The organism is Anaerospora hongkongensis (assembly GCF_004339805.1).
GTDB lineage: Bacteria > Bacillota > Negativicutes > Sporomusales > DSM-15969 > Anaerospora > Anaerospora hongkongensis.
The window spans coordinates 173,015-264,489 of sequence record NZ_SLUI01000008.1; the positions used below are offsets into that span (position 1 = coordinate 173,015).

The following is a 91,475-nucleotide window of genomic DNA, read 5'->3' on the forward strand; positions in this document are numbered from 1 at the left end:
TACTATTTCGATCAGCAGCCTAGAAACAGCTACGTTATTTTTCATGAGTATCTTAATGTTTATCGGTGCAGCGCCTGGTTCAACCGGCGGCGGTATTAAAACCTCAACTTTTGCCGTCTTAATGCTGGTTGTTTGGGCTATTATTCGAGGCAAGCAGGATATAGAGGTCTTTCATCGCTCTATTGGCCGCCAGATCGTTTACCGGGCTTTTGCCGTAGCTTTCATTGCCTCACTGCTGGTTATTTTCATTACAATGATGCTGGTCATTCAGGAAAAGCAGCCTTTTATTAACCTTTTGTTCGAAGTAGTTTCAGCCTTCGGTACGGTTGGCCTGTCAACAGGAATTACGCCCGCCTTGAGCGATACCAGCAAATTCTGGCTAATTATCACCATGTTTGCCGGCCGTGTTGGCCCGGTTACGCTCGCACTCGCCCTGGCGCTGCGCGAGAAAAAACAGTCCGTCCATTTTCCTGAGGGCAAGGTCATCATTGGTTAATTTACATTAGAGATAGGAGACAACTAATATGGCAAAGAAAAAACGGCAATTTGCAGTCATTGGCCTGGGAAGGTTCGGTTCCAGCGTTGCGCTGACACTGGCCCGCTCCGGCCATGAGGTGCTGGCAGTCGATTCAGACGAAGAAAAAGTGCAAAAGCTCAGTGATGAAGTAACCCATGTGGCTGTAGCCGACACCACTGACGAGGCAGCCTTAAAAACGCTGGGAATGCGCAATTTCGATGTAGTTGTCGTCGCAATCGGCGAAGATATGCAGGCAAATGTGCTGACTACACTGCTGCTAAAAGATATGGGAGTTACGCACATCGTAGCAAAAGCCCGCAACGAACTGCACGGAAAAATGCTAAAAAAAATCGGCGCCGACAGGGTTGTTTACCCCGAACGCGACATGGGCCAGCGAGTGGCACACAACTTAGTTTCAACTAACGTACTGGATTATATTGAGCTGTCGCCCAACTTAAGTCTTGTAGAAATCAACGCTCCCCGCTCCCTGATCGGTAAAAGTCTGGCTGAAGCCAATCTGCGCGCCAAATATGAAATGAACGTTGTTGCCATTAAGCGGACTGACAAAATTATCGTTCCCCCTCACCCCAGTGACAAAATTACTTCCGAAGATGTGTTAATCGTAGTTGGCGGCATTGACGGACTCCAGCGGCTGGAAGAGCTGGAATGATGAAATAACAGTGAAGGCGCCGGTAAAAAACCGGCGCCTTCACTCGCTATCTTACTGCTAAAAAGTAATTGTTTATGCCGTTATAGAGTCCTAGCGCAGCTTTACGCCAAAACGATGATTTACTGAGCAGCTTTGCTTCCTGGGGATTAGAAAGGAAAGCCACTTCTGCCAAGATTGCCGGCATATGTGTGTTCTCCAGGACATAATAATCATTTTCTTCAAAACCCCGGTCGAACAGCCCAACCTGCCGCACCAGATTACTCTGCAGGATTTGGGCAAAGCGGCGGTCTTCATCGGTCTTTTCATAAAAATAAGTTGTCGTGCCTTGCGCATCCTGGGTGGAATGCGCATCAGCATGGATGCTGACAAACAAGTCGGCATCCAAACGATTAGCGACATTAACCCGGGCTGCCAGTTCTTCCTTGTCAGAAGCCCCGCTGTAAGCCACATCCCTATCAGAGCTGCGGGTTAGCACCACATTCGCTCCTTTGGCAGCAAGCATCTTTTTCAACTCCAGTGCAATTCCCAGGGTCACGTCTTTCTCAGCGATATTATGGGTTCCAAGAGCCCCCGCATCACTTCCGCCATGACCAGGATCGACTACAATTGTCCTTCCCTGCACACCGGTATATGTACCCGTGAGCGCTGCACCGTAAACCGTAGCATGAAGTGGCAGCATCAGGACCAGTGTTGCCCAAAAAAGAATAAGGCGAGATTTTTTCATATATTTCATCCTTACTAGCAGGCAAGCATGCCTTGCGTCAAACCCACCGTCATTATACCTTAGTCGTTACAAGCTGACAAACGTAATATTTTCCGCACAAAAATACCGCCTCCTGGACAAACTAAGTCCAGGAGGTGAGAACGCATGGACAATGAAAAAAACAACACCACAATGGATAACGAGCAAGCTCCTGTAGAATCAACTGATAAAAAGACACAAAATACGGTACCTACTTTGTATCCCGACATAGAATATGTAAATCGAACCTTGCCTTAAACAAAACGGATGAGGACAAATCGGAATTTGCCTCATCCACTTTTTTATTTAAGCGTAATTTCTTCCCCGTTTAAGATTTTTTTCATATTTTTCATCGGACACATTTTGCCGCACATCGTACAGGTATCTTCGCATTCCGGTTTTGATTCCTCCCGGTATCTTCTGGCCTTTTCAGGGTCAATTGCCAATTCAATCATACGCGGAAAATCAACCTCCGCCCGGGCCGCACTCATTTGATTATCCCAATCCCGTGCACCTGGTATTCCTTTCGCGATGTCTGCTGCGTGAGCGGCAATGCGGGTAGCAATAATTCCTTCTTTCATATCGTCTATCGTGGGCAGGCGCAAATGTTCTGCCGGAGTGACATAACACAGAAAATCAGCCCCATTGGCTGCTGCAATTGCACCGCCAATTGCACTGGTGATATGATCATAGCCGGGAGCAATATCCGTAACCACAGGTCCCAGGACATAAAATGGCGCACCATGGCACAATTTTTTCTCAAGCATCATATTAGCGGCAATTTCATTAAGCGCCATGTGTCCGGGACCTTCAATCATGACTTGTACATTTCTGGCCCAAGCCCGTTTCGTCAGCTCTCCTAATACTATTAATTCTTCGATTTGAGCGGCATCGGTGGAATCTTGTATGGAGCCAGGCCGGCAGGCATCACCCAGGCTAAGCGTAACATCATATTGTTCACAAATGTCCAGCAAGCGGTCAAAGTATTCAAAAAACGGATTTTCCCGGTTATTGAGTTCCATCCAGGCAAACAGCAGCGAGCCACCGCGGGAAACAATATTGGTCAGCCGTTTATTGTTCTTTACCCGCTCGGCAGTCACAGCGTTTATCCCGCAGTGAACAGTCATAAAATCAACGCCATCTTGGGCATGCCTTTCTACAACAGCAAAGAATTCGTCAACAGTGATATCCTTCAGTTCCTTATCCAGCATTCCCACGGCATCATACATCGGTACCGTGCCAATCATTGCCGACGATATTTCCACCAGTTTGCGCCGGAACTCCTGGGTTTTACCATAACAGCTAAGATCCATTATGGCCTCTGCTTTTAATTCAATTGCTCTTTTTACTTTATCCAGTTCAAAGTGAATATCACAGCAATCTTTAGAGACTCCCAGATTCACATTAATCTTCGTCCTCAATCCTGTGCCGATTCCTTCAGGGCTCAAACTGACATGTCCTTTATTAGCGGGAATAACCACTTTTCCTGCCGCAACCAATTCAGCCAATTCTTGGGGTCTCATGTTTTCCTTCGCAGCAACAATGCGCATCTGCTCTGTAATAATTCCTTTTTTGGCAGCATCCATTTGCGTTGTGTATTTCATCGCAATCCCCTTCCTCATGATAAATAACAAAAAAGCCTGCCGTAAGGCAGGCTTTAAAGTACAATTTTAAAAGCTTCCCTCCGGTGGTACTAACCACATCAGGTATAAGAGTTGGACACACGTCCTCTCAGCCATTTCGGCACCCCTAGCTATCGTATTTACTTATCATCACTATACTGGATATTTCAGCTATTGTAAATCTATATTTCTTTTGCGGTATTCAACCAGATCATTTACCGTGACAACCGGCATTTTATGCTTTGCGGCAAACTCGACGATCTCCGGCAGCCGCGCCATGGTACCGTCCGCATTGGTAAGCTCACACAAGACACCATATGGTTTCAACCCGGCAAGACGCATGAAGTCTACATTTGCTTCCGTATGTCCCGGACGTTCCAACACACCACCAGCTTTAGCCCTTAAGGGAAAAACATGTCCAGGGCGCTTCAAATGTACCGCACAGGCCTGCTCGGCAACTGCTGCTTTTACCGTTGTAACCCGGTCCGCAGCCGACACGCCGGTCGTTACACCTGCGGCAGCTTCAATTGATACGGTAAAAGCGGTTTGAAAGCTGCTTGTATTATGTTCTACCATCATTGGCAGTTCCAAAGCCTGTATTTTCTCTTCCGGAAGGCATAAGCAGACAATCCCGCTTCCTTCACGGATCAGCATTGCCATCTGCGCATTCGTCAAATGTTCTGCTGAAAAAAAGATATCGCCTTCATTTTCGCGATCTTCGTCATCTGTTACCAGAATTCCCTGACCATCCTGCAGCGCCTTAACAGCACGTTTTACTCGTTCCTCTGAATTTCCAAACTGGGCTAATAGTTGCTGATTCAATTCGTATTCCTCCTATTTAACTAGTCGGACTTACTTTCGAATCAGGGCATTAGACAGGCAGCAGAAAAAGCAAAATGCTCACCGCCTTATCCTCTTTCGTCCGGACTATACCGTCGGCACTGGCCTCTCACCAGTTCTGCTGACCTCTTCGTGCTCGAAGAGCGCTCGCGGGCTCCCCGGTAAATCCGGGATACCGCCGGTGGGGATTCGCACCCCGCCCTGAGAATAAGTCACTCAGTTGTAAGTATACTCGGATGCCAGTATTTGTCAACCCTCAGAAATTCACCGCATTGTTTTGCCCTTATCCCTCGCGGAAGATAATCCCCTTGCCAAAGGAGGGATAATTCCACGAGTAACCGCTAGTCCCTTGCTTCAGTCGCTCACATACCAGCCGGCAATTGCCGCATTCCAGGCAGCCCACATGATCAAAACTGAGTACATCGTTTACCGTATCCCATTTGTACCGCTCGGCCGGGCAGGAATACGTACAGGCCCGATGATTACAGGTCTTACAGGCAATTTTGTCGACTACAATATGCGGGTTATGATCATCGCTGTCAAAACGGTTTTTTGCCAGTCTGTCATCAATAGTGAGGCTTTTCATAGTGACCTCGCCCCCTTCAGCATATCTTTAAACACATTAAAATAAGGTATTTTGCCGGCAACCGCCTCCCGGGCCGTTCCGAGAACCCGCTTTGACGGCATACCATCTACGTGGTAAATACTTTCCATCAGGCTGGCCGCCAGGAGCGGATAGGTGGTAAATACATGCTGCGTATGCGCCATGTAATCATGCGCATTCTTGAAAGTCTCCAAGTCTTTCAGTACACTCTGCTTCAACCTGTCCTCATATTTTTTTAAGGCTGCCCGGGTAGAATCACCTGCTTTAATTGCTTCTTCAGCGGTTTCAGCCGCCGCAATGCCGGACAGAATGGCATAGTCCATGCCCCGTACCGTAAAGCCGCTGTTGACAACAAAGCCTGCCGCATCACCTGCGACCATAAAACCATCGCCATAAAGCTGAGGCAAAGCTGAAATTCCGCCTTCAGGAATCAGGTGAGCAGAATACTCCGCTAATTCTCCACCTGCGATATAACGGCTAATAGCCGGATGCTGCTTTAAAGACTCGGCAATATCGGCAATCGGCAGTTTAGCGTTTTTCCAGCTAAGTGAATCTACTACCAGGCCCAGCGAAATACTGTCTTTATTCGTATAAAGGAAGGCACCACCGCTGATGCCTTTTGTACATTCACCTGCACAAAGCATCGCCACCCCCTGCTCACTGTCTGTATTAAACCGGTCATTAATTACTGCTTCAGGCAAGCGGAAAACATGCTTAATTCCCAGTGCAACATTGCTATTTTCAACCGGTTTGACTAACCCGGCCCGTTCAAATACCAGCGGGTTAACCCCTTCCGCACTGATAACTAAATCTGCTTCCAGTTCCTCGTCGCCGATTTTTACCCCGCATACCTTGCCTTCCTTTATTATTAATCCGTCAACCGTACTTGCGGGAACCAGCATTGCTCCCGCTTCTTCCGCTTTCGCCGCAAGCCATGCATCAAGTTTAGCGCGCAGCACCGTGTAAGACAGCTGATTTTTCACGGAAAACGTAGAGTCAATGGCAATACTGCTCTCGGGTGTCATCATCATCAGCATTTCCCTGGTTACCTCGCGTTCAAGCGGAGCATCCTGCCATTCATCAGGCATCAGGGCTTTGAGCGCATACGTATAAAGACGTCCTCCAGTCATATTTTTCGCTCCTGGAGCTTTTCCCCGATCAATCACCAGCACTTCCAGCCCGGCTTTTGCCAGCCGGTAAGCGGCAGCGCAGCCGGCTACACCGGCACCAATTACGACAACCTGAAACTTTTCCTCTGCCAAAACATTCACCCCTCCAGAAAATAAGATTTCTGCTCTCACAATGAACAAGGACTTCTAGCAGAACATTAGCATTTCACGTCATAGCGTGAAAAATCTGTAATTTTATTATGCCACAAACCACTCTGCTATTCAATGAAAACAAAGCTAGGAGAGCCTATATAAAAACAAAGACCAATCACCCCAACTTTATCATAAAGTTGGAGTGATTGGCTTCCTATCAGATAGTTACAAAATGAATTGAGGCCAGGAACCGCAAGCTCATAAAGCCTGTAATAACGGTAAGACGATTACGCCTCAGGGCGGCTCAAATCCACTTTATCCAAAGGGATCAGCTTGGTCTTGTTCACATATTTATATCCCAAATAAGCTGCTATAAACACGGGAATACCAATATACGATACGGCTGCGCCATACCAATCAATAGTCCCTCCTAAAAAGGCATTGTAATTTTGCCCGATTATGACGATAAAACAAAGTGCAAAGGCAAACAACGGCCCAAAGGGAAACCATTTCGCCTTGTACTTCAGCTCGCTTAAGTCCCGTCCTTGTTTAACAAAGGCCCGCCGGAACCGGTAATGACTGATAGCAATTCCCAGCCAGGCAATAAAACCAATTACACCGGTTATGTTTAACAGCCAGGTATAAGCAGTACCGTCACCAACAAGCGAGGTAAGAAAAGCAAGTAATCCGAAAACAGTTGTTGCATAAAGAGCATTAGCCGGTACTCCCCGCTTGTTCACTTTACCAAAAAACTGTGGCGCTTTCCCTTCCTTGGCCAAAGCATACAGCATCCGCGAGGAGGCATAAAGAGATGAGCTCCCGGCTGAAAGCACTGACGAAAGAATAACGGCGTTCATAATAGATGCTGCCGCACCTAACCCTGCACGGGAAAATACCAGTGTAAACGGACTGACAGCGATGTTCTCCACATCGTTTTTCAATAAATTTTCATCCGTATAGGGCAGCAAAAAACCAATAATTAATAAAGCGCCAATATAAAACAGCAGAATGCGCCAGAATACCGTATTAATAGCCTTAGGCACATTTTTTTCCGGGTTTTCACTCTCACCGGCAGCAATCCCTACCAGTTCCGTCCCCTGGAAAGAGAATCCTGCGATCATAAAGATACTTAATATCGCACCAAATCCACCGACAAAGGGAGCTTCACCAGTATGCCAGTTGGCAAAGCCTGGTGATGGAGTGTTGCCAAAACCGAGGAGGACTGCAATCCCGACAAATAAAAAAACAATAACCGTGATTACTTTAATCCCGGCAAACCAGAATTCACTTTCGCCATATGCCCGGGTAGATAATAAGTTCAATACAAACAACATGAGTAAAAACGATCCACTCCACACAATGGCTGGCGTATCTGGAAACCAGAATTTCATAATAATCGCTCCGGCGACTAACTCCACTGCCAGACAGGACGCCCAATTCAGCCAGTAATTCCAGCCTACGGCAAAGCCCAGTGCAGGATCAACAAACCGGTTGGCATAGGTGCCAAATGCCCCGGACACAGGCAAATAAGTAGCCATTTCACCTAAACTGGTCATCAAAAAATAAACCATAATGCCAATTACACCATAAGCGACTAAAGCTCCGCCTGGCCCTGCCGTACTGACAGAGGCACCGCTGGCGACAAACAAGCCCGTACCAATAGCACCGCCGATCGCAATCATATTCATGTGGCGAGCCTGCAGGCTTCGCTTTAACTCACCCGTTTCTGTTTCTATTACATGGGGACTGCTGCTGATTTGGTTTTTTTCAGTTTTTGCATTGCTGCTCATAGGATTCACTCCTTTATTTACTTGCGCGGAAAGCGGAAAAAATTCATCCCCCGTTTCTTCGCCAACTCCTGAATTCGGGATACTTTTACGCTGCTGCCTGCATTTCAGCGTTGAGTCTTACAAAAAGAAAAAGGGCTTCAGAGAAAACCTCTAAAGCCCCCTAATTCCTATGGTGCGGGAGACAGGAATTGAACCTGCACGCCTCACGGCGCTAGATCCTAAGTCTAGTGCGTCTGCCAGTTCCGCCACTCCCGCATATATCGTCAGCATTACGCAGTAAACTTGACTCCGTAATCGGCCACCATCGTGACCTCAGCACCTGACATAAGAATATTATCATAAACTACATCACATCGTCAAGCACTTTTTTCTGCATAAGCTGACTTTTTAATTATAGATTTTCTTCAATATCACCTTCCAGTTCCAGATAGGCGCAGCGCAGCTGCTTCAGCTCATCGTCAGTAGCCCGCCAGTAGCCTCGATTATTACATTCCAGCAGCCGTTCTACCATACTAAAGTATGCCCAGCGGTTATTTTCCGCCAGCTTCTGCCGCATTGTTTCATCAGCAATGTAGGTTTTGTGCATATCGCTGAAAACCCAGTTACTCACTTTATTGGTGGTGGCAGCTAAGCCCAGCATATTTTCAAACCGGTCGTTGATTTTCTGAACACCATGATAAGAATGATCCAGCATGGCATTAATCCATTTAGGATTTAAAAGGCGCGTCCGCACACCCCGTTCTATCGATTTATCAACCGTTTCTGTTTGTATTTTTTCGCCCGTCGTGTCGGTAATATAAACTATCGCCTGCTTACCTCTGGCGTTTTCTACAGATTTAGACAGGCCACCGAAATACTCATAATAATGATCCAGATCGATTACTTCATACTCATGATTGCTGCGAAGCTGTGACACAATGTCCACTGCCGCTAAATGACTGGTAAACAATCCTTCAACCGTCCTGCCCCGGTAATTCTTACTATACACGTGCTGCAGACTGTTCACATAAGTTTCGCCCAGCTGCTTTTCATCCGTCCACGTTTTCAACTCAATTAATTTGGAAACCTTACTGCCATATTCCGCCTCTGCAGGTCCAAACAAACGGGCAAAGGATAGCTCCCGCGCTTCATCGCAGTCATAGCCTTCTGCCAGCAGCTTTTGATAAATCCTGCTGCCATTAGCCTTCAGATAGTTTTCCTCTTCACTTTCCGCCAATTCAGCAACGCGCTGGAACACCTCGTGTAGTTCCCCGATCAAGAGAGGAAACATATCGCGGAAAAATCCACAAATATTGATCACAACATCAATACGCGGCCGCCCTAGCTCTGCCAGCCCAATGATTTCAAAACGCGGTGAAAACTGGTTTTTCTTAGTGACTACCCTGACGCCAAGATACTGAAGAATTTGTCCAACCGTTTCACCCTGGGTCCGGGAGGTTTCCAGCCCCCACAAAATCACTGCTGTACTTTTGGGGTAACAGCCGTGCGTTTTGTAGTATTGCGCTATGGTATTCTGCGCGATTTTAGCGCCGCGCTGCATCGCAACCGGGCTGGGCACCAGCCGCGGATCAAACTGGTATAGATTACATCCGCTGGGCAGCACTTCCGGGTTGCGCACCATATCGCCGGCCAGCCGGGCAGATAAAAATCCACCGTCCAATACCTTGAGCAAACCAGCCTCTTCCTGACTGTCCCGGGATGCTTGATATGCGGTAAGTCCGAATTGCAGTACTTCCTTGCAGACGCTAAGTCTGTCACCGGACAATCCAGGCACAACTGTACCGTCTGCCAAATATTGATCCACTATCACTGCCGCCGCTTGGTCAAGTCGGCTCAGTATACTGATCTCGTTGTCTTCCAGCGCTTGGTCGTAATTGAGCCCCTGCGCTTCAGCCAGCAGACGCTGCAGCGAGGGAAGCGGCGGCCGGTCATAGCGCAGCACAAACTTCATAAAAGCCGCCGCTTCCCCTTCCGTATAACCTTTGCCAAATACATGCAGACCATGCGGAATTAGAGAACGCCGCATCCGGTACAGCTCCTGCTCCAGCTCTTCTATATCGTCATACAGAAAGTTTTGTTCCCCGGCCTTTGCTTTAATTAATTCCTCCAATACAGGCAGCTGGCTTGCATCCAGGCGCTGGACCTCCTGACGCTGGTGCATCAGTGACTCCAGTTCCGCTAATTCACCGTACAAATCACTTTCGGTAAACGGCGGCGACTGATAGCTCACCAAAACAGCATGTGCTCGCCGTTTGGCGATCATTGCCTCCGCCGGATTGCCTGCATAATACAGGTAGGCATGGGGAATGTCGTGTACTAAATAATCAGGCAGGCAGCTTCCTGACATGCCGCATTCTTTGCCTTGCAAAAACTCAAGCGTTCCGTGTGTACCTACATGGATAATAACATCTGCTTTAAACTCCTCCTTCAGCCATTGATAGAAAGCAATATACTGATGATGGGGCAATAAAGCCTTGTCATGGTAAAACTTATCAGGCTGCTCATGGATGCCCCGGGAAGGCTGCAAACCGACAAATACATTGCCGAATACTTTACCCGGAATGAGGAAACAGTCCTTTTCGCTCATGATCTCTCCCGGCGCCTGCCCCCATTGCCGGATCAACTCATCCGTCCATCCGACAGCTTTCAGACGCTGCAAATAGGTGGCAGCAGCATAACGGATAAACGCAAGATCGGTGGTATCTTCCGTCCAGCGTCCGGAATTCACAAGCTTTCCGGCAGAAAAGGTGTTTTTAAGGTTCACGGCCGTTTCCGGCTCTACCTGGTAACCTTCCTTATAAAGGCGCGCGAGAATACGTTCTACTGATACAAAAGTATCAAGAAACGCACCGCCAAACAGATTATCTTCTCCCGGCGGATAGTTATAGCAAATCACTGCTACCCGCTTATCTGCTTTGGGTTTCTTCCGCAATAAAAGCCATTTTTGAATGCGGGCAGCCACTTTATTGGCCCGTTCTTCAATTAAGGCGAGCTCATGGATATCTAATTGCAGCTCTTCATCATAGACGGAAGACGCCAATGCACCGATTGGTATGGTTTCGATGGCCCCGTCTAATTCAGGAAGCATTACCTGGATTAAAAATTCGGCTGCATTAATACCCTGCAGGGATTTTTCCCATTCGGCAACCTCCCGGCGAGACATAAAAAACGGATGTACCAACGGTACATCTAAATCTTTCAGCAATTCCACCGCCGCCTGAGCATCACCGCCCATCGGACCGGCACCGAGCCGAAAAGCCAGAAAGCTCACCACCAGGTCTACCGTTTTGCCTGACTCTGTGATCAGAATTTGACGAAGCTTTTCCAAATCCCGGTTGGTGGTGCGGGCAAAGGCTATGGGCAGTACATTCGCAAAAAGCTGTAACTTCTTGCTGAATGCCGCCACGCAGCCCCGTGTCCGGTTAGGATAATTATGTCCGTAAAATAATATCGCAATGGTAGGCTTCTCAGGGTCATAGGCTGTTGACTGACGGTACTCCCGGACACTGGAAAAATACGTTCCCCGGTCCGGATCAAAGATGCCTGTATCCTGTACAATAACCGGCTCCTGAGGTTTAGGAAAAGCAGCAAACCCTCCATAATCGCGGCCGATTAAGTATAATAAATTACGGATATTGCCTTCATCGGCATTTTTCCAGTATTTAATAATCTGTATATAATTCTTAATATCCTTAAGCTTTCCCAGTGGCAGCATCTTGCCCAGTTTTTCCGCCATATCCATCATGCGCAGCATGGAGTCCGGTGAGACACGGGCGCTTGGCTCCATGCCCGCCTTCATGTCTTTACCGGAAAAGCCGCCCAATTTGAGGATAGAGCGGATTTCCTGGTTATCGCCGCCAATTGGAACAATGTTGGAGCTGCTGTTGCGGCATGCCGCAAGAACTGTTTGTTCATATTCCCGTGACGCACCCATCAAATCGAGCAAAACAAAATCCGCCTCTTTGATTGCCGCACCGATTCGCTCTGCTTGACCTTGCTCCATATGCTTGGCAGCATAAAACAGCTTCACTTCCAAACAGCCGGGAAATTGAGCCGCCAGTTCACGGGATACGCAAGCCATATCCGCCAGACCCGCATTCGAAACCGCTAACACAATGATTTTCATTTCGGGGCTCCTCTTCATATAATACTACTTCGTACCGCCCGGGCAAGTTGCTGGGCTCCCAATTCTTCTAACAGTAAATACCGGGCCTGCATAGCCTGGGCAAGTTCCCGTGCAAGCCCAAGCCGGATAAAATCGTTTTCCGTATCAATGACCAGCGTCTGTATGCCGGTTTTGCTGATTTTACCGGCAATATCCAATACTTCCTGCACTGCATCGCCACCGCTTATTTTGACATTGGCTTTGCCATCAGAAACCAATACCAGCACAGGCACCATATCCGGATCACGCAGCCTGGCTGCGTGGAGGATTTCCATTGCTTTTAACAGCGCTGCCGCCAGAGGGGTTTTTCCACCGGTCGGCAGATCACGCAGCCGCTTTTGGGCAAGATCGACACTGCGGGTAATTCCCAGCAGCAATTCCGCCGCATTTTTCCGGAATGCAATCATCCCTACCCGGTCCCGTTTTTGGTAAGCATCCGTCAATAATGACAATATCGCTCCTTTGACGGCTCGCATTCGCTGTTTGGCTGCCATCGAACCGCTGGCATCGACAACGAATAAAAACGTATTGCCCACTCGTTTTTCCCGTACCTTAATGCGAAAATCTTCCTTATATATAATAAGTCCCGTATGCGCTTTGCCGCGAAGACGCTGAAAGGGGGCTGCTGCCCGTAATGTAGCATCAAACGCCAAATCAGCAACCTTATCCCTAGGCAGCCTAACCTTCACATAGCGTCCCTGACGCGAGCCTGTCCGGGTGAGGCAGCGGCGGCCGCTGCCCTTGCGTACCCGCCTGTCACGTAAAGGCAATGCAATATCACGTACCGCAAAAACCGCACCCGCCTCCTCTACCTGATCATCAATATTACCGGATGCTCCATTGGCTTCCGGATTACTGTCCGAAGATTCTTGCGGCATCTCACCAGCCTCAGTTCGATCTTCAGTTGCACCGGTATCCTTATCGCCATCAGCGTAAGCTTGCTGTTGTTCAGGCTGCTCGCCGGACGAATTTTGCTGTTGTCCGGGCGGTTCAGGCTGGTCAGGCACCGGCGGAACTTCCCTTAACCGGTGAGGCAGGACAAATCGTGCAGCCGTTTTGATATCCTGAGGGTAGATGGCATTTCTTTGTTCCCAGGCGGCCAGCGCTTTAGCAGCTTCGACCAGGATAATATCAGCCCGGTGACCGGCGCAATTCGCTTGCTGCGCAATCGCTGCAGCAAGCTGCAGCATGGCATCGGGAACCTCTACCTGACCCAAAGCAATTTTGGCAGCGTTCAGCTTCTCACGCAGCTCGCAAGACTCTTGTTCATAAGCGCGAAAAAAAGCATCCGGCGCCAGTTCATACGCTAACCGGCGCCGCATCACCTCAACCCGTGCCGTCACATCTTTTTCGCCGCCGACAGAAACATACAATCCAAACCGGTCAAGAAACTGGGGTGATAGCGCTCCTTCTTCCGGATTCATCGTACCGACCAAAATGAATTCGGCCGGATGCTTATGCGATATTCCTTCCCGTTCAATTACGCAAAATCCCGATGCCGCCGCATCTAAAATAACGCTGACTAAACTTTCACTCAGCAAGTTTACTTCATCTATATATAGAATATTGTTATGAGCCTTAAACAATATTCCCGGTTCAAAGCGTTTAACCCCTTTTCCAAGGGCAAACTCGATGTCAATGCTGCCCACTACTTTATCTTCCGTAGCATTCAAGGGCAGCTCAACGATATCCATCTCCTTGAGCAAATGCGCCAATCCTCTGACCATCGTTGATTTAGCCGCGCCCTTTTCGCCGGCAATCAGCACGCCGCCGATACGAGGATTGATCGCATTCAGCAGCAGCGCCAGCTTAATATCCGCTTGGCCAACGACGGCAGCAAAGGGAAATACCATTCTATGAGCCATATTGCAAACATCCTTCCCCCGGGCCAGCCGCCGTTATTGCGGGACAAGCTGATCCAGTATCGACCAATCCAAAACGCCTTCTTCAAAGGGTCTGCGGCGCATCCGGTGGGGCAGCACCAGCTTGGCAGCTTCCTTGATATCTTCGCTGATAACCTGCTGTCTTCCGGCATACGCCGCCAGTGTCATCGCAGTTTTAATCATGGTAATATCCGCTCTGTGTCCGTCTACTTCCAGTTTGATGGAGATTGTCGCTACCAGCTCCAATAAGCTGTCAGCAATCTGTACTTTGGGCAAAAGCGAGCCGGCCAGCACGATTCTCTGTGCCAAGGCTTGCTGATCACTGGCAAATTCCGCCCGAAAAGCCTCAGAATCCTGCTCATAACGCAAGCGCCGCCGGATAACTTCAACCCGGTCGGCTGTATTCTGTTCACCAGCTACCTCTACAGAAAGGCCGAAACGGTCAAGCAGCTGAGGCCGGATGTCACCCTCCTCCGGATTCATCGTACCAACAAGCACAAACCGGGCGGGATGCACAAAGGAAACGCCTTCCCGTTCAACCGTATTGACTCCCATGGCAGCTGCATCCAGCAGTACATCCACAACATGGTCATCAAGTAGATTGATTTCATCTATATATAAAATATTGCGATTAGCCTGTGCTAAAATACCTGGTTCAAATTTCTTTTCCCCCATTTTGAGAGCATGTTCAATATCCAGCGTACCAACTACCCGATCCTCCGTAGCGCTGACCGGCAAATCGATAACCCGCATTTTCTGTTTGCTACCTGTTAGCTGCTGCCCTGCAGCCACTCTTTCCCAGCATTGCTCGCAAAGGCTGCTTTTAGCGAGTGGATCGCAGTGAAAACCGCAATCGGCAACCACGTCCATCGCGGGCAGTAAATCAGCTAAGGCCCGGACGGCAGTAGATTTTGCCGTTCCCTTTTCTCCTTTTATCAGCACACCGCCTAAAGCGGGATTTATACTATTTAAGATTAACGCGCGCTTCATTGCTTCCTGTCCTACGATTGCCGTAAACGGATAAATTTTAGCTGTAATCTCCACTGCTGTCATCCTCTCAATTCCATCAAAACTCTCATTAATTCAACCGGAATTTAACTTCTACCGTACTAATACAGGCAATCGGCTGACCATTAACGGAATCGCGGGCAGGCACAAAACGCCACCGTTCTACCGCTTTGACGGCAGCCTCATCTAATTCGTTCCTGCCTGAAGAACCAACAACCCAAACATTGCCCGGCTTACCATTCTCCATGATCTCCAGTTTGACAGTTACACTGCCCTCTACTCCATCGCGTCTGGCGCTTTCCGGGTAACGGGGCTCTACCTTCTGCAGAATGCGGGGAGGTGAAGTAAGCCCTTTCGTTCCACTGCCGGTGCCGCCGCCCGAGCCTGTCCCGGAACCGGAACCCGAACCGCTACCCATCGCTTCCCCACCATTGCCGGTTCCCTGGGCAGAGCTGCCGTTAACGGCGTTAGAGAATGTTTGAGACGCTGCTTCAGTTTCTGTTATAACGGATTCCGCTTCGGCTACTTCCGTAACAATCTGCTGTTTTACAGGTATAGTTGACGGCACAACCATTTCCTGCTGAGGTTGTGGCACAGCCTGGCTGGCAGCCGGTGCCGGGCTGCCCGGGGCAGAGCTCTCCTGCATGCCGGGATCGGAAATTAGCTCCAGTTCTACAATAGCAGGCTCATCGATCTGTGTCGGCAGGATAAATCCGGCAAACCAGTTGATGCCAATAATCAGTGCTATATGAACAGCAGCCGAAAAACCCATTGCCTTCAGCCACTCATTACGTCTGCTCATTCTACTCACCTGGCCTTAGCTTCTGTGGCAATAGCAATCCTGCGAATACCCGCCTGTTTCAACTCGTCAAGTACAGCCACAACCCGGCCGTGCTCCGTGTGTCGGTCAGCCCGCAGAATTACCGCTAAATCCGCTTTTCGCGCCAGCTCGATCTGCATTCGCTTAGCCAATACCTCTACCTGTAATTCTTCCTGATCGACAAGGATTCTGCCTTGTTCGGTAATCGTCACAGTAATTGGTTTTTCCATATCGGTCTGTGCCGCTGCAGCTTGTGGTAAATTAACCGGGATCGACTTTTGTTCCACCATATACAGCGTGCTCATCATAAAAAATACCAGCAGGAAAAAGATAATATCAATCATCGGGATAATCATCAGTTTGGGAGACCGCTCCAGCCGGGCACTGCGCAGCTTCATTATTCATCACCTGCCACATTGTTGAGAAAGACACTGCAGGCCTGTTCCATATCGGTTACTACTGCATCCAGCCGGTGACTGTAAAAGCTATGGACAAGCAGCGCCAGTACCGCAACACACAATCCTGCCGCAGTTGCAACAAGCGCTTCCCCAACCCCGCCGGTAATCGCCATCGGCTGGCCGGACTTAAGATTAAATACACTGAAAGACTGTATCATGCCAACAACGGTTCCCAGCAGTCCAAGCAGCGGCGCCAGTGTAACGATCGTATCCAGATAACCAAGATTTCTGCGAAGGTTTGCAGATTCCAGCTGTGCGGCATTTTCCAGCACGCTCTCCAGCTTATGGCTGGTCTTGATTCGTGATAAGCCTGCAAGCAAAACCTGTGCTACCGCACCTTTGGCGCTTCTACAAACCGCCTCAGCGCCCATCCAGTCCTTAGTCTGCAATTTTGGCTGTAAAGCAGCGAGCAGTTTCTCCAAATCCGTATCGGCACTGCGGTAATAGCGAAAGCGTTCCACTGCTATAGCAACTACAAACAACGAACATAGTAACAACGGATACATGACCAGTCCACCCTTAAAAAACAATTCAACAGCACTCATCAACGATTCTCCTCTCTTATGTACAAACTGGAAATGCCGGATATAAGCGACACATCCGGCAAAAAACACAAAAACCTTCCTGATCAGTCCAGGAAGGTTTAGTTAACAGAGAAATTTTAAATTAAACTGCTCTCATAATCCCCTTCCCATCGCTCGTGGGTATGACGGTGATTGTTAAATAGGCAGTTCTCCTGGCTTTAGATCATTGCGCACCTAAACCTTCCCAAGACGATCGTCTCAGTGGTATAACTTAGGCTTGCTCCCCATTACAGTGGCGGGACCGCGCCGGCTTTGCACCGGTCTTCCCTATTAAGCCCCGCAGGGCACCTACTTCGCTTCATGAAATTGTCACATCTTCATTTCCAGTGTATTTCCTTATGATAATAGCATTATTGATTGAGATTTGTCAAATTTCTTTTAAATTCGACTATTAGCCAATAGGCTATTTTTCTGCCGGAAATGAATCTTTTATGAAGTCGATGAAGGCTTTTAACGCATTCGATAAATATTTATCTCTTCGCCAAACAAGGCCGGTTTGAATATTAAGTGGACTTTCCAGTGGGCGGCTGCTAATATTCGTTTGTTTTTGCGCCACTATATCCATTAAAAAAGAAAGTCCAATCCCTTGTTCAACTAAATTAATGATTGTTTGCACCTGCCGCGTGGAAAACAATACTTTCGGTGAAAAATGATGCCTTTTGCATTCTTCCATAATGATCTGCCGGTTGTATGTATCTTCCTGCAGCAGAATAAACGGCTCTTCGCGGAGCGCCGTAATTGGTATTTGCGGCAAAACCTGCAAAGAATGCTCATGCGGTAAACATACGACGATTTGCCGCTGTACGACAGGAAGCGTCTCCATTGCCGCCGACTGATGATCAAAGAGAACCCCAAAACCAATATCCAGCTTGCCTTGTTCCAGCAGACGTAAAATGGAAAGTGTTCCCTGCTCAACAATCGTCAGTTCAAAATTGGGATATAAGCTGCGGAATTTACTAAAGATATGAGGAAATAAAAATACGCCGATCATGGGTGGAATGCCCACTTTAATTGTTCCTGTTTGCATCGTACGGTAATCCTGCATTTCAGAAACAGAATCATTGACACGACGTAAAATATCATTGACATGCTGTAAAAATAAATTACCTTCAAGGGTCAGACTTAAGCTTCTTTGGCTACGGTCAAATAAGGGTACTTTTAACTCCTCTTCCAATTTTTGCATCGCAACCGTCAGTGACGGCTGGGTGAGATGCAGCACTTCAGCTGCTTTCGTCAAACTGCTTAACTGGCTTACGACTTGAAAATACTTCAAATGCCTGAGTTCCATACTGAGTCCTCTCCTCATTTAAACAATCCCTTGAGTTTTACGGGAAGGGTTTGCCTTACTGGAGAAATCAAGCTGAAAAAGCTCCGGTGAAAACCGGGCAGCTCGATTGCTCAAATAATCCCCCTCCCATCGCTCGCGGGTCAACAGCGATTGGTGCCCTATTCAGTTGTAGACCTGCAGTATGCCTACCTTCTCCTTCAGCAAAAATATTCAGAAAAGTCCGGCACTAAAATAACCCTCCCTGAGTTCTACAGGAAGGGTAAGCATTACAAGAGAGATCAACCTGAATAAGCTCCGGCAGTATAACTAACCGGAAAAGATTAATTGCTCGCATAATCCCCTTCCCATCGCTCGTGGGTCAAACGGTGACTGTTAGATAGGCAGTTCTCCTGGCTCTGGATCCTTGCTCGCCCAAACCTTCCCAGGACCTACATCCCAGTGGCATTATCTTGAGTCTGCTCCCCATTACAGTGGCGGGACCGCGCCGGCCTCAAACCGGTCTTCCCTATTAAGCCCCGTAGGGCACCTACCTCGTTATGAAATTACATCCTAGTAGAAGGATCAAGCTTAGAATAGCATCTCCTCTGATAGATTGTCAACCTTTCTTGAATATTTTAGTGATAATTCTCTGCTTCCAGAGTTACTTCAACAATTGTGTTTATTAGTTTTTCCCTGGATTAAGACGCATTCCATATAGGTGTGAATGGGCCGCAAGGCAGCTATAAGTTCTTTAGGGCCTGCTGTTGGCACAATAGCTTCTGTACCCAGCCGTCCATCGAAGTATTTAGAAATTCGTGCACCAAATAATCCGGCTGTACTTCCTTTATAATACGCTGCACTTCAGGAGTGCTGAAGGGCAAATGCTGATCAATTTTCATCACATGATTCATGATTTGATCAATGGCTAAGTCCGGAGACTCGGTATTTCTTGTTTTGCTAATATATTCGCCTGATAACGAATAGTGAAGATGAAGTCCCTTCACATAGCTTTTATAACTGCCCAATCGGGCTAAAACCTGCAGAATAAACGCGACTCCTTCTTCCTGAGTCCTGAGCGCAGCATTTGTATTCATTAAATGTCCCGTATCCAGCATAAGCCCCACATTAGCATGCTGCACATTGTCCAGCAGTTGAGCCGTCAGCTTACTGTCAGCCAGTGTAAGACCGGGCCACCACAAATTTTCAAATAACAGCGCCACATTATCGGGTATCAAATCGGTAAGCTCATTGACAACCTCAATTGTCGCCTCAATTACGTCCTTATCGGTTGCACTGAACTTCCAGTTATATAGTTCGGACAGACGTGCATGACTGACGTGATAGACCAGGTACTTAGCCCCTGCCTGGACTGATGTGCGGATATTATCCCTGTAAACCTCAAGCCAGGCTTCTCGCGTTGCTCCACCATAATAGGCAGCAATCGCAGCTTCATTCCCAAATTCACGAAGCAAAGCCTTTTTATTTCCCCGCCAAAAATCCAGCCAGTTTGGCCAAAACCGCAGATGGACTCCCTGTATCCATTCCCTTCGATGCATCTGTCGGTCCCAAGGAGCACAAAACATCATTTCCAGACCATCGAGGTGATGGTAATTCAAAAATGCCTCTAAGCATTCCGGACTATTATGAATCATTTCCGTATCCGATGTATAGTTCGATAAATTGACAAGCTCCAGCAACTGTTCGCTCACCTCCACCGCTGACACAAGTGAATATATTGATTCCATAGCTGTTCCAGCATATGACAGGCGCCACGCAGCCCTAAAAGCGGGCGATCACTAAGATTAATTTCGTCATACACAGGAAGTGCAATAGGTTGAAAAATCACATCGGTTATTCCCGCTTTCTGCAGCAGTGCTTTCTCATTACTGCTTGCCAACAGCAGCCCGCCCGGCAGCAGCTCCAGCTGTTTGCTAATACCTGCCCCCAGACAGCCGCCATCTAAAACCTGATCAATTCCTGCCGGTGGCTGACAGGCACAGCTGCCGCTGTGCGAAAGAACCGTTACAGGACCGGTGTCAGCCCATTCTGAGCGCACTGCCTGCGCTACAGCCAAGGCAACTGAGGCCGGGGCGGCAACCAGCGTGCTTTCAAACCACAAATCACCCCAAACCCGTTGGGCATCAAGCGTCGCTACGCGGATTTTTTGTTCTAATTCCTGTACCTCCTGCCAAACAGGCTGCATACGGCCTTCTTCCAGCCACATGATCTCCCCAATCCGTTTTAACCAGGTCACAGTTCCTTCCATGCCATAAGGAGGCAGCAGAGAAACATACGGCGTACCATATACCTGTTGCAGAAATTGAGCCAGTTCGAGCCCCAGTTCCTCATGAACAACAATATTTAATTCTGCCTGCGCCATGCAGGCTATCTCTGCCGTACTGCTGCCTGCCCCCGGGCAGGCCAGTACCTGATAACCAGCTAATGACAACAGCCGTTTTAACTCGCGTAAATCATTTTCACTGTTATAATAACCGACAGTACAGCCTATGAGGTTAATTGTCCAGGGCAGCGCCATCCTGCGCGGCTTAAGAGGCATGGCAGTAAAATAGCTTTTGGCTGCAGCCCGGTATCCTTCCCAGAAACCGCCTTTTAAACCGCCGCTGTCAATACAAACTACCGGGCAGGGCATAGCTGCCTGCCTGGCAATCCCTTCTATATCATCGCCAATTAACCCGATCGCACAGCTATTTTCGATTAAAATCACTGATGGCTGGCAGTTCTGCCTTATTTGCTCCAGCGTTTTCAGCAAGCTTTCCTCCGTACCATAGACAACTGCATGGTTTTCCGCTTGCGTGCAGTAAAACCGGCTGCCCAGTTCAGTACATGGTTTTTCTAAATACCGCAAAGCGTAAAAATAGCACCACAGCGGTCCATTAGTTACAATAACCGCATCAGGAATGCCCGCGAAAAAAGCAGCAGCCCCCGTCAGGCCGCAGGTGTTGGCCTCTGTGCATACATTGGACCACGTCTTGTCAGACATACAGTATACCGCCTCTCGTACCAAACCGCTCGACCAACCGTACCATTTTGTGCATTACATCAATCATTCCCGCTACACCGACAGGCGGCAGCAAAGGAAGAAAAATCTGTCTTTTCGACCAATCCGTCATTTCATGGGTAGTCAGAATCAGATCTGCGTCAGCCAATATCGCATTGCCTTCATGCGGGCTGTAAATAGGTGCTTTGGTCAACGCAGCCACTTCCTGCTGCATCTCTGCACTTTGTTCACCTGTTAATCCGTCGAGCAGGATAATTCCCACCGGCTTGTTTTCTGTCAATGCAATCAATTCCAGTATCCATTCAGGCTGAAAATAGGCTAATGGCCGGCCAATGCATACTACACAGCGCTTGTTTTTCATCTTTCGCCGGTAAAAGGCGATATGCTCCTCCAGTCGTTCTTCCTGTGTCTTTATTGCGGCAGCAGCTTCGGCTTCTTTTTGTAGATAGACCCCCAGCTTTGTCAGCCAGTTTTTTGTTCCCGCCAAACCAACAGGATAGTCGGAATCAAAAAAAGGAACACCCACCTGCCTGTATAAATCGCCTGCCAGTTGTCTAAGTTTAGGAAATGCTTGTCTTGAGCCGCCCAGCAATATACAGAGTTCGGACGAAGCGATTTGCTTTATATCAGCCAATGTGGAATACACCGGAAACTGCCGTTGCACCTGCAGCCCGAAAAGCTGCAGCAATTGGTTCATTTCCCGGGCATCCTTGCCGTCAGGCCCACCATGATCCCCCAGCAGTGTTACCGTGTGTTCCGCCTTAGCCAACGGTGCAAGAAACCGTTCTGCTAATGCCTTGCCGGCCTGGTAAAAGCCACTGTAATAATCGCCATCCAGGAACCCATGGCTGGCTACTACCAGAATCGGCAAGCCCAGTTCCTGCTCCGCCTGAATTGCCACAGCCTCTGTATCGTCACCGATTACACCTGCTACACACGAATTAGCTATCACAATATACAAAGGCTTATACGTCACAGCAACATACTCAATACACGCCCGCAATTGATCCGTACCGCCAAAAATGGAATGCTGCTCCGCTAAGTTGCTGCTGACCAGCGGAGCCGTGTATAGCTTAGGCCGAAATTGCTGCCGTGCCAGAGCCCGGTAATGCATAGACAATTCCATATCATGAGAAACATGCCCGCAGGCTTTGGGACTGTGAAAGATGACCGCGGCCCCTTCATTATGAGCAACTGCCTGCCACACACCGGGCATACTGCAGCTGCAGCCGCTTTTTTCTCTTTTTCGCGACCGTTTACTCATCACCATAAGTAAGCACCAACTCCTCTAGCTCGGTAAATGTTATTGGCGTAGGTATGGTAAGCTCTTGATTCTTACAGATGTAATCAGCTAGTATACGGTAAACCTGGGCTTGCTCTGACTGCGGCGCCCATTCGATCACTGTTTGGCGCCGTATTTCCGCCTGATGGACCATTCGTTCACGGGGAATAAACGCAACAAGGCGGGTATTAAGCTTTCCGGCAAACTCAGTTAATAGTTCCCGCTCCTTCACAATGTTACGGCTATTACCGATAATCCCGCCTAGCCGCACTTTTCCCCTGCCGGCAAACCGGGCAATACCCTTCGCAATATTGTTTGCCGCATACAGGGACATCAGTTCACCGGAAGAAACAATGTAAATATCCGTTGCATACCCTTCTCTGATCGGCACAGCAAAACCGCCGCAAACCACATCGCCCAGTACATCATACAGTACTGTATCGTCTTCACTGACAGCCTGAAGCTCGTTTAATTTCTCCAAAGCGACGATAATCCCGCGCCCTGCACAGCCTACGCCCGGCTCAGGTCCGCCAGCCTCTACGCATTTGACGCCGCCAAAGCCGGAATGCACAACTTGCTCTATTGACACCGCCTCACCGAATTCTTTCACCATATCGAGCACGGTTTGCCTGCAGGTTCTCCCTAAAAGCAGCCGCGTCGAATCATTTTTGGGATCACACCCTATTTGGCAGACGGGATAACCCATTTCAGCCAGCGCGGCAGATACATTGGCTGCAGTCGTCGACTTTCCAATGCCGCCTTTTCCGTAAAAAGCAATTTTCTTCATTTCGGCAACCTCAGTTTAAAAATAAAATGACCCTTTCCACGCGCAGGCAGAAAGGGTCATACAAGATCTATTCAAATTCATTTTGAACTGCTCTCATAGCCCCCTCCCCATCGCTCGCAGGTAACACGGTGACTGTCAGCTAGGCAGTTCTCCTGACTCTGGCTCATCGCTTACCCAAACCTTCCCAAGACAGCCGTCTCAGTGGTATTACTTGGGTTTGCTCCCCATTACAGTGGCGGGACCGCGCCGGCATTGCACCGGACTTCCCTATTAAGCCCCGAAGGGCACCTAACTCCGCAATATTTGATTCCCACTATGTACTACAACCAGTCTAACAGACAACGCTGCTTCACGTCAACGATATTGACGCAGTATTCCAACAACGGAAAACAGCCTTACTGAACCTCACCGTATATTTCCGGATAGACAACCCTGGACAGGTAAGCTACCGCTTCATCAAAATGTATACCGGGATTTAATAAAAACAGTTCCATCGGTAAGAAGAAAACCTGCTTATTCTGCACCGCTTTCAGACCATTCCAGGCAGGATTGCTTTGCATATCTGCCTGCAGGCGTTTCCTGATTTCGGGCATAGCCCCCATAAAGGTAATCAGGATAACATCGGGATTGCCTTCTACTAATTTTTCCATACTATATGGCGTTGCATCCGGATCATCCGCCTTAGCGGTACTGCCCGCCGCAATATTTTGTAAGGAAAGCATGCTTGCCGCATTTCCGGCAATACTGCTCTCCAGGTGAACAGACACACTGCTGGCTGTTGCATGAAGAATAACAACCTGTTTGGAAACTGACGGCAGCATATCTGTTACAGCTTTAATACGCCCGTCTATGTTGGCGGCAACTATATGAGCGGCTTCCGGTGTACCGGCAATATCGCCAAACAGTTTGGTCTTTGCCATTACGTCCTCATATGTTTTCATTCGCACAATGATAAACGGAATATTGCTGCTTTCTAAAATAGGGATCAGCTTCTCATGCAAGCCTTGATAGCCGATGACCAGATCTGGCTGTAAGGCGACTACCTGCTCGGCATTAATATTGGCCAGATGTCCGACTTCCGGTAAGGCCTGAGCCTCTGGAGGCAGGTTGCCTATTCTGGCACTTGGTTTACCAACCGCTTTGCCGCCAACAGCATACAATAAGTCCACATAGCTGACCGCCAAAGGCACTATACGCTCCGGCTTTTTCGGCAGAACAACCTGGCGTCCGGCGTCATCCTGAATGGTAAGATAGACTGACGAAGGTGCTTTTGCCTGCTGAACGGGCTGCGAGGCACAGCCGGTAAGGCTAAAAACAAGTGCCAATAATGCGAGTAATCCTAGTTTGAGGCAGCTTACCAGTTGCATTTTACGTCCTCCATATTTAAATAGGTAAAAATGCCGGATATAACTGCTATCCGGCATTTTTTTGATATTGGTTTAGAAAGAATGTTTTACGCCGATTTCAAAGGTTCGTGGCGCAGCATAGTAATGTCCAGCCATAGCGGAAGGATTACTTTCTGTAGTTACATCATGCCGGTTTAATACATTTCTCATAGTCGTAAATATCGCCGTATCTGGGCTTATTTGGTAATTAACCCTAAGACTAACCGGAAATGCTTCTGGTGCATTATTGGCTCTATCAGCTGTATAGTTAGCGGATAAATTAGCCGTCACTTTATCTTGGGTATAACGCAACATTAAGCTTCCCTGAATACGGCTATAAGCTCGCTCCCAAGCTTTTAATGCACTTTGCTTTTGTTTTGGATTTCCATAAGCACCGCCTACAACAAAGCTATACTTATCTGATAATTTTTGTTCCCAGCTTACTTCGATCCCTTGATTTTGGAAAGAATCAAAGTTCTGAAAAGTCGAAGTTGAATCTGTATCAATATGATTTTTAAAATCCATTACAAAAAGAGTCGTCTTTAACATACCATTATCAGTTGTTTTTTTCCAACCAGTCTCATATGTCCATCCACTCTCGGGCTCTAAATTTAAATTAGATTTAAATCTTTCCGTATCTCCTGCATAAAGCTCCGTTAAGGTCGGTAGGCGAAATGCTTTTCCTATATTGACGAACCATGAACTGGTTTCTCCAACTTTTTCATTATATTGAATTTGAGGTAAAAGTTGATTATAAGTTTGATTATCTTCAACTTTAGCAGTTTGACCGCGTAAACCAATGATTAATTTACGTGAGTCGTCAAAAGAATGAGTTGCCTGCGTGTACAAAGACATTACCGTACGGTCAAAAGGTCCTACTGTAGAGATACTAGGTGTTGTTGTTTTTAGCTTAGTTTGTTTGTATTTTTCATTTTCTATTGTAAACCCTGCCAAGTAGCTCTGTTCGTCTGTTCCCCAGGATTTATTAGTATCCAGACCATATTTAGCTGTCCGTAAATTTGTATTCAAAGTTTTGTCAGTATCAACGCCACCGGTCCCCGTCCTTGTATAATAATCCAGTTCCCTAAAGGTACCATATAAATTTGCCTTTAATGTCCCGTCCTTATATTGAAAGGTGATACGGTCTGCACTTTCCTTATCATTATACAGCTTGGATAAAGTATTATTACTTTTCAATCTGGTCTCTTTATCCATGTCATCTTGACTATGCGTATAAGTCATAACAAGTTTATCGTCAAACCTATAGGCACCAGTAAGGCTAATTTTTTCGCCACCGGTAAAATCAGTATATGACGTTTTCGTTTCAGTTATTTTTTTACCTTCGCCAGCCTCAGAAATACTACCGCTAAAAGCCATTTTTCCTAGTTGTAAGCTTAAGTTATGATTTTGCTTACCATAGCTGCCAACTGAAGTGGAAAAAGAATTGCTTACCTGGGTCTTAGTAATAATGTTAATAACTCCGCCAAAAGCCTCACTGCCGTACATTACCGATCCAGCACCTCGGACAACTTCTACTCTTTCAACATTTTCCAATAATACATTATCAAGTTGAAACAAACCGTTCATGTTCATCGGTGCACCATTAACCATAATCAACGTGCCTTTCTTTGCACCGCGAATGACTAACTCGCTGCTCATACGTCCGGCGGACTGGCCATATGGATTTTGTGAGTAAATATTAATTCCTTCAATAAACTGAAGCGCATCGATTACGGTTGTTGCTCCGGTCGCCTTTAATTCTTCGCCTGTTTTAACCGTAACGCTGGCCGGAGTATCCAGGTCCTTCGTTTCTGCACGTAGTGCGGTTACCACTATCTTATCAAGACTGAATTCCGGGGCTTCTTCCGCAAATACGCTCGGCGCTGCCACAAAGCCGACAGCTAGCGCTGTACAGATCATTTTGCTTAACGTGTTATTCATATTACCATTCTCCCTGCTTGTCTTACTTTTACGATTGCATCCTTGCTACATGGTTTCTTTTATGTACACACAAAAAATGTCCCCTCATTCAAAAGAGAGAGGGACATTCCAGCTGTACAGCACTGTCGTCTTGCTTGATAAACTCCTCCTTGCCTACACATAAGATTTATTAAAAGGCTTTAACTGGCTCCCCACTCCTTTTGCAAAAAGGACCAGTGTAAGCCGTAAACCAGTCTCTACCCCGGTTTTATAAAAATAAAAATCTCTCTGTCCACAGACAGAGAGACGTAAATTCGCGCTGCAAAGAAGAATCTAACAGCACAAATCCCCTCCCCATCGCTCGTGGGTACAACGGTGATTGTTAAACAGGCAGTTCTTCTGGCTTAAGTTCATTGCTTACCCCAAACCTTCCCAAGACAATTGTCCCAGTGGTATTTATTAGGGGTTTGCTCCCTCTTACAGCGGCGGGACCGCGCCGGTATTACACCGGTCTTCCCTATTAAGCCCTTATGGGCACCTGCTTCCATTTTATGAAATTCTTGTTTTATTTTTGATGACATTTATGTCCCGGATGCGCAATAGCATCTTTTAAATGCTGTACATATAGTTCCTGAATTGCAGCGTTCTCACCTAATCCGGTTAATTGCGTCTCTACTTCAAAACCAGCTGCCAGCAGCTGCGATTTTGCTGAATCGGGCTCATCACCAGCCATGTCATTATTGGCATGATCACCCGCAACCAGCATGAATGGCATAAGTTTCACTTTACGCACCTTCTGCTTTTGCAGCTTTTCGCGCACACTTTCGAAGGAAGGAAAGCCTTCCACCGTGTATACGTAGGAATGGGCAAAACCAGCTTGCTCCAATTTCATTTGCAAAACGGCATAAGCGGCATTGGCAGGGTGCACTCCGCCATGTCCCATAAATACAAGGGCCTCACTGTTATCCGGCTTGCCAAGCTGACTTTTTACTGCCTCAATAACAGCAAGATAATCATCCGGCTGTTCTTCCTGGCCCATGTAATACAACAAAGGCCGTCCAATTGCGATTCTCTCAAACGCTTTTTCCTTCGCATGTGCGTAAGCAGCGACTATTCTTTTTACTTTATCATACTCTTCACCAGCAACGATATGCAGCGGCTGCACATAAACTTCCTGGTAACCGGCCGCCTGCAGGCGCTCAAGGGCCTGCTTTTCCGTATCAACCTGTAGACCGTCGCGTTCTGCCAGCCTGCGGATTACCATGCGGGACGTAAAGGCCCGGAATACATCATAGCCGGGAAATGCACTGCGAATTTTGTTTTCCGTGCTTTCGATATTTTTTTTCCTTGTTTCTTCGTAAGTAGACCCAAAACTTACTACCAGTATCGCTTTTTTCTTAGCTGTATTATGCATATACATTACTCCTCCTATTGCTACAACTACAAGGAAATTACAATATATGTAAAAGATGTTTTAGAAAAATAAGACCCCCTAAAAAGGGGGACAGCGAAACGTTTCCCAGGCGTAACGCTGAAAGAAGACAACATGACATTTATGGCTAACGTCCTCACCAAAACCTAAAGTGAGGAAACTTTTCGACAAAAGAAAGACCTTCCCGCACAGAACACAGGAAGGTCATGTTTATAAGAGTGATCAATCCAAATAAAAACCTGGCATACAAATATAGCCAGGAAGGAATCGATTGCTCGAATAATCCCCTCCCCATCGCTCGTGGGTATAACGGTGACTGTTAAATAGGCAGTTCTCCTGGCTCTAGTTCAACGCTTACCCAAGCCTTCCCAAGATTAAAATCTCAGTGGCATTGATTGGGTTTGCTCCCTATTACAGTGGCGGGACCGCGCCGGTGTTACACCGGACTTCCCTATTAAGCCCTGTCGGGCACCTATTTCGTAATATTTAATTTTCGTTCATATTTATGATACCATTGATCCCCAAGCCTGTCAAACTACTTTTTTAATATTTTACTTTTTTATCAATATTATGCAAACTTTCAGGTCATAACATATAAATTAAAACTCAATTCCTTTTTGAGCCTTGATTCCTTTTTTGTGATGATGCTTTATTTCTTTCATTTCGGTAACCAAATCGGCTTTATCAACAATTTGCGGATGAGCATCCCGGCCAGTGAGCACCACATGCAGAGCTGCAGGTTTTTCCTCCAGCAAGCTCAGTACATCGTCAACAGCTACTAACCCAAATTTAACCGCATAATTAATTTCATCCAAGATAATCATATCCCATTTTTGTGCGGCGATTTCCTCTTTCGCTGTATGCAGCGCTTCTGCCGCGGCCAGTTCATGATTGGGGCGCTCATTCTCCGTGCAGTGTTGAACAAACCCCTCGCCCATTTGCCTGATTACAAAGTCGGGCCCCATTCGTCTCGCCGCTTCCAGCTCGCCGTATTTCCAATTCCCTTTAATAAACTGCACAACCAGAACTTTTAATCCCTGTCCCCAGGCCCGCATTGCCAGCCCCAGCGCAGCTGTGGTTTTCCCTTTACCATTGCCTGTATTCACAAGGATCAAGCCTTGTTTCTCTGCCATAAACTCACCTTCCATAATTGACTTCTCGACGCAAGAATAACCGTATTGTTCTTAAGATAAATTCCATTTTGACCGTCTCAATTCCTGCTTTTAACCAGGATCAGTTTGTATTCGCCGATAACCCGCCCATCATCAAGCTGCAACGGCGCTTCAACAGCCGCGGCATACCGCCCGTCCGGGCTGATCGCCGAGCCGACACAGGGGCCGTCAGTTGCAATATAATCAATTGTTTGGGCATCCGGCAGCGAAGTAATATACAAGCCGTGAACTCCAGTGTCTTTTGTGCGGACATTCCGGCCTACAGCAAGCGCAGCCTGCTGCTTACTCACGGCAATTTGCTCAATCATACCGCCAAAACGCTGACGGTTGACCAATTGCCCCCGCAAATCAAATACAAACATGCTGTTCGAGCCGGGATGTTCAACAGGTGTCGGTAATTGCCAGTTTGCCCGGTTATAGGTGTTGCCTGTTGTAAAAACAAAATGATCCCCCACAATTTGTACATTCGCTCCATTGGCATTCATATAAACTCCACTAATTTTTTGCGGCTCACTCAGGTTGCGCCGCCATAATTCCCGTCCTTCTCCTGTATCATACAGAAAGCACCGGCCGTCACTGACGATACCGGCTACGAATTTTCCATCAGCGGAAATTTCGGGGCTGCTGCGCATAGTTGTATTTTGGTAAGGATAAACGGGTGGAATCACCCTGCTCCAAAGTCTGTCCAGGTTTTCATCCAGGCAATATATATTGTCTGCATAGCGATTATTCTGAATCGCATCCCAATTCGCTGTGCCAAATACTGCCCGTTTGCCTTGACTGTCGACGCTGACCCAGCTCACCCAGGCATCCAGATTATGGTCGCGGGGAAAAACTGCCAAACGCTTGCCGGTCTCATCCAATTGATAAATCCGCCCCCGGTATTCATTGCGGCCATCGGCAAAGCGGATATAGCGCTGTCCGACAGCAAAAATCCGTCCGGCTTCATCCGTCCGAATGGCAACAATCGCCGGATATGTTTTATCTTTGATTTCCACACCTAATTCGCCAACGCTCGCCTGCCGCCACTTTTCCGTACCGTTTGCCGCGTCAAAGCATAATAAATAGCCTTGCTGACTTGATTCGCCAATTAGCAAATACTTGCTGTCCTGGCTGAACGCTAACGCTGCCATTTTACCTAAGCCGATATTGTTTCGCCATAGTGTTTTCCCGGTATTGGTAAGCATTACTACTTCCCCATTCTCCGTACCGACAGCCAAATACCGGTTATCCGGTGAAAACTGAACAAATCCTTTTGTAAAGCCCATTCTCTGGTAATTGTGTGCTTCAACTTTCCCTAATGAGACCTCAACGACTTTTTCGTATTTACCGCTGTGACGGTTTATTTGCTTGGATGATACGGCTAAACCGGTCTCTGAATCTAACACATGAATCCCCAGTGCGGCAACTGTGCCTAAAAACAGTCCCAGTATCAACAGCGTAGTAATCTTTCTCATCCCACTCACATCCAACCCTTCATGATGTCATACAGACTGCGCCAGGCCGGTACATATACAATCCCATTAAATTGCAAAATATCCATTATTTTTAAGGCAATTAAGCTTGCCACTAATAATGCCATAATACAGCAAAGCCACCGTTCCCATTGCACCCACGGATCATGACAACAGCGCTGTATCTCCCTGCCGAAGCCCCGGCTTTCAACCGACGAGGCCAAAGTGCCCGCACGCCGTAATGTCCTTGCTAAAATAGGAAACAGGGTCTGAAATGCCATTTGAATTAAATGCCGGGGGGCAGCTGTTTTAAAAGGTTGAAACCCGCGAAGGCGCTGGGCGGTTAACACAGTTGCCGTCTCTTGAAATATGACCGGCAAAAAACGCAGGCTGGTAATAACCATAAACGCCAATTCGTAAGGCATTCGCCACGCCAAAAAACTGCGAAGCAATTGCCGGGGATCAGAAGTCCAGCTGAGCAATAAACCCAGCGACAGCATAATACCGGATCTGAGAGCTTGTACCGCACCGTACTCCAGGCCTTCGCGATAGACAAAAACACCACCGGTTATTTTACCCAAAACAGGAAATTGAGGTGACAGGAGACAGGCCATTACGGTGCGTGGTTCCTGGTTATAAAACAAAGCCTGACTGGCCATAGATCCCCAAATCCCCAGCAGCACAAAAACAGCTAGTATACGCCACCTTGCGATAGAAGAACGGCTAATAACATGAAAAAGCAGCGTAATAATAAACAATACAAATAAGGACTGCGGACTATCGACGGTTAATGTTGCCAATGCAAAGCTAATCAGAATGATTAGCTTTGTACGGACATCCAGACGATGAAGCAGCGTGTTCCCCGGCGTTGCTTCCCAGACATTTCTGTCGTACATAACTGACCACCTCCTTAACCGTCACCGCTTTTCCTCCGTATAGCTCACGGGCGACAAGCAGGGCTGCCGGAGGTTTAAGTCCGGCGGTCTGCAAAACAGCTTGCTCAGTAAATACGGTACTGGCCGGACCGTCTGCCATAAGCTGTCCGCCGGACAGCACCACAATTCGATCGGCAAAACGTGCCGCCACTTCCGCATCATGCGTGCAAAACACGACGGCCCCCCCTTGAGCGGTAAAGGACTTTAACAGCATAACGATATCTTCAATATGGCCAATATCCTGGCCGGTAGTCGGCTCATCCAGCAGCAGTACTGCCGGACGAGCTGCTAATACTGCTGCTATCGCCACACGCAGACGCTGCCCACGGCTTAGTGCTAAAGGAAAATCATCCTCCCTGCCAGTAAGCCCAAGCTGCTGGACCAGTTTTTTACATTCGTCAGGCCAAACAGCCTGTTTCTCTTTTTGCCGTAAAACAAATGAAATCTCTTCCGCTACCGTATTGTTAAACAACATAAAATCCGGATTTTGCAGGACCATACCAACACTGGGCATCACCGAGCGGACTCGCTGGCCCAATACTTGTACGGTCCCTTTATCAGCCTGCAGCAAACCGCCAATTAAATGAAGCAATGTTGATTTTCCTGCACCGTTATTGCCCATCAATGCCACAAACTGGCCTTTAGGAATGGTTAGATGAAGATCCGCGAGAACAGGCGGCCTGGCTTTATCATAGTAAAAACTAAGCTGATCAACCGTAACAACCGGCGTGGGCTCAGCCACCCTCGCATTATCCGGCTGTGCGTCAGGTGCGATTTCTTGCGGTACCTGGTATTTTTCTTGAATTGCGGTCACAGCGTGATCTACCCGAGAAGAAGGGGCAATGACTGCCAAATGACGGCAAATGTCAACTGTCTGAGGCAGTCTGAGCCCATACGTATCAAACCGCTCCGGACATTGAAACGCTTCCTCTCGCGTCCCCTGCCAGACCAGCATTCCCTGGTCCATAATCATAACGCGGCGACACAAGGGCATCACTTCGTGCAGCCGGTGTTCGACAATAACAATAGTCATCCCCAATTCCCTGTTGACATGCTGCAGTACGGTCAATAGCTCTGCCGCCCCTTGCGGATCGAGCTGACTAATCGGTTCATCGAGCGCAAGGATAGCTGGCCTGGCAGCAAGCACGGAAGCTACCGCCAGACGCTGCTTCTGTCCGCCTGACAAGGCATGAATACTGGCATCACGATGCTCAAACATCCCAACCAGCTTGAGTGTTTCCTGTACGCGGAGCGTAATCTCTGCAGGATTCATCCCCATATTTTCTAAAATAAAGGCTGTTTCGTCAAACACAGTGGTTGAAAAAATTTGATCCTCCGGACTTTGAAATACCATACCGACTGTTTGACTTAATTCCGCAATGCCGTATTCCAGTGTATTACGTCCGTCAATCCGGACTTGGCCGCTCATTATTCCGCCGCTGCCATGCGGAATCAGCCCGTTGAACATTTTCAGCAATGTACTTTTGCCGCAGCCTGTCGGTCCGGTCAAAAGCACGAATTCCCCCGGAAATATCTCCAGACTGATGTTGGAAACACTGGCATGACGGCGATGCTTATAAGTATAAGCTACGCTATGCAAACTGATAATTGGCTTCATGCGTTTAGTCACCTCCACTTTGGACAGCCGGCTGCCCAGCAGTGTGCCGCAGGCCGCACCAACAGCAGTATAGGCAAAACCGTTCAATAGTAAAATCAGTGCAATATACCAGTCTGCATAATACAACCGGTATAAAAAAGCCATCCCTTGTAAGTTAATATACGTAGCTGCGCTGTCCGCAAGCCCGCAGATCACTGCCAGCAGCAGCATTAGCTGCCAGGAACTGCGCTGAACCGCATGGCCTGACTGAATCCGTTTGTACGTACCGCTGCCAGTCAGCAGCAGTTCCAGCAGAAAGGCATGCGTACCATACACTAAAATGCCAATTGGTGTCACTTGTCCAAAAGCCAGCATGCCCAGCAGCATGCGGATCATCGTCATGAGCGCAACTACTCCCGGCTGAGGAATGAGCATAACCAGTGCAACGATCATCATGTACAAAAAGACACCATGAAATAAGCCGGTTACGATAAAACCAAAAGGTCCCAATATAATATGAAAAAAATCATTTAATAGCGTTGTCGGAACATTGACTACCGCAAATGCCGCCGCCCCAAATAAAGCAATTGTCACCAGCCAGCGAGTTTTCATTGCCTTAAGGACTTGCCGCAGACGCCGCAAGGCAACCAGGCAGGCGACCGCTAAAACAATCGTGGCAGTGCCGACAACAGCAGCCGCCTCCCAATCCTTTTTCACTATCGTGATTGGGATGTCTTGGTAAGCAGCAGATTGTCTTTCTCCGTTAATTCTACTTGCAGCAAATAGCGTCCACTACTACTTACGAATTGTTCATCTGCGTAAACGGGCAGTTGAATGCGCTGCCGCATATCGCCATTTAGTGCAATTAAAGCCACTAACCGATCCTCATGTCCTCCCATAGCGCCTGCCTCATGATCTTCACTGGTTGCCCCCGGTGTAAACAGCCCGGTTACAGGCTGCTGCGTATTGGCATCAAGCAGCCGTATGGTAGTAAGCACCAGACTTTGCTGACGGGCGGGATTTTTTATATCCAGACCGAGGTAAGCAAGGGGATGGATCGCCTCTACTTCCTGATTAGAGGCTCCTTTGCCCCGAAGCAGATTCTTATAATAGTCCCAGCTGCGATCCCGCAGCACCAGAGTATTGCGGTCCAGCCGGTCATCCATTCTCCCCTCTCTGTCCAAAGGCAGTACAATGTTTTCCAGCTCTACCGGCGCATCGGTTGTTACCCTTTCTCCCTCAGCCACTTTTACCGGCACTTGCTGTACTTCATCATTCACTGCCACCGTTAGGTAGTAAGTCCCCGGCTCCAATGAAACTGCAGCCTGTACGGCAGCTAAATCAAACCACTGGCTGTAGCCGCCCGCTAGTTTAACTTCGCGGTACAAATCATACTGTGTTCCCTGCTGCCCAATTTGCCAGTTTTCATATTCCGGTTCAGGCTGAAACCCGGCAGGCAGGGTGATTGTAACCTTGGCTACCTGCTCCTTTGAACTGCGGTTTTCAACGCTGAACAGCATTTGAATGCGCTCACCCGGCGTTACCGTATCGCGAACTTTGCCTAAGTAATAGGGAGCCTGGCAGGTAAAGTTTAGCCCACTGCCAGCCGCACTAACTGACACCGCAGTCATTAGCACCAGGCAGAAAAAAAACATTTTTATCCATTTACTTGCTTCCAAATGCCTGTCCCCCTTTAGACTTACTTTTTAATAAAAAGGCTCTCCCCTTATATCTGGGGAGAGCTGCTATTCCGGGAGAAGCATCCATCCAAATAAAAATCCTGGCATACGAAATAGCCAGGATGGATTGATTCTCGAATAATCCCCTCCCCATCGCTCGTGGGTCAAATGGTGACTGTTAGAAAGGCAGTTCTCCTGGCTCTAGTTCATCGCTATCCAAACCTTCCCAAGACAATTGTCTCAGTGGTATCTCTTGGATTGCTCCCTATTACAGTGGCGGGACCGCGCCGGCCTTAAACCGGTCTTCCCTATTAAGCCCCGAAGGGCACCCTTCTCCCATTATTTAGTTTTGATTCATGCCTATGATATCATCGATTCCAACAGCTGTCAATTCTTGTTATATTCTGCGGTTTTAGGCTCTTAAACATATCTTTTCTGTCTTTCCCATATAAATTACATACTGAACCGGCAGCATGAGAGGAGACTCAACTTTGCAAACGCATGTGCAGCTAAGCAGATTAGCGCTATCCTATTGGTTATCTTATGACGGCTTGCGCGCCTGGACACTTACATTTATCGTCGCCGCCGGGTCCGTGATCATTGTTCTGCTCCACATGCTGTTAAACAAATGGCAAGCCGGATTTTACAATCACTTATTGCAGTATAATCTTACCGGTTTTTTGGATAGCTTACTGCAATTTATTGGTTACTCCGCTATATTGGTTTTTATCTCCGCTTATCAGTCCTACTACCGGATGCTGCTGGAGATACGCTGGCGCCACTGGCTGACGGACAACTACATCTCCCAGTGGCTCCACAAGCAAACCTATTATCAGTTGAATTTACAGCGTTTACCCATTAATCCCGAGCAGCGGATCAGTGAAGATATCAAATTATTTGTTACCAATTCTCTGGATTTATCAGTGGGGCTATTGCGGCAATCGGTAACATTAGTCGTGTTTTCCATGATCTTATGGCAGATGTCCGGCATAATAACGGTAACAGCAGCAGAATATACTTTACCGATTCCAGGTTACCTGCTGTGGCTGGCCTTATTATATTCCTCGCTAGGGACCTGCCTGACGATGCGGGTCGGCAAATCCCTGGCTTTCCAGAATGTCCTTCAGCAGACAAGCGAAGCGGAATTCCGCTCTGCCCTGGGCCGTATAACCGAATATGACGAGTGCGTTGCTTTCTATGGCGGCGAAAAAACAGAGCAGTGCCATCTGGCCAAGCATTTTCATAAAATAGTTAAAAACTTTTTATCTATTTCGCACTGCACGCGCAAGGTGAATCTCGTCTCCTTTGCCTATTCGCAATTGTCGATTGTTTTTGCCTTTTTGGCAGCTGCTCCCCGTTATTTTAACAATGAAATTCAGCTTGGACAGCTATTTGAAATATCCGGTGCCTACTGGTTTGTCCATGCGGCGCTGTCTTATATTATCGACAGCTTTGGCAAATTTGCCTTATGGAAAGCAGTAGCCCACCGTCTCCAGCACTTCAGTTCACAAATGCAATCAGCCAGCCTAACTGCAGCACGCCGGGGCAGCATAACCACTACTGCAAAGAACCAGCTCAAATTAACCAATGTAACCGTATTTTCACTAAATAACCATCTATTAGTAAATAACCTGGCTGTCACCCTTAAACAGCAGGATAAGCTGTTAATCAGCGGACCCTCCGGTTGTGGCAAAACCACCTTGCTGCGTACAATCGCCGGAATGTGGCCCTGTTTCTCCGGCACGATCTATAAACCGCAGCAGGCAATCTTCTTTCTGCCGCAAAAGCCATATATCGCTCCAACCACTTTACGGGATGCACTGCTCTATCCACATGCTCCCGCTACAGTTTCCGATGATTATTTACGGGAAATACTTGACAGCTGCCATTTATCTCTGTTAACAACTAAGTTGGACCATCATGAGGATTGGGGGAAAAATCTCTCGCTCGGTCAGCAGCAATGCCTGTCCATCGCAAGAGCACTCCTCAATAGGCCAGAATGGCTGTTTTTAGATGAAGCGACCTCCAATCTGGATCAACATACGGAACGCCGTTTATACCGTTTATTGGAACAGCATCTGCCGCATCTGACAATGATCAGCGTAGGACATCGGAGTACACTTTTTGACTACCATACCCACAATCTCCATCTTTGCCCTTCCGGTGAATGGAGTATTGCCCCACTGGAGAAAGTAAGTCCGCACCAGCGAAGGCAAACGCATTAATATTATAGAAGCAACAGCTTTCTAAAGATAAGAATCTCCTGAACACTGCGTTCAGGAGATTCTTATTACATTTTACCGTTTCTCGAATATGCCAATCAGCTCTTTTACAGCCATAGTAGCCGAAAGCTTGCCCTCCGTTACAGCCTGTTCAATCGCCGAACGGTGCTGCTGAATTCCCGGATGGGTAAAAAACAGGGACTGCAAATATTCCTGAACCATCGATTGAACCCAGCTGAGCATTTGCGTGCGCCGCCGGCGTTCAAAAATTCCGGCTTCACCGGTAACTTGCCGGAATTTAGTTATCACATTCCACAGCTCTGGAATACCTTCCCCGGTATACGCTGAGCAGGTATGACTCTTCGTTACCCAGCCCTCAGTTGCCGGACGCAAATAATGCAGAATCCGGTCGTAATCAACTTTGGCCATCATGGCCCGCTGCTTATTATCACCATCGGCTTTATTGATGACAATGGCGTCCGCCAGTTCAACAACACCTTTTTTCATTCCCTGCAGGTCATCGCCCGCACCGGTGATCATTAAGAGCAGGAAGAAATCAACCATTGAGCGAACGGTGACTTCGCTTTGGCCAACGCCTACCGTTTCAATCAGCAGTACGTCATAGCCAGCTCCTTCACAAATCAGCATCGTTTCACGGCTTTTCCGCGTCACGCCGCCCAGCGTGCCGCTGGACGGGGATGGCCGGATAAAAGCCCGGGGATTGCGGGACAATTCCTCCATGCGGGTTTTATCCCCCAATATGCTGCCTTTTGTTACGGTACTGCTGGGATCGACAGCCAGCACAGCCACCTTGTGTCCCTCATTACACAACCGGCAGCCTAAAGCCTCAATAAAGGTGCTTTTACCGGCTCCGGGCACACCGGTTATGCCAACGCGAATGGATTTTCCCGAATAAGGCAGCAGCTGCATGAGTATCTGCTGGGCAGTATCCATGTGAGCAGGCAGATTGCTTTCAATCAGCGTAATGGCCCGCGACAAAATTACCCTATCCCCATTGATTATACCCTGAACATATTCCTCAACAGTAAGCTGGCGGCGGCCAGGGGCAATTCGAGGCTGGCTCGTCATCGTCCCCTGTCCAGGCATACCGTCATGCCCACCGCTGATTCCGCCCATGACGCGCGTTGCAAAAGCATCGCCGCCTTCTGGCGGAATCCATTCCGGCTTCCAATCACTCTTTTTTTCACTCATGCCTAAACAGATCCCTGTGCAGCCAGTAACTGTTCCAAAATTCTCTCAGCGGCTACCGGAATAATGGTGCCTGGCCCAAATATGGCAGCTGCTCCATGTTCACGCAGGTAATCGTAATCCTGAGCGGGGATAACGCCGCCAATAACGACCATGATGTCTTCGCGGCCCAGCTTTTTCAGTTCTTCCACCAGTTGAGGCAGCAGTGTTTTATGACCGGCGGCAAGCGAACTCATGCCGACGATATGTACGTCATTATCCACGGCCTGCTGCGCTGTTTCCTCCGGAGTTTGGAACAACGGTCCGATATCCACGTCAAAGCCCATATCCGCAAAGGCTGTAGAAATAACCTTGGCCCCCCGGTCATGACCATCCTGTCCCATTTTGGCAATCATGATGCGGGGCCGGCGGCCTTCCAGGCTTTCAAATTTATCAGCCATGCTCCGGACCTTGTTAATTGTTTCCTCTTCGGCAAATTCACTGCTATATACGCCGGAAATGGAGCGGATGATCGCTTTGTGGCGTCCGGCAACTTTTTCGATAGCATCGGAAATCTCGCCCAGGCTTGCCCGCGCTCTGGTTGCTTCAATTGCCAGAGCCAGGAGATTGCCTTCGCCGGTTTCCATCGATCTGGTAATAGCCTCCAAAGAGCGCTGGACACGATCGTTGTCCCGGTTGCTGCGCAGCTTCTCCAGCCGCCGGATTTGCGACAGGCGCACTGCTGTGTTGTCAACTTCCAGAATATCCAGCGGATCTTCCTTATCCAGACGATACCGGTTAACCCCGACAATCATTTCTTTACCGGAGTCAATATGCGCCTGACGACGGGCTGCCGCTTCTTCAATTCTCATTTTCGGCAAACCGGTGTCAATGGCCTTTGCCATACCGCCCAGCGCTTCCACTTCCTGAATATGTGCCCAGGACCGCTTAACCAGTTCATTGGTCAGGGCTTCTACATAATAGGAACCGCCCCAAGGATCAAGGACTTTGCAGACCATTGTCTCATCCTGAATATACAGCTGCGTATTGCGGGCAATACGGGCTGAAAAGTCAGTTGGCAAGGCAATCGCTTCATCGAGAGCATTCGTATGCAGCGACTGGGTATGGCCAAGCGCTGCCCCCATTGCTTCCATGCACGTACGTCCCACATTGTTGAACGGATCTTGCTCGGTCAAGCTCCAGCCGGAGGTTTGTGAGTGCGTCCGCAAGGCCATTGATTTTGTATTTTTCGGATCAAACTGTTTAATAATTTTTGACCATAACAGCCGTCCGGCGCGCATTTTAGCAACTTCCATAAAGTAGTTTTTGCCAATTGCCCAGAAGAAAGACAAGCGAGGCGCAAAAGCGTCTACGTCCATGCCCGCTTTGATACCGGTCTTAATATATTCCAGACCGTCCGCCAGGGTGTAACCCAGCTCAATATCCGCAGTAGCTCCTGCTTCCTGCATGTGATAGCCGGAAATACTGATGCTGTTGAACTTCGGCATATACTGCGAAGTATAGGAGAAAATATCAGCAATGATCCGGATAGAAGGCTCAGGTGGATAGATATAGGTATTGCGCACCATGAATTCTTTCAGGATATCATTTTGAATTGTGCCGGTAAGCTGCTCCTGCTTTACACCCTGTTCCTCAGCCGCTACTACATAAAAGGCCAGAACAGGCAGCACCGCTCCGTTCATCGTCATGGAAACGGACATCTTATCCAGCGGAATGCCGGAGAATAAAATCTCCATATCCAAAATAGAGTCGACGGCTACGCCTGCCTTGCCTACGTCGCCGACAACGCGGGGATGATCGGAATCATAGCCGCGGTGAGTTGCCAGGTCAAAAGCAATGGACAAGCCTTTTTGCCCGGCTGCCAGGTTACGGCGGTAAAACGCATTACTTTCTTCTGCCGTCGAAAAGCCTGCATACTGACGGACCGTCCAGGGGCGGGACACATACATATTGGCATAAGGTCCCCTGAGAAAGGGCGGTATCCCTGCAACATAGTGCAAATGATCCAAGCCTTCCAGATCTGCCTTTGTATACAGCGGTTTTACATTAATCTGCTCCATAGTCCGATACTCAAGTTCATCCAATAACTTACCGCTGTCCAGCTGTGCTTGTTGTTGCCAGGCCTTTACATCAGAAGCCGCAAAGCTCTGGCGGCAGGCAATTTTGGTAAAATCCGGTTTTGCCACCATTATTGTATACCTCTTTCTTTCTGGAGTTTCGAAAGCATTTGATAGCAGTTAGCCCGAATATGAATGAAATCATCCACACCGGCTTCTTTATATACTTTCTGCAGATCTTCGGGCGGTAAACCGGCTAAAAATAAGGTAATATCCGGCTTAGCCTCTTTAATCATCTTGGCCAGCGGCGGTACCAGTTCCGGATAGGTAGCATCAGTTGAGCAGATTACTGCAACAGAAGATCCTGATTCAATGCAGGCTTGAGCCGCTTCTTCCACAGTCGGGAAGCCATCATTTTTCAATATTTTGAAGGCACCTACCTCCAAAAACCCGGTGACGAAATCTGCTCTGGCCTTATGCTGCGGAATTTTCCCCATATTGACCAAGAAAATCTCCAGATTTTTACCGGTACGAGCCACATAGGCTTCGGTATTTTTCCGCAATTGGCAATACTCACGGTCGGCGCGGTGAATATCAAGCGGTGTTACCGCAAGCTCTGCGGAGCTTGCCGGACGTAATGCGGCAGTAATTTCTCCCAGGGTAGCCCCGCTCAGCACACTTTGAATCAAGGTATTTACCAGTGCGCCGCCGGTGAAATCAGCAGCCTTGGCTGTTTTCTTGAGATTTGCCAGTTGCGTCTGGCATTCTACTTCATCAATGTCTTCCCGGTAAGCGGCTATTTCTGTAGCCCGGTGTTTCATAAAGGCCTGATAGTCGAACGGCCGGACCTCCAGCGGTTTTTCCAGCAGGTTAGGATACATATTCGTACCTAAAATGACATCCTTGCGCTTGGCAAGACCATCAGCCCGGTTTTTCGCCACTGTTTTTATCTTTTGCTGCGGCATACCTTGCTCCAGTGCTTTGGTCATGCCGCCGGCAGCTTCCGTTTCCTGAAACAGTTCCCAGGCTTTTTGGGCAACCGTGCTTGTGAGTTTTTCCACATACCACGATCCGCCTGCCGGATCAACAGGCTGCAGCAAATTGCACTCTCTTTGCAGCATAATTTGATTATTGCGGGCAATGCGATGCGAAAAGGTATCGGCAGGGCGTATTGCTTCATCGAAGTAGCCGACATGCATGCTGTCAGCACCGCCGACAACCGCAGAGAAAGCTTCTGTTGTCGTACGCAGCATATTGACATACGGGTCATAAACGCTTTTGGTAAAAGCAGAAGTGCGAGCGTGGATATGCATCTTTTGTGCTTCTTCACTGCCGCCAAAGGCTTCGACAATCTGAGCCCAAAGCATGCGGGCCGCTCTTAGTTTCGCTATTTCCATGAAAAAATTAGTGCCAACAGAAAATGAGAAATACATTTGCTGTGCTGCCGTATCAATTGAAATGCCGCGTTCCGCTATATTGCGCAAATATTCAACCCCTGCGGCTAAAACAAACGCTAATTCCTGGACTGCGCTTGCACCACTGTCGTGATAGGGCTGACCTTGTACTAAGACAGGCTTCAGCTTCAGTCCGTTTTTCTCTACCCAGGCTACGGCGGCTGTCATTTCGTCATAAATCACCGCTAAATTTGCCGGCAGCTTACCTTCAACAGCCAAATGTGCTAACGGATCAGCCCCGATGCAGCCGGTGAATTGATGCGGGTCTTGTCCATTCGCTTTCATAAAGGCTATAAGTAAGCCAATAAGCTGAACACTTGATGGTCCGGCAGGTAAAAACACGGGTATCTGCTCCAGATTTACACCAGATAAGGCTTGTTGAACATCTTCCAGGGTAGATACGGATAAACCTTTCCCAACTAATGCAGCATCACTTTTATCCACATCAAGCCCCAGTTTAGTTGCTTTGTCGAGTACGATATTAACGGCAGTGCCGCCCTTATTCAGTTCGTGCAGAACGACATCGCGAAATGCACTGGCTAACGGCTCATCGCATTCCTGGCAAATTTCCCACGGTTTTGTCAAATATCCAGTGGCACTCGTTCCTCTCACAAAAGGATAGCTTCCAGGGGCGGAATCACAATGCGTAATCCCTTCTATATCTTCCATGCGATACATCGGCTGCAATTGGATATCTTCATAGGTTTTGGTCAATAACGATTTTTCCCAGTTTGCACCCTTTAATGCTTTTTCTGATTCGGCCCGCCACTCTTCATACGTCGGATAAGGAAACTCAGCAAAAAAACGTTCCTGCTTTTCTTCCTCAGGCGGCTGCTTGTTTTCCACAGAGTCTTTTGTCATAACATCACTTCCATCTCTCGGATTTTAAATTCTTTTCCTGGAGTGTGCTGCTTTCTGTCTTGCCGGGTACATTCCCCCTTTCCCAACCGGGTGAAATAAAAAAAATGAATCTTCCCGGCCAATATGGCAGGAAGATTCATTTCAAACAACATAATACTATATCTATACAAAAACCCGGCGCAAAAAATACGCCGGGAAGAAGTTAGGTACAATGGTATGTACAAAAATCTCCTCCCCATCGCTCGTGGGTAAAAAACGGTGATCGTCAGATAGGCAGTTCTCCTGGCTCTAGATCATGGCTTGCCCAACCTTCCCAAGATTCATATCTCAGTGGTATATATGGGTTTGCTCCCTATTACAGTGGCGGGACCGCGCCGGTATTGCACCGGACTTCCCTATTAAGCCCTTGCGGGCACCTATCTCAATATATGAAATTGTGTGATTTGACATTTTATTCTATAATTTGTATCAATAATAGCATTTTATTCCTTCCTATGTCAAACTCTTTTACAACAAAAACCAGATTATGCGGATTAATCGTTTATTTTCTCGCAAAAGCCGCTTGGTTACTGTACACCTAAACTCACTTATAACTATAGATTTTATGTATAGCAAGGAGCCTATGATGAGATTTCTTACAAAAGGCGATAAAATCCTTATTTCGATACTCTTTCTCTTTTCTATCTGCACCATTCTCTACAGCTTTTCCCTTTATCCGAATCAGGCGGAAAAAAGTGCTGAGGTGCGGGTTAACGGCAGTTTGGTCAAAACAATGCGCCTTCGGGAAGGCTACCGGGAAGAATACCGCATTGGCGGTCAAAGTGAGTACGCGATTATCGAAGTAGATTCAGGAAAAGTACGAATCCGGCAGGATGATTCCCCCCGGCAGATTGGCGTACATACCGGCTGGATTCGTACGCCCCCCCAGCAAATTATCAATTTGCCGTACCGGATTGTAGTAACGGTTGTCTCTTCAGAATCGCAGGATATTGATGACATTATCAGATAAAGCATTTAGGACACATGACAAATAACGGCCACCTTCAGCGGGCGGCCGTTATTTGTCATGTCTTGCTTAGGGGTTCTTATCTGCTTGTTTTAATGCTTTTTTCGCAGCTTCGGCAAACTGGTTATATGATACGGTTGCTCCCGATACGGCATCAATTTTATCGACATCCTGCGTTTCGATTAATTTGGGACCATAGGTAGCAGCCGCCTTTACCGCAAGCTGTGCTTTATTATAAAACTCTTGATTTTCTATCTTTCCACTGGTTTTGCCATATTCTTTATCCTTGATTGTACCGTCTTTTTTGATACCGCGATAATCCACTTGCGTGATCTTGCCATTTTTAATCACCAGAGCAATTTCACCAATTGCGCCATTTTCATCTGCACTACTCTTAGCGGTAAATCTGCCATCCTTATAATTGCCGCTAACAGTAATATCCTTATGACCGGCAGCAGCAGGACTGGCATCCTTTTGAGCGCAGCCGCCCAGCAGCATAACCGGCAAAAATACGGCTAATACCAACAGCCATTGTTTCACACCTGCTACCTCCTATCCAATCTTTCGCCTGTCGGCAATCCGTCCATGTTCCAATACGATCCGGTTTTGGGCAAGCTCAGCAACTTCCGGATCATGCGTTACCATAATAATCGTATGTCCCTCTTGATGCAGCTTCTGGAAAATCTCCAATACCAGATTGGCATTGGCCTCATCCAGGTTTCCGGTAGGTTCATCGGCAAGAATCAGCATGGGATAATTAATTAAAGCCCGGGCGATACAGACGCGCTGCTGCTCGCCACCCGAAAGCTGACTGGGCAGATGCTTGGCTCTGTCCTTCAGACCGACTCTGTCTAAGGCAGCTAATGCCTCAGCCTCATCCGGCATACTGTGGTAATATTGAGCAATCATAATATTTTCCAAAGCGGTTAAGTATGGCACTAAGTGAAACTGCTGAAAAACCAGCCCCACTTTATCCCGGCGAATCGTTGTCAAATTGCGGGAGTTCAAAGTGGAAATATCCTCACCATCCAGGATAACCGTACCACTTGTTCCTTTATCCATACAACCAACAATATTCATTAAAGTAGTTTTACCGGAGCCGGAAGGTCCCATAATGGCCAGCCATTCGCCCCGTTCTACCGTAAGATTAATATTCTGCAGCGCTTTTACACTGTCATAAATCATCGAAACGTCTTTTAGTTCTAATAAACTCATGAATCAACAGCCTCCTTACTCGCCCCGTAAAACGATAGCCGGTTCAACGGCGGTTGCAACTCTTACCGGAATCAGGCAGGCCACTCCGGCTACGACAATTGCGACTACAAGTGCACTTACCGCAATAAACGGCTGAAAAGAAATCGCCCTGCCAAAGACATTTACACTCACCGTTTCGGCAAAAAAGAACCCAAGAACCGTTCCCAGCATTCCACCCAGTGCCCCCAGTGTAAGCCCTTCACCTAAAAACTCCAGGGCAATACTGCGGTTTTCTGCGCCTAACGCTTTTTTAAGACCAATCTCTTTTCTCCGTTCTGCTACCACTGCCATCATTGTCGTAGCGACACAAATAAGCGTTAACAGGAGAACAACGATCGTTACCAGATACACCAGCGCCTGCAATTTGCCCAGGACCATTGCCTCAGACTGTGTTACCCGCTTAACCAGGCGCGGGGTGACCCCGGATACCTGCGTTTCCACATTGCCGATCAGCGAATTGAGCTCCGCTTCCGTAGCCATAATACTAGCCTGGGCCACACTGATCTGTCCATCTTTTTGCAGCATTTTCTGCAGCTCAGGCAAATCCATAAACAGGAAGTTTTCTTCTGTTCCGCCTGTCCGGACAATGCCCGCAACTTTTACTTTACTTTCACTGCTGCTGTTGGCAGCTGACAGCGTTATCATTTGTCCGGGCTCTACCTTTAACAGCTCCGCAACATCGGCACCAATGACAACATCTGTCGTATTAGGAGCCGGCCATTGTCCGCGGACCTGCCAGTATGGACTTACTTTTTTTACTTCTTCAAAACGAGTACCAGCTACCATAACCGGCTGCTCATTTACCTTGGCGCGGTCATATAAATAGGGCGCCATCCCTACCAGCTTTTCCTGCGTTAGCAGGGCAGTTGCACTCACAACATCTTTCTCCTGCAAGGTTTGACTGCCGCCTGTTGGGATTAAAACCAGATTTGCACCGTAAGAACGGAACTCCCGGCCCATTTGGCGGGGTACATCATAATAAATCGTTACCAGCCCGGACAGCACCGTCGCACCAATGGCAACTGCCAGCAAGGCAACAAACATGCGTGACCGCCGACGGATAAGCGAATGGATAATCATTTTGCCGAACATCGAATATTTTGTCATAGTTTACTATCACCTGCCATGAAGTACTTCTGCCGGACGCAGCGACAGCAGCATCCTAAAGGCAGGAAGACTGCCTGCCAAAGTAACCAGAACCACTAAAATCATTACTATCGGTATAACCATTCCTTTTGCTTCCACTGCTGCACCAAAAACAGTCTGACCGATAATCTGCGCAAAGCCAAGCCCCAGAAAATACCCCGCTGTGCCGCCGGCAATGCCTGTTGTCATCGTTTCAGACAATGTTGACAGCAAAATTTCCGAGTCGGTAGCGCCCAGTGCCTTTAATAAGCCGATTTCCCGGCTGCGCTCCATCACGCTGGCCGTCAGCAGATTCGAAATGCCCAAAGCCGATCCGGCAAGACTGAGCACTGTTATCAGCAGCATCAGCAATTGTGTTTTCTGCAAAATGGCCCCTTCCGATTCGGCAACCTGCCTCACCGGCTTAGCCCTCGCTCCCGAAATCGCCTCTTCAATTTGAAAGGATATCGCACTTACGTACGCCGTACAATACCAGGTTTCCCATTCCTTCAGCGTTAAGCTTTTAGGATTATGTGCCGCCTTACGGGCCAAATCATTGTCAGGAGTGGTAATCGCACTCACTTCTACCTTTGTTACTTTGCCCTCCATATTACTGAACTTTTGAACAAAGGACAGCGGGACAAAAATCTGTTCATCCTCTGCACCACCGCTGTTAATCAGTCCTTGAACCTTTATCTTTTCTCTGCCGCCGGCAGAGGAAGTAAGCTGCAGTTCATCACCGGTCTTGATGTTCAGTTTCTTTGCAAGCAGGCTGCCAACCATCGCGCCATGTACATCGGTATCTTGAGCCCATTTTCCATCAATAGACCACCAGGATTTTAATTCTTTAATCCCGGTTTCTACGACTTCCCCTGTAGGCAGTTCCAGTTTTTTCTCAAACCAGGTGCCAACTAATGTCACTTCTTCGTGATTGGGACCAAGACTGGCCTTAGCCTCAAGCGTCGGCGCAAAAGCGACAATATTATTTGCCCAGAAAATCGTTTTCAGCTTACCAAGGTCAGCCTCCTGCAAATATTGTCCGGCTGCCCCTGCCCCAGCTTCCACTCCGTATAACTCCTTCAGTACCGAAGCAGAGCGGGGAGTAACAGTTATATTTGCACCATAGGCTTTCAATTCCCGATTAACTTTATCTCCGACGTCAAGCATAACATTCAGCATCGCCGTCGTCAGCGAAACGCCAAGGGCAATCGTAAGCGCTACCATAAACATCTTGCGCCGCTGCCTGCTCAGGGCGCCTTTCAGCATTCGCCAAAACATACCTCGCCCTCCCTACTTGAATCTGCCTTTTTCTTTTTCCAGCGCCGCCGCCGGAATAACCAGTTTGCCTGCTGTCATCCGGTATTCTAACGGAACCGGATTGCAGCCGCCTTTAAAGCCAATGGTGGCTTTGTTCATTACCACATCACAAAGCTTGCAAACCACCTGATCTTCCCGCTCGTAATAGCCGGTAGGACCACAAATATCACAGGCATCTAATCCTACTCCATACGCGGAGCCACTTTTCTTAATAATAATAAAACGCAAGGTAGTACCGTTTGAAGCCCGGAAGGAAAAACGATGCAGCCTTCCATCGCTCACTTTTTCCAGGGGTATAGAAATGGCCCCCTGCACAGCCGCTACCGGTACTGCAGGCGTGATTTCCACTTTTTGGTCGGCATAAGCCTTACCGGCTGTGGATAAAACAAATACCAGCAGCAGGTTTACCGCAACAACGGTTCCCCAATTTAATTGCTTGCGCACGGTTATCAATACTTTTCTATATTGCGCCGGATTTAAATCATCCCGCTTTGTTGCCTTGCGCCCTTTGTATAAAATGGCGACAAGCGCCAACGTAACGATTAGAAGAGCATACAAAAACCAGGTTTGATAATTAATAAGGGGAATCATGATTCCAAGAAGCCATTTTTTCATAGGAATGACACCGCGTCCCAGCAAGACTTGAATAACGACTACAAGCTGCTGGGCCATAACGACAATAAAACCGACCGTGGTAACAGTCAGCAAACGGCCCACCGGCAAAACTCTCGCCACCCGGAAAACAGCCACACCGGTCAGTAAGGCCAGACCAAAGCCAAGCACACAGCCAAGTACTTTAAACAAAACCTCCAGACTAGCGAGCGGATTAGCCGCTATCAGCATATTGGCCGGGAAATAAAAAAATTCAAAACCCCGATATAAAATTAAAGTAAAAGCAACTGTAAAAATTAATTTCCCGGGGATGGTTGCATTTGACTCAGGATAACCTTTTCGTTTGGCTTTCCAAAAAAAGTTAAGCAAGAGGATTCCTGCAAGCAGCGCTATCCCTAATACGATGCATTCATAAATTTCACGTTTAATAAAAGTAGAGCTTAGGCGTAGGATAACAACTGTAAAAGAACTAAGGAGACCACAGATCACCCCATGCCAAACATAGCTTTGTAAGTTTTCCCGTTCCTGCTTTCCTAAAAAAGCCAATAACATCGCTACCGGGATTACTGCCGCCGTGATATTCTGCACCACTGGTATAAACGTTTGCAATACTGCCATGAGATATTGTACCATCTGTCCCCCTCCTTCCCATCAAATATATTCGAGAAAAAGGTCCGGGAGTTTTCCCGGACCGCTATGATTACCAGTTTCTTGGCACGAAATCAAACACCCAGTGAAGCGTTACAGGGTTTTCCCAGAAGCGGCCTTCAACACCGGTTTCCTGGTCAACGTGAAGCATGTAGTTTTGCTGCAGTGGGCTGGCAATCGTGAAAACCACATCATAGCTGCCTGCCCCCAGCATTTTAACGTTAGCGCCATAGTGAGCTCCGTCGCTGGCATTCATCGGCATAAGGTTGCCTTCAATTACTTCGCCGGTACCTTGTTTGGTCATTGTGTAGTGTACAGAAAGATAAGGAATGAATTCGCCAACACCAAAGCCGGTTTTGTTATCTTCAGTAGCTTTAATATCTGTTTCGAGATGAATATCCGCCTGGTCAGGTGTTAAGCCCATGCCGGCAGGCTCCATCGTAATCGGCTGGAAGTAGATAGCGGCAACGGTAAAGCCTGCTTCCGTAACTTCCTGTTCATCACCAATCGGATACTCCTGGAAGCCCGCAGCGAATACCTGCGTTCCCATTACAAACAGTGCCAGCATCATAACCAATGTCATCAGTGCAAATTTTCTTGTTTTCATTATGTAGTAGCCTCCTAAATATGTTTTATTTATTTTTACAGCAGCTAAAAATAGAACAACCTCATCCCGTTTGCTGTTTGCTACAAGCCTTTTGATCTATCGCCTTTGTGCATTATGCTGCAGCTTCAGGAGCCGATTGACGGCGGCGTCTAACCATCACCCCCCCTATCGCCAGAAGCACAAGCGCAATTTGCGGCAAAAGAGTCTCCCAGGTAGGATAAATCCCTAAAAGGTCAATAGCCTCCATGCCCGGTATCAGCGTTACACCGACAACTCCGCCTGCCTGCAGCTTATTAACTCCGCTGCCTGCAAAGCTTACCGCCAGACAATACATAAAAATACTTGTTCCCAGGAAAAACGGTTTCAGCGGTATTTTCATACTGCCATAATGAATCACTCCGTAAATTATAGCCAAAGCCACACAACCTGCACCAAATCCCATCCACACGGCATCAATATGTGCTCCCACGTCACTTAGTAAAGCTTGATAAAACAGGACAACTTCCGCCCCTTCCCGGTACACTGCCAAAAAAGCGGCTAAACCAAGAGATAAGGCATTACCGCCACTTACGGAATGCTGAACCTTTCCTTCAATATAACTCTGCCAGGCTTTTGTGTCGGCTTTGCTGATCATCCAGCGGCATACGGATAAAAGAACAACCACGGCAATCAGTACGGTTACGCCTTCCATGATTTCCTGATTGGCTCCGCCAATATTAAAAATTTGATTAATTGCAATCGCTGTCAGCAGACTTGCCAAAACTGCCAGGAAAGAGCCGTAATATACCACCGTCGTTTTGCTGCCATTACCTGACTTATTCAAGTAGGCCGTAATTGCACCGATAACCAGGATTGCTTCAAAACCTTCACGCACCAGGATTAGAAACGTCGGCCAAAAAACTTCAGCGGGACCTTGCTGCTTGCCTGTACCACCCAATTTAACAGCATCTTCACGCAGCATACCGACTAGTTCATCCATTTCTTTCTTTATTTCAGCCTCAGGTGCACCATTCGTCATTAACTTCTTAATAACACTGAATTTATATTCTTCCGTGCTGCCCCGGCGTCCGGAAATGGTTGAACTAACAGTAAGCTCCATACCTTCTTTTTCATAAACACCGTAATAAGCATCATTAACCAGTTTTTTCGCTTTATCTAGATTTCCTTGCTTATAAGCATCCAGTGACTGGGTCATGGTTTTTTCGATTTTATCGACAACCTTTCCCCACGACGCTGCAGCAAAACCTGTATGTTGCGCAGCAAACATGAAAACAAGCGGCATTAGCAAAATAAGCAGTATTTTACGCATATATTCACCTCCTTTCCCTAATCCGCGCAGTTTGTTTTTAATGGTAATAGTAATCATTCTCATTGGCAAGCGGTAAAAAAGGCAGGTTTCCGTAACCCGCTTCATGATCAATAACGTATTCTATAGAGAATATAACTCCGTTTTCTGCTTGTGTCAAGAAAAAAATGGAAAAGCGGTAGCAATTCTCATTATCAAGTATTTACTATTTCTCCCGTATTTCAATCATAATATAAAAAAGCTTTCCGGATATATATCCGGAAAGCTTTTTTTCAATGGTGACCCACGATGGACTCGAACCATCGACACCCTGATTAAAAGTCAGGTGCTCTACCAACTGAGCTAGTAGGTCGCATTGGCAGGGGCGGCTGGACTCGAACCAACGCATAACGGAGTCAAAGTCCGTTGCCTTACCAACTTGGCGACGCCCCTACAATATTTTTTTTGGGGTGACTGAAGGGGTTCGAACCCTCGAATAACGGAGCCACAATCCGCCGTGTTAACCGCTTCACCACAGCCACCATGTTCATTTTGCAGGGAACATTGTCCCTTGCGACAAAATATATTCTATCACGCTTTCATTCTTATGTCAAGCACAATTTTTATATTTTGTTTTTGTGCTGCGACGTTGTCTGGCACTTAAGCCAAACAACGTCACGACACTTAAACAGTATAGCAGATCTCTTTAACATAATCAATAGTCATAATTAATTTTTAAACATGAAATTTTACAACTGCCTCTTGCAGATCACCTGCAGCTTTCGCCAGACTTGCCGCCGAAGCAGCAATCTCCTGTACAGCTGCATTTTGCTCCTCACTGGCAGCAGCTACCTGTTCTGCACTGGCAGCATTAATCCGGGCTGCATCTGCAATACCGTGAACAGCCTGATCTACTTCATCGCTGGCCTTCTGCTGCCGTTCGGCCAGGCTGACAATTGCTTCTACCTGAACATGCATATTCTTAATTGCATCAAAAATCTGCTGGAAAGCGGTACCGGAAGACTGTACGACCTGGACACCGGCCGCTACCTCTTTACTGCCGCTGTCCATAGCGTTCACAGCAACGGCTGTTTCCTGCTGAATAGCCCCAATGATTGCAGCAATCTCCTTTGCCGCATCTTGTGATTGTTCGGCCAGTTTACGCACTTCTTCAGCAACAACAGCAAAGCCACGCCCTTGCTCTCCGGCCCGTGCCGCCTCAATGGCAGCATTCAAAGCCAGCAAATTAGTTTGACCGGCAATATTGGTAATCAGATCAACGATTTGTCCAATCTGACGCGATTTATCGCCAAGTGCATAAATCATTGCAGCCGCCTGGTCAACCTGCTGTCTGATCTGTTCTATCCGGTCTACGGCATCATGAATCTGCCCTTTACCCCATTCCGCTGCCTGCTCGCTTTTAGAGGAAGCCAGCGCAACGGCCTGAGCTGCCGCAGTAGTTTCCGACGTATTGGTTACCATACCGGTAATTGCCACGGTAGAATTGCCGGACAGGGCCACTTGGCGGGTAGCACCTTCCGATACCTGCTGAATTGCAATTGCCACTTCTTCCGAAGCTTTACCAACTTCGCCTGACGAGGCAGCCAGCTCTTCAGCAGCGGCAGCCACTGAATCAGCCGTATTCCGGGTCTGAATAATGATTTGCCGGAGCGCAGCTGTCATTTGCTCAAAAGCGACCGCTAAGTTGCGTACCTCAGAAATACCGCCAACGGCAACGGATTGCGTTAAATCCCCCTGGGCGACAGCGCGGCTGACATTAACCAGATTTTGTAAAGGCCTGGTTATATTCCTGGCAATATAAAAAGCAGTCAATCCTGCCGCCACAACTGCCAAAATGACGACTACCAGGACAATCATCGTCGTTGAAATCAACGTTTTGTATGCTTCGCTTACAGGCTGATAAATTACCACTCCCCAGCCGTACTTGGCAATAGGCGAAAACGAGGCAATGGTATTATCTCCCCGGCTGGATACAGCTTCCATATATCCCGCCTTACCCTGCATAACTTGTTTTACATAGTCAAGGGAGGCAAAGCTTTCTTTATTAATTACCCTGTCATTGACCGGATTATAGATAACCGTGCCTTTATTATCAACGATATCTAGATATCCGGTTTCGCCAATCTTGACTTTTGACACGATATCCGCGAGCGCTTTTAAGCTGATGTCAGCGGCAAAAACCCCGATAACCGCACCGCTTTTATTGCGGATAGGCGTCGATATCGTTACAGTAGGAGCGTTAGTAAAAGCCGAGATGTAGGTATCCGTGAAATACGTATTGCCTTTTACCGCTTCCAGAAAATAAGGCCTGTCCCCGCGGTTAGCCAGCTTACCGGAAGTTCTGGCAATTTGCATTCCCGTAGCATCCATCACAAAAAATAATTCGAACTGAGGATTGCGCTGTTGAGCAGCTATAATCATATCGGTTACCGAGCCGCCATCCATTGACTGGGTCGTAGGCGAAGCAGCAAGCGCTTCCACCAGGCCTTGCGAATCATCCAGCATACGTTTGATCTCACTGCCCAGTTGATTGGCCAGCATGCCGTTATCATGCGCCATATCTTCACGGGCTGATGTAATGTTCATATAAAGGCTTACAACACCGCCTGCGGAAGCCGGGAGAATAGCAAATAGGATAAATAAGGCAACTAAACGGAATTGTAAACTGGTATTTTTAAACATTTTATCCACTCCTGTATGATTATGGAAGATAGATTCGACAATACAAATCATTTTTCCTTTCTATATCCTACAGATCCTAAGGAAATAAAACTCCCCTGCCACGGTAAGGCAAGGGAGCTTTCGGCAAACCTCTGCGCTATTTTTCATTGCCTGTGGTCACAAAAGCAAAACCGCCGCCCAGCTTCGATGTAGTCAGCCAAGCATTCAAATCAAAAGACAGCCTGCGCCCGCCGTCATAACAGGTCACAATATACCGTTGTGCCTGCTCCTCATAAACGAGTGCCGTCACAATAATCCAATGCCAGGTTTCCAGGCATTTCTCCTGTCCTTTGTCCAAATTCAAAAATGCGATGGGACAATCGGCAGCAAGTCCTTGCTCTAAGAAATCAACAGTCTGAGCGAGAGAACGCCGCCGGGACATACAAACAGGAACACTGAACCGGTGGCACGACCAGGCTAAATGGTGATGCCGCAAAAAAGCAGCCACTCCCCTGCAAAATTTTTTAGTGCTGCTCAGTCCCAGCCAGCCGGGTGTGACGAAGTCCCAAATTGCTTCAAGCGCTTCTGTTATAGCAGGGATCGTGTTATCCGTATAAGGCAGCGATCCCATTTCCCGTCTGTTTAAATACAATAGCAGCATGGTGGCTGCGGTCGGCCCGCAGCCGCTTGCGCGCTTTCTGCGGGTACTGTACCAGCTTTGACTGTACCCGTATCCGGTTTCCTGCCCGTATTTCACTTGCAGCCATTCAGGATGTCTGATCTCCATATTCGTTATCCTCACTTCGCCGAATCACCTGATCTTTAGTTTACACATGAAGTAGTATTCTCCTGCCATTGCAAAAAAACCCCGGCCTGCCGATTAAGCAGCCGGGGTTTCTTCGTTAGCTCATGAACATTTTAAGATCATCTTGTGGATTGGTAATGCCGCCAATGCCGAAGGTTTCAACAAGTACCTTCACTACATTCGGTGAAAGGAAACCAGGCAGGGTTGGTCCAAGATGAATATCCTTCACGCCAAGGTATAACAGCGCTAACAGTACGATAACGGCTTTTTGCTCATACCAGGCAATGTTGTAGGATATAGGCAGCTCATTCACATCATTCAGCCCAAATACTTCTTTCAGTTTTAATGCAATTACAGCTAAGGAGTACGAATCGTTGCATTGTCCGGCATCCAATACGCGGGGAATACCGCCAATATCGCCCAGCGGCAGTTTGTTGTAACGGTATTTGGCACATCCGGCAGTGAGGATAACGGTGTCTTGCGGCAATGCTGTGGCAAACTCCGCATAGTAATCCCGGCTCTTCATACGGCCATCGCAGCCAGCCATAACAAAGAAACGTTTAATGGCCCCGCTTTTCACAGCATCCACCACTTTATCGGCAAGTGCTAATACTTGATTGTGCGCAAATCCACCAATGATCTCGCCCTGTTCCAGTTCCTGAGGAGACGGACATTGTTTGGCGTGGGCAATAATCGCGGAAAAATCTTTCGGTTTGCCGTCCACCCGTTCGCCAATTTGTTTTAAGCCTTCAAAGCCGACTACACCGGTAACATACACGCGGTCTTTATAGCTGGCCTTTGGCGGTACCAGGCAGTTAGTAGTCATCAAAATCGGCCCGTTGAAGGTTTCAAATTCTTTATCCTGCAGCCACCAGGCATTACCATAGTTTCCGGCAAAGTGATCATATTTTTTAAAGGCCGGATAGTAGTGTGCCGGCAGCATTTCACCATGAGTATATACATCGACGCCGGTACCTTGGGTTTGCTCCAGCAGTTCCTCGAGGTCTTTCAGGTCATGACCGCTGATGAGAATAGCCGGGTTGCTTCTAACGCCAATACTTACTTTCGTTATTTCCGGATTGCCATAAGTGGTGGTATTCGCTTTATCAAGCAATGCCATTACATCAACGCCGTACTTACCGCATTCCATAACCAAGGCTACCAATTCATCCGCACTCAGAGTATCATCGGTTGTAGCAACCAATGCTTTTTGCATAAAGGCAAAGATGCCATCCTCTTTATAACCGAGAGTAAAAGCATGCTCGGCATAAGCAGCCATGCCTTTAACACCATAGATAAGCAGTTCGCGCAGGGAACGAACATCTTCGTTTTCCGTGGCTAAAATACCGATGGTCACTGCCTTTTCTTCAAAAGCTGCAGTATGATCAGCAAACCACGTCGCGCTGTCATGCGAAGCTTGTACCGTTATACCTGCTTCAGCCAAAGCAGCTTTTACTTCTTCCCGTATAACAAGTGCCTGTTTTATAAGTGCAACAAAGTATTCTTTATCAAAGTTAGCATTGGTTATGGTGGCAAACAGCCCTTCCATAATGAATTTATCGGCCTTCGCAGTAGCTATTCCTGCCTGGCGGGCTTGCAGAGCAAAAGTCGAAATTCCTTTCAGAGCGTAAATCAATAAATCCTGCAAATTGGCAACGTCCGCTGTTTTTCCACAGACGCCGCGTATGGTACAGCCAGTTCCTTTGGCTGTCTCTTGACATTGATAACAAAACATTGACATTGTATCTCCTCCATAATCAATAAATAATCGAAACTTACTGGATTTGCTTTCCTCTGTTCTTATCTTATAGCATTTGCCAGGTGACTTCCGTGATTTAAATCACTTTTTCCAAAAATAATAGACCGTTTTACTCAGAACGTACAACGGGAGCTAGTCAAAAGACTAACTCCCGCTACATAGACAATCTTCATGTTTCTAGGTTCAGTATTAATTAATTGGCCCGGCTGACAATTTCATACCGATTGACACTGTCACCAGCCAGCCGGTCCTGTACCTGCCGGAAACCATACGCTGCATTCGCTCCCCTGACAAAGCCGCTAAGCCATTTCCGGTAAAAGCCAGTCATCAGCCCGGCATCAGCCCCAACCCGCTTCCAGTTCTGCTCCTGCAGCCAGGCGCCGGTTTCCCAAATTACACGTTCCGCTTCTGATGTCACAACCATATCAGCCTGATCGCAAGGCATGCCGTTGAGATAATAATCGTTCAGCGCCTTATAGATGCCAGGAGCGGTGGTTAAATCGTATTTGGCCTGCCGGCCCGCATCTTTACCGGCTTGTTCGCCTTGTTCCTCAAAGGCTTGTTCGATAATATCCTGGGCAGTACCACCGCAGGTATCAAGCAGTTCCTTAATAAAAGCTGCTTCCCTGGATTCTACGACATTGATTTGCCGCTGCAGCCAGCCATGAATGTTATCATGATTAATCAACTCACTGAGATCAACCTCTGGCAGCGGTTGACCGTACATTTGCCAAACTTGGTCGCGCAGTTCTTCAGCGGTTGCGCCGCACATTTCAGCAGCTTTATTGTAAACAGCCTCTTCCCGCTTGCTGACCAACCGAATCTTCCCATACAGCCAGTAATGAATCGGTCCAATAAACGCACTCATTCGGGATCACTCCTTAAATACAATTTTATTTAATGCTGTAATAAGCTCCTGTACATCGATTCCATGAATCTCTGCTGCTTTTTCTAAGGCCTCACCAGTAGCCGAAGGACAGCCCAGGCAGCCCATGCCAAATTCCCGCAGCACTGGAATGGTCTGAGGATATACGCGGATAATATCTGCAATGACACTCGCCGCAGATATCCGGTCGCCAAACACCAGGTTGCCTTCCGTTAAACCACCTGGTATGGGCACAATCTGCTCCCCAGCTGACAATGGCTTGGCCGGAGCCTCAGAAACAGCACGGTTATGAAACTCTGCCAACACATCACTTTGAAATTTTTCAAAACCAATCCGGTCAATAAACTGACCCACCCGCTCAATATCCGCATTCTTTTGGTAATACCTGACAACAATGTCAATAATCCGCAGTGTATCATCATAATCTAGACCGGCAATCAGTTTATCGGCAAGCCTTGGATGAGAACCGGCACTGCCGCCCACATAAACATCCCAGCCTTCATCCGTACCGATAACACCGACATCTTTGATAACAGATTCCGCACAGGAGTTTGGACAGCCGGAAACCCCCATTTTCATTCGTGACGGCATTTCCTTCTTAATGTAACGTTTGTCTAACTCCAGCCCCAGCTTGATGCTGTCCTGCTTGCCCCGCTTACAGAAAGCAATTCCCGGACAAATCTTGACGCTGCGGACGCAGTTGGCAAATCCCATAGCGGGCTGCATTCCCAGCTCCTGCCAAATTTCTTCAATATCTTCCGCTTTTAAGCCTGTAATCATAATACGCTGCGCGGAGGTCAGCTTCAGTATTCCGTTATACTTTCTTGCAACATGAGCATATTTTTCCAGCACATCAGGTTTGATAAAACCGCCTGGTAAGTGCGGAGTTATTGCATATGTTTTTTTACCATTATGTATCTTTTGTAAATTGGCACCTTTCGGTAACATGGCCATCTGCCTCCTTAGTCTCTCTATCAACTCGCTACCTATATATTACCCTTATTTCGCATGCCTTACTTTGATCTAAATCACAAAATAAGGTGTTTTTTATTTTAAATAGAACAAAAGCACGGCTGATCCGTGCTTTTGTTCTATCTCCATTGCGTTATTCAGCTTGCGGCGCTTCCGGGGCAGCAGATTCTTCGGGCACATATTTCTCTACTTTTACATGCATAGGCAGGACAACAACAGAAGCTACTGCCTTATGCTCAGCGGTGTAAGCCGGACTGAAAACAGACTGCTTTACGGCCGTAATGACAGCTTGATCAAATGTCTCATCTCCCGAACTGGTGACCACTGTTAGCTCGCCATCCGGCAAGCCTGCCTCAGAAATTGTGATTCTCACCTTTACCACTACAGTTTGTTCCGAATATTTCTCCCTCAACTCGGGAGAAAGTCCAACGGGCGCCAGTTTTACAATGGCAGGCGGCGTAAGCGGGGCCGGCTCCTTAGCAAAAGCAGGCAAGGATAGCAATGTAAGCAGCACCAGCAAAAAAGCCGCAGTAGCAGCGAATCGAATAGTAGGGGCAATTTTCATGCGAATCATCCTTTCTACAGGTATTAGTCTTTTAACGGATTAGCATTAATTGTCAGCCGTTTTTACCACTTTTATGATAATAGTTCTCAACATATATAGAAATTCCTCTATTGGAAAGCGTTTTTTTACCCGCCGTATGAAATTTACCAGTAAACGTAACCTATCCGGTGCTCTCGCCCATCGACAGCATAATAACGACGCTCTGGGCCTGTTATCTTAGTTTTACCAACTTTATCTTTGCCGGTGGCTGCGGTAAGATAAAAGCGAAATCACTCAGAAAAGAGGTCCTTTTGATGTTCCGTATTCTCACCAGCCTGCTGCTTGCCATGCTTTGCACCCTTCAGCCGGCTTATGCCTTTCCCTTCATTGATAATGCTGCACAAAAAGTATTACGGCAAACCTGGGACGCCCAAACCTTCTCGGATTTAACAAACGGGGTAATTGCAGTTCCTGAGACAGCTGTCAATGAGTATCTTACACAAGTCCTGCCGGACTATCCTTCCATTCGCGAAGCTCATGTATCCATCCAGCCCGGCAATCAGATTATCTTACATCTCGATACCCGCGACAGCGGCCGTCTCCTCTTGAACGGGAAAATTACCCGCTTTGTTCAAAACAGCGAGGAGTCCAGTGTCAGTATTGTCGTAAGCCAGCGAAAACTGTTGGCCAAACCGGTAGCTTCGTGGTTTTTTTCCCATATTAGCCTGGGTATGCTGACCAAATTGTTCGGCAATCCCCTCACTGCGGCACAAGACAGCTTCACATCCCGGATTGACGGCAATGTTGTCACCATTAACTTCCGCCCCTATATTGACCATTCCCCTCTACGTACGCTCTCTATATACGGCACTTCCCCCGCCGACTTATTCAGTGTTGATTCTGTCAGTACCGATGCCGGAATTATCCGCCTCCATACATCTTATCACGGCTCTCCTTTCAGCCTGCAAATGCTGCAGCAGCTTATTTTCCAATAGCCAGCTTCCTACTCCGGTATTAACTAGATTGGCTAAGCAAGAACACCAGCTATCGCAAAGATAGCTGGTGTTTCTTTGCTTGAATCAGTAGAAACAGACAATACTATATTTTTTTCTATAAAAAAATTTTCATCCAATTGAAAATGATTATCGTTTTTGTTATTATAACCTAGAGGGAAATAGTAGCAAGTATTAAAAATCTTGGTATTACGAAACAATCTCAAATAACATTCTACCAAAGGAGTGATCCCCGTGAATCTATTTACCCAAGCTATTGACCTGTTTCACAAAGGCGGACCTGTTATGTACCTGCTGGCTGCCTGCTCATTGTTCGTCGTTGCCATCGCTGTCGAACGTATTTTATACTACCGTTCCCTATCCGCCGACAGCTCAGCCTTTCAGCAAAAACTGCAGCCCCTGCTGGAAAAGCAGCGCTTCGCTGATGCCATTCAGCTTGCCGAGCATTCTCCCGCCGCCATTGCCAAAGTGGCCCTCTCCGGTCTCTTAGCTCATCAGCGCGGCAGCCAGCTTGAAAACGCTCTCGAAAGTTCCGCTATGCTCACTGCTGCCCGCTTGCGTGAGCATCTTGACGAACTGAGCATGGTTGTTACTCTCGCTCCCCTGCTTGGCCTCTTGGGCACTGTTATCGGCATGATCAATTCCTTCAGCATTTTTAATGTCCAGGCCGGGCAGCCGATGGCGATTACCGGAGGGGTAGGTGAGGCACTTGTTGCAACCGCTACCGGCCTCAGCATCGCTACTTTGGCCCTCATCATTCATGGACTATTTTCCCGCCACGTCAACCATCTTGTCACCGATATTGAACAGACTGCCGCTCTTGTCATTAGTTATGTCCTCATTAAAAAGACCAGCCGGAGAGATGCCCATGAAATTGCGTAGCCTTCGCGTTGAAAAGCAGCCTGAACTTATGATTATCCCCATGATTGATATTATTTTCTTTCTGCTCGTCTTCTTTATGATGAGTACTCTGTATATGGTCGAACAGCACACCATTCCTGTCAATCTCCCCAAAGCCGCTGCCGCCCAGCAGGATAAACCGGCCAGTGTCAATATTGCCGTCCTCGGCAATGGCAACATCCTGTTTAACCAGGAAGAGCTGCCCTTGCCTTTGCTGGCTAAACGGGTCGGCCTGGAAATTGGCAAGCTGCCTGATACGGTATTTATTCTGCGCGGGGATAAGGACGTTCCTTACGGACAGGTCATTGCCGTGCTTGATGAGCTCAAACAGGCTGGTGCTCACCGCGTTTCCGTTGCTGTTGAGAAAGCGAGGTAGCGCCCATGAGTTACACGTATTACTGGCGCAAGGCCCTTTCTGTCTCACTCCTGCTTCACCTCTTCTTCCTGGCGGCAGCTGGTTACCTGTCTGCCGGCTGGACCGCCCCGCCGCCTGTCCAGGAGGTGCTGCTGGAGATGGATTTGGTCAGCGATCCGGCCGAACGGGCCGGTGTCAGTGCCCTGCCGCCCGCACCCTCTTCGGTACCGGAGGTTCCCCGGCAGTCTCAGCCGGTACCGGCTGAGGCGCTCCCCACAGAAGAGCCTGCCGAAGCGCTAGTCACCACAAGTGAACTGGCCATGACCGAAGCCCAGCCCGTAGCAGCGGCGGCGGCGGCACCAGTATCGCCGGGCGGCAGCCCGGACAGTACCGGCTCTTCTGCGATCGGCGGCACTTCGTCCGGCGGCAGTACCAAGGGCGGTGGTATTGCCGCCCCGGGCATCTTGTCCAAAGCAGATCCTGTTTATCCGTCATCGGCCCGTAAAGCTGGTCAGGAAGGAACGGTATTGCTTAGAATTGAAATTCTGACGAATGGCCGGACAGGTGCCATCAGCATTGCCCGTTCTACCGGCTATGCGGCTTTGGATGAAGCTGCTATAGAAGCTGTCGCTAACTGGCAGTTTATTCCCGCCAAGGATTTGGCTACCGGACGCGCAGTTCCCTGCACCACCACCCTGCCCGTGTCTTTCCGCTTACGCTAATACAGGTACATACAATGCAAAAAACTGTACTGAAATGACGTTTCAGTACAGTTTTTCTTTTGCTAAAACTAAACTTGCGGAATTTAGCCGATATTCTTTTCTCCATAGCTTTGCAGTGTACTCGGGCAAAAACCGGTACGTTTCTTAAACAGTTTACTGAAATAATACGGATCTGAATAGCCTACACAGGTTGATATTTCCGCAACGGAGCAAGCGGTAGTGCATAACAGCTCTTTGGCACGCCGCACCCGGTGTTCAATTAGATAATCATTCGGCCCCATGCCTATATGCTTCTGAAACAAATAGGCAAACTGCTTGCTGTTCAGGCCATATTGCGCCGCCAGTTTTGGGATAGTGAGCGGCTCCATATAATGACTATTGATATAAGCCATTGCCTGCTCCACAACTTCCCGGCCGCTTTCGTTACGCCGGTTGCCCGCACTTGTCAGCATTTCATCAATGATACAGAAAAATAAGGACTTGGCTCTTAACTCGGGCAAGCTTCCCGGCGTAGTGCAGCTGCCATGCAATTGATGCAGCAAATCATTGATCCGTGTATTATAGCCCGTCTCTAATTGAAAATGAGCGGCATCATACGAATACATCCCCTCGGTATTCCCTGTAATTAAATAATGGATGACCATAAAATCCCATTCAGTGTTGCCGATGACCTCTTTATCCAGCGTCATGTTGGGGCCGGCATGAAAAACCTTGCCATATTGCATTTCATACGGTACACCGTTAAAGAACATCCGGGCCCTGCCTCTCATCGGAAAAACTAAGCCTGAAAACGGCGGGGTGCGTACGCCAAAACACTTCTTGCCAGGCGGAATAACAGCTCGGCCCACATCGATAATCCGGATATTTACTTTTGCGTAATAATGGGCCAATTCATTAATATCAACATTCATTTTGAGCTGCCTTTCGTTTTACATGCTATATCAAAATACCACTAGTTTTTCACTATAAAACCATGACCTTCATTGATAATGAATATCATAATTATAGTTATTTGTCCTAAAGCTTGTCAATATTTTCTCATACTGTTCCGGTTGCCAGCCAGCAGTATTAGTATTTTCAAGGCGTAACGGTTAGTTTGGAAAATAATCCAGGACGTTTTAGAAATATATCCATTTACTCTTGTTTTTTTGCTTGTTATTCTATTGCATAGATATTGAGAATGATAATCAATGGGTCGCATTCACGACGTATGCAAAGGAGTCGAACCGTATGAAAAGAAAGATGTCCCGTACCCAAAAAAGTCTGCTTTATGCCTTAATTGGCAGCAGCATCTTCTGGCATGCACCAGTATTTACCTATGCGGCCGAAGACGGACATATAACCGGCGAGCAACAGGCGGCAGGCAGCACGACTGCCGAACAGCGTGAATTTACCTTACAGGGTGTTGAAGTAACCGCTGAGCGTGACCATGCCCTCCCTCCGGCATATGCAGGCGGCCAGGTAGCCCGCGGTGCTAATCTGGGCGTGCTGGGCAACAAGGATTTCATGGATACACCATTTAGTGTCACCAGCTATACTGCCCAGACCATGGAAGACCAACAGGCCAGTACACTACAGGATGTTCTCAGCAATGATTCTTCTGTCCGTTACGGTACTTCTTCCGGGCACCCCAACGAAAATTTTATTGTTCGCGGCCTAGAGGTAAATCACACCAATATTTACTTTAACGGCTTGCAAGGTTTGGCACCGCAGCATCGCGTTCCCGTGGAGTTTTTAGAACGGGTGGAAGTGCTTAAAGGGCCCAGCTCTTTTCTCTATGGTGGTATGAATACCTCAGTAGGCGGTGCAATCAATTTAGTACCTAAACACGCCGGTGAGAAAGACATCACCGACTTTACCACTAGCTACACTTCTGAATCCCATTTAGGCGGCCATCTTGATATCGGTCGTCGTCTAGGGAAAAATAAGGAGTGGGGTATTCGCTTTAATGGTTTATATGCCGACGGTGATACCGAAGTAAACGGCCAGTCCAGAGAGCGACTACTAGGTGCTCTAGGTCTGGATTACCAAAGCGACCGTTGGAATTTATCCCTGGATGCTTTCGGCTCACAGGAAAACTTTGATAATGGATACGTCTCCATGTATCAGCTGGATAAAGGCTATGTTGCAGCTCCTTCCGGCTCAACCAATGCATATAAAGGCACATCAGGTACAGCACGCAATAACGGACTGCTATTTAAGGGCGAATACGATCTACAGGATAATTTGACCGCTTACGCCAGCTTTGGTAAATTGTCCGTCAATACAACCGGCATGACTAATGGTAATCACATTAGGCTCCGACCGGACGGAACGGCAAATCTTCGCAATCTCTACAAACAGTATTTCTGGACCGACACGACTTCCGCAGAAATGGGATTGAGGGGCGATTATCAGGCCAGCGGGGTAAAACATCAACTGGTACTAAGCACTAGTCGTATGGACAGCGATTCTTCCAGTACCTTTAACAGTTATGTCCCCGGCACTCAAGATTATTCTTGGTCAGGATCAGCTATAGACCTTGCCAATCCTGGCTCGATTGGCGACCTTTTTGATCTGGTATCCTGGAAGGGAAAGGGCCCTAAAACGAGTGAAACGAAACTGAGCAGCTTACTTTTGTCTGATACGCTTTCCTTTGACGAGGAAAAAGTGCAGCTAACGCTAGGAATACGGCGGCAGAATGTAAAGATAAAAAATTTCAACGCTACTACTGGTGTCATGACATCCTCTTATGATGAACATGCAAATACACCGATGGTTGGTCTCGTCGTCAAACCGTGGGGAGAATCAGTAGCACTTTACGCCAACTACATTGAAATGCTTTCGCCTGGCCAGACAGTTACGAACACACAGTATAGTAATTATGGTGATATACTGACGCCCTATAAAAGTAAACAACATGAACTGGGCATCAAATGGGACAAAGGTGACTTTGCTCACACCCTCTCGCTTTTTCAGATCACAAAGCCAAGCTTGGCTTTAATTAATAATATACAATCCTATGATGGTAAACAGAAAAACCGCGGTATTGAATGGAATGCTTTTGGACAGACGTCAGAGAACTTGCGTCTATTAGGCGGCATCACCTATATGCAAGGCGAATTAGTTCGTGTTGCTACCGCTTCTTCTACTACCACAGGCAACACTCCCTATGGAATCCCCAAATGGCAAGTGAATGCGGGCGTAGAATGGGACACACCCTGGAATAAGGATCTAACTCTCTCCTTGCGAGCCGTATACACTGGAACGCAGTATCTTAACAATTCTAATGCTGATAAACTACCAAGCTGGATACGTTATGATTTCGGTACGCGGTACAAAACTACAGTCAATAATGTCCCAGTCACCTACCGACTCACTGTAGAAAACTTATTTGACAAGCACTATTGGTCAGGTGCTTTTAGTGATAATTTTGTCACCCTGGGCGGCCCCCGTACCTTTAAGTTATCGGCAACCTTCCAGCTCTAGTGGTGTAAACATGAAAACGATCCTACTTAATACGTTTAAACAACTAAGCGTACTTTTAACCAGCACGGATAAAACAACACAAACTATTCTGCGCATCTTAGCCGCCGTTTTTGGCGGCTATGCGCTAACCGCCAGCGTTATGGCGGCTTTGGCGTTGCTGCTGCCCTGGCCAAAGGTAGACATCCTGTTTTTTCTCTCATTTTTACCTGCTCTTATTTACCCGGCAGCCTTGCTGTGGGTTTTTGCTGTCCCGACCGCTCAGCGTGCCTGGCGGGATGTTCTGCTCGTTACGCTGGCTGCAGCCATACTGGCATTGGTTGCCGCCCGGCTGAGCTAAAGGAGATTTTATGAAAAGATTTACGCTAAACCCCGCTTTTACCCGGGCCATGAGTGAGCTGCATACCTGGGGCGGCTTATTATTCGGCTGGCTGTTGTTTGCCATTTTTCTTACCGGTACATTGTCTGTATTCGAACCGGAATTGAGCCACTGGATGCAGCCTAATTTACGCAGCCCCCAGGCCGAGCCGGTGCAGGCAGTAGCTTCAGCTGACCAAAAACTGCGGCTCCTTGATCCCAAAGCTGATATGTGGATGATCGCCATGCCCCAAAAGCGGCATCCTGATCTTGAAGTAATGTGGAAAAAAGGCAATATCCTGTTAGAAAAACACCTGGACCCTCAAACCGGCAGCATTTTAAAGGCGCATGATACAGAGGGTGGTCATTTCTTTGCCGATTTTCATTATCAGTTGCACAGCGGCAAAACAGGCTTGTGGATTGTCAGTCTGGCTTCTGCCGTAATGCTGGTCACGCTGGTATCAGGAATCGCTATCCGCCGCCAGGTTTTCCAGGAGTTTTTCCGCCTGCGCTGGCGTCCCAACTGGCTCAACGCGCATACAATGACGGGCGTACTCACACTTCCTTTTGTGCTTTTAATTACCTATACAGGCATGACCATTACCTTATTTATGGTCATGCCCGCCGTACCTAAGCTGCTATATGGCAGTACCTGGCATGGGCCGCATATGGTCGCCTCGCAAAATTTTGACCGCCCCCGTGCTAATCTGCCGGGCGAAATGGTACCACTAGCAGAGCTATTACCGCGCGCCGAAAAAGAGTTAGGTAAAGGAAACATCTCCTTTATCCGGATTACGAATCCCCATGACCGTCATGCCGTCGTCACTTTTTTTCGCACTGTTGATGATACAATTGTGGCAATGAGCGCTAAGGCTGCATTTGATGGCGTCACTGGCGAACTGCTCGGCAGCCAGTCAACGTGGAATACATATGTTCAGGCCTATCGTACCTTAGTGGGCTTGCATATTGCCAGATTTGGCGGTTATCCCATCTGCTGGCTTTATTTTGCCGCTGGTCTCGTCAGCTGCATCATGATTGCCGCCGGACTCATTTTCTTTACGATCAAACGCCGCAGCCGCTATTCACGGAGCAAACCAATTTCCCAGGGAATATTTCGTGCTGTCGAAGCCCTAAATATCACAGCAGTCATGGGAGTCGTTATTGCCTGTACGGCATTTTTATGGGCCAACCGCCTGCTCCCCTTTGCACTCAAGAACCGGGCTGACGCTGAAGTTAACGTGTTTTTTATGGTCTGGCTGCTCATGCTGCTCCATGCCTTTTGGCGCCCGACGCTGCGCGCCTGGGCAGAGCAAACCAGTCTTGCCGCCTTACTCTGCCTGGGGTTGCCATTATTGAATGCTTTAACAACCAATGTCGGGTTACTTCCTGCTATTACCCAAAACGACTGGATGACTGCCGGAGTTGATCTGACAGCAGTCGTACTGGGAGCAGGTTTCGCCCTTGTGGCTAAGCGGATATTCAAAAAGAAACAATAAGCAAAAACAAGCATATCAGGCGTTAGCCGATATGCTTGTTTTTTTGCTTGTTAGATTGTCAAATTGCAAGGCTTGCTTGGGACAACGCTCGACACAACGATTACATTTCAGACAATCACTATGGCAGAAGCCCTCGTCAGTACCTTTAGCCGCATAAGGCTCCAGCTGCATTGGACACGCTTTCGTACAAAGCTTGCAACTAACACAAGAATTTCCCACTGCTAACGGGAGTGTTTTTTTTCGCCGGCTGATCCAACTGGCCAGTGTCCCCATTGGGCAAAAAGAGCACCAGGTCCGCTGGTGATAGATCAGCCCCAAAACAATCCCCACTATCGTCGTAATCAAAATGATTTGCACAAACACCTTGCCCATGGCCGCCCAATCGCCCCAGGCATAAATCATTTGCACTGTAAAAACAGACATAATGAATAAAACCATAACCGCGCGAAAGACGGTATGGGAAAAGAAAGCAGGAATCTTCCGCTGTGGCGAAAGTTTCACCAAAACATGATCATAAAAGCTGCCCCGGGGGCAGTAATTGCCGCACCAGTACCTCCCCCGAAACGGGGCAACAGCAACAGGCGCAATCATACACGTCAAAGCAATGATTCCGACTGCGGGATAAACCAGCCCAGTAGCTAAGAAGGCTAATAAAATCCAAAATAAATATAGTCGGATGCGTTTTCTCATTAACGATCCCGCCTTTATCAGTTTATAAAAGTCAAACTTCACTTTCTTACCATGGTAAGCATCATTTTAGTTAAACTTTCCATTCGCTGACGCACTTTGTCATCGGCAATCTGTGCTTCTTCCAGGCATGCTTCTGTATAATTTTCAAGAATGTGCGCACTTAGTTTGTTCACTGCGCCCGTGATGGCACTCAGCTGGAGAAGAATTTCCTCACATTCCTTGTTTTCATCCACCATTTTCTCAATACCGGCAACATGACCTTTGATTGTACCCAAGCGTTGCTGCACACTTTTTCTTAACTCTTCTTTCGTCATGACTACTCTCCTTACCCCACCCCCAGGGGGAGGTGCTTTTATTATTACTATACCCAATTACCTGTCTAAAATCAATCCTCATCTAACGATAACCATTATTTTCCACATCAGAGAGTCGCCCGTTTTGTTCATTCAGCTTACTAAGATGTTCGTTCGGCTCATAGCATAGACAGATAATGGCACTTATAATAAAAGTGCCGTCTTCGTTTAAGAAAGACGGCACAGCAATGATGAATGTAACAGCCTACAGGTTGTATTATTGGTATCCGTCAGCGATCAGTGAAGTATAGATGTCTTCCACCAGTTTGTCCAGCTCCGGTTCCTGAGCAGCTTTCATTGCCGAATTAACTTCAAAGGGCTTACCAACGATCTGCATTTTTTTCATGTTTTCGATTAAGTTGCGCAGAATAGGCACCGACTTGCAGGCCCAGGTATAATTGCCGACTAACGCTACTTTCCGGTTTTGCAAGTTTAAGCCTGCCATTTCGTGCAGCAAGGCTTCCATGACAAAGTACAATCCCATATTATAGGTCGGCGCGCCAATGACCATATGGCTGTATTTCCAGGCATCGGCAATAATGTAAGACGGATGGGTTTTGGACACATCATACATCCGCATATCGCGAACCCCTTTTTCCCCCAGCTTCCCGGCAATCCGGTTCATAACATTTTCGGTGTTGCCGTACATGGAGGCATACAGGAGGACTACACCCTTCTGCTCCGGTTCATAACGGCTCCAGCGATCATATTTATCAAGAATATAGGCCAAGTTTTTCCGCCAGACAGGCCCATGAACAGAACAAATCATGCGAATCTCTAATGCAGCCAGTTTCTTCAGTGCCGCCTGCACCTGGATACCGTACTTGCCGACGATATTGGCGTAATAGCGTCTGGCTTCATCGAGATATACATGTTCAAAATCAACCTGGTCACTGAAAATCGTTCCCGGATGAGCGCCAAAGGTGCCAAACGCATCTGCTGAGAAGAGGATTTTTTCCGTTTGCTCGTAGGTGACCATAACCTCCGGCCAATGCACCATCGGGGCAAAGAAGAACTGAAGAGTATGCTTGCCTAATGCAAGCTGGTCACCCTCTTTTACTTCGCAATAGTTCTCGCTTTTATTTAAAGAATAGAATTGTTCGATAAACTGAAAGGTTTTGCTGTTGCCTACAATTTTTACATCCGGATAGCGCCGTACTAGTTCTTCAATATTTGCACAGTGGTCAGGCTCCATATGATTAATGACCAGATAATCCAGTGATCGCCCGCCAAGGACGTGGGTTACGTTCTCCAAATACAGAGCGCTGATGGATGAGTCAACCGTATCAATAAGTGCCGTCTTTTCATCCATAATTAAATATGAGTTATAAGCTACCCCATGAGGTATCGGAAACATATTCTCAAACCGTTCCAGTCTCCGGTCACTGCCGCCTACCCAATGAATACTGTCAGCAATTTCCTGAACATAATACATAACGTTCCTCTCCCTATGCTACAATAAGAAAAATTTCATCTTTCTCTTTATTGTAGCATAGGGAATTTGCTTTTTAAAGGATAGCAATTTATTTAGGCTTTACTGCTGTTACCGTTTGGCCAAGATCGTTCTCCAGCTTGTCCAGGAATGAGATAAAGGCTTCAGCAATATTAACGTTCAGACGGCCGGACAAGACAAATATCCACCAGAGGCACTCTGCCAGCTTGGCTGAAAGTTCCTGTTTAACCTCCCCGTTATATACCCATCGGCCTTCTGCGGACATAACCAATCGCCCTAAAGCACCGATGTCCGTAGTAAAAGCCAGCATATCCTCTTCCGTAGTCCAGGCACCATTATGGTTACGCTCTTCAAGCTGCTGGTATAAACGGCGTATATGCATGGAACGTTCGGCTGCTGTGATAAAATCCGTATTCATGATAACTACCCCTTTGTTATGAATTTGCGCAGTAACAATTAAACCTGCTTTGGCTATTATATATAAGAGAATATGACAGCAGTCTGTCATATTCTCTTATATTGATCATTTAGTCTGATCTTATGCAAACAAGCCGTACTACCCCGCACTTATAACAACCTGGCAGCGCTCATCCCCAGCCACGTAGCCGAAAAGCCGAGCAGGATATTCAGCCCTACATTATAGAAAGCATGCAGCATATCAGCTTCATACAATAAACGCAGCGTTTCATAACTAAAAGAGGAAAAAGTCGTCATCCCGCCAACAAACCCCACCGTAATTAACAGCCGCCAATAGGGGCTGATACTGGCTTTCTCAGTTGCCAGGGTCATAAAAGCACCGATAACAAAACAACCAACTATATTTACAATCAGCGTGCCATAGGGAAATTCTGTGCCAAACCGCGCGGCAGCCCATACAGAGACCAAATAGCGCGCTGCTGAGCCAACAGCTCCGCCGATTGCTACTAAACATACTTCCAGCAACTCTTTTCACCTCACTTGCAGCAATTATGCGATAAAAACAGACTCCTACCACATTGTGGTAGGAGTCATTACCGTTTCCACGGGGTTTAAGGCGAACTCCATCGCCGTCTTATACGGTTATTTGTATTTATTATAGAGCAGTTCGTTTTCCACCGTCAACAACAGAATTGACCAGGCCGTCTAGTGCCGCTTTGCGACAATAGAAGTATGAATTGCAGTAGATATATCTGACAATAACCTGTTGGCAAACGCCAATTCCTCTTGACTATATGCACCGAAAATTTGCCTGAATAAATCTTCTGCCTCCTTGTGCGAGGCTTCATGAAGCTCAAAAACTTTTCTCCCCAAAGGCTTTAGCCGGTAGTAAATTTCTTTTTGGTTATCCGTCAGCCGGTAAGCTTCGATCATATTTTTATTTAGTAATTTTGTTGTTATCTTAGAAATGCCACCTTTGGTTATATTCAGTTTTTTGGCAAGGGCCGTTGTATTAGACATAGCGTTGCGTTCAATACAATCAATTACATGACATTCCATCAAGGATATACTGACATTACGCAGCTCTTCATATTCCTCTTCCAATAAGACAACTTCTAAAACTCTCTTTTCATATTCTTCAAGATCATTAAGCCTATATAGTAAAACTTCAAGCTCGCTAATTAAATTCTGGATTCTTTTCTCTCTGCTTTGCATACTACCAACCTAACTTTTATTAGTGTGTTCTTTTTTTAAATATTTTTTATTATACAATAGGTAAATATACAAAGCCAAGCATAATTGTTTCCACGTCAATAAAAATATAGTTGACGCGGAAACAATATTTTTATATAATAAAATCGTTTCCAAGTTAACAAAAATATTAATAAGGAGCGATGTATGATGAAAATTGATTTGACAGTTACTGTTACCGAAGATATTAGGAAGTCACTGGCAGATATGACTGCCGCTGCTCAAATACCACCATACGTTCAATTTGGGCACCTCGGCACTCACTTCGACGTTATGGACAAAAAATTCCCTTTGGAGAATACAGAAAGAAGAGGCATCCTGTTTGATGTCAGCCATGTGAAAGAAAGAGAAATTGATATAAGCGATATTACTTTGAACAAAGTCACCGAACACGATTTTGTTATGTTTTATACCGGATGCCTAAAAGAAAACACTTTCGGCACGCCAAAATATCTCCAAACCCCTCTTGAATTATCCAATGCACTGATAACTGCGCTATTAAATAAAAAAGTAAGTATGATTGGCATCGATTTTCCTGGTATTCGTAAACCTGCCGAGCATCCCCAGGCTGACCAGTATTGTGCCGACCACGGAGTCTTTGTCATTGAAAACCTGGCAAATCTGGATGAATTGCTCGCAGCCGCTAAAGGGCAGCCGTTTTTAGCACATACGTATCCAGTGAATTACGAGGGACTGACAGGTCTCCCCTGCCGGGTGGTTGCCGAAGTTTAACGTCGCAATTTCCTCTTAAAATAAGACTGCGTTCACCCGTTTTACGGAGTGAACGCAGTCTTATTAACCTTATTTATAAAAATCGTCTTTCCAAAAACCGATTATTTTATAGCATCAAGTGCCAGATTCAGTTCCAGCACATTGACACGGGGTTCACCAAAAATGCCCCATTGTCTGCCTTCCACCTGCTGTCCTACCAGTTGCCGTACCACATCAGAGCTTAACCCGCGCTCCCTGGCAACCCGCTCTACCTGGGCATAAGCAGCCTCAGGCGTGATATGGGGATCGAGGCCGCTCGCCGAGGCCAGCACTAAGTCAGAAGGTACCGCAGCCCCTCTAGACAAGCCGTTTTCTTCCCGTATTCTTTGCACATTATCCTTCACCGTATCCATCAGTTTCTGATTGGTTGGCCCCAGGTTGGAGGCGGAGGAACCAGCCCCGTCATAGCCTTCCTTGCCGGCCGCCGATGGACGGCTATGAAAATAGCCGGGACTGGTGAAATTTTGACCAATTAATCTGGAGCCAACTGGCACACCGTCCCGAATGATCATAGACCCGTTAGCTTGATCAGGAAAAACTAGCTGTGATACACCTGTCATCACCAGCGGATAAACAAAACCGGTTAGCATGGTTAGGGCTGCAAACAGCACTGCCGCACTGATCATTTGTCGAAACATCTTGTTGAACACCCTTTCCAGTTATTCTGAATTCATTCTCATTAGCTGACTGTGATTACTAGACCAGTCCAAGTGCCGTAATTATCAAGTCGATCAGCTTAATCCCCATAAAGGGAGCCAGGATTCCGCCTGCGCCATAAATTAAAAGATTACGTCTGAGCAGGATTTCAGCTCCTACCGGACGGTATCGCACCCCGCTCAAAGCTAATGGAATTAAAGCGATAATAATTAAGGCATTGAAGATAACAGCACTTAGAATCGCACTTTCCGGAGTAGCCAGGGCCATGACATTGAAGACGTTTAGTTCCGGAAATACTCCCGTAAACATAGCCGGAATGATCGCAAAATATTTGGCGATATCATTGGCCACACTGAAGGTGGTCAGCGAGCCGCGGGTAATCAAAAGCTGCTTGCCAATTTCCACCACTTCAATCAGCTTGGTGGGATTACTGTCAAGGTCAACCATATTGCCGGCTTCTTTGGCGGCCTGGGTACCGCTGTTCATGGCTACTCCCACATCAGCCTGGGCCAATGCCGGGGCGTCATTGGTGCCGTCACCGGTCATGGCCACCAGCATTCCCTTTTCTTGATACTGGCGAATGAGCCGTAGTTTGTCTTCCGGTGTTGCTTCGGCCAGGAAATCATCCACTCCGGCTTCGGCGGCAATGGCTGCAGCCGTCAAGGGGTTATCACCGGTAATCATGATCGTTTTAATTCCCATCTGCCTGAGATCGCGGAACCGTTCCCGAATACCGCCTTTCACGATATCCTTCAGGTGAATGGCACCAAGCACGTATGCGCCTTCGGCCACAACAAGGGGTGTCCCGCCGCTTTTCGCAATTGTTTCACAAGCTTTTTCAACCGCATCCGGGAATACCCCATCCTGCCTTTGTATCTGTTTTTTGATGGCATCCACCGCACCCTTGCGGATTTCCCGGCCGGTTACATTCACGCCGCTCATCCGGGTCTGCGCTGTGAAGGGTACAAACTCAGCTTCTATCGCCGTTAGGTTCCGTTCCCGCAGATTATACTGCTCTTTAGCTAAGATAACGATGCTCCGGCCTTCCGGTGTCTCATCGGCCAGCGAGGCCAGCTGCGCCGCATCGGCCAATTGTTCCGGACTGATGCCGGGCGCCGGAATAAACTCAGTCGCCATCCGGTTGCCAAGTGTAATGGTGCCTGTTTTATCCAGCAGCAGCGCATCCACATCGCCTGCAGCCTCTACGGCCCGGCCGGACATAGCCAGCACATTTCGTTTTAGCAGCCGGTCCATACCCGCAATGCCAATAGCGGAAAGCAACCCGCCAATGGTGGTCGGAATTAAGCAGACCAGCAAGGCGATTAAAACTACCACTGGTAGTTTGATCCCGGAATAGCTGCCAAAGGGGGCCAGCGTAACAACGGCAAACAGGAAGATAATCGTCAAGCCGATTAGCAAAATCGTCAGGGCAATTTCGTTAGGTGTCTTTTGCCGTTTCGCTCCTTCTACCAGGGAAATCATTTTATCAAGGAACGTTTCGCCGGGATTAGCCGTAATCCGGATTTTAATCCAGTCGGACAGCACCCGGGTACCACCTGTGACCGAAGATTTATCACCGCCTGATTCGCGGATGACCGGCGCCGATTCTCCCGTTACGGCGCTTTCATCGACCGAGGCCATTCCATCGATAATTTCACCGTCGCCGGGAATAAACTCCCCGGCTTCCACCAGCACCACATCCCCCTTACGCAGTTCCACAGCATCTACCAGGATCGTCTCGCTGCCGCTGACTTTTTTAGCCTTCGTCTGAGTGCGGCTGCTGCGCAAGGCATTAGCCTGTGCCTTTCCCCGTCCTTCGGCAACCGCTTCAGCAAAGTTAGCAAACAAAACCGTAAACCATAACCACAATGTGATTTGCAAGGTAAAGAAGGTCGGTTGATCATTTCCCTGCATAAAATCGCGTACCGTAAACCAGGTGGTCATGATCGCCCCGATATACACGATCAGCATGACCGGATTCCGCATTTGAGTACGCGGGCTTAACTTGCGAAATGCATCGCGCACTGCACTGCTTACGATTTTTTTATTAAAACTGCCTCGAATCGTATTCATTCCTATTCACGCCTCCTTTTAAAATGCAGTTCCTTGCAGCATCAGCAGCTGTTCGACGATCGGCCCCAGCGTCAGCACCGGTAAGAAGGTTAAGGCACCAACGATCAGGACAATACCGGCTAAGAGCAGAACAAACAGCCCACCGGTTGTCGGGAATGTGCCGGGACCGGGAGGGGAAACCCTCTTTCCCGCCATGCTGCCGGCAATCGCCAGAATGGGCAGAATGACACCAAATCGGCCAATCAGCATTCCCACTGCCAGCATTCCATTATAAAAGGGGGTGTTGGCACTTAAGCCGCCAAAGGCACTGCCGTTATTCCCTGCGGCCGAAGAGAACGCATATAAGATCTCACTCAAGCCATGCGGCCCGGGATTGAAAATAGAGGCTATGCCAGGTTCGGTAACTACGGCAATAGCACTGCTGGTCAGGATGGTAACCGAGGGGAATAATATCCCCAGTGTTGCCATTTTGGTCTCCCGGGCTTCAATTTTTTTCCCGAGATATTCCGGCGTTCTGCCGACCATCAGCCCTACAATAAATACCGTCAAAATAACAAACAGCATCATTCCGTAAAACCCGGCGCCCACCCCGCCGATAATGACTTCTCCCAGCTGCATTTGCAATAAGGGGAAGAGGCCGCCCAGCGGTGTAAAGCTGTCATGCATGGCATTCACCGCACCACAGGAAGCCGCTGTCGTGACCGTAGCGAACAAGGCCGAACCGGCGATGCCAAACCGGACTTCCTTGCCCTCCATCGCCGTGGGACCGTCTACACCCCAACCGGCCAAGTTCGGATTTCCATGTAGTTCACTGAGGTAAGTCCCTATTAGCATCAGAACAAACAACAACACCATTGTCGCCAATATCGCATATCCCTGCCGCCGGTCCTGGGCTATCCATCCGAAAGCCAGCACCAGCGCCGTGGGAATGAGAAAAATGCTTACTGCTTGCAGAAAGTTAGTCAACGGTGTAGGGTTTTCAAAGGGATGAGCGGAATTGGCATTAAAGAAGCCGCCGCCATTCGTTCCTAACATTTTAATGGCTTCCTGGGAAGCCACCGGCCCCATTGCCAGCGTTTGTTCCGCTCCCTCCAGCGTTTGTACCGTCAGGTAAGCGGATAAATTCTGTATCGCCCCTTGCTGCACCAACAACAAGGTAAATATAATCGCTAAAGGTAACAACACGCGCAGTGTGCCCCGTACCAGATCGACCCAAAAATTGCCGATCGTCGAAACCGATTTACGGGTTAATCCCCGGATCAAGGCCACCGCTGCTGCCAGCCCCACGGCGGCAGAAACAAAGTTTTGCACAGTTAATGCCGTCATCTGGGTGAAATAGCTCATAGTCGATTCCCCGCCGTAGGCTTGCCAGTTGGTATTGGTCATAAAGCTGACCGCGGTATTGAGCGCCAGATGCCAGGGTGATACACCGCTGAAGTTGGCCGGGTTCCAGATTAGTCCCCCTTGCAAAAGTTGAATGAGAAAAACGGCAGCTGCACCCAGGACGTTGAACATGAGCAGTGCTCCGGCATACTGCCGCCAATTCATCTCCTGTTCCGGATTAATTCCCGCCAAGCGGTAAAGCATTCGCTCCACCGGCTGAAACAGCCGATCAAAAGATGTCCTTTCCATCATAAACACATTAGCCATATACTTGCTCAAAGGCCAGGCCAACAGCAATACGACAAGGAGAAACAGCCCAAACATTATCAGATCTGTCATCATGTTAAAACTCCTCCGGTTTCCATAAAGCATAAAGTAAGTACACCAGTAACAAAACCGCCACGATTCCTGCCAACCACAAGTCAGCCATAGTTCCCCTCCTGCTTCCTTGAACTTCAAAATCATTGTACCTCCGGTCGGGATAAAGATGCTGATAAAAGATTGCCTTAAGCCATAAAGAATCGGTAAAGATCCCAAAAAGAAACAGACTGCTTGTTATAAAGCAGTCTGTTTCTTGTCTAAACGGCGGGTCTAGCGTCCCATCAGCCGGTAGCCAATGCCTGACTCGGTAACAATATAACGGGGCTGAGCCGGGTCCTGCTCAATCTTGCGTCGCAGTTGGCCAATGTAGATACGAATATAGTGGGTATCGTCCCCGCAAGCATTGCCGCCCCACCCGGCCTTTAATAATTGTTTGTGCGTCAGCACCCGCCCAGCATGGAGCATCATATATTTGATCAATTCATACTCGGTTGGTGTCAGCTTGATCTCCCGTTCATCCACCGTAACCCGCCGCTGCAGGAGATCGACAGCCAAGCCACCACAGCGCAGGACCGGTTCATTGTCATTGCTGACGATCCGGCGCAGACAGACCCGTATGCGGGCCATGAGCTCACCGATCCCAAATGGCTTGGTAATATAATCATCGGCACCGGCGTCCAGCGCGGCAATTTTTTCCTCTTCCTGCTCACGGGCTGTCAAAATAATCATAGGCACTGCCGACCATTCCCGAATCTGCTGGATAACCTGTTTGCCGTCCATATCCGGCAGTCCCAAATCCACAATGACCAGATCAGGCTTAAAGACCGCCGCCTGCTGAATTCCTTCCAGCCCATTTGCCGCCTCGCACAATTGATAGCCATGGGCGAGCAGGGAAACATGGAGTAATTTTCGCATCTGTGGTTCATCATCAATGACTAGAATCCTAAGACCCTTTTCTGTCATCCCACTCACTCTCCTTAATCACACTCCTGTTACCGTTAGCAGGTACAGGAACAGCAAAGACAAAAACGGCTCCATCATCCGGGTTATTCTTAGCCCAAATCCGTCCCTGATGAGCTTCTATGATACTCTTGCAAATGGATAACCCCAATCCCGTGCCAGCAACCTTTACCGCCTGCTGCGGCGCACGGTAAAATTTCTCAAAGATCTTAGCCAAATCCTGCTGAGGTACGCCGCAGCCCCTGTCCTCTACGGAAATGAAAACTTCCGACCCGTTTTGTTCGGCACCAATGGTGAGTTCTGACCCTGAAGGTGAATACTTAATGGCATTATCCAGTAAATTTACTAAAACATGCTCTAGCAAGACGCAATCAGCCCGCAGCAGCGGTAAATCAGGAGCGATCCGGGTTCTGAGGATATGATTGCGCGTTGTTTCACCCATGCGGCGAATTGCTGTACCCACAATATCTTCTACATCACACCAATCTATTTTTAACTGCAGCATGCCGCTTTCCAGCCGGGCGGTGTCCAATAAATTAGCCACTACACGCTCCATGCGGTTCGCACTATTTTTCACCGATTCCAGCAGCTCCTGCCGGATTTCAGCACTATATTGCGTTGAACTATCCAGCAAGGTAGCAATGGCCGCGCTAATTTCGGCCAGCGGCGTCCTCAGTTCATGAGAGACCGAATTGAACAATGCCGTGCGCAGTTGATCCGATTCTTTTAGTAACGCCGCCTGACGGGCGGTTTCGGTCAGCTTGCCCCGTTCCACGGCAATGGCTGCCAAGCCTGCCCAGGCATAAATAAGCTGCCGCTCTTCCTGCGTCATTTTCTGCTGACCCACTTCGATGCCAAAAACCCCTATCGTTCGTCGGTCAACAGTCAGCGGCACGAATAAAAAATCAGCACCAGGCAACGTCTCCGTTGATCGTCCTGCTACCTGCCCATTAACCCAGACCCAGTTCGCCACTGCATGCTCTCCGGCCGGTAATTCCGCTTGGCCGCCTCTGCCCTCTAGTATATTCGCAGCATAGCGTGCTTCTACTTTTAGATTTCCCCGTTCTTCCGGCAAAAGTAATACTGTATTTCGCCCTAGCGCTACACCTGTGTGTCTGACAAAGGTCCAGGCAATCTGGTTTACATCAATAATCGCTGCAATCTGGCTGCTAAAATCATATAAGGTCCGGACACTGGTTTCCCGCTGTCTGGTCAGACGTACTTCTTTTTTTAGTATTTCGGTCCGGCCACCGACCACAAAGGAAATGACCAGGAAAATAGTAAAACTCCATAAATAGCGAATATCACTCACGCTAAAGGTTAACACCGGCGGGGTAAATAAAAAGTCGAACGCCAAAACACTGGCCAGCGCAGTAATATACGACGGCCACCGGCCCCAGCGGACAGCGGTAAACAAAATCGGCAATAAATACAACAGGGCGATATTGACCTGCTCTAATTGTTCTCTGCCCACCCAGCTAATGGCCGTAACCGCTGAAGTCATCACCAGACCACCGGCAATCGGCAGCCAGGCAATAGGCGGCACGTCTTTCCGGGCTGTACTGATAGGTGAATGTGCTTCAGCCTCTGCCTTGCTTTGAATGACGTATACATTAATGCCCTCACTTTGCCGGAGCAGCTTTTCCACCATAGATCCTTGCCAGAATTCCCGCAGTCGGCTATGACGTGGTTTGCCGATCACGACAGCTGTTACATTTTCGTTACGGGCAACGGATATCATTTCTGCTACAATGTCTTTACCGGCCACGGTAATAATTTTGCCACCAAGCTCCTCTGCCAGATGCAAATTACGCCACACCCTGTCCTGCTCCTTCTCTCCCATGGGAAAACGGCGGGAAGGAGTGTCGACATAGACAGCCAGAAAATCAGCCCGTAATCCTTTTGCCAGACGATGGGCGGCTCGGATAAGCTGAGCGGAAAACGGGCTGGCACTGACACAAACCATGACCCGCCCAGCTGCCGGCCATGGCCCGTCAATATGATTTTGCCGCATGTACTCAGTCATATCCTGATCGACCCTGGAAGCAGTAAAGCGCAGGGCAAGCTCCCGCAAGGCATTGATATTGCCCGGACGGAAAAAACTTTTTAACGCCTGCTGCGCCTGATCCGGAATATAAACCTTGCCATCTTTTAACCGTTTAATCAGTTCTTCCGGCGGTATATCAATCAACTGAATATTGTCGGCCTGTTCAATAAATGAGTCCGGTACTGTTTCCCGGACAATGACACCCGTGATCTGGGCCACCACATCATTAAGGCTTTCAATATGTTGAATATTTACAGTTGTATAAACATCGATTCCGGCGTTCAATAGTTCTTCCACATCCTGAAAGCGCCGGACGTGGCGGGAGCCCTTCACATTGGTATGTGCCAGCTCATCCACCAGTACCAGTTCCGGCTTTTGTTCCAAAATCGCGTCAATACCCATCTCGGTTAATTTCTTGCCCCGGTATTCTATCACTTGAGGAGCAATGCGAGGTAAGCCGACTACTAATTTCTCCGTCTCGGCCCGGCCATGCGTTTCCACCCAGCCAATCGCTACCCGCACACCTTCTGCCAGCCGGTCATGTGCGGCTTCAAGCATGGTAAAGGTTTTCCCAACCCCGGCGGCTGCTCCCAGAAATACTGTTAGCTCACCTTGATGCTCCCTATGAATTTGCTGCAGCAGCTGTTCAGGATCAGGCCTGCGCTCCTCCTCTTCTTTCATGGATGATAGCAACTCCTTGTTAGCAAAATTTCTATATACCTATTGTTTCCGCGTGAATCTAATATCACCTACATATCTTCAACAAATCATTTTATTAATCATTTCTCATATGTGACTGCAAAACTTCCTTCCGTCCTTTGAAGGTAAATCATACTTTATAAGAAGTACCGTGCCTTTAACGGACACGGTACTCGATACCATCTATTTCTGCAAATGAAAGGGAAGCGTAGCGACGACTACATTTTTATTAAAAATCAGCAGCGTCCTTAAAACCAGGCCGGTCTGATTGTGCAGCAGACGGTGCCACCATTTCCGCGTCTCAAACTCAGGAATTACCACAGTTATATAATCCTCCGGCTGTTTGCGGCGGGTTAATTTTTCCACATATTGCAATAACGGCTGGATCACCAAGCGGTAAGGCGAATAAATCGTCACCAGATTGACTTCCGGATTCCACTGACGCCACTTTTCTTCTACCGCCGGGATTGCCTCCTTATCTGTTGCAATATGCAGCGCGATAACCTCATCCCCGATCTTTTTGGCATACCGCATTGTTTCCGCCACTACCCGGGTCGGGCTAGCTACCGGCACAATAACATAGTGTGTTCCTAGAAGCTTTGCCTGATACGGCCCTTCCTCCAACGGCAAGTGCAGCTGTTCTGCCATATCTAAATAATGCCTCTTAATTTTTTTAAAGATGATCATCATGACCGGAATGAAAATCAATACGATCCAGGCACCCGCAAAGAATTTACTGACTGCAATTACAACCACGACAATCCCTGTTATGACCGCCCCAAACCCATTGAGCATGGCCCGCCTGCCCCAGTTACGGCCTCGCTCCCGCCACCAGTGAACCACCATGCCAGACTGGGCAATGGTAAACGAAAGAAACACGCCAATGGCATAGAGCGAAATAAGATGTTCCACATCCCCGTTAAAGCCGACAATAAGAAAACCTGCTACCAGACTCAGCAACACAATGCCATTGGAAAAACTGAGCCGCTCACCGCGCATGCCCAGATAGCGGGGCATATAACCATCCTGCGCCAAGAGAGACAATAGCGGCGGCAAGCCATTATAGGCGGTATTGGCCGCCAGGAACAGAATTAACATGGTCACCATTTGAATGTAATAATAAAACCAGCCTCGGCCTACCGTTTCTTCGGCAATCTGCGACAACATGGTCACATGAGGGATGGGCATCACATGATAGTGAATCAGCAAAAAGGAAATACCCGTCAGCATAATGGCCAACAGACCAGACATCCAGTAGGTTGTCTTAATGGCATTTTCATGCTCCGGCCGCTTAAACATGGGTACCCCATTCGAAATAGCCTCCAAACCGGTCATGGAACTGCAGCCATTAGCAAAAGCGCGCAACACTAACGCCAACATCATCCAATCGAGCTCCTGGCGGGCTAGTGCGGCTGGTGGAAAAACAGGCCCCGGGCCAGTGAATGCCTGATAAACACCGGTGATGATTAAGCCCATTATCCCCAGAACAAACAAATAGGTCGGGAATACAAACACATGCGCAGACTCCCGAATCCCACGAAGATTGATTAACGTAAGAATACCGAATAAGACCACGAGATCAATGCTGACTTCCTGCCCCTGCAGTGCCGGAAATGCGGATACCAGCGCTTGTGTGCCCGCACATATGCTTACGGCCACCGTCAGCACATAGTCAGCAAATAATGCGGCTCCCGCCACAAGAGATGGATATTCCCCCAGATTCTTTTTTGCTACCGAGTAGGAACCGCCTCCGCCAGGATTAGCTCTGGTAACTTGGGTATAAGAGGCCGTAACAATAGCCAGTAAAATAAGTACCGTTAAAAACGCATAAGGATAATAGCCATAGGCCACTAACCCCGAAATAGCTAATACCAGTGCAATTTGCTCCGGGCCGTAGCCAACCGAAGATAAGGCATCGGAAGAAAATATGGCTAATGCCTTCCACTTGGGCAACCGCTCCCCCATGGCTTCCCTGTTATGTAAGGGCCGCCCAATCAGCATCTTTTTAATAGAGCGAAACAGCGTGATTACCTCCTGCTATGATTCCTGTATTATACGAATAAGTTGCCATGACGAAGCTGCGATTAAACCCGAAGCAAACAACGTTACTGTATAAGTAATCAACAAATTTTAAATAACGCTACTATTTTACCCTCAAATGCTGTAAAGAAGGTATTAAGAAATAGCTCGTTCCTGTAAAGAAAATGTAAAGATTTTGCCTTTAATCAAATCAGCTTGATTTCCTACCGAACACGCCATCTTGGGTTCGGCTTAAATCTGGCAAATTGCACAACATGCAGAGGGTTTCCGTCACACCTGGAGAAACTATCCACTAGAGTACCAAGAAGGGGGCCTTATCATGCCCACATTGCAGCTTATAAAAACCTATCCGGTTAAGACTTTGCTCCTAGCCTCCGGATTGTGTGCCGTGTCATTTTATTTTTCCACTGGATTTTACGATAACTGGCTGCTAACCTGGCTGGCAGCACTGCCTGTCTGTTTTTATGCCTTGCAGTCCCGGCCTGGAGAAGCAGTGCTGGCTGCGTTTACGGCTTACTTTCTCGGTGCTACGAACCAGTTTGGCTACCTGCCTCCCCTGACGTTTATCGGGGCAACACTGCTGAGTGCAGCAGCATTCAGCGCGTCCGTTCTGCTCCTGCGCTCGCTAACCCTGGTCAACCGTCCAATTTTTGCACCGTTTGCCTTTGCTGCTGCCTGGACCTCATTTGAATTTATCCGTTCGCTTGTTTCCTCTTTCGGCACTTTCGACAGCCTTGCCTATACCCAGGTCTACAATCTTCCAATCCTTCAATTGGCTTCCCTGACCGGTATCTGGGGCATAACGTTTCTGCTTATGCTGATTCCTGCCTGTCTGGCTGTTAGTTGGCACAACCGCCAAAATAAGAGCATTTGCCGCCTAATCCTTCTTCTTTCAGGCAGTCTTTTAACAGTGAGTCTTCTTTTTGGCCTCGGCAGGCTCTATCTGCCAGCAGACGGGCCAGTTATTAAAATCGGCCTTGCCGCTATACCGGCAACCAGAGAAGAACTGCGCAGCCAAAACACCGAAACCATAACCACTACACTGCACCGTTATAGCAGCAGCATTGATGTACTGGCAGCTGCTGGGGCCCAGACTGTACTATTACCGGAAAAAATAGTTTTCCTGACAGCCGCAGCCCGCGAAACAGGCCTGTCTATTTTAAGTGAGACAGCTGCCAGAAACAAAGTCACACTCATCGCCGGACTCAGCCTCCAGGAAGAGCAGCTATATAATACCGCCCTGGTATTTTCCCCAGACGGTTCTGTCCTTCACACTTACCATAAACAGCATTTGCTTCCAGCCTACGAAAGCCATTACACCCCGGGAAAAGCGCTTATCTTTCCGGATATCTTTACGAGCGGCCGTGCGGGAATTGCCATTTGCAAGGACATGGACTTTGTCCTGCCGGCCAGAGAATACAGCAAGCAAGGGGCGGGCATTTTGTTTGTGCCGGCACTGGATTTTATCAATGACGGCTGGCTGCACGCCCGCATTGCTGTGATGCGCGGCGTGGAAAGCAATGCTGCTGTAGCCCGTGCAGCTCAGTGGGGACTGCTGACGGTCAGCGACAGCCGGGGCCGCCTCCTGGGTGTAACATCCACCAGCACAGCCGCCGGTGAAACCAGCCTGCTCCGCGAAGTACCGCTGGGGAGCGGCCGCTCTCTGTACAGTCTGACCGGTGACTGGCTGGGCTGGCTTTGCTTGCTCATAACCGCCTTGACCGTATTGCGGCTATATTGTTTGCCACAACGGAGCAGGTGAGAGCCAAATCTTATAAATCCACGGTATTACTTCAACCCTAGATCAGCTCATAAAGTCACATTATGGAGGGATTCTTATGTTTGGCATCATTCATTATGAAATGTTCCTGGCTGCTTCCATCATTCTGAATATTACACCAGGGTCTGATACGATTTACGTGTTAAGCCGGAGTGTTGCGCAGGGGCGCAGGACGGGGATTTACTCGGTCCTTGGTACCAGTGCCGGCTGCGTCATCCATACCATACTGGCCGCCCTTGGCCTATCCGTTATTTTAGCGCAATCTGCTGTGGTTTTTATGATGGTTAAAGTAGCAGGGGCCGTCTACCTCGGCTATCTCGGCCTTACCATGCTGCTCGCGAAGAATACACCGGCAGCTGCACCGGCCCAAACAGCCATGTCGCCCCAAAACACCTTTTGGCAGGGGTTAATTATCGATGTACTCAATCCCAAGGTAGCGCTGTTCTTCCTCTCGTTTATGCCGCAGTTTATTGATCCGCATAACAGTTACGGAATAATTCCCTTTTTAATCTTGGGCATAACTTTTATCGTTACGGGTGCCCTCTGGCTGCTATGCGTAGTTTATTTTTCGGCCAAGGCCACCACACTGCTGCGGGAAAAGACGAATGTGATGAATAAAGTTTGCGGCAGTATCTATCTGCTGTTAGGAGCTAAGCTGCTCGCTGCCGAAAAAAGCTAAGCAGTGCCCTTGCCAAATCCAACCGGTGCCGCCATATGAAATACAAGTCTGCAACAAGGAATTTTCTTGTCAGATTGCATATTTACGAACTTCTTTCCCCTCCCGTTTGTGCTTGACAAATGGTTAACCTAGTGTACAATATGAACATAGAGGGTCAAACAGGATATTTTACTAATGACATGAGGTTAAAACAATGACGGAGCAAAGAAAAGCAATGCTGGAATCGATTCTCAGGTTGTCTAGGAAGTTTTTTGAGGCAATGAAACACCCAAATAACTTTGGCACAGACAGACTCTTATACTCGTCAGAAATTCATACCCTTGAAATGATTGGCAAACATCCCGGTATAACCGTGACCGAACTGGCAGACCGGCAGGGTATTTCCAAAAGCGCGCTGCCAAAGCTCATCCATAAACTTATCGAAAAAGACCTGGCCTACCGTTATCAGGAAACCGGCAATAAAAAAAATGTTCTTTTGGAATTGACGGACAAAGGCCGGCTTGCCGTTCAAAATCACTTCAAATTTCACGAAACCTTTGACAGCGGCATTATGCAAAAACTCAACTCATTAACGCCGGAAGAATATTTATTTCTCAACGATATCCTGCAAGAGCTGGAGCAGTATATTGACCAGATGGAGCCGCAGGAATAAAAAAAATTAAGCTAACGCGATGTTCAGCAACAACTGCCGCCAAATAAGCCTTCTCCATCCGGCATTCTTCTTATTCTCCGTCATCGTTCACTAGGTTAACATTTTTCGAGAATAAACTGTTTTACATTAACAGCCCTTTCTAACCGACTTCCCAACCGACGTATATTGGAGCCCGGTATGCACTTCACTACGCTCGGATGCCAAACTATAATCTCATTTTTTCTTAGCCAAATACCAATCTGGAGAAAGGAAAATCACTAGTGAATACTTTTGAATTACAGGAAAAACTTGGCGGCAGATATAAATTGACCCGGCAGAGAGAGATTATTTTTCACACGCTCAACAGTTATCCAGGCCACCATCTTAGCGCCGAAAATATCTATGAAATTGTCCATGAGCAATATCCAAAAGTCGGTCTGGCTACTGTCTACCGTACCCTGGAATTGTTCAGCATGCTGGCTATTGTGCAAAAACTTGATTTGGGCGATGGATGCCTGCGTTATGAACTATACCCACTCCACCATCATCACCTGATTTGCAATAGCTGCGGTAAGGTTATTGAATTCAAAGGAAGCCTGGCGGATACATTGGGTACCATTATTGATGCTAAGATGGATTTTTCAGTTCAGGATTACCGTCTATACATATATGGATACTGTAAGGATTGTCAAGCCAACCGAGACCACACGGATCTTCCCGAATCCCCTGCGCAGAATGTAACATCACGCCGCAAGGTCATCTGATTCCCCGGCCACTCATTTTTCATTGCCTGAAGCAAAACCAATCGTTCACCTGGTTAACTTTTTTTACAAATGCCTGCTGCTTCCCCCAGACTGCGCTGTCAATGATTCATCTTTAATTGAATAAATTTCTTCCGGAAAAACAGATTGTATACGATAAGGAGTGTTTCTATGTTCAACATGCGACTGAATTTCAGCCGAAAAAAATACTATTATGCCCTGGCTGCTTTAACTGCAGGCTGCCTATTGATCGGGGCCATGGCAAAAACACATTTCTCCAAAGCACCAATAAAACCAGAAATCCTCCCCGTGGTCCGCACCCAGCTCCTTCAGGCAGCTAATTCCGGACAAAGCTACACCTATGCGGGGGAAGTGCGCGGCCGCTACGAAAGCCAGCTGGCTTTCCAGGTTACCGGCAAAATCATCAAACGCAACGTGCAGCTAGGCAGCACAGTCACTGCTGGCGATGTGCTGATGCAGATGGATGCGAAAGACATTCAGCAGACGGTAAGCAGTAATTCTGCCCAGATATATGCCGCCCAATCGCAAGTCAGACTGGCGGAAAGCAATTTGAGCCGCTACAGGCAATTACTGAACAGCGGCGCGATCAGCCATGCGCAGTATGACCAGTACGTCAATACCTATGATGCTGCGGCAGCAGCTTTGCAGCAGGCGACAGCTCAATCCATGCAGGGAGCCAATCAGCTGGGTTACACTTTATTGACAGCCGCTCAGTCCGGAGTTGTCTCGGCTATCACCGCTGAGACAGGTCAGGTTGTCAGCGCCGGCCAGGCAGTTATCACCGTTGTCCAGGACGGAGAGCGGGAAATTGAAATCAATGTCCCCGAAAACCGGCTGGAAGAACTAAAAGCCGCCGAACAGCTCCACATTACCTTCTGGGCTTTACCAAACGTGACACTGAACGGCAAGGTACGGGAAATCGCGCCCATGGCTGACCCGGCAACCCGTACCTTCAAAGTGCGCATCAGCCTGCTCAATCCGCCGCCATCTGTCAAATTGGGTATGACGGCCACCGTTGCCTTAGCCAGCAGCACTGCTCAACCTGCATTTTCTATTCCACTGTCTGCACTCTATCAAACTGGCGACACCCCTGCCGTCTGGGTTGTAAACGACAATACTCTGACACTGCGCCCCATCCAAACCGGCCCATTCGGTAATGGCACAATTCAGGTGCTGGCCGGACTACAGCCTGGCGACCGGATTGTCACCGCAGGTGTTCATAAATTGACAGAAGGACAGAGGGTAAAAACAACCGGTGATGCCCTGTGAGCCATTTTAACCTTACCGCCTGGTCATTAAACCACAAGCAATTCATTTATTTTTTGGTCTTCCTCTTTTTTGTGGCCGGCCTCTTTTCCTACAAGAATGTGGGACGCATGGAAGACCCGGATTTCGCCATTAAACAAATGATTGTCAGCGTTGCCTGGTCAGGAGCCACCGCCAGCCAGATGGAAGAGCAGGTTACGGATAAAATTGAAAAGAAACTGCAGGACCTGCCTGGGCTTGACTATCTGAAAAGTTATTCTACACCGGGACGTACGGTAATTTACATCAATCTCAAGGATCAGGTACCCGCCAAGGAGCTTCGGGCCAGATGGGTGGAAGCCCGCAATATGGTAAACGATATCAAAAGAACCTTCCCCGAAGGCGTTTCTGAGCCCAGCTTCAATGACCGGTTCGATGAAGTATACGGCGTAATCTATACGCTGACCGGTGATGGATTTACTTACGAGGAGATGCGGGAAAAAGCTGAAAAGATCCGCCGCATTCTCTTAAGCGTTCCCAGCGTGAGTAAAGTCCAGCTTCTGGGAGTACAGACTGAAAAAATTTACATTGAAATCGAAAATAGCAAACTGGCCCGTTTAGGTCTTGATCCGTCCGTAATTACCGCCGCCTTAAAAGAGCAAAATGCCATGGCCGCCGCCGGCATGCTGGAAACGGCATCTGACAATGCTTACTTACGAATTACCGGGATGTTTGAAACTCTGGAAGACATCCGCACTACGCCCCTTCAGGCAGGCGGCCGCACCTTTCGTCTGGGAGACATCGCCAAGGTGACTCGCGCCTATGCCGAACCAGCCGACCCGAAAATATTTTATAATGGTCAGCCGGCCGTCGGCATCGCGCTGGCGATGGAACCGGGCGGCAACATTCTGACACTGGGCAAAAATCTTGATAGTACGCTCTCCCAAATAAAGCAAGAACTGCCGGCCGGGCTGGAGATCAATCAAACTGTTAACCAGCCGAAAGTTGTGGAATCCTCTATCGGCGAATTTGTGGAATCCCTGGTCGAAGCGATCGTCATCGTCTTAATCGTAAGCTTTGCCAGTCTGGGCATGCGGTCCGGCGTGGTCGTGGCTCTAACCATTCCTTTGGTCATTGCTATTACCTTTACCTTAATGTACCTGACAGGCATCGCCTTGCAGAGCATCTCACTGGGAGCTCTCATCATCGCGCTAGGCTTGTTGGTCGATGATGCCATCATCGCCACGGAAATGACGATCGTCAAGCTGGAGCAAGGCTGGAGCCGCTTCGACGCCGCTTGTTTTTCCTATACCTCTACCGCCTATCCCCGCCTGACTGGCGCGTTAATAACGTGCGCAGGCTTTATTCCCATCGGTTTTTCCAAAGGGCTCGCCGCCGAATTTTGCGTCGATCTCTTTTGGGTCATATTCTTCGCTCTCCTTGCTTCCTGGCTGGTTGCCGGAGCAGTCACACCTTTGCTCGGGTACCAGTTTATTAAAATAAAACCGGCCCAGCAAGCAACCAGTGAAAGCAATGCGCACCATGACCTTTATGACACCCCGTTTTACCGGCGATTTAAATGCTTATTACTGTGGTGCATGCGTCACCGCAAAACCGTACTAACAGCTACTGCCGCCGCATTTATCGGCTCTATCTTGCTCCTGGGATTGGTCAAACAGGAATTCTTTCCTGCTTCCAGCCGTCCGGAGCTCATCATCCAGCTCAAATCACAGGAAGGAGCTTCCCTGACCAACACTGCGGAAGTGGCCCGTCAGTTTGCGAAAGAATTGGACGGCGATCCGAATATTTCCTATTATACCTATCATGTAGGGGAAGGTGCTCCCCGCTTTGTGCTCAGTTTTGAACCAACCTTCAATAAATCGAATTTCGCTGAATTCATTGTAGTGGCCAAAGATGTTCAGGCCCGTAATACGCTGGCCCAAAAAGCCGAGCGGTTATTAAACACCGAATTCACAGATGTCCGGGGACATATAAAGCTACTATTCACCGGAACGGGACCCGATTATCCGGTGATGCTGCGGGTAAAGGGCCCTGACCATGAAAAAGTTCGTGAAGTCGCTGAACAAGTCCGCGCCGTCATGGCCGCCCATCCGGCTACACAAAACGTAAACCTCAACTGGAACGAGAAAAGCAAAGTGATGCACCTCGAAGTTGACCAGGCTAAAGCAAAAGCCCTCGGACTCAGTTCCCAGAAATTAGCCGCATCGCTCCAAACCCAGTTGTCCGGAGCACCGATTACCGAATTTCGTGAACAGGATAAAACCGTCAGCATGGTTCTCCGGTTTGCGGAAGCGGACCGCAATAACCCGGAACAGCTCAAAAACCTCAACATCCATATCGACAGCGGCAAATATGTCCCGCTTGACCAAATTGCTACCATCCGTTATGACGCCGAAGAAGGCTTAATTTACCGGCGTGACCTGCTGCCCATGATTATGGTACAGGCGGAACTGAATCCCACGTCTAAACTTACCGGCTCGGACGTGACCAAGCAAGTTTACGCCAGTCTCCAGGAACTCAGAAACGATCTGCCCGCCGGCTATTTCATTGAATTTGACGGTGCAACGGAACGCAGCATTAAAAGCAGTAAATTCCTGGCGGAACCCATCCCAGCTATGCTGCTTATCATTATGATTCTGCTCATGATGCAGCTGCAAAGCATACCAAAAATGCTGTTAACCCTCTTTACAGCGCCGCTGGGTATTATCGGTGTATCCATCAGTCTCCTGCTCACCGGAAGTCCGATGGGCTTTGTGGTCCAATTGGGGATTCTGGCCTTGTTCGGTATTATTATGCGCAATACCGTTATCCTGATGGACCAGATTGAACAACATCTGGCAGCCGGCGACTCGCTATGGGACGCTATCTTGTCAGCGACAATCAGCCGCTTCCGCCCTATCATGCTAACAGCCGCAGCCGCTATCCTGAGCATGATTCCGCTGGTACCCAGTACTTTGTGGGGCTCCATGGCGATTGCCATCGCCGGCGGGTTGCTGGGAGCAACCATCCTGACGTTGCTGGTGCTGCCGGTTATGTACGCTGCCTGGTATAAGGCTCAGCCGGATACCAGTATGTACAACCTTCCACCGAGCCTGCCAGGCAGCCAATTAGTCAACAAACCTGAAATACAATAATATATTCTTATCTCTTAAGCTCACCGACAGCGGCCAATGCACATGATATACGCATTGCCCTGTCACTGTGTGCTTACTATCAAGCATGATTTAACCAATAATGGAAAGGACATCTCACACCCATGCTGAAACACAAGAATGTAATCCTTGTTTTAGGGATTATTTTTATTGCTTCTAATTTAAGAACTCCGCTGACAGCAGTAGGACCGCTCGTTAGTGATATACGGTCTGATCTTGGTATTTCAAGCGCAATGGCTGGCTTCCTTACGACACTGCCATTGCTTACCTTTGCCGTACTTTCGCTGCCTTCTTCTAAATTAGGCACCAAAATAGGCAATGAACTTGCTATCTTGCTTAGCCTTATTGTGTTAACTGCCGGCATACTACTGCGTTCTGCAGGTGGAAGTGCCGCCTTGTTCGCCGGAACATTTCTGATTGGTACGGGAATTGTAGTCGGTAATGTGCTAATCCCCAGTATTATAAAACAAAAATTCCCTGAAAAAGTAGGATTAATAACCAGTATTTTTTCAATTGCCATGTCCCTTTCGGCGGGAATTTCATCTGGCATGAGTGTGCCGCTTGCCAACGATCTCCACTTAGGGTGGCGACAGTCTCTGCTGGTGTGGTTCTTGGCTGCTGTAGCAGCCATCATCTTTTGGCTGCCTCAAATTTATCATCGCGAAAAAGCAGTGAAAGTCGCAAAACCAGCTTCCACCGTTAACTCTGTTTGGCATTCTTCACTGGCCTGGCAAGTGACCTTCTTTATGGGGCTGCAGTCCTTTCTTTTTTATTGCTTTATTGCCTGGCTTCCTGCCATTCTCCAAAGCCATGGCTTAAGTATGGCAAAAGCCGGCTGGCTACTGTCTTTTTCCCAGATCATTGCCATCCCTGCCTCATTTATCGTACCAATATTAGCTGATCGCCTTAACGACCAACGTAGTATTACGGCAATTGCCTGCCTGATCTATTTTATGGGACTGCTTGGACTGCTGCTGAGTAAAAATATGATACTGCTCACTACATCTGTCGCCTTGATTGGGATTAGCGGAGGTGCCTGCTTCAGCTTAGCATTTACTTTTATCGCACTACGGAGTAACAATGGCGCCCAAGCTGCAGTGTTATCGGGAACGGCTCAGTCTGCGGGCTATTTGCTAGCGGCCGCAGGTCCAATTTTCATTGGTTATTTGTTTGATTACACGCAGACCTGGGCTTCTCCTATTCTCTTATGGCTATTTATCACATTACTTCTCTTATATGCCGGTCTTGGTGCCGGACGAAACCAATCCATTTTCCCAATGGTCGAGAACAAATAGTGGTCCGATGCACAATTACCCATCCGATTGATTTTTTAAGGTGACTGATTGCATATTTTACAATCTATGGGTATAATATAAGAAAAGGACTGACGTGCTCGATACACGCCAGCCCCACAGGTTGTCTAACCGGAACGGTTAGCCCGGACTAAAGGCTATAAGAAATAACCGCAATCCTTGGCTGATATGCTCCCCAATAAGTAGACAGGAGAAATAATAAAACCTGTTACCGAAAGGGAGTATTTTTCATGTCTAAAAAGAGTCGATA

Annotated in this window: 75 protein-coding genes, 4 tRNA genes and 10 riboswitches (1 of these 89 cut by a window edge); of the genes, 20 read left to right on the forward strand and 59 right to left on the reverse strand. The window is 48.0% G+C overall.

Going from position 1 to position 91,475, the window contains the following annotated elements; genetic code table 11:
• Together EV210_RS13320 and EV210_RS13325 are read left to right on the forward strand one after the other, a co-directional pair.
• On the forward strand, positions 1-496 hold the 3' portion of the coding sequence (locus EV210_RS13320; protein WP_424218041.1) for a TrkH family potassium uptake protein. It extends 863 nt beyond the left edge of the window; only the last 496 of its 1,359 coding nucleotides appear in the window; its start codon lies beyond the left edge, outside the window; the stop codon is at positions 494-496.
• Between the two features lie 28 nt (positions 497-524).
• Positions 525-1,187, forward strand: coding sequence for a potassium channel family protein (locus EV210_RS13325; RefSeq protein WP_132081351.1), 663 nt, complete (start codon positions 525-527; stop codon positions 1,185-1,187).
• A 46-nt stretch (positions 1,188-1,233) separates the two neighbouring features.
• On the opposite strand, the gene EV210_RS13330 is transcribed toward EV210_RS13325, so the two are convergent.
• The gene (locus EV210_RS13330) at positions 1,234-1,911 is read right to left on the reverse strand and encodes an N-acetylmuramoyl-L-alanine amidase family protein (RefSeq protein WP_132081354.1); all 678 of its coding nucleotides are present in this window, start codon (positions 1,909-1,911) and stop codon (positions 1,234-1,236) included.
• Between the two features lie 144 nt (positions 1,912-2,055).
• Here EV210_RS13330 and EV210_RS23330 point away from each other — a divergent pair, with 144 nt between their 5' ends.
• Complete coding sequence (locus EV210_RS23330) at positions 2,056-2,187, forward strand: hypothetical protein (protein ID WP_279388505.1); 132 nt, start codon at positions 2,056-2,058, stop codon at positions 2,185-2,187.
• A gap of 44 nt (positions 2,188-2,231) precedes the next feature.
• On the opposite strand, the gene thiC is transcribed toward EV210_RS23330, so the two are convergent.
• From thiC to EV210_RS13455, 25 genes are all read right to left on the reverse strand, one after another.
• Positions 2,232-3,533 carry a phosphomethylpyrimidine synthase ThiC gene (thiC, locus tag EV210_RS13335; protein WP_132081357.1) on the reverse strand — a complete coding sequence of 434 codons (1,302 nt, stop codon included), beginning with the start codon at positions 3,531-3,533 and terminating at the stop codon, positions 2,232-2,234.
• A 58-nt stretch (positions 3,534-3,591) separates the two neighbouring features.
• Positions 3,592-3,690: riboswitch (TPP riboswitch) on the reverse strand.
• A gap of 32 nt (positions 3,691-3,722) precedes the next feature.
• Entirely contained in the window at positions 3,723-4,373 is a 651-nt protein-coding gene (gene ribB, locus EV210_RS13340) for a 3,4-dihydroxy-2-butanone-4-phosphate synthase (protein WP_132081360.1), read from the reverse strand.
• Positions 4,374-4,457: 84 nt separating this feature from the next.
• Positions 4,458-4,604, reverse strand: a riboswitch (FMN riboswitch).
• A 70-nt stretch (positions 4,605-4,674) separates the two neighbouring features.
• The gene (locus EV210_RS13345) at positions 4,675-4,977 is read right to left on the reverse strand and encodes a ferredoxin family protein (protein WP_132081363.1); all 303 of its coding nucleotides are present in this window, start codon (positions 4,975-4,977) and stop codon (positions 4,675-4,677) included.
• On the reverse strand, positions 4,974-6,257 hold the full coding sequence (locus EV210_RS13350) for an FAD-dependent oxidoreductase (protein ID WP_132081366.1): 1,284 nt from the start codon (positions 6,255-6,257) through the stop codon (positions 4,974-4,976). Before EV210_RS13350 ends, EV210_RS13345 begins: the two co-directional genes overlap by 4 nt.
• A 287-nt stretch (positions 6,258-6,544) precedes the next feature.
• A complete protein-coding gene (locus EV210_RS13355) occupies positions 6,545-8,047 on the reverse strand; it encodes an amino acid permease (RefSeq protein ID WP_132081369.1) in 1,503 nt (500 codons plus the stop codon).
• A gap of 170 nt (positions 8,048-8,217) precedes the next feature.
• A tRNA-Leu gene (locus tag EV210_RS13360) sits at positions 8,218-8,302 on the reverse strand.
• Between the two features lie 136 nt (positions 8,303-8,438).
• Positions 8,439-12,173 (reverse strand): magnesium chelatase subunit H, encoded by a 3,735-nt coding sequence (gene bchH / locus EV210_RS13365; protein WP_132081372.1) that lies wholly within the window; start codon positions 12,171-12,173, stop codon positions 8,439-8,441.
• A gap of 14 nt (positions 12,174-12,187) precedes the next feature.
• Entirely contained in the window at positions 12,188-14,077 is a 1,890-nt protein-coding gene (locus EV210_RS13370) for a magnesium chelatase subunit D family protein (protein ID WP_132081375.1), read from the reverse strand.
• A gap of 33 nt (positions 14,078-14,110) precedes the next feature.
• Positions 14,111-15,085 carry a magnesium chelatase ATPase subunit I gene (locus tag EV210_RS13375; protein ID WP_243650551.1) on the reverse strand — a complete coding sequence of 325 codons (975 nt, stop codon included), beginning with the start codon at positions 15,083-15,085 and terminating at the stop codon, positions 14,111-14,113.
• Between the two features lie 88 nt (positions 15,086-15,173).
• Entirely contained in the window at positions 15,174-15,905 is a 732-nt protein-coding gene (locus EV210_RS13380) for an energy transducer TonB (RefSeq protein WP_132081380.1), read from the reverse strand.
• A 5-nt stretch (positions 15,906-15,910) separates the two neighbouring features.
• Positions 15,911-16,321 carry an ExbD/TolR family protein gene (locus EV210_RS13385; RefSeq protein WP_132081383.1) on the reverse strand — a complete coding sequence of 137 codons (411 nt, stop codon included), beginning with the start codon at positions 16,319-16,321 and terminating at the stop codon, positions 15,911-15,913.
• Positions 16,321-16,926, reverse strand: a complete 606-nt coding sequence (locus EV210_RS13390) for a MotA/TolQ/ExbB proton channel family protein (RefSeq protein ID WP_132081386.1) — start codon at positions 16,924-16,926, stop codon at positions 16,321-16,323. The genes EV210_RS13385 and EV210_RS13390 overlap by 1 nt, the downstream gene beginning before the upstream one ends.
• Positions 16,927-17,090: 164 nt before the next feature.
• Positions 17,091-17,272: riboswitch (cobalamin riboswitch) on the reverse strand.
• A gap of 96 nt (positions 17,273-17,368) precedes the next feature.
• Positions 17,369-18,253, reverse strand: a complete 885-nt coding sequence (locus tag EV210_RS13395) for a LysR family transcriptional regulator (protein ID WP_132081389.1) — start codon at positions 18,251-18,253, stop codon at positions 17,369-17,371.
• 362 nt (positions 18,254-18,615) lie between these two features.
• Positions 18,616-18,798: riboswitch (cobalamin riboswitch) on the reverse strand.
• A 174-nt stretch (positions 18,799-18,972) separates the two neighbouring features.
• Positions 18,973-19,977 carry a sugar phosphate isomerase/epimerase family protein gene (locus EV210_RS13400; protein WP_243650547.1) on the reverse strand — a complete coding sequence of 335 codons (1,005 nt, stop codon included), beginning with the start codon at positions 19,975-19,977 and terminating at the stop codon, positions 18,973-18,975.
• Complete coding sequence (locus EV210_RS13405) at positions 19,938-21,233, reverse strand: nitrogenase component 1 (protein ID WP_132081392.1); 1,296 nt, start codon at positions 21,231-21,233, stop codon at positions 19,938-19,940. Before EV210_RS13405 ends, EV210_RS13400 begins: the two co-directional genes overlap by 40 nt.
• Positions 21,226-22,521 carry a nitrogenase component 1 gene (locus tag EV210_RS13410; protein WP_132081395.1) on the reverse strand — a complete coding sequence of 432 codons (1,296 nt, stop codon included), beginning with the start codon at positions 22,519-22,521 and terminating at the stop codon, positions 21,226-21,228. Before EV210_RS13410 ends, EV210_RS13405 begins: the two co-directional genes overlap by 8 nt.
• The gene (locus EV210_RS13415; protein WP_132081398.1) at positions 22,508-23,320 is read right to left on the reverse strand and encodes a nucleotide-binding protein; all 813 of its coding nucleotides are present in this window, start codon (positions 23,318-23,320) and stop codon (positions 22,508-22,510) included. The genes EV210_RS13410 and EV210_RS13415 overlap by 14 nt, the downstream gene beginning before the upstream one ends.
• A 125-nt stretch (positions 23,321-23,445) precedes the next feature.
• Positions 23,446-23,627, reverse strand: a riboswitch (cobalamin riboswitch).
• An 88-nt stretch (positions 23,628-23,715) separates the two neighbouring features.
• On the reverse strand, positions 23,716-24,687 hold the full coding sequence (locus tag EV210_RS13420) for an ABC transporter substrate-binding protein (RefSeq protein WP_132081401.1): 972 nt from the start codon (positions 24,685-24,687) through the stop codon (positions 23,716-23,718).
• A gap of 72 nt (positions 24,688-24,759) precedes the next feature.
• Positions 24,760-26,646, reverse strand: a complete 1,887-nt coding sequence (locus EV210_RS13425) for a TonB-dependent receptor (protein ID WP_132081404.1) — start codon at positions 26,644-26,646, stop codon at positions 24,760-24,762.
• 351 nt (positions 26,647-26,997) lie between these two features.
• A riboswitch (cobalamin riboswitch) is annotated at positions 26,998-27,182 on the reverse strand.
• Between the two features lie 8 nt (positions 27,183-27,190).
• Positions 27,191-28,039, reverse strand: a complete 849-nt coding sequence (locus EV210_RS13430; RefSeq protein WP_132081407.1) for a sirohydrochlorin cobaltochelatase — start codon at positions 28,037-28,039, stop codon at positions 27,191-27,193.
• A 327-nt stretch (positions 28,040-28,366) separates the two neighbouring features.
• A riboswitch (cobalamin riboswitch) is annotated at positions 28,367-28,548 on the reverse strand.
• A 108-nt stretch (positions 28,549-28,656) separates the two neighbouring features.
• The gene (gene cobO / locus EV210_RS13435; RefSeq protein WP_132081410.1) at positions 28,657-29,190 is read right to left on the reverse strand and encodes a cob(I)yrinic acid a,c-diamide adenosyltransferase; all 534 of its coding nucleotides are present in this window, start codon (positions 29,188-29,190) and stop codon (positions 28,657-28,659) included.
• Positions 29,191-29,267: 77 nt separating this feature from the next.
• On the reverse strand, positions 29,268-30,686 hold the full coding sequence (locus EV210_RS13440) for an outer membrane protein assembly factor BamB family protein (RefSeq protein ID WP_132081413.1): 1,419 nt from the start codon (positions 30,684-30,686) through the stop codon (positions 29,268-29,270).
• Positions 30,687-30,691: 5 nt separating this feature from the next.
• On the reverse strand, positions 30,692-31,579 hold the full coding sequence (locus EV210_RS13445) for an energy-coupling factor transporter transmembrane component T family protein (protein WP_132081417.1): 888 nt from the start codon (positions 31,577-31,579) through the stop codon (positions 30,692-30,694).
• On the reverse strand, positions 31,491-33,932 hold the full coding sequence (locus tag EV210_RS13450; protein ID WP_132081419.1) for an energy-coupling factor transporter ATPase: 2,442 nt from the start codon (positions 33,930-33,932) through the stop codon (positions 31,491-31,493). Before EV210_RS13450 ends, EV210_RS13445 begins: the two co-directional genes overlap by 89 nt.
• Entirely contained in the window at positions 33,932-34,894 is a 963-nt protein-coding gene (locus EV210_RS13455) for a COG1470 family protein (RefSeq protein ID WP_132081422.1), read from the reverse strand. The genes EV210_RS13450 and EV210_RS13455 overlap by 1 nt, the downstream gene beginning before the upstream one ends.
• A 168-nt stretch (positions 34,895-35,062) precedes the next feature.
• Positions 35,063-35,242: riboswitch (cobalamin riboswitch) on the reverse strand.
• Positions 35,243-35,385: 143 nt separating this feature from the next.
• On the opposite strand from EV210_RS13455, the gene EV210_RS13460 reads away from it, so the two are divergent.
• A complete protein-coding gene (locus EV210_RS13460; RefSeq protein ID WP_165898895.1) occupies positions 35,386-37,119 on the forward strand; it encodes an ABC transporter ATP-binding protein/permease in 1,734 nt (577 codons plus the stop codon).
• Between the two features lie 72 nt (positions 37,120-37,191).
• Here EV210_RS13460 and meaB read toward each other — a convergent pair whose 3' ends face one another.
• The 3 genes from meaB to EV210_RS13475 are packed head-to-tail and all read right to left on the reverse strand — an operon-like array spanning position 37,192 to position 42,697.
• Positions 37,192-38,328 carry a methylmalonyl Co-A mutase-associated GTPase MeaB gene (gene meaB / locus EV210_RS13465; protein ID WP_132081428.1) on the reverse strand — a complete coding sequence of 379 codons (1,137 nt, stop codon included), beginning with the start codon at positions 38,326-38,328 and terminating at the stop codon, positions 37,192-37,194.
• Between the two features lie 2 nt (positions 38,329-38,330).
• Positions 38,331-40,514, reverse strand: coding sequence for a methylmalonyl-CoA mutase (gene scpA / locus EV210_RS13470; RefSeq protein ID WP_132081431.1), 2,184 nt, complete (start codon positions 40,512-40,514; stop codon positions 38,331-38,333).
• Positions 40,514-42,697 (reverse strand): methylmalonyl-CoA mutase family protein, encoded by a 2,184-nt coding sequence (locus EV210_RS13475; protein WP_132081434.1) that lies wholly within the window; start codon positions 42,695-42,697, stop codon positions 40,514-40,516. The genes scpA and EV210_RS13475 overlap by 1 nt, the downstream gene beginning before the upstream one ends.
• A gap of 255 nt (positions 42,698-42,952) precedes the next feature.
• Positions 42,953-43,132, reverse strand: a riboswitch (cobalamin riboswitch).
• Positions 43,133-43,319: 187 nt separating this feature from the next.
• Between EV210_RS13475 and EV210_RS13480 the strand changes: the two genes are divergently transcribed.
• Positions 43,320-43,706, forward strand: a complete 387-nt coding sequence (locus EV210_RS13480; protein ID WP_132081437.1) for a NusG domain II-containing protein — start codon at positions 43,320-43,322, stop codon at positions 43,704-43,706.
• Positions 43,707-43,772: 66 nt separating this feature from the next.
• Here the strand turns inward: EV210_RS13480 and EV210_RS13485 are convergent, their stop codons facing one another.
• From EV210_RS13485 to EV210_RS13560, 16 genes are all read right to left on the reverse strand, one after another.
• Entirely contained in the window at positions 43,773-44,243 is a 471-nt protein-coding gene (locus EV210_RS13485; RefSeq protein WP_132081440.1) for an FMN-binding protein, read from the reverse strand.
• Between the two features lie 12 nt (positions 44,244-44,255).
• Positions 44,256-44,918 carry an ABC transporter ATP-binding protein gene (locus tag EV210_RS13490; RefSeq protein WP_132081443.1) on the reverse strand — a complete coding sequence of 221 codons (663 nt, stop codon included), beginning with the start codon at positions 44,916-44,918 and terminating at the stop codon, positions 44,256-44,258.
• A gap of 15 nt (positions 44,919-44,933) precedes the next feature.
• Positions 44,934-46,064 carry an ABC transporter permease gene (locus tag EV210_RS13495; RefSeq protein ID WP_132081446.1) on the reverse strand — a complete coding sequence of 377 codons (1,131 nt, stop codon included), beginning with the start codon at positions 46,062-46,064 and terminating at the stop codon, positions 44,934-44,936.
• Between the two features lie 9 nt (positions 46,065-46,073).
• Positions 46,074-47,360, reverse strand: a complete 1,287-nt coding sequence (locus EV210_RS13500; protein WP_132081449.1) for an ABC transporter permease — start codon at positions 47,358-47,360, stop codon at positions 46,074-46,076.
• A 12-nt stretch (positions 47,361-47,372) separates the two neighbouring features.
• A complete protein-coding gene (locus tag EV210_RS13505) occupies positions 47,373-48,644 on the reverse strand; it encodes a Fe-S-containing protein (RefSeq protein ID WP_132081452.1) in 1,272 nt (423 codons plus the stop codon).
• A gap of 67 nt (positions 48,645-48,711) precedes the next feature.
• Complete coding sequence (locus EV210_RS13510; protein WP_132081455.1) at positions 48,712-49,266, reverse strand: iron transporter; 555 nt, start codon at positions 49,264-49,266, stop codon at positions 48,712-48,714.
• Between the two features lie 112 nt (positions 49,267-49,378).
• On the reverse strand, positions 49,379-50,575 hold the full coding sequence (locus EV210_RS13515; protein ID WP_132081458.1) for an FTR1 family iron permease: 1,197 nt from the start codon (positions 50,573-50,575) through the stop codon (positions 49,379-49,381).
• Positions 50,576-50,848: 273 nt separating this feature from the next.
• Positions 50,849-50,924, reverse strand: a tRNA-Lys gene (locus tag EV210_RS13520).
• Between the two features lie 4 nt (positions 50,925-50,928).
• Positions 50,929-51,004 (reverse strand) — tRNA-Gln (locus EV210_RS13525).
• 13 nt (positions 51,005-51,017) lie between these two features.
• Positions 51,018-51,093: transfer RNA gene (locus tag EV210_RS13530), tRNA-His, on the reverse strand.
• 193 nt (positions 51,094-51,286) lie between these two features.
• Positions 51,287-53,254 carry a methyl-accepting chemotaxis protein gene (locus tag EV210_RS13535; protein WP_132081461.1) on the reverse strand — a complete coding sequence of 656 codons (1,968 nt, stop codon included), beginning with the start codon at positions 53,252-53,254 and terminating at the stop codon, positions 51,287-51,289.
• 136 nt (positions 53,255-53,390) lie between these two features.
• Positions 53,391-54,020 (reverse strand): hypothetical protein, encoded by a 630-nt coding sequence (locus EV210_RS13540; protein ID WP_132081464.1) that lies wholly within the window; start codon positions 54,018-54,020, stop codon positions 53,391-53,393.
• A gap of 115 nt (positions 54,021-54,135) precedes the next feature.
• The gene (gene hcp / locus EV210_RS13545) at positions 54,136-55,779 is read right to left on the reverse strand and encodes a hydroxylamine reductase (protein ID WP_132081467.1); all 1,644 of its coding nucleotides are present in this window, start codon (positions 55,777-55,779) and stop codon (positions 54,136-54,138) included.
• Positions 55,780-55,990: 211 nt separating this feature from the next.
• Positions 55,991-56,665, reverse strand: coding sequence for a hypothetical protein (locus EV210_RS13550; RefSeq protein WP_132081470.1), 675 nt, complete (start codon positions 56,663-56,665; stop codon positions 55,991-55,993).
• Positions 56,666-56,671: 6 nt separating this feature from the next.
• Positions 56,672-57,631, reverse strand: a complete 960-nt coding sequence (locus EV210_RS13555; RefSeq protein ID WP_132081473.1) for a DUF1858 domain-containing protein — start codon at positions 57,629-57,631, stop codon at positions 56,672-56,674.
• A 157-nt stretch (positions 57,632-57,788) separates the two neighbouring features.
• Entirely contained in the window at positions 57,789-58,220 is a 432-nt protein-coding gene (locus tag EV210_RS13560) for a TonB family protein (protein ID WP_132081476.1), read from the reverse strand.
• Between the two features lie 293 nt (positions 58,221-58,513).
• On the opposite strand from EV210_RS13560, the gene EV210_RS13565 reads away from it, so the two are divergent.
• The 4 genes from EV210_RS13565 (at position 58,514) to EV210_RS13580 (ending at position 61,189) form a co-directional block, all read left to right on the forward strand.
• Entirely contained in the window at positions 58,514-59,194 is a 681-nt protein-coding gene (locus EV210_RS13565) for a hypothetical protein (RefSeq protein WP_132081479.1), read from the forward strand.
• A gap of 303 nt (positions 59,195-59,497) precedes the next feature.
• Positions 59,498-60,094 (forward strand): MotA/TolQ/ExbB proton channel family protein, encoded by a 597-nt coding sequence (locus EV210_RS13570; RefSeq protein WP_132081592.1) that lies wholly within the window; start codon positions 59,498-59,500, stop codon positions 60,092-60,094.
• Positions 60,081-60,488: an ExbD/TolR family protein gene (locus EV210_RS13575; RefSeq protein ID WP_132081482.1), complete on the forward strand. Its 408-nt coding sequence runs from the start codon at positions 60,081-60,083 to the stop codon at positions 60,486-60,488. Before EV210_RS13570 ends, EV210_RS13575 begins: the two co-directional genes overlap by 14 nt.
• 5 nt (positions 60,489-60,493) lie before the next feature.
• Positions 60,494-61,189, forward strand: a complete 696-nt coding sequence (locus EV210_RS13580; protein ID WP_132081484.1) for an energy transducer TonB — start codon at positions 60,494-60,496, stop codon at positions 61,187-61,189.
• Between the two features lie 83 nt (positions 61,190-61,272).
• Here EV210_RS13580 and EV210_RS13585 read toward each other — a convergent pair whose 3' ends face one another.
• Entirely contained in the window at positions 61,273-62,100 is an 828-nt protein-coding gene (locus EV210_RS13585) for an AraC family transcriptional regulator (RefSeq protein ID WP_132081487.1), read from the reverse strand.
• 319 nt (positions 62,101-62,419) lie between these two features.
• Between EV210_RS13585 and EV210_RS13590 the strand changes: the two genes are divergently transcribed.
• The 3 genes from EV210_RS13590 to EV210_RS13600 are packed head-to-tail and all read left to right on the forward strand — an operon-like array spanning position 62,420 to position 66,507.
• Positions 62,420-64,657 carry a TonB-dependent receptor gene (locus tag EV210_RS13590; protein WP_132081490.1) on the forward strand — a complete coding sequence of 746 codons (2,238 nt, stop codon included), beginning with the start codon at positions 62,420-62,422 and terminating at the stop codon, positions 64,655-64,657.
• A gap of 10 nt (positions 64,658-64,667) precedes the next feature.
• A complete protein-coding gene (locus EV210_RS13595; protein WP_132081493.1) occupies positions 64,668-64,994 on the forward strand; it encodes a DUF3649 domain-containing protein in 327 nt (108 codons plus the stop codon).
• Between the two features lie 10 nt (positions 64,995-65,004).
• Positions 65,005-66,507: a PepSY-associated TM helix domain-containing protein gene (locus tag EV210_RS13600; RefSeq protein ID WP_132081496.1), complete on the forward strand. Its 1,503-nt coding sequence runs from the start codon at positions 65,005-65,007 to the stop codon at positions 66,505-66,507.
• A 15-nt stretch (positions 66,508-66,522) separates the two neighbouring features.
• On the opposite strand, the gene EV210_RS13605 is transcribed toward EV210_RS13600, so the two are convergent.
• The 6 genes from EV210_RS13605 to EV210_RS13630 all read right to left on the reverse strand — a co-directional run bounded on the left by EV210_RS13605 (position 66,523) and on the right by EV210_RS13630 (position 70,635).
• On the reverse strand, positions 66,523-67,197 hold the full coding sequence (locus tag EV210_RS13605; RefSeq protein WP_132081499.1) for a 4Fe-4S binding protein: 675 nt from the start codon (positions 67,195-67,197) through the stop codon (positions 66,523-66,525).
• Positions 67,198-67,235: 38 nt separating this feature from the next.
• Entirely contained in the window at positions 67,236-67,511 is a 276-nt protein-coding gene (locus tag EV210_RS13610) for a metal-sensitive transcriptional regulator (RefSeq protein ID WP_132081501.1), read from the reverse strand.
• A gap of 256 nt (positions 67,512-67,767) precedes the next feature.
• Entirely contained in the window at positions 67,768-68,985 is a 1,218-nt protein-coding gene (locus EV210_RS13615; RefSeq protein WP_132081504.1) for an FprA family A-type flavoprotein, read from the reverse strand.
• Positions 68,986-69,073: 88 nt separating this feature from the next.
• On the reverse strand, positions 69,074-69,421 hold the full coding sequence (locus EV210_RS13620) for a nucleoside triphosphate pyrophosphohydrolase family protein (protein WP_132081507.1): 348 nt from the start codon (positions 69,419-69,421) through the stop codon (positions 69,074-69,076).
• A gap of 149 nt (positions 69,422-69,570) precedes the next feature.
• Positions 69,571-69,945, reverse strand: coding sequence for a fluoride efflux transporter CrcB (crcB, locus tag EV210_RS13625; protein WP_132081510.1), 375 nt, complete (start codon positions 69,943-69,945; stop codon positions 69,571-69,573).
• Between the two features lie 52 nt (positions 69,946-69,997).
• Positions 69,998-70,060: riboswitch (Fluoride riboswitch) on the reverse strand.
• A gap of 65 nt (positions 70,061-70,125) precedes the next feature.
• Positions 70,126-70,635 carry a MarR family transcriptional regulator gene (locus EV210_RS13630; protein WP_132081513.1) on the reverse strand — a complete coding sequence of 170 codons (510 nt, stop codon included), beginning with the start codon at positions 70,633-70,635 and terminating at the stop codon, positions 70,126-70,128.
• Positions 70,636-70,818: 183 nt separating this feature from the next.
• Here EV210_RS13630 and EV210_RS13635 point away from each other — a divergent pair, with 183 nt between their 5' ends.
• The gene (locus tag EV210_RS13635; protein WP_243650548.1) at positions 70,819-71,403 is read left to right on the forward strand and encodes a cyclase family protein; all 585 of its coding nucleotides are present in this window, start codon (positions 70,819-70,821) and stop codon (positions 71,401-71,403) included.
• A 101-nt stretch (positions 71,404-71,504) separates the two neighbouring features.
• Here EV210_RS13635 and kdpC read toward each other — a convergent pair whose 3' ends face one another.
• From kdpC to EV210_RS13670, 7 genes are all read right to left on the reverse strand, one after another.
• Positions 71,505-72,080 (reverse strand): potassium-transporting ATPase subunit KdpC, encoded by a 576-nt coding sequence (kdpC, locus tag EV210_RS13640; protein WP_132081516.1) that lies wholly within the window; start codon positions 72,078-72,080, stop codon positions 71,505-71,507.
• A gap of 58 nt (positions 72,081-72,138) precedes the next feature.
• Positions 72,139-74,172, reverse strand: a complete 2,034-nt coding sequence (gene kdpB / locus EV210_RS13645; protein ID WP_132081519.1) for a potassium-transporting ATPase subunit KdpB — start codon at positions 74,170-74,172, stop codon at positions 72,139-72,141.
• Positions 74,173-74,190: 18 nt separating this feature from the next.
• The gene (gene kdpA, locus EV210_RS13650) at positions 74,191-75,897 is read right to left on the reverse strand and encodes a potassium-transporting ATPase subunit KdpA (protein ID WP_132081522.1); all 1,707 of its coding nucleotides are present in this window, start codon (positions 75,895-75,897) and stop codon (positions 74,191-74,193) included.
• Position 75,898: 1 nt separating this feature from the next.
• Positions 75,899-75,985: a K(+)-transporting ATPase subunit F gene (kdpF, locus tag EV210_RS23460; protein ID WP_132081598.1), complete on the reverse strand. Its 87-nt coding sequence runs from the start codon at positions 75,983-75,985 to the stop codon at positions 75,899-75,901.
• 161 nt (positions 75,986-76,146) lie between these two features.
• Positions 76,147-76,839 (reverse strand): response regulator, encoded by a 693-nt coding sequence (locus EV210_RS13660; protein ID WP_132081525.1) that lies wholly within the window; start codon positions 76,837-76,839, stop codon positions 76,147-76,149.
• Entirely contained in the window at positions 76,820-79,564 is a 2,745-nt protein-coding gene (locus tag EV210_RS13665; protein ID WP_132081528.1) for a sensor histidine kinase, read from the reverse strand. The genes EV210_RS13660 and EV210_RS13665 overlap by 20 nt, the downstream gene beginning before the upstream one ends.
• A 201-nt stretch (positions 79,565-79,765) precedes the next feature.
• Positions 79,766-81,604, reverse strand: coding sequence for an APC family permease (locus EV210_RS13670; protein WP_132081531.1), 1,839 nt, complete (start codon positions 81,602-81,604; stop codon positions 79,766-79,768).
• A 337-nt stretch (positions 81,605-81,941) separates the two neighbouring features.
• Between EV210_RS13670 and EV210_RS13675 the strand changes: the two genes are divergently transcribed.
• The 7 genes from EV210_RS13675 to EV210_RS13705 all read left to right on the forward strand — a co-directional run bounded on the left by EV210_RS13675 (position 81,942) and on the right by EV210_RS13705 (position 91,207).
• Positions 81,942-83,384, forward strand: a complete 1,443-nt coding sequence (locus EV210_RS13675) for a nitrilase-related carbon-nitrogen hydrolase (RefSeq protein WP_132081534.1) — start codon at positions 81,942-81,944, stop codon at positions 83,382-83,384.
• A 76-nt stretch (positions 83,385-83,460) separates the two neighbouring features.
• Complete coding sequence (locus tag EV210_RS13680; protein WP_132081537.1) at positions 83,461-84,081, forward strand: LysE family translocator; 621 nt, start codon at positions 83,461-83,463, stop codon at positions 84,079-84,081.
• A 193-nt stretch (positions 84,082-84,274) separates the two neighbouring features.
• Positions 84,275-84,733, forward strand: a complete 459-nt coding sequence (locus EV210_RS13685) for a MarR family transcriptional regulator (RefSeq protein WP_132081540.1) — start codon at positions 84,275-84,277, stop codon at positions 84,731-84,733.
• A 260-nt stretch (positions 84,734-84,993) separates the two neighbouring features.
• Positions 84,994-85,476, forward strand: a complete 483-nt coding sequence (locus EV210_RS13690) for a Fur family transcriptional regulator (RefSeq protein WP_132081543.1) — start codon at positions 84,994-84,996, stop codon at positions 85,474-85,476.
• 168 nt (positions 85,477-85,644) lie between these two features.
• On the forward strand, positions 85,645-86,763 hold the full coding sequence (locus tag EV210_RS13695) for an efflux RND transporter periplasmic adaptor subunit (RefSeq protein ID WP_132081546.1): 1,119 nt from the start codon (positions 85,645-85,647) through the stop codon (positions 86,761-86,763).
• Positions 86,760-89,894 (forward strand): efflux RND transporter permease subunit, encoded by a 3,135-nt coding sequence (locus tag EV210_RS13700; RefSeq protein ID WP_132081549.1) that lies wholly within the window; start codon positions 86,760-86,762, stop codon positions 89,892-89,894. The genes EV210_RS13695 and EV210_RS13700 overlap by 4 nt, the downstream gene beginning before the upstream one ends.
• 122 nt (positions 89,895-90,016) lie before the next feature.
• A complete protein-coding gene (locus EV210_RS13705) occupies positions 90,017-91,207 on the forward strand; it encodes a CynX/NimT family MFS transporter (RefSeq protein WP_132081552.1) in 1,191 nt (396 codons plus the stop codon).
• The last annotated feature ends 268 nt before the right edge of the window (positions 91,208-91,475 follow it).

Excerpts from the sequence above, each read along its gene's own strand:
- EV210_RS13325 (WP_132081351.1), top strand. The coding sequence starts at position 525 with ATGGCAAAGAAAAAACGGCAATTTGCAGTCATTGGCCTGGGAAGGTTC.
- EV210_RS13330 (WP_132081354.1), bottom strand. The coding sequence starts at position 1,911 with ATGAAAAAATCTCGCCTTATTCTTTTTTGGGCAACACTGGTCCTGATG.
- EV210_RS23330 (WP_279388505.1), top strand. The coding sequence starts at position 2,056 with ATGGACAATGAAAAAAACAACACCACAATGGATAACGAGCAAGCTCCT.
- thiC (WP_132081357.1), bottom strand. The coding sequence starts at position 3,533 with ATGAAATACACAACGCAAATGGATGCTGCCAAAAAAGGAATTATTACA.
- EV210_RS13345 (WP_132081363.1), bottom strand. The coding sequence starts at position 4,977 with ATGAAAAGCCTCACTATTGATGACAGACTGGCAAAAAACCGTTTTGAC.
- EV210_RS13355 (WP_132081369.1), bottom strand. The coding sequence starts at position 8,047 with ATGAGCAGCAATGCAAAAACTGAAAAAAACCAAATCAGCAGCAGTCCC.
- bchH (WP_132081372.1), bottom strand. The coding sequence starts at position 12,173 with ATGAAAATCATTGTGTTAGCGGTTTCGAATGCGGGTCTGGCGGATATG.
- EV210_RS13370 (WP_132081375.1), bottom strand. The coding sequence starts at position 14,077 with ATGGCTCATAGAATGGTATTTCCCTTTGCTGCCGTCGTTGGCCAAGCG.
- EV210_RS13375 (WP_243650551.1), bottom strand. The coding sequence starts at position 15,085 with ATGAAGCGCGCGTTAATCTTAAATAGTATAAATCCCGCTTTAGGCGGT.
- EV210_RS13380 (WP_132081380.1), bottom strand. The coding sequence starts at position 15,905 with ATGAGCAGACGTAATGAGTGGCTGAAGGCAATGGGTTTTTCGGCTGCT.
- EV210_RS13385 (WP_132081383.1), bottom strand. The coding sequence starts at position 16,321 with ATGAAGCTGCGCAGTGCCCGGCTGGAGCGGTCTCCCAAACTGATGATT.
- EV210_RS13390 (WP_132081386.1), bottom strand. The coding sequence starts at position 16,926 with ATGAGTGCTGTTGAATTGTTTTTTAAGGGTGGACTGGTCATGTATCCG.
- EV210_RS13395 (WP_132081389.1), bottom strand. The coding sequence starts at position 18,253 with ATGGAACTCAGGCATTTGAAGTATTTTCAAGTCGTAAGCCAGTTAAGC.
- EV210_RS13400 (WP_243650547.1), bottom strand. The coding sequence starts at position 19,977 with ATGGAATCAATATATTCACTTGTGTCAGCGGTGGAGGTGAGCGAACAG.
- EV210_RS13405 (WP_132081392.1), bottom strand. The coding sequence starts at position 21,233 with ATGTCTGACAAGACGTGGTCCAATGTATGCACAGAGGCCAACACCTGC.
- EV210_RS13410 (WP_132081395.1), bottom strand. The coding sequence starts at position 22,521 with ATGGTGATGAGTAAACGGTCGCGAAAAAGAGAAAAAAGCGGCTGCAGC.
- EV210_RS13415 (WP_132081398.1), bottom strand. The coding sequence starts at position 23,320 with ATGAAGAAAATTGCTTTTTACGGAAAAGGCGGCATTGGAAAGTCGACG.
- EV210_RS13420 (WP_132081401.1), bottom strand. The coding sequence starts at position 24,687 with ATGCAACTGGTAAGCTGCCTCAAACTAGGATTACTCGCATTATTGGCA.
- EV210_RS13425 (WP_132081404.1), bottom strand. The coding sequence starts at position 26,646 with ATGAATAACACGTTAAGCAAAATGATCTGTACAGCGCTAGCTGTCGGC.
- EV210_RS13430 (WP_132081407.1), bottom strand. The coding sequence starts at position 28,039 with ATGCATAATACAGCTAAGAAAAAAGCGATACTGGTAGTAAGTTTTGGG.
- cobO (WP_132081410.1), bottom strand. The coding sequence starts at position 29,190 with ATGGCAGAGAAACAAGGCTTGATCCTTGTGAATACAGGCAATGGTAAA.
- EV210_RS13440 (WP_132081413.1), bottom strand. The coding sequence starts at position 30,686 with ATGAGAAAGATTACTACGCTGTTGATACTGGGACTGTTTTTAGGCACA.
- EV210_RS13445 (WP_132081417.1), bottom strand. The coding sequence starts at position 31,579 with ATGTACGACAGAAATGTCTGGGAAGCAACGCCGGGGAACACGCTGCTT.
- meaB (WP_132081428.1), bottom strand. The coding sequence starts at position 38,328 with ATGAGTGAAAAAAAGAGTGATTGGAAGCCGGAATGGATTCCGCCAGAA.
- scpA (WP_132081431.1), bottom strand. The coding sequence starts at position 40,514 with ATGGTGGCAAAACCGGATTTTACCAAAATTGCCTGCCGCCAGAGCTTT.
- EV210_RS13475 (WP_132081434.1), bottom strand. The coding sequence starts at position 42,697 with ATGACAAAAGACTCTGTGGAAAACAAGCAGCCGCCTGAGGAAGAAAAG.
- EV210_RS13480 (WP_132081437.1), top strand. The coding sequence starts at position 43,320 with ATGATGAGATTTCTTACAAAAGGCGATAAAATCCTTATTTCGATACTC.
- EV210_RS13490 (WP_132081443.1), bottom strand. The coding sequence starts at position 44,918 with ATGAGTTTATTAGAACTAAAAGACGTTTCGATGATTTATGACAGTGTA.
- EV210_RS13495 (WP_132081446.1), bottom strand. The coding sequence starts at position 46,064 with ATGACAAAATATTCGATGTTCGGCAAAATGATTATCCATTCGCTTATC.
- EV210_RS13500 (WP_132081449.1), bottom strand. The coding sequence starts at position 47,360 with ATGTTTTGGCGAATGCTGAAAGGCGCCCTGAGCAGGCAGCGGCGCAAG.
- EV210_RS13505 (WP_132081452.1), bottom strand. The coding sequence starts at position 48,644 with ATGGTACAATATCTCATGGCAGTATTGCAAACGTTTATACCAGTGGTG.
- EV210_RS13510 (WP_132081455.1), bottom strand. The coding sequence starts at position 49,266 with ATGAAAACAAGAAAATTTGCACTGATGACATTGGTTATGATGCTGGCA.
- EV210_RS13515 (WP_132081458.1), bottom strand. The coding sequence starts at position 50,575 with ATGCGTAAAATACTGCTTATTTTGCTAATGCCGCTTGTTTTCATGTTT.
- EV210_RS13535 (WP_132081461.1), bottom strand. The coding sequence starts at position 53,254 with ATGTTTAAAAATACCAGTTTACAATTCCGTTTAGTTGCCTTATTTATC.
- EV210_RS13540 (WP_132081464.1), bottom strand. The coding sequence starts at position 54,020 with ATGGAGATCAGACATCCTGAATGGCTGCAAGTGAAATACGGGCAGGAA.
- hcp (WP_132081467.1), bottom strand. The coding sequence starts at position 55,779 with ATGTCAATGTTTTGTTATCAATGTCAAGAGACAGCCAAAGGAACTGGC.
- EV210_RS13550 (WP_132081470.1), bottom strand. The coding sequence starts at position 56,665 with ATGAGTGCGTTTATTGGACCGATTCATTACTGGCTGTATGGGAAGATT.
- EV210_RS13555 (WP_132081473.1), bottom strand. The coding sequence starts at position 57,631 with ATGTTACCGAAAGGTGCCAATTTACAAAAGATACATAATGGTAAAAAA.
- EV210_RS13560 (WP_132081476.1), bottom strand. The coding sequence starts at position 58,220 with ATGAAAATTGCCCCTACTATTCGATTCGCTGCTACTGCGGCTTTTTTG.
- EV210_RS13565 (WP_132081479.1), top strand. The coding sequence starts at position 58,514 with ATGTTCCGTATTCTCACCAGCCTGCTGCTTGCCATGCTTTGCACCCTT.
- EV210_RS13570 (WP_132081592.1), top strand. The coding sequence starts at position 59,498 with ATGTACCTGCTGGCTGCCTGCTCATTGTTCGTCGTTGCCATCGCTGTC.
- EV210_RS13575 (WP_132081482.1), top strand. The coding sequence starts at position 60,081 with ATGAAATTGCGTAGCCTTCGCGTTGAAAAGCAGCCTGAACTTATGATT.
- EV210_RS13580 (WP_132081484.1), top strand. The coding sequence starts at position 60,494 with ATGAGTTACACGTATTACTGGCGCAAGGCCCTTTCTGTCTCACTCCTG.
- EV210_RS13585 (WP_132081487.1), bottom strand. The coding sequence starts at position 62,100 with ATGAATGTTGATATTAATGAATTGGCCCATTATTACGCAAAAGTAAAT.
- EV210_RS13590 (WP_132081490.1), top strand. The coding sequence starts at position 62,420 with ATGAAAAGAAAGATGTCCCGTACCCAAAAAAGTCTGCTTTATGCCTTA.
- EV210_RS13595 (WP_132081493.1), top strand. The coding sequence starts at position 64,668 with ATGAAAACGATCCTACTTAATACGTTTAAACAACTAAGCGTACTTTTA.
- EV210_RS13600 (WP_132081496.1), top strand. The coding sequence starts at position 65,005 with ATGAAAAGATTTACGCTAAACCCCGCTTTTACCCGGGCCATGAGTGAG.
- EV210_RS13605 (WP_132081499.1), bottom strand. The coding sequence starts at position 67,197 with ATGAGAAAACGCATCCGACTATATTTATTTTGGATTTTATTAGCCTTC.
- EV210_RS13610 (WP_132081501.1), bottom strand. The coding sequence starts at position 67,511 with ATGACGAAAGAAGAGTTAAGAAAAAGTGTGCAGCAACGCTTGGGTACA.
- EV210_RS13615 (WP_132081504.1), bottom strand. The coding sequence starts at position 68,985 with ATGTATTATGTTCAGGAAATTGCTGACAGTATTCATTGGGTAGGCGGC.
- EV210_RS13620 (WP_132081507.1), bottom strand. The coding sequence starts at position 69,421 with ATGAATACGGATTTTATCACAGCAGCCGAACGTTCCATGCATATACGC.
- EV210_RS13630 (WP_132081513.1), bottom strand. The coding sequence starts at position 70,635 with ATGCAAAGCAGAGAGAAAAGAATCCAGAATTTAATTAGCGAGCTTGAA.
- EV210_RS13635 (WP_243650548.1), top strand. The coding sequence starts at position 70,819 with ATGATGAAAATTGATTTGACAGTTACTGTTACCGAAGATATTAGGAAG.
- kdpC (WP_132081516.1), bottom strand. The coding sequence starts at position 72,080 with ATGTTTCGACAAATGATCAGTGCGGCAGTGCTGTTTGCAGCCCTAACC.
- kdpB (WP_132081519.1), bottom strand. The coding sequence starts at position 74,172 with ATGAATACGATTCGAGGCAGTTTTAATAAAAAAATCGTAAGCAGTGCA.
- kdpA (WP_132081522.1), bottom strand. The coding sequence starts at position 75,897 with ATGATGACAGATCTGATAATGTTTGGGCTGTTTCTCCTTGTCGTATTG.
- kdpF (WP_132081598.1), bottom strand. The coding sequence starts at position 75,985 with ATGGCTGACTTGTGGTTGGCAGGAATCGTGGCGGTTTTGTTACTGGTG.
- EV210_RS13660 (WP_132081525.1), bottom strand. The coding sequence starts at position 76,839 with ATGACAGAAAAGGGTCTTAGGATTCTAGTCATTGATGATGAACCACAG.
- EV210_RS13665 (WP_132081528.1), bottom strand. The coding sequence starts at position 79,564 with ATGAAAGAAGAGGAGGAGCGCAGGCCTGATCCTGAACAGCTGCTGCAG.
- EV210_RS13675 (WP_132081534.1), top strand. The coding sequence starts at position 81,942 with ATGCCCACATTGCAGCTTATAAAAACCTATCCGGTTAAGACTTTGCTC.
- EV210_RS13680 (WP_132081537.1), top strand. The coding sequence starts at position 83,461 with ATGTTTGGCATCATTCATTATGAAATGTTCCTGGCTGCTTCCATCATT.
- EV210_RS13685 (WP_132081540.1), top strand. The coding sequence starts at position 84,275 with ATGACGGAGCAAAGAAAAGCAATGCTGGAATCGATTCTCAGGTTGTCT.
- EV210_RS13695 (WP_132081546.1), top strand. The coding sequence starts at position 85,645 with ATGTTCAACATGCGACTGAATTTCAGCCGAAAAAAATACTATTATGCC.
- EV210_RS13705 (WP_132081552.1), top strand. The coding sequence starts at position 90,017 with ATGCTGAAACACAAGAATGTAATCCTTGTTTTAGGGATTATTTTTATT.